The organism is Microbacterium sp. NPDC019599, from assembly GCF_040632175.1.
Lineage (GTDB): Bacteria > Actinomycetota > Actinomycetes > Actinomycetales > Microbacteriaceae > Microbacterium.
In genome coordinates, this window is record NZ_JBEYBL010000002.1 from 111,975 (window position 1) to 227,317 (window position 115,343).

Annotated in this window: 90 protein-coding genes and 1 pseudogene (2 of these 91 cut by a window edge); 39 read left to right on the forward strand and 52 right to left on the reverse strand. The window is 67.2% G+C overall.

Annotated features, from left to right (window positions below; all coding sequences use genetic code 11):
• The 8 genes from ABZ477_RS03990 to ABZ477_RS04025 all read left to right on the forward strand — a co-directional run.
• Positions 1 to 148, forward strand: partial view of a DUF6112 family protein gene (locus ABZ477_RS03990; RefSeq protein WP_360129793.1) — the 3' portion only. It extends 119 nt beyond the left edge of the window; 148 of the gene's 267 nt are visible here — the last part of the coding sequence; the start codon falls outside the window, past its left edge; it ends in the stop codon at positions 146 to 148.
• A gap of 72 nt (positions 149 to 220) precedes the next feature.
• Positions 221 to 490: a DUF6112 family protein gene (locus tag ABZ477_RS03995; RefSeq protein WP_360128234.1), complete on the forward strand. Its 270-nt coding sequence runs from the start codon at positions 221 to 223 to the stop codon at positions 488 to 490.
• A gap of 28 nt (positions 491 to 518) precedes the next feature.
• A complete protein-coding gene (locus tag ABZ477_RS04000) occupies positions 519 to 1,829 on the forward strand; it encodes a conjugal transfer protein TrbL (protein ID WP_360128237.1) in 1,311 nt (436 codons plus the stop codon).
• Positions 1,826 to 3,289 carry an SCO6880 family protein gene (locus ABZ477_RS04005; protein ID WP_360128240.1) on the forward strand — a complete coding sequence of 488 codons (1,464 nt, stop codon included), beginning with the start codon at positions 1,826 to 1,828 and terminating at the stop codon, positions 3,287 to 3,289. Before ABZ477_RS04000 ends, ABZ477_RS04005 begins: the two co-directional genes overlap by 4 nt.
• 25 nt (positions 3,290 to 3,314) lie before the next feature.
• Positions 3,315 to 4,088 (forward strand): hypothetical protein, encoded by a 774-nt coding sequence (locus ABZ477_RS04010; RefSeq protein WP_360128243.1) that lies wholly within the window; start codon positions 3,315 to 3,317, stop codon positions 4,086 to 4,088.
• Positions 4,085 to 5,566 carry an ATP-binding protein gene (locus ABZ477_RS04015; protein WP_360128246.1) on the forward strand — a complete coding sequence of 494 codons (1,482 nt, stop codon included), beginning with the start codon at positions 4,085 to 4,087 and terminating at the stop codon, positions 5,564 to 5,566. Before ABZ477_RS04010 ends, ABZ477_RS04015 begins: the two co-directional genes overlap by 4 nt.
• Before the next feature lie 44 nt (positions 5,567 to 5,610).
• Positions 5,611 to 6,609, forward strand: a complete 999-nt coding sequence (gene dprA, locus ABZ477_RS04020; RefSeq protein WP_360128249.1) for a DNA-processing protein DprA — start codon at positions 5,611 to 5,613, stop codon at positions 6,607 to 6,609.
• Positions 6,610 to 6,643: 34 nt separating this feature from the next.
• Positions 6,644 to 8,461 carry a TraM recognition domain-containing protein gene (locus ABZ477_RS04025; protein WP_360128252.1) on the forward strand — a complete coding sequence of 606 codons (1,818 nt, stop codon included), beginning with the start codon at positions 6,644 to 6,646 and terminating at the stop codon, positions 8,459 to 8,461.
• On the opposite strand, the gene ABZ477_RS04030 is transcribed toward ABZ477_RS04025, so the two are convergent.
• On the reverse strand, positions 8,418 to 8,834 hold the full coding sequence (locus ABZ477_RS04030) for a hypothetical protein (protein ID WP_360128255.1): 417 nt from the start codon (positions 8,832 to 8,834) through the stop codon (positions 8,418 to 8,420). The genes ABZ477_RS04025 and ABZ477_RS04030 overlap by 44 nt on opposite strands.
• A 52-nt stretch (positions 8,835 to 8,886) precedes the next feature.
• Between ABZ477_RS04030 and ABZ477_RS04035 the strand changes: the two genes are divergently transcribed.
• Positions 8,887 to 9,333 carry a single-stranded DNA-binding protein gene (locus tag ABZ477_RS04035; RefSeq protein WP_360128258.1) on the forward strand — a complete coding sequence of 149 codons (447 nt, stop codon included), beginning with the start codon at positions 8,887 to 8,889 and terminating at the stop codon, positions 9,331 to 9,333.
• Positions 9,334 to 9,353: 20 nt separating this feature from the next.
• Entirely contained in the window at positions 9,354 to 9,908 is a 555-nt protein-coding gene (locus tag ABZ477_RS04040) for a hypothetical protein (protein ID WP_360128260.1), read from the forward strand.
• A gap of 31 nt (positions 9,909 to 9,939) precedes the next feature.
• Here the strand turns inward: ABZ477_RS04040 and ABZ477_RS04045 are convergent, their stop codons facing one another.
• The 8 genes and pseudogenes from ABZ477_RS04045 to ABZ477_RS04080 form a co-directional block, all read right to left on the reverse strand.
• Positions 9,940 to 10,392 (reverse strand): hypothetical protein, encoded by a 453-nt coding sequence (locus ABZ477_RS04045; RefSeq protein WP_360128263.1) that lies wholly within the window; start codon positions 10,390 to 10,392, stop codon positions 9,940 to 9,942.
• Between the two features lie 249 nt (positions 10,393 to 10,641).
• Complete coding sequence (locus ABZ477_RS04050) at positions 10,642 to 12,936, reverse strand: PxKF domain-containing protein (protein WP_360129796.1); 2,295 nt, start codon at positions 12,934 to 12,936, stop codon at positions 10,642 to 10,644.
• Between the two features lie 111 nt (positions 12,937 to 13,047).
• Positions 13,048 to 13,389, reverse strand: a pseudogene (locus ABZ477_RS04055) (fibronectin type III domain-containing protein); the annotation flags it as partial.
• 86 nt (positions 13,390 to 13,475) lie between these two features.
• Positions 13,476 to 19,742, reverse strand: coding sequence for a ThuA domain-containing protein (locus ABZ477_RS04060; protein ID WP_360128266.1), 6,267 nt, complete (start codon positions 19,740 to 19,742; stop codon positions 13,476 to 13,478).
• Between the two features lie 1,018 nt (positions 19,743 to 20,760).
• Positions 20,761 to 21,972 (reverse strand): ROK family transcriptional regulator, encoded by a 1,212-nt coding sequence (locus tag ABZ477_RS04065; protein WP_360128269.1) that lies wholly within the window; start codon positions 21,970 to 21,972, stop codon positions 20,761 to 20,763.
• A gap of 89 nt (positions 21,973 to 22,061) precedes the next feature.
• Positions 22,062 to 23,063, reverse strand: coding sequence for a sugar phosphate isomerase/epimerase family protein (locus tag ABZ477_RS04070; protein WP_360128272.1), 1,002 nt, complete (start codon positions 23,061 to 23,063; stop codon positions 22,062 to 22,064).
• Positions 23,064 to 23,112: 49 nt separating this feature from the next.
• Positions 23,113 to 24,291, reverse strand: coding sequence for a Gfo/Idh/MocA family oxidoreductase (locus tag ABZ477_RS04075; RefSeq protein WP_360128275.1), 1,179 nt, complete (start codon positions 24,289 to 24,291; stop codon positions 23,113 to 23,115).
• 71 nt (positions 24,292 to 24,362) lie between these two features.
• Positions 24,363 to 25,415, reverse strand: a complete 1,053-nt coding sequence (locus ABZ477_RS04080) for a substrate-binding domain-containing protein (RefSeq protein WP_360129799.1) — start codon at positions 25,413 to 25,415, stop codon at positions 24,363 to 24,365.
• Positions 25,416 to 25,632: 217 nt separating this feature from the next.
• Between ABZ477_RS04080 and ABZ477_RS04085 the strand changes: the two genes are divergently transcribed.
• Together ABZ477_RS04085 and ABZ477_RS04090 are read left to right on the forward strand one after the other, a co-directional pair.
• Complete coding sequence (locus ABZ477_RS04085) at positions 25,633 to 27,150, forward strand: sugar ABC transporter ATP-binding protein (protein WP_360128278.1); 1,518 nt, start codon at positions 25,633 to 25,635, stop codon at positions 27,148 to 27,150.
• The gene (locus ABZ477_RS04090; protein ID WP_360128281.1) at positions 27,147 to 28,208 is read left to right on the forward strand and encodes an ABC transporter permease; all 1,062 of its coding nucleotides are present in this window, start codon (positions 27,147 to 27,149) and stop codon (positions 28,206 to 28,208) included. The genes ABZ477_RS04085 and ABZ477_RS04090 overlap by 4 nt, the downstream gene beginning before the upstream one ends.
• Positions 28,209 to 28,394: 186 nt before the next feature.
• Here the strand turns inward: ABZ477_RS04090 and ABZ477_RS04095 are convergent, their stop codons facing one another.
• Positions 28,395 to 29,657, reverse strand: a complete 1,263-nt coding sequence (locus tag ABZ477_RS04095; protein ID WP_360129802.1) for an ROK family transcriptional regulator — start codon at positions 29,655 to 29,657, stop codon at positions 28,395 to 28,397.
• A gap of 796 nt (positions 29,658 to 30,453) precedes the next feature.
• Between ABZ477_RS04095 and ABZ477_RS04100 the strand changes: the two genes are divergently transcribed.
• Genes ABZ477_RS04100 through ABZ477_RS04135 form a run of 8 tightly spaced genes read left to right on the forward strand, consistent with a single transcriptional unit; the run spans position 30,454 to position 39,010 of the window.
• Positions 30,454 to 31,647 carry an inositol-3-phosphate synthase gene (locus tag ABZ477_RS04100; RefSeq protein WP_360128284.1) on the forward strand — a complete coding sequence of 398 codons (1,194 nt, stop codon included), beginning with the start codon at positions 30,454 to 30,456 and terminating at the stop codon, positions 31,645 to 31,647.
• A gap of 17 nt (positions 31,648 to 31,664) precedes the next feature.
• On the forward strand, positions 31,665 to 32,510 hold the full coding sequence (locus ABZ477_RS04105) for an SCO3242 family prenyltransferase (RefSeq protein ID WP_360128287.1): 846 nt from the start codon (positions 31,665 to 31,667) through the stop codon (positions 32,508 to 32,510).
• Entirely contained in the window at positions 32,507 to 33,937 is a 1,431-nt protein-coding gene (locus tag ABZ477_RS04110; protein WP_360128290.1) for an EboA domain-containing protein, read from the forward strand. Before ABZ477_RS04105 ends, ABZ477_RS04110 begins: the two co-directional genes overlap by 4 nt.
• A 1-nt stretch (position 33,938) precedes the next feature.
• Entirely contained in the window at positions 33,939 to 34,823 is an 885-nt protein-coding gene (locus ABZ477_RS04115) for a TatD family hydrolase (RefSeq protein WP_360128293.1), read from the forward strand.
• Complete coding sequence (gene eboE / locus ABZ477_RS04120; RefSeq protein WP_360129805.1) at positions 34,823 to 35,977, forward strand: metabolite traffic protein EboE; 1,155 nt, start codon at positions 34,823 to 34,825, stop codon at positions 35,975 to 35,977. Before ABZ477_RS04115 ends, eboE begins: the two co-directional genes overlap by 1 nt.
• A complete protein-coding gene (locus ABZ477_RS04125; protein WP_360128296.1) occupies positions 35,974 to 37,380 on the forward strand; it encodes a nucleotide pyrophosphatase/phosphodiesterase family protein in 1,407 nt (468 codons plus the stop codon). Before eboE ends, ABZ477_RS04125 begins: the two co-directional genes overlap by 4 nt.
• Positions 37,377 to 37,931 (forward strand): isopentenyl-diphosphate Delta-isomerase, encoded by a 555-nt coding sequence (gene idi / locus ABZ477_RS04130; protein ID WP_360128299.1) that lies wholly within the window; start codon positions 37,377 to 37,379, stop codon positions 37,929 to 37,931. Before ABZ477_RS04125 ends, idi begins: the two co-directional genes overlap by 4 nt.
• Positions 37,932 to 37,945: 14 nt before the next feature.
• The gene (locus ABZ477_RS04135; protein ID WP_360128302.1) at positions 37,946 to 39,010 is read left to right on the forward strand and encodes a polyprenyl synthetase family protein; all 1,065 of its coding nucleotides are present in this window, start codon (positions 37,946 to 37,948) and stop codon (positions 39,008 to 39,010) included.
• A 6-nt stretch (positions 39,011 to 39,016) separates the two neighbouring features.
• Here the strand turns inward: ABZ477_RS04135 and ABZ477_RS04140 are convergent, their stop codons facing one another.
• The 5 genes from ABZ477_RS04140 to ABZ477_RS04160 form a co-directional block, all read right to left on the reverse strand.
• On the reverse strand, positions 39,017 to 39,901 hold the full coding sequence (locus tag ABZ477_RS04140; RefSeq protein ID WP_360128305.1) for a carbohydrate ABC transporter permease: 885 nt from the start codon (positions 39,899 to 39,901) through the stop codon (positions 39,017 to 39,019).
• Positions 39,902 to 39,912: 11 nt separating this feature from the next.
• Entirely contained in the window at positions 39,913 to 40,848 is a 936-nt protein-coding gene (locus tag ABZ477_RS04145; protein WP_360128308.1) for a sugar ABC transporter permease, read from the reverse strand.
• A 10-nt stretch (positions 40,849 to 40,858) separates the two neighbouring features.
• Entirely contained in the window at positions 40,859 to 42,049 is a 1,191-nt protein-coding gene (locus tag ABZ477_RS04150; RefSeq protein WP_360128311.1) for an extracellular solute-binding protein, read from the reverse strand.
• 529 nt (positions 42,050 to 42,578) lie between these two features.
• Positions 42,579 to 43,598 carry a LacI family DNA-binding transcriptional regulator gene (locus ABZ477_RS04155; protein ID WP_360128314.1) on the reverse strand — a complete coding sequence of 340 codons (1,020 nt, stop codon included), beginning with the start codon at positions 43,596 to 43,598 and terminating at the stop codon, positions 42,579 to 42,581.
• Between the two features lie 137 nt (positions 43,599 to 43,735).
• The gene (locus ABZ477_RS04160) at positions 43,736 to 44,962 is read right to left on the reverse strand and encodes an MFS transporter (protein WP_360128317.1); all 1,227 of its coding nucleotides are present in this window, start codon (positions 44,960 to 44,962) and stop codon (positions 43,736 to 43,738) included.
• 29 nt (positions 44,963 to 44,991) lie between these two features.
• Between ABZ477_RS04160 and ABZ477_RS04165 the strand changes: the two genes are divergently transcribed.
• A complete protein-coding gene (locus tag ABZ477_RS04165) occupies positions 44,992 to 45,687 on the forward strand; it encodes an FCD domain-containing protein (RefSeq protein WP_360128320.1) in 696 nt (231 codons plus the stop codon).
• Positions 45,688 to 45,735: 48 nt separating this feature from the next.
• Here ABZ477_RS04165 and ABZ477_RS04170 read toward each other — a convergent pair whose 3' ends face one another.
• Genes ABZ477_RS04170 through ABZ477_RS04185 form a run of 4 tightly spaced genes read right to left on the reverse strand, consistent with a single transcriptional unit; the run spans position 45,736 to position 52,591 of the window.
• Complete coding sequence (locus ABZ477_RS04170) at positions 45,736 to 48,459, reverse strand: TIM barrel protein (protein ID WP_360128322.1); 2,724 nt, start codon at positions 48,457 to 48,459, stop codon at positions 45,736 to 45,738.
• Between the two features lie 42 nt (positions 48,460 to 48,501).
• Positions 48,502 to 50,265, reverse strand: a complete 1,764-nt coding sequence (locus ABZ477_RS04175) for a thiamine pyrophosphate-binding protein (protein WP_360128325.1) — start codon at positions 50,263 to 50,265, stop codon at positions 48,502 to 48,504.
• Positions 50,266 to 50,276: 11 nt separating this feature from the next.
• Positions 50,277 to 51,146 (reverse strand): citryl-CoA lyase, encoded by an 870-nt coding sequence (locus ABZ477_RS04180; protein ID WP_360128328.1) that lies wholly within the window; start codon positions 51,144 to 51,146, stop codon positions 50,277 to 50,279.
• A complete protein-coding gene (locus ABZ477_RS04185) occupies positions 51,143 to 52,591 on the reverse strand; it encodes an aldehyde dehydrogenase family protein (protein ID WP_360128331.1) in 1,449 nt (482 codons plus the stop codon). The genes ABZ477_RS04180 and ABZ477_RS04185 overlap by 4 nt, the downstream gene beginning before the upstream one ends.
• Before the next feature lie 295 nt (positions 52,592 to 52,886).
• Here ABZ477_RS04185 and ABZ477_RS04190 point away from each other — a divergent pair, with 295 nt between their 5' ends.
• From ABZ477_RS04190 to ABZ477_RS04205, 4 genes are all read left to right on the forward strand, one after another.
• Complete coding sequence (locus tag ABZ477_RS04190) at positions 52,887 to 55,577, forward strand: PQQ-binding-like beta-propeller repeat protein (RefSeq protein ID WP_360128334.1); 2,691 nt, start codon at positions 52,887 to 52,889, stop codon at positions 55,575 to 55,577.
• A 203-nt stretch (positions 55,578 to 55,780) separates the two neighbouring features.
• Positions 55,781 to 56,437 (forward strand): TRAP transporter small permease, encoded by a 657-nt coding sequence (locus ABZ477_RS04195; protein WP_360128337.1) that lies wholly within the window; start codon positions 55,781 to 55,783, stop codon positions 56,435 to 56,437.
• A gap of 4 nt (positions 56,438 to 56,441) precedes the next feature.
• The gene (locus ABZ477_RS04200) at positions 56,442 to 57,722 is read left to right on the forward strand and encodes a TRAP transporter large permease (protein WP_360128340.1); all 1,281 of its coding nucleotides are present in this window, start codon (positions 56,442 to 56,444) and stop codon (positions 57,720 to 57,722) included.
• Between the two features lie 76 nt (positions 57,723 to 57,798).
• Entirely contained in the window at positions 57,799 to 58,248 is a 450-nt protein-coding gene (locus ABZ477_RS04205; protein WP_360128343.1) for a type II 3-dehydroquinate dehydratase, read from the forward strand.
• A 29-nt stretch (positions 58,249 to 58,277) separates the two neighbouring features.
• On the opposite strand, the gene ABZ477_RS04210 is transcribed toward ABZ477_RS04205, so the two are convergent.
• Positions 58,278 to 59,660, reverse strand: coding sequence for an FAD-dependent oxidoreductase (locus ABZ477_RS04210; protein ID WP_360128346.1), 1,383 nt, complete (start codon positions 59,658 to 59,660; stop codon positions 58,278 to 58,280).
• Positions 59,657 to 60,772, reverse strand: coding sequence for a Gfo/Idh/MocA family oxidoreductase (locus ABZ477_RS04215; protein WP_360128349.1), 1,116 nt, complete (start codon positions 60,770 to 60,772; stop codon positions 59,657 to 59,659). Before ABZ477_RS04215 ends, ABZ477_RS04210 begins: the two co-directional genes overlap by 4 nt.
• Before the next feature lie 320 nt (positions 60,773 to 61,092).
• On the opposite strand from ABZ477_RS04215, the gene dctP reads away from it, so the two are divergent.
• Positions 61,093 to 62,148: a TRAP transporter substrate-binding protein DctP gene (gene dctP / locus ABZ477_RS04220; protein WP_360128352.1), complete on the forward strand. Its 1,056-nt coding sequence runs from the start codon at positions 61,093 to 61,095 to the stop codon at positions 62,146 to 62,148.
• Between the two features lie 54 nt (positions 62,149 to 62,202).
• Here dctP and ABZ477_RS04225 read toward each other — a convergent pair whose 3' ends face one another.
• Both ABZ477_RS04225 and ABZ477_RS04230 read right to left on the reverse strand, forming a co-directional pair.
• Positions 62,203 to 62,970, reverse strand: coding sequence for an IclR family transcriptional regulator (locus ABZ477_RS04225; RefSeq protein ID WP_360128356.1), 768 nt, complete (start codon positions 62,968 to 62,970; stop codon positions 62,203 to 62,205).
• Positions 62,971 to 62,973: 3 nt separating this feature from the next.
• Positions 62,974 to 63,720, reverse strand: a complete 747-nt coding sequence (locus ABZ477_RS04230) for an IclR family transcriptional regulator (RefSeq protein ID WP_360128359.1) — start codon at positions 63,718 to 63,720, stop codon at positions 62,974 to 62,976.
• A gap of 136 nt (positions 63,721 to 63,856) precedes the next feature.
• Between ABZ477_RS04230 and ABZ477_RS04235 the strand changes: the two genes are divergently transcribed.
• The 3 genes from ABZ477_RS04235 to ABZ477_RS04245 are packed head-to-tail and all read left to right on the forward strand — an operon-like array spanning position 63,857 to position 67,274.
• Entirely contained in the window at positions 63,857 to 65,707 is a 1,851-nt protein-coding gene (locus ABZ477_RS04235; RefSeq protein WP_360128362.1) for a TIM barrel protein, read from the forward strand.
• The gene (locus ABZ477_RS04240; protein WP_360128365.1) at positions 65,704 to 66,609 is read left to right on the forward strand and encodes a shikimate dehydrogenase; all 906 of its coding nucleotides are present in this window, start codon (positions 65,704 to 65,706) and stop codon (positions 66,607 to 66,609) included. The genes ABZ477_RS04235 and ABZ477_RS04240 overlap by 4 nt, the downstream gene beginning before the upstream one ends.
• Complete coding sequence (locus ABZ477_RS04245; protein WP_360128368.1) at positions 66,606 to 67,274, forward strand: TetR/AcrR family transcriptional regulator; 669 nt, start codon at positions 66,606 to 66,608, stop codon at positions 67,272 to 67,274. Before ABZ477_RS04240 ends, ABZ477_RS04245 begins: the two co-directional genes overlap by 4 nt.
• A gap of 48 nt (positions 67,275 to 67,322) precedes the next feature.
• Here the strand turns inward: ABZ477_RS04245 and ABZ477_RS04250 are convergent, their stop codons facing one another.
• From ABZ477_RS04250 to ABZ477_RS04290, 9 genes are all read right to left on the reverse strand, one after another.
• Positions 67,323 to 68,069, reverse strand: coding sequence for an IclR family transcriptional regulator (locus ABZ477_RS04250; RefSeq protein WP_360128371.1), 747 nt, complete (start codon positions 68,067 to 68,069; stop codon positions 67,323 to 67,325).
• A gap of 3 nt (positions 68,070 to 68,072) precedes the next feature.
• Positions 68,073 to 68,780 carry an IclR family transcriptional regulator gene (locus ABZ477_RS04255; RefSeq protein WP_360128374.1) on the reverse strand — a complete coding sequence of 236 codons (708 nt, stop codon included), beginning with the start codon at positions 68,778 to 68,780 and terminating at the stop codon, positions 68,073 to 68,075.
• 209 nt (positions 68,781 to 68,989) lie between these two features.
• Positions 68,990 to 69,964, reverse strand: coding sequence for a ThuA domain-containing protein (locus ABZ477_RS04260; protein ID WP_360128377.1), 975 nt, complete (start codon positions 69,962 to 69,964; stop codon positions 68,990 to 68,992).
• Between the two features lie 206 nt (positions 69,965 to 70,170).
• On the reverse strand, positions 70,171 to 71,919 hold the full coding sequence (locus tag ABZ477_RS04265) for an extracellular solute-binding protein (RefSeq protein ID WP_360128380.1): 1,749 nt from the start codon (positions 71,917 to 71,919) through the stop codon (positions 70,171 to 70,173).
• Between the two features lie 30 nt (positions 71,920 to 71,949).
• Entirely contained in the window at positions 71,950 to 72,918 is a 969-nt protein-coding gene (locus tag ABZ477_RS04270) for a carbohydrate ABC transporter permease (RefSeq protein ID WP_360128383.1), read from the reverse strand.
• A gap of 14 nt (positions 72,919 to 72,932) precedes the next feature.
• Entirely contained in the window at positions 72,933 to 73,940 is a 1,008-nt protein-coding gene (locus ABZ477_RS04275; RefSeq protein WP_360128386.1) for an ABC transporter permease subunit, read from the reverse strand.
• Entirely contained in the window at positions 73,937 to 75,268 is a 1,332-nt protein-coding gene (locus tag ABZ477_RS04280; RefSeq protein WP_360128389.1) for an alpha-galactosidase, read from the reverse strand. Before ABZ477_RS04280 ends, ABZ477_RS04275 begins: the two co-directional genes overlap by 4 nt.
• Positions 75,269 to 75,472: 204 nt before the next feature.
• The gene (locus ABZ477_RS04285; protein WP_360128392.1) at positions 75,473 to 76,504 is read right to left on the reverse strand and encodes a LacI family DNA-binding transcriptional regulator; all 1,032 of its coding nucleotides are present in this window, start codon (positions 76,502 to 76,504) and stop codon (positions 75,473 to 75,475) included.
• A 63-nt stretch (positions 76,505 to 76,567) separates the two neighbouring features.
• Positions 76,568 to 77,659 (reverse strand): cellulase family glycosylhydrolase, encoded by a 1,092-nt coding sequence (locus ABZ477_RS04290; RefSeq protein WP_360128394.1) that lies wholly within the window; start codon positions 77,657 to 77,659, stop codon positions 76,568 to 76,570.
• Between the two features lie 105 nt (positions 77,660 to 77,764).
• Here ABZ477_RS04290 and ABZ477_RS04295 point away from each other — a divergent pair, with 105 nt between their 5' ends.
• Positions 77,765 to 79,288 carry a family 43 glycosylhydrolase gene (locus tag ABZ477_RS04295; protein WP_360128397.1) on the forward strand — a complete coding sequence of 508 codons (1,524 nt, stop codon included), beginning with the start codon at positions 77,765 to 77,767 and terminating at the stop codon, positions 79,286 to 79,288.
• Positions 79,289 to 79,304: 16 nt separating this feature from the next.
• On the opposite strand, the gene ABZ477_RS04300 is transcribed toward ABZ477_RS04295, so the two are convergent.
• Positions 79,305 to 80,435 (reverse strand): alpha/beta hydrolase, encoded by a 1,131-nt coding sequence (locus ABZ477_RS04300; RefSeq protein ID WP_360128400.1) that lies wholly within the window; start codon positions 80,433 to 80,435, stop codon positions 79,305 to 79,307.
• Between the two features lie 162 nt (positions 80,436 to 80,597).
• Between ABZ477_RS04300 and ABZ477_RS04305 the strand changes: the two genes are divergently transcribed.
• The 5 genes from ABZ477_RS04305 to ABZ477_RS04325 are packed head-to-tail and all read left to right on the forward strand — an operon-like array spanning position 80,598 to position 85,864.
• On the forward strand, positions 80,598 to 81,785 hold the full coding sequence (locus tag ABZ477_RS04305) for an acyl-CoA dehydrogenase family protein (RefSeq protein ID WP_360128403.1): 1,188 nt from the start codon (positions 80,598 to 80,600) through the stop codon (positions 81,783 to 81,785).
• A gap of 31 nt (positions 81,786 to 81,816) precedes the next feature.
• Positions 81,817 to 82,563, forward strand: coding sequence for a 3-oxoacyl-ACP reductase FabG (gene fabG / locus ABZ477_RS04310; protein WP_360128406.1), 747 nt, complete (start codon positions 81,817 to 81,819; stop codon positions 82,561 to 82,563).
• Positions 82,560 to 83,015: a MaoC family dehydratase gene (locus ABZ477_RS04315; protein WP_360128409.1), complete on the forward strand. Its 456-nt coding sequence runs from the start codon at positions 82,560 to 82,562 to the stop codon at positions 83,013 to 83,015. The genes fabG and ABZ477_RS04315 overlap by 4 nt, the downstream gene beginning before the upstream one ends.
• 41 nt (positions 83,016 to 83,056) lie before the next feature.
• Positions 83,057 to 84,661: an AMP-binding protein gene (locus tag ABZ477_RS04320; RefSeq protein WP_360128411.1), complete on the forward strand. Its 1,605-nt coding sequence runs from the start codon at positions 83,057 to 83,059 to the stop codon at positions 84,659 to 84,661.
• A gap of 60 nt (positions 84,662 to 84,721) precedes the next feature.
• On the forward strand, positions 84,722 to 85,864 hold the full coding sequence (locus ABZ477_RS04325; RefSeq protein WP_360128414.1) for a serine hydrolase domain-containing protein: 1,143 nt from the start codon (positions 84,722 to 84,724) through the stop codon (positions 85,862 to 85,864).
• A 102-nt stretch (positions 85,865 to 85,966) separates the two neighbouring features.
• Here the strand turns inward: ABZ477_RS04325 and ABZ477_RS04330 are convergent, their stop codons facing one another.
• The 8 genes from ABZ477_RS04330 to ABZ477_RS04365 form a co-directional block, all read right to left on the reverse strand.
• Entirely contained in the window at positions 85,967 to 87,166 is a 1,200-nt protein-coding gene (locus ABZ477_RS04330; RefSeq protein ID WP_360128417.1) for an acetyl-CoA C-acyltransferase, read from the reverse strand.
• 25 nt (positions 87,167 to 87,191) lie between these two features.
• Positions 87,192 to 87,953 (reverse strand): MFS transporter, encoded by a 762-nt coding sequence (locus ABZ477_RS04335; RefSeq protein ID WP_360128420.1) that lies wholly within the window; start codon positions 87,951 to 87,953, stop codon positions 87,192 to 87,194.
• Entirely contained in the window at positions 87,950 to 88,483 is a 534-nt protein-coding gene (locus ABZ477_RS04340; RefSeq protein WP_360128423.1) for an MFS transporter, read from the reverse strand. The genes ABZ477_RS04335 and ABZ477_RS04340 overlap by 4 nt, the downstream gene beginning before the upstream one ends.
• Positions 88,484 to 88,546: 63 nt before the next feature.
• Complete coding sequence (locus tag ABZ477_RS04345) at positions 88,547 to 91,108, reverse strand: family 78 glycoside hydrolase catalytic domain (RefSeq protein ID WP_360128426.1); 2,562 nt, start codon at positions 91,106 to 91,108, stop codon at positions 88,547 to 88,549.
• 2 nt (positions 91,109 to 91,110) lie between these two features.
• Positions 91,111 to 92,112, reverse strand: a complete 1,002-nt coding sequence (locus ABZ477_RS04350; protein WP_360128429.1) for an alpha/beta hydrolase — start codon at positions 92,110 to 92,112, stop codon at positions 91,111 to 91,113.
• Between the two features lie 2 nt (positions 92,113 to 92,114).
• Entirely contained in the window at positions 92,115 to 94,352 is a 2,238-nt protein-coding gene (locus ABZ477_RS04355; protein WP_360128432.1) for a glycoside hydrolase family 3 C-terminal domain-containing protein, read from the reverse strand.
• Positions 94,349 to 96,595 carry a family 78 glycoside hydrolase catalytic domain gene (locus tag ABZ477_RS04360; protein ID WP_360128435.1) on the reverse strand — a complete coding sequence of 749 codons (2,247 nt, stop codon included), beginning with the start codon at positions 96,593 to 96,595 and terminating at the stop codon, positions 94,349 to 94,351. Before ABZ477_RS04360 ends, ABZ477_RS04355 begins: the two co-directional genes overlap by 4 nt.
• Positions 96,592 to 96,783, reverse strand: a complete 192-nt coding sequence (locus ABZ477_RS04365) for a hypothetical protein (RefSeq protein ID WP_360128438.1) — start codon at positions 96,781 to 96,783, stop codon at positions 96,592 to 96,594. The genes ABZ477_RS04360 and ABZ477_RS04365 overlap by 4 nt, the downstream gene beginning before the upstream one ends.
• A 40-nt stretch (positions 96,784 to 96,823) precedes the next feature.
• Between ABZ477_RS04365 and ABZ477_RS04370 the strand changes: the two genes are divergently transcribed.
• Complete coding sequence (locus tag ABZ477_RS04370) at positions 96,824 to 97,435, forward strand: TetR/AcrR family transcriptional regulator (protein WP_360128441.1); 612 nt, start codon at positions 96,824 to 96,826, stop codon at positions 97,433 to 97,435.
• Between the two features lies 1 nt (position 97,436).
• Here ABZ477_RS04370 and ABZ477_RS04375 read toward each other — a convergent pair whose 3' ends face one another.
• From ABZ477_RS04375 to ABZ477_RS04395, 5 genes are read right to left on the reverse strand one after another with little or no spacing between them, the layout of a single operon-like run.
• On the reverse strand, positions 97,437 to 99,713 hold the full coding sequence (locus tag ABZ477_RS04375; RefSeq protein ID WP_360128443.1) for a family 78 glycoside hydrolase catalytic domain: 2,277 nt from the start codon (positions 99,711 to 99,713) through the stop codon (positions 97,437 to 97,439).
• A 27-nt stretch (positions 99,714 to 99,740) separates the two neighbouring features.
• Positions 99,741 to 100,559: an ATP-binding cassette domain-containing protein gene (locus ABZ477_RS04380; protein ID WP_360128447.1), complete on the reverse strand. Its 819-nt coding sequence runs from the start codon at positions 100,557 to 100,559 to the stop codon at positions 99,741 to 99,743.
• Complete coding sequence (locus ABZ477_RS04385; protein ID WP_360128450.1) at positions 100,552 to 102,330, reverse strand: dipeptide/oligopeptide/nickel ABC transporter permease/ATP-binding protein; 1,779 nt, start codon at positions 102,328 to 102,330, stop codon at positions 100,552 to 100,554. Before ABZ477_RS04385 ends, ABZ477_RS04380 begins: the two co-directional genes overlap by 8 nt.
• Positions 102,330 to 103,271 carry an ABC transporter permease gene (locus ABZ477_RS04390; RefSeq protein ID WP_360128453.1) on the reverse strand — a complete coding sequence of 314 codons (942 nt, stop codon included), beginning with the start codon at positions 103,269 to 103,271 and terminating at the stop codon, positions 102,330 to 102,332. Before ABZ477_RS04390 ends, ABZ477_RS04385 begins: the two co-directional genes overlap by 1 nt.
• A gap of 20 nt (positions 103,272 to 103,291) precedes the next feature.
• A complete protein-coding gene (locus ABZ477_RS04395) occupies positions 103,292 to 104,830 on the reverse strand; it encodes an ABC transporter substrate-binding protein (RefSeq protein ID WP_360128456.1) in 1,539 nt (512 codons plus the stop codon).
• 284 nt (positions 104,831 to 105,114) lie between these two features.
• Between ABZ477_RS04395 and ABZ477_RS04400 the strand changes: the two genes are divergently transcribed.
• Both ABZ477_RS04400 and ABZ477_RS04405 read left to right on the forward strand, forming a co-directional pair.
• Complete coding sequence (locus ABZ477_RS04400; RefSeq protein ID WP_360128459.1) at positions 105,115 to 106,158, forward strand: LacI family DNA-binding transcriptional regulator; 1,044 nt, start codon at positions 105,115 to 105,117, stop codon at positions 106,156 to 106,158.
• Positions 106,158 to 107,201 (forward strand): family 43 glycosylhydrolase, encoded by a 1,044-nt coding sequence (locus ABZ477_RS04405; protein ID WP_360128462.1) that lies wholly within the window; start codon positions 106,158 to 106,160, stop codon positions 107,199 to 107,201. Before ABZ477_RS04400 ends, ABZ477_RS04405 begins: the two co-directional genes overlap by 1 nt.
• A 44-nt stretch (positions 107,202 to 107,245) precedes the next feature.
• Here ABZ477_RS04405 and ABZ477_RS04410 read toward each other — a convergent pair whose 3' ends face one another.
• Entirely contained in the window at positions 107,246 to 109,675 is a 2,430-nt protein-coding gene (locus tag ABZ477_RS04410; protein WP_360128465.1) for a glycoside hydrolase family 2 TIM barrel-domain containing protein, read from the reverse strand.
• Between the two features lie 155 nt (positions 109,676 to 109,830).
• Here ABZ477_RS04410 and ABZ477_RS04415 point away from each other — a divergent pair, with 155 nt between their 5' ends.
• Positions 109,831 to 111,564, forward strand: a complete 1,734-nt coding sequence (locus tag ABZ477_RS04415; RefSeq protein ID WP_360128468.1) for an AMP-binding protein — start codon at positions 109,831 to 109,833, stop codon at positions 111,562 to 111,564.
• Between the two features lie 32 nt (positions 111,565 to 111,596).
• Here ABZ477_RS04415 and ABZ477_RS04420 read toward each other — a convergent pair whose 3' ends face one another.
• The 5 genes in view from ABZ477_RS04420 to ABZ477_RS04440 are tightly spaced (at most 47 nt apart) and all read right to left on the reverse strand, a layout consistent with a single transcriptional unit that may run on beyond the window.
• Complete coding sequence (locus ABZ477_RS04420; RefSeq protein ID WP_360128471.1) at positions 111,597 to 112,610, reverse strand: alcohol dehydrogenase catalytic domain-containing protein; 1,014 nt, start codon at positions 112,608 to 112,610, stop codon at positions 111,597 to 111,599.
• The gene (locus tag ABZ477_RS04425; RefSeq protein WP_360128474.1) at positions 112,607 to 113,464 is read right to left on the reverse strand and encodes a fumarylacetoacetate hydrolase family protein; all 858 of its coding nucleotides are present in this window, start codon (positions 113,462 to 113,464) and stop codon (positions 112,607 to 112,609) included. Before ABZ477_RS04425 ends, ABZ477_RS04420 begins: the two co-directional genes overlap by 4 nt.
• The gene (locus ABZ477_RS04430) at positions 113,461 to 114,441 is read right to left on the reverse strand and encodes an SMP-30/gluconolactonase/LRE family protein (RefSeq protein WP_360128478.1); all 981 of its coding nucleotides are present in this window, start codon (positions 114,439 to 114,441) and stop codon (positions 113,461 to 113,463) included. Before ABZ477_RS04430 ends, ABZ477_RS04425 begins: the two co-directional genes overlap by 4 nt.
• Positions 114,438 to 114,734: a hypothetical protein gene (locus ABZ477_RS04435; RefSeq protein ID WP_360128481.1), complete on the reverse strand. Its 297-nt coding sequence runs from the start codon at positions 114,732 to 114,734 to the stop codon at positions 114,438 to 114,440. Before ABZ477_RS04435 ends, ABZ477_RS04430 begins: the two co-directional genes overlap by 4 nt.
• A gap of 47 nt (positions 114,735 to 114,781) precedes the next feature.
• Positions 114,782 to 115,343, reverse strand: partial view of an FAD-binding and (Fe-S)-binding domain-containing protein gene (locus ABZ477_RS04440; RefSeq protein WP_360128484.1) — the final stretch only. 2,285 nt of this gene lie beyond the right edge of the window; only the last 562 of its 2,847 coding nucleotides appear in the window; its start codon lies off the right edge, out of view; its stop codon occupies positions 114,782 to 114,784.

Here is a 115,343-nt window from a genome sequence, read left to right on the forward strand (position 1 = left end):
GACGTGGGCGTTGGCGGCGGGGAATGGGCACTATCAAACCGCGGCTCGGGCGCGGCTCGGTGTCTGGATGGCCTGCGGCACGGCCCTGTTCGCGGGCGCTGGCGTCGCGTTGGTGAACTTCCTGCTCGGCGTCGGGGCGGATCTGTAGGTCGGTCCGGCCCGGCAGGGAGCCCGGGTGCTCCTCTCCTTCGACACCCCATCGTCGAGCGAGGAGCACGCCGTGATCGACATCGACCCGAACGCCACGGGCCTTCCCGGCATCGAGCAGCTGCGCGTCATCGTCGGCGCGGTCATGACGATCGGCCTGATCCTGAGCGTTCTCGCTCTGATCGTCTCGGCGATCGTGTGGGGTTTCGGCGCCAACTCGTCGAACCCCCACCTCGCCTCGCGCGGCAAGCTCGGCGTGATGGTCTCTTGCGGTGCGGCGATCATCTGCGGCGCCGCAGTAACCCTGATCAACTTCTTCTGGGGCGTCGGCCAGACGGTCTGATCGGCCGCTCGAAGTCAGGCGAACCGCGATGAGCGTCTGCGAGGTGCCGGTGATCGCCACCGTGTGCGACGCGGTAGGCGAGGGCACAGCATCCCTGATTGCGGCGCCCTTCGATTGGCTCGCCTACGCGATGGGATCGGCCGCCGCGTGGCTGTTCGAGGCGGTGTGGAGCGCGTTCGACAGCACGACGCTCATCGACGTAAAGGCGCCGGGATATGTCGAGGTGTTCAACGTGCTCTTCGGGGTCGCCGTCTTCGTCACGCTCGTCTTCTTCTGCTTTCAGCTCATCACCGGGCTGGTGAGGCGCGATCCGAGTGCGCTTTCGAGAGCCGCGCTCGGCCTGGGGAAGGCAATCTTGGGCTCGTTCATCGTCATCTCGCTCACGGGCCTGTTACTCGAGGTCACGGATCAGCTCGCGATCGGCATCGTGCAGGCAACTGGCAACACCATGGCCGGCATCGGCGACCGGATCGCGCTGCTCGTCGCGGGCCTCGCGACGATGAACATCGTCACGCCCGGCGTCGGCGCAATCGTCACGATCTTCCTCGCTGGGCTGGCCATCAGCGCTGCCGCAATCGTGTGGTTCTCGCTGCTCATCCGGAAGGCACTCTTGCTGGTGGCAGTCGTCTTCGGTCCGATCGCACTCGCCGGCGCGACGTGGGATGCGACGAAGGGATGGTTCGGCAAATGGACGGCCTTTGTCGTCGCGCTGATCCTGTCGAAGCTCGTTCTGGTCGTCATCTTCTTGGTCGCGGTCGCGCAGGTCGCGGCCCCCATCGATGCCGATCTGGCGTCGATCAGCGATCCCATCGCGGGGATCGTGCTGATGTTCATCGCGGCTTTCGCGCCGTACATCACGTACAAGTTCCTCAGCTTCGTGGGCGTCGACATGTACCACGCGATGTCGAGCGAGCAGGAGGCGAAGTCCTCGCTCAACCGGCCGGTGCCAGTTCCGACAGGACCGATGGCGGGAAACGCTGCCAAGATCCTCGGCGCGACGGGGCAGGGGGGTGCGGGCGCGACCGGCGGTGCAGCGCCGGCTAGTGCCGGTGGTTCTGCGGGGGCGGGTGCTGCATCGGCGGGTGTGGTGGGTGCCGGGATCGCGGCCGGCGCCGCTGTCGTCCATGGTGCTGCGACGGCGGGCCCGAAGGCCGGTGGTGCGATCGCGGGCGCCGCCGATGCGCAGACACGAGACGTCGGCGGCTCAGCGACACCGAGCCAGCGCGCCGTTGGCCGCGTGCATGAGGCGCCTATCGGCGTGGCCGCACCCGGGCACCACAACTCCGCTCCCCGGCCTCCGGTGCGGATTGCGCCTCGACAGGGAGAGACAAGACCATGACCCGTCAGGAATCGAGCTCTGGCTTCCAGCCGGTACCCGTGCAGTTCTCTCGGCTGAGCCGTCGCGGCATCCTGCTCGGGCTGTCCCTTCCGCAGCTCATCGCCGTGTCGTTCGCGCTGTTGACGATCGTCGTGGCGCTGTACACCTCGGGCGCCGAGGCTGTGATGTGGACGGCGCCTGTCTGGGGGTCAGCGATCCTCATCGCGACCGTCGGCGTCGGCGGCCGCAAGCTCGTCGAGTGGACGCCGGTGATCATTCTGTGGTCGCGGCGAGTGCTGTCTGGGCAACTGACCTATCGAAAGCCGATCGAGCGTCCGCGTCCCGCAGGGACTCTGGCGCTCCCGGGCGATGCGGCCCGCCTGCGTGAGTGGGTGGACCTCGAGTCGGGCGCAGCGATGATCCACGATCCGCATGCACAGACCCTGACCGCGGTTCTCACCGTGTCGCACCCGGCGTTCGTGCTGCTGGATCCCGTCGAGCAGCATCGGCGCGTCGCAGGGTGGGGCCGCGTGCTCGCGGGCGCATGCCGGTCTGGCCGCATCTCACGCCTTCAGGTTTCCGAGCGGACCCTGCTCGACTCGGGAACGGGACTGGACGAGTGGTGGGATCGCCACGGCGTGGACGACGGCACCTGGGCTTCGCAGACCTACCGGGAACTGATCGACCGCGCGGGGCCGGCCGGTGAGCGGCACGCGACGACGATCAGCATCGCCCTGGATCTGCAGGCCTCCGCCCGACAGGTTCGCGCAGGCGGTGGTGGGATGCGGGGGTCTGCGAGCGTACTGCGCCAAGAGATGTCCGCACTCACCGCTGCGCTTCGAGCGGCCGACCTCGGCGTCGGGGACTGGCTCGGCCCGGGCGATCTCGCCGCGGTGCTGAGGTCGGCGTACGATCCCGCCGCGAGCCTCGGCCTGGAGCGGCATCCCTCGATCGGAAGGTCACTCGCCGACGCAGGCCCCGTCGCGGTCACCGAGAGCTGGGACGGGTTGCGCAGCGACACCGCGCACCACGTCGTGCTGTGGATCAGCGAATGGCCGCGCTCGCAGGTGTTCCCGGGCTTCCTCTCACCCCTTGTGCTGTCCAACGGCGTGCTGCGCACTCTGTCGCTGCACTACATTCCGGTGCGATCCGATCACGCCGCGCGCGACATCCGCCGGAAGAAGACGGAGCTGATCAGCGACGCTCACCAACGTCGACGCATCGGACAGATCGAGGATGCTGCCGCGACAGCGGAGTTCGAAGATGTGCTGCAGCAGGAGGCTGACCTGACCGCAGGGCATGGCGTGTTGCGCACCATCGGCATGATCAGTATTTCCGCGCCGACACAGGCCGAACTCGATGTGGCCGTGGCAACCGTCGAGCAGGCGGCGATCCAAGCATCGTGCGAGACGCGCCGCCTGGTCGGCCAGCAGGCGCAGGCGTTCGCGGCCACGGCCCTTCCTCTTTGCCGGCCCACGTGAGTCGGCGTGCGTGCACATCGAGTGATTGGAGAAGGCGATGGACAGTGATGAAGCAACACGTAGTGCGGCTGCCGCCGCGTCGACCGCGATGAAGGGCTTCGCGCAGTCGACCATCACGGTGGACAACCCTGCCGATCTCTACCCGTTGATCGGTGAGCTTCTCGGCTCTCTTCGCTCGCTCGTGCAGGTGGCGGACCAGCTGGCGCACGCCCACATGCGGCATCGCGGCCGTGCTCGTCTGGATGACGGGGATGCCACTCTCGGCGCGCACGAGGCGGATGGCGCCACCTGGGCGCTCGTGCGAGCCCGCGAACTCCTCGACGCGGCCGAGCACGCCACCGACCTCGCCTCCCAGGATTCAAGCCGGATCGCGTGGGTGCCGGCGGAGCGGAACGAGCGATGGGTGAGCGTTGTCTTCCTCCAGGGCGCCGAGGCAGACGAGCCACTCAACCTCCTCGACCGGTCGGAAGCATCGGCGGCGATTCGATACCTCGCGCAGTGGGACTACGGGGACGAGACCACGGAGGCGGCGCTCGTGAACGGGTATGTGTACGAGGGGATCCCCACGTGCGCGACCGACCGCGCGGTCGAGGACAAGGCGTCTGGGTACGCGGTCATCCATAACCCCACGCTGGGCTATGTCTCCCTCCTTCGCCGCTTCCCGCAAACCTCTGACGAAGCCGCCGCTCCGTCGGCCGCCGTGGCGCCGGCGACACCCTCGCGGTCAGCGGCCCTCCACCCGTGGTTCTCTTCGCGTCGAAGCGGCGACCGGTCCGTCGTGAGGAGCGTCGCACTGTGAAGAGCGATGGACAGCTGCATGCCAGCACGCTGATCAATCCGCACGGTGAGCGCCGCCGCCAACGTCGGGGACGGGAACGCGCCGCGGCTCGTATCGAGGCCGACGCGCGCAAGACCTCGGCTCGACAGGCGAAGGAGCAATCGGCAGAGGAGCGCGCAGAAGCGCGAGCGGCGGCGTATCTGCCCGCCGCGGGTGAAACGGGGCCGGCCGCCCTTCGAACGCCGGGCCGTCTCCGGCTTCCGAAGCATCAAGACACCTCGGCCACGCTGGCCGGCCATTACCCCTTTCTCGCCGAGGCAGGGCTCGGATCCGCAGGCGTCTTCGTCGGGCAGGACCTCTACTCCGGTGGCTCGTTCGTCTACGACCCCTGGGTCCTCTACCAGCGCGGACTCATCACCGCACCCAACGTCGTCCTCGCGGGCATCGTCGGATCCGGCAAGTCCTCGCTCGCCAAGTCTCTGTACACCCGCTCGCTTCCCTTCGGCCGCCGCGTATACGTGCCCGGCGACCCGAAGGGCGAGCACACCGCCGTCGCCGAGGCCGTCGGCGGCCGCGCCATCATCCTCGGCCACGGGCTCCGCAACCGTCTCAACCCGCTCGACGAGGGCCACCGCGCATCCGCACTCACCGACGCCGAGTGGACAGCACAGGTCGCGTCCCGCCGCCGCGACCTCATCGGCGCCCTCGCCGAAACCGTCCTCGAACGCTCCCTCACACCCCTCGAGCACACCGCGATCGACCTCGCCCTCACCGACGTGGTCCGCGGCTCAGATGTGCCGATCCTGCCCATGGTCGTCGACCGCATCCTCTCCCCCACGAGCGCAGACGACCGCGAGCGACGAGTCGCAGAAGACGGCCGCCTCGTCGGGCACGCGCTGCGCCGACTCGTCGCCGGCGACCTCGCGGGACTGTTCGACGGCCCCTCCACCGTGCGATTCGACCCGAGCCTGCCGATGGTGTCGCTCGACCTCTCCCGCGTCGCCGAGAACTCCACGCTCGTGTCCGTCCTGATGACCTGCTCATCGGCGTGGATGGAATCGGCACTCGCCGACCCGAAGGGCGGACAGCGCTGGGTCATCTATGACGAAGCCTGGCGCCTCATGGCCTACCCCGCACTGCTGCGCCGGATGGACGCCCAATGGCGCCTGGCACGCCATTTCGGAATCGCCAACATGCTCGTGTTCCACAAGCTCTCCGACCTCGACAACGTCGGCGACTCGGGCTCCGCCATGCGCGCCCTCGCATCCTCACTGCTGGCCAACGCGGAAACGCGGATCGTCTACCGGCAGGAACCCGATCAGCTCGGGTCCACCGCCGCCGCTCTCGGCCTCACCCGCACCGAGATGAACCTGCTGCCGTCGCTCAGCACCGGGCAGGGCCTCTGGCGCGTGAAGGACCGCAGCTTCGTCGTGCAGCACCAGCTGCACCCGGACGAGCTCGCTGTCTTCGACACCACCGCCCGAATGACGGCGGCCTGACCGCAGGCGCACCCGACGCACCTGCCCGACACAAGGAGGCATTCGTGTCCCACTCGTTCTCCGCGGACCGCCTCGCCCGCATCAGCCTGGCCGCCGCATCCGAACCCGGCGACACCGTCACCGGAACCCTCATCGCCCGCATCGGCGCCGTCGAAACCCTCGCCCTCGTCACGTCCGACACCGCCCTGCCGGCGGCGATCGACCCCGCCGAGGGAAGCCTTTGGCGACGAAGGCTGGCACCACGCCTTGACCCGGGTCAGGTGGAGCGCATCCGGAACGAGATGGACCGCCGCGCGCTCACCATGCTCACCACCGAAGACCTGGCGTGGCCGGCTGAACTCCAGCAGCTCGGCGCGCAAGCGCCCCTCGCTCTCTGGCTGAGCGGACAGCCGAGCCGGCTCGAAGGCGCCACCGCGAGCCGCATCACACTCGTCGGCGCCCGCGCCGCCACCAGCTACGGCGAGCACATCACGATGGAGCTCGCCGCCGATCTCGCCTCCCAAGGCCGCATCATCTACTCCGGCGGCGCCTACGGCATCGACGGCGCCGCCCACCGCGCAGCCACCATGGCGCACCCGGGGTCGACCGTCGCGGTCCTCGCGAGCGGACTGGACCGCTTCTACCCCGTCGGCAACCAGCAGCTGTTCGAACGGATCCAGGACTCCGGCGGCCTGCTCGTCAGCGAACTCCCGCCCGGTTCCTCCCCGACGCGCTGGCGCTTCCTGCAACGCAACCGCATCCTCGCCGCCCTCAGCGGCGCCACGATCGTCGTCGAGGCCGGCTACCGCTCGGGCTCCCTCAACGTCGCCACCCAAGCCCACGCCCTGGGCAAGCCGATCGGCGCCGTACCCGGGCCGATCACCAGCCCCGCCAGCGCCGGCTGCCACCGGCTCCTCCAAGAAGGAATCGCGACGATCGTCACTGACACCCGTGACGCTATCGACCTCCTGGATTCCACGAACAGCAGCGCGCCCGACCGGCCCTTCACCTACGCCACCGCTACTCGGCGACCGCTTCGGATCGAACCGGACCTCAGCCTGTGAACCTTCCGCGCAGCCTTCTCCGACGGGCGACACCGTGAGCGCGCCGAAGGCATCCGCGAGCTACGGGGACGAGCTCACCAACCTCGGGCTCGGCATCCTCATCGTCGGCGCAGCCCTCGCCGTCCTCCTCCGCGGGGCGGGCTCCGCGGCAGCTTGGCTGACGGGTGTCGGCGAGCCGGCGGGTGGGATGGATGCCGGGCTCGCGGTGCTGCTCAACGCGGGCGACCCCGGCACCGCGCTGCAAGCGCCTGGGCTCAACCCCGTCGCCTACTGGATCTGCGCAGGCGTACTGCTCGCCGCTGCCGCGGGCGCCGGCATCCTAACCTGGCGACTCATACGCGGCGGGCAGCGCCGAACGAGGATCAACCCGCACAGCATTGAGGGGATCGCCGGACGCGTCGACGTTGAGAAGGCCGCATCGCGCAAAGCACTCATGCGGCGCGCCGCTCACCTGCGGCCCTCTCTCACGAAGGCGATGTCGAACGACGTCGGCTACCTCATCGGCCACGCCCGGTCGACCGCGGTGTGGGCGAGTGTCGAGGACTCGATCCTCGTCATCGGCCCACCCCGCTCCGGCAAAGGCGCGCACCTCGTCATCAACGCCATCCTCGACGCCCCCGGCGCCGTCGTGACCACCTCCACCCGCCCCGACAACCTCACCGCCAGCCTCCGCGCACGCGAACGCCGGGGGCCGGTCGCGGTCTTCGATCCGCAGCAGCTCGCCGAAGGCGTCCCCGCCGGTCTGCGCTGGTCCCCGATCCGCGGCTGCGAGAACCCCCTGACCGCAATGATCCGCGCCGCCGGCCTCGCCGCCGGCACGGGCCTCGCCGCCGGCGGCGTCGAGGCCGGCGGGTTCTGGGAGGCAAAGACCCGCACCGCCCTGCAAGCGCTCCTCCACGCGGCCGCGCTCGCTCACCGTCCGCCGAGCGAGCTCTTCCGCTGGACACTCGACCCTGCCGCCGCATCCGACGCCGTCGCCATCCTCATCAACGATCCACGGGCGGCGACAGGATGGGCCGACTCACTGCAGGCAATGCTCGAGTCCGACCCTCGAACGCGGGACTCGATCTGGCAGGGCGTGTCCCTCGCGCTGGGCGCTCTCGCCGATCCGCGCGTTCTCGCCGCCGTCTCGCCGGCAGAGGGCGAATCGTTCGACCCCGAATCCTTCCTCCGTAGCAACGGCACCCTCTTTCTTTTGGCCACCGGCGCAGGAGCGAACAACTCCGCAGCCCTGGTCGCCGCGTTCGTCGAAGACGTCGTCGAGTCTGCGCGGCGTCTCGCCGCCCGCAACCCCGGCGCGCGCCTCGATCCCCCGCTCCTGCTCGCGCTCGACGAGATCGGAAACCTCGCACCCCTCCCCTCGTTGCCGACGCTGATGGCGGAGGGGGGCGGCACCGGAATCACCACGATGCCGGTCCTTCAGTCGCTGACGCAGGCCCGCTCGAAGTGGAGCGACAACGCCGCCGGCGCGATCTGGGATGCCTCCATCGTGAAGGTCATCCTCGGCGGTGCGTCCAACTCACGGGACCTTCAGGACCTGTCCACCCTCATCGGTGAACGCGACGAGACCACCGACTCCGTGACCGTCGGGGAACGCGGCTCACGCTCCTCGCAGCGGTCCGTCCGGCGCGTCGCCATCATGCCGCCCGATGTCATCCGCACGCTGCCGTTCGGCACCGGGCTGGTGATGTTCCGCGCTGCGCCGCCCATCGTCACCAAGTTGCGAACCTGGACATCGCGACGCGACGCGAAGGCTCTGCTCGCGGACCGCTCAGCGCTCGAGACACTGCTGCGACAGCATCCCGGGCTCATCGAGGCTCCGGCACCCGCGGAGCACGATCCAGCGGAGTGACCGCATTCGCCCACACCCAGGCCCTCAACTCCTTCTCACCGACTTGGAACTGCACACCGCACGCCACGTCATTCCACACGACAACCGTCCCCTCCACTCGCATCGCGTGCGGACCGAACCGCACCCACGCGCTGCAGGGCTTGGGCTGAGGGTCCCGGGTTTCAGGCAAGGTGTCGGCTTGACGCTCGTGCGGAGTCAGGGACTGCAGCGGATGCTCGGAGGCGATGCGGGCGAGGATCCGGTCGTCCATCAGCCGATCGAAATGCTGCTCGTAGCGCTTGTTCGTGCCGATGGTCGAGCTCCTTCCCCGGCCGAGGATGAGGATACGGCCTGCCGACGACATCGCGCCCTCAGCCGGGAACGTCGCGCGCACCTACTCGGTAGAGCGGATCATCGGATCCGCCCCGACGCAAAGGAACAGTCCGATGGCTCTTCACACCCAGCAGTCCATCTCCGGCTTCATCGCCTCGGAGCCGCAGCAGACCGTCACCGAGAACGGTGACACGCGCTTGTACGTCCGGATCGGGCAGCCGCACTTCCGGCGTAACGAGGACGGCAGCTTCACCGAGCTGGAGCCGAGCTTCCACGACATGGTCGCCTATCGCGCCACCGCCGAGCGCGCGCTCACCCGCTTCGCCAAAGGCGACAGCTTCATCGCCGAGGGCTACACCCGAACTTTCCCGGTCGAGCGCGACGGCCAGGTCGTCGAAGCCGAGGAGTTCGTCGCCAAGAAGCTCGGCCACGACCTCGCCCGCACCAACTACGACGTCTACCGGGGCCGGCGATCGATCGCAGCCGAACGCGAAGCGCCGCTGCGCCAGGTGTCGACGCCCGAGCCCAAGAGCGCCGTCGCCAACGCGCTCGGGTTCTGACACGTACCGGTGTCGCGGGCATGTTGGGCCCCTCCGGCTTCGACCAACCGGAATCTACGTACAGAGACGAAGGATCCGACGACGGAGACGGACCGGCGACGGCCGGCCTGCCCCGCCCTGTCAACTGGAACCTCCTCACCGCGGAGCAAGCAGAGGTCGAATGGATCGAGCTCAACAAGTGGGTGAACTGGCTTCGCCGCACCTACGGGCTGCCAGCATCAGTTGTCCCTCCGTTCTGGCATCGGCACCCTGAGCTGGTGTGGGAGTTATCGGCCTTGCACCTTCATTGGCTCTGCGCATACGACCCTGACCAGCACGCGTCGGCGCCGATCGGCTGGCACCAGGACTTCGCCGACGCACGCCAGCGCCTTCACGACTGGGTCGCGATCGCGGGGACACGACTCGACAAAGATCGGCCCACTCGCCTAACGTCCTGGCCAGGTGAGCCCTCAACTGAGGCTGTCGAGGATGTCGTGATTCCACACCGCGACGAAGACTTCGTGAGGTTTGTGCTGGAAGATGTGATGAGCCGACGCGAGGCGGAGGAAGCCTTCTACCGCAGGCAATTCGCGTAGCGGCGCCGTTCCCTTCGCCGTCAGACAGCGACTACCGGCGATACCGAATCCGGCGGAGCGCTAGGAAGGCCACCAGGCCAACGACCGCCAACCCGAGTAGCGCAGTACCGACAATCAGCGCACCTCCTCCTGTTCCGCCCGACTCGCCTGCGGCGGTCACGGAAGCTTCCTTCGACGGAGCAGGGTCGTGTGCAGTCGGCTCGGGGATAGGGGCCTCAGTCGCCGCGAACTCGGGGGTCGCCGTTTCTACAGTCGCCACGAACGCCGCCGAAGCAGCTTCTGGCGAACGCATCTCCACCACAATCTGCCAAATGCCAGGGGCTTCAAGTGGCGTGGGCGTCTCCCAGACTCCGGGGCCGAGCACCGAGCGCGCCATTCTCACGGGTCCCCACACGCCGCCATCATTGGACTGCCCCGTCGCCACCAACTCCGCCTCGTCCTCGAACGGATGGGCGTCCTTCTCATATACGACAGTGGCGACCACCCGTCCGGATCCGTCCTGAGAGGGAAAGATCACGATCGGTCCACCGTGCGCAACAGCAGGGTGTGATGTTGCGAGGACTCCTAGAAATCCGATCAGAATGGCGATCAGCCAATGCCGAACGGCGCAGTGGCTCCGTTCGCAACCCACCCTCATACGGGCTTGCGCATCGATCATCTGCTGCAAGCCAATCGCGCCATCGAAGTGAACTGAGGCCACCCCACCGTCCAAATGTTCTTGAAGTCCACGTGGCTAGCGCACCCCGATCGTTGCGAAGTACGTTTGGCCGTCGTCCAGCTGTGCTCCGATGCGCCAGTAGTAGCCCGCTCCGGTGACCTTCCAGTTGTACTGGTAGAGACCGCCTGTGTAGCGGAAGGCGGACCCGGAATCGGTGGTGGCGGAGGCGAATTCGACGGCGCTCAACGGCGCAGTTGTGGCGGATCCCTTGACGGGCGCCAGCCACTTGGGCGCGGTGTTCGTCTGGACGACGCGGCCCTGGGCATCGAACAGCATGAAGTGAACGGGGAGGGTGCTGCCGGACTTATAGATCCCGACGACCGGGAGAGCGGGGTGGACGTCGATGACTGGGGGCAGGAACCCGAGGAAGAAGTAGACGACCCGGTAGGTGCCGGTGACGGTGCTCTTGTTGCCTGCCTCATCGGTCGCGACCGCGGTATAGGAGAAGGTGCCCACGCCGTTGGCGGTTCCACCGGTGACGGTGACGACGCATCCGACGACGCCCGAGTGGCTGTCGGTGGCGGTGCAGGATGCGGTCGGCACGGCGCCGAGCATGAAGATGCCCCCTTCGACGCTGACGTCGGCTTTGCGGAGTTGCGGCTTCTCGCGGTCGATCTTGATCCCGCTGATGCTCGCCGACGCGGTGTTGCCGGCGCGGTCGGTCGCCGTTCCGCTCGCATTGTTCGCCACGCCGTTGTCGGACAGGACCAGGTCGTCCGGGCACGCCGCGATCCCGGACAGCGCGTCGGCGCAGGTGAAGTGGACCGTGACGGGGGTGGTGTACCACCCGTTCGCGCCCAGCGTGCCACCGGTGATCGTCGGGGTGATCGTCGGAGCGGTCTTGTCGATCCGGACGGTGACGGTGTCGGTGCCGACGTTGCCGGCGACATCGGACGCCGTCCCGCTTACCTCGGTCCCGCTGGTCTGGCCTGTCAGGGTCTGGTCGGCGGTGATGCTTCCGGGCAGGATGCCGGAGCCGGAGTCGTTGTCGCGCGCGTCGAAGTGCACGGTGACGTCGGTGGTGTTCCAGCCGTTGGCGTTCGGCGCGGGGCTGACGACGTGGGTGACCGTGGGGGCGATCGCGTCCCAGAGCAGCTCCGTGGACTTGGGCTCCTCTCGGTTCCCGGCCCGGTCGACGGCCCAGTAGCTGATCGTCGCGCCGCCGGTGCCGTCAATCGGCACGTCGACAGTCGCCAATGCGGCGGGAACGATCTGCTCGGCGCTTTGACCGATGCGGTAGTGGATCTCCTGGATGCCCGACAGCCCGGCCTGGTCGGCGGCGGTCAGCACGACGGTGGCCGTCGAGCCGGTGCAGTACCCGTTGGTGCGCACGCACTGGTTGTCGATCGTGGTGCTCGGGGCGGTGCCGTCGATGTTCAGCCCGGTCACGGTCGCGGTCGCGGTGTTGCCGGCCAGGTCCGACGCGGCCGCGCTGGTCACGCTCTGGTTCGCCCCATCGCCGGAGATCTGCGTGCTGGTCGGGCACTCCGCAACGCCGGACAGCACGTCCTGACAGCTGAAGTCGACCAGGACGGCGTCGCGGTACCAGCCGGCGCTGTTCGGCGCGGTCGTGGTGGCGCCGGTCACCACCGGCGCGGTCCGGTCGATCTTGATGCCGGTGACCGTGGCGGGCGCGCTGACGTTCCCAGCCTTGTCGGCGACGGTGACCGGTCCCGCGGTCAGGTTGACGCCTTCGCCGGTGACCGTGGTGGACGCCGGCTGCGTGGCAGGATTCAGTCCCGACAGCGCGTCGTCGCCGGTCCATTCCACGACCGCGTCGCCGTTCAGCCAGCCCGCGGCGTTGGGCCCGGTGGTGAGCGCGCCGGTGAGGGTGGGGGCGGTCTTGTCGATGTTGATCGGCCCCGCCACGGTGCTGGAGTGGTTGCCGAGGAGGTCGACGGCGTCGCCCGGGGCGGTCTGGCCGAGGCCCTCGTTGGTGAGCGTCACATCGCCGGCGCAGCCGGCGACGCCGCTGTCATCGGTGCAGGTGAACCGCACCGACACGTCGGTGTTGTTCCACCCGAACGCGTTGGCAGCAGGCTCCACCCTCGTGGCGATGTCCGGGCCGGCGGTGTCGCAGTTAACCGCCAGATAGGCCGCTTCATAGGTCGTCGGCTTCGGGACCCCGTTGATCGTCTTCGTCGCGACGATTGTCGCGACTCCCGCTGCCAGGCTCTTGCCGGTAGCCGAGAACGTCAGGTACGTCGGCGCTCCCGCGGCCAGCTGCGCGACGCTCTTGTCGCCGAGGGTCGTCGTCACTTGGACGTCCGCGGCGACCGACTCTTTGTTGAGGACGTAGACGGCCAGCACCGGGGCACCGTTCGTGCACTGCGCCTTCGCGTTCACCGCGACTGAGGTCGTCGCCGCGCCCCCGATCGGGTAGGACAGCGTGATTGGAGCGCTCGGGGGTGACGACGGAGACGTCCCGGCGGCGTTCGTGGCGGTCACCGCGAAGGTATACGACTTCCCGTTCACGAGACCGTCGATCCGGCAGGTCAGCTCCGTGGTCGTCGTGCACGTCCGGCCGCTCGGCGTGGCCGTCGCGGTGTACTGCAGAATCGGTGACCCGCCGTCGTCCGCCGACGCCGGCCACGTCACGCGAGCGGCCTTGTCCCCGGTGATGACCGTCGCGCCCGCGGGGGCGCTCGGAGCCACGGCCGCCAGAGCGCCACCCCCAGTCAGCGCAACATTGCCCGCAACGAGGACGGCGATGACTGCCAGCGATGCCACTGCTCGTTGGCGGAGGGATGAGATGGCGGCCATGGCGACACGTCCTCGTGGTCGAATCAGACTTCGGAATGGATGGTCGGGGGCCGGCCGGGACGTGAGGTCCCGACCGGCCCGCCGGTCTAGTTGCAGGTGATGGTGGTGTAACCGGCCTGATAGGTGGTACTGACCGGAGCGCCGTTGACCGTCTTGGTCGCGACGATCGATGCGGTGTCGGCCGGCATCGAGGTCCCCGTGGTGGTGAAGGTGAGATACGCGGCCTTGCCGGCAGCGAGCGTCACCGACTGCGTGCCGTACGCGGTGGTCACCGCCGCGGTCACCGTCACCGACTCCTTGTTCAGCACGTACACCGCCAGCGACGGCTTACCGTTCACGCACTGCGCCTTCGCGTTCACCGACACCGACACGTTGCCCGCCGTTCCCGGCGCGTACGACGGCGTCGCCGGATATGTCGCGGCCGAGGCCACCGACGTGCCCACCGCGTTGGACGCGGTCACCACGAACGAGTACGCCGTCCCGTTGGTCAGGCCCTCGACCCGGCAGGTCAGCGCACCCGTCGTGGTGCACGTCTTCCCGCCGGGCACCGCGGTGACGGTGTACCCCGTGATCGCGGACGACCCCGGGTCGGCAGGAGCGACCCATGTCAGCTTCGCGACGGCGTCGCCCAGCGCGACCGTGACACCGGTGGGAGCACCGGGAACCCGACCCGCTGGCGGGGCCGCCGGGATGCTCACCACACCCGTGGTGCTCACCTGGCCCGCGGCATCCTTCGCGCGGAAGTACACCATGTGCGCTGCCGCATCCGGCGCTGCCACCGGCTCGGTGTACGCCGTCCACGCTCCCGCGTCCAGCTGATACTCCACACTCGCGACACCTGAACCGGCATCCGACGCCGACACCGCGGCCGACCTAGCCTGCAGGGAACCGGTCACCACCGGCGCCGTCAGATCGATCTTCACCTGGAGCTGCTTGGCTTCCGAGACGTTGCCTGCCTTGTCCGTCGCTCGATAGATGAACGTGGTCGTTCCCTCCGGGATGGACACCGCCGAGGAGTATGCGCTCCACGCCCCGTCGCCCAGCCGGTACTCCACACTTGCGATACCCGAATCCGCATCCGACGCCGACACACTCACCGACACCGGCGACACGAACCACCCGTTCGCCCCGTCCGCCGCAGCTGGCGACGATACCGCCGACACCACCGGCGCCACCGTGTCGGCCGGGGTCACCGCGACCTGGTTGGACAGCCCGCTCTTGGGCCCCTCCCCGACACCGTTGACCGCCGCGACCGCGAACCGGTACTGCCCCGGGGGCAGGGTCGTCACCTCGAACGATGTCACCGATGGTCCGACCGTCCCCAACGGGACCGTCGTGCCCTCGCGGTACACAACGTAGCCCGTCAGCGCCGACCCTCCGTCGGAGTCCGGAGCCGCCCACGAGACCGTCGCCTTGGCGCCCGCCGCGCTAGCCGTCACACCCTGGGGCGCGGTCGGAACCGAGGTCACGGCGACCTGGTTGGACAGCCCGCTCTTGGGCCCCTCCCCGACACCGTTGACCGCCGCGACCGCGAACCGGTACTGCCCCGCGGGCAGAGTCGTCACCTCGAACGACGTCTCAGAGGATCCGACCGTCCCCAGCGGGACCGTCGTGCCCTCACGGTACACAACGTAGCCCGTCAGCGCCGACCCTCCGTCGGAGGCCGGAACCGCCCACGAGACCGTCGCCTTGGTGCCCGCCGCGCTGGCCGTCACACCCTGGGGCGCGGTCGGAGCGGTTGCCGTGAGCGTGACCTGGTTGGTCAGGCCTCCCTTGGGTCCTTCACCGACAGCGTTCAGAGCTGCGACGGTGAACCGGTACTGACCGGGGGGCAACGTCGTCACCTCGAACGAGGTAACCGAGGCGCCGACAGTCCCGAGCGGGATCGACGTGCCCTCGCGGTACACGACATATCCCGTGAGTGGGGCGCCTCCGTTGGAGGACGGCGCTGCCCATGTGACCGTGGCGTTGCGTCCCGTGGCGGTGACCGCAGTGTTCTGCGGCGCGGTGGGGACCGTCGCTGAGAAGCCAGAGCCGACGAAGTCGATCCAGTTCAGGTTGGCGATGTAGTGGGTCCCGGTGGCCTGGAAGACGAGCACCATCGTGAACGGACCACCCGGATCAGTCACCGGCGCATCGACGTACTTGTACGTCGTCCACGCACCGCTGCTCGTCACTGCGACCGAGCCCAGCACGGGTCCGGTAGCCGTGTCCTTTCGGATCTCAAGCGTCCCGCCCACCGAGTTGCTCGCCAGACGGAAGCGCACCGCCGAGATGCCCTCGAAGTTCACGTTCGAGTACTTCAGCGTCGCACCGGCGCGGAGGAATCCGACGTTCAGCCCGCCGCCGAGCGTGTCTGCCGCGGTTTCGGTGCGAATCGTCGCGTCGGTGTCGTAATGCTCTGCCTGGATCCGGCTCGGCTGCAGAGGCAGCGAGCTGGTCGCCCGCGCGAGGCTGATGATGCTCTCGTCGAACCCGCCCTGCGAGTAGGTAACCTCGAGCGTGTAGATCAACTTGTCGAGGTCGGTGTGTCCCGTCGGAAGCACCATCGGAACCGCGCCCGTGCAGCCGAAGCGCGACTCGCCTTCGTGACGATGGCCTCCGTCGGTCACCACGATCCTCGCGCGAACGTCGCGGCAGTCGACCTGACCACCCGTCACCGAGGCGACGAACGGAACCGAGGTGCCGATCGGTGCGATGCCCCCTGGCTCGGGCTTGCTAACCGTCAGAACAGGCTGAGTGCCCTGTGGAGAGTGGAAACGCACGGTCTTCCAGTCCTCCGCGAGACCCGCCTTGTCGACGGAGCGGTAGAGCACCGTGTGGTCCGACGCACCCGTCACGACGAACGGCTGCGTATACGTCGTCACGGCACCGCCGTCCACGCGGTACTCGGTGCGTGCGATGCCCGACGTCGCATCCGTTGCTGCGAGCGTGACTCCCACCGCTCCGGTGAACGAGCCGTTCTGAGCGACCGCCTGCAGAGAGTTGGTGGTCGCCGGCGCGGTCGCGTCGATGTTGAGCGTGACGCTTCCCCGAGGCGAGTGGAATGCACCGCGCGTGGCGCGATATTCGACGAGGTTAGTGCCCGCCGCGTCGATCGTGACCGGCCCGGTGTAGGAGGCCCATCCCGATCCGTTCACGCGGTACTGGATTGAGTCTCCGGCCGTCGCGTTGAGCGTGACCTTGACCGGGTCGACGTACCACTCATTCGAGCCGGTCGGCGCCGCAGGGTTCACTGTCGCCGTCGGCGCGGCGATGACCGGGGGCTGGCCGCCCGCTGCACCCGTCCCGACGAAGTCCATCCAGTTCAGGTTGAACAGGTAGCCGGTCGGCCCACGGAACACAAGGAACAGGTCGAACGTCTCCCCCGGGTCGTCCACCTCGATCTCGGTGTAGCCCCAGTTCGCGAAGCTGCCCGTTGAAGTCACGGCCTTGCTCCCGAGGATCGGGCCATCGACCGAGTTCTTGCGGATCTCGATGCGGCCGTTGCCGTTCGGGGCGGCGGACCGGAACTTGATGGAGTCGATGTTCGCGAAGTTGAAGTCGTCGAACTGCATCCAGGTTCCATCGGTGATGAAGCCGACGGTCGAGCCTCCGCCCAGCGGATCGTTGGAGGTTTCGACCCGAACTCCTTGGGCCATCCCTTCCCTGTGCTCAACCTGCTTTCGCGCGGGCTGGAGCACCACGACCTCGCGACCGGTGAGCGGCTCGACGGTGCCTTCCGGCGAGCCCTGGTCACGGTACCGCGCTTCGAGCGCGTACGAGATGCGGTCCAGGTCCGTGTGTCCGCTATCCGGCTGCAACACGAACGAACCGGTGCATCCCGCGGCGTCCTGCATGGGGTGGCCGTGGTCATCGTGAGCGAGGATCAGCTCGGCGGTGACGTCGGCGCAGTCGATCCCGCCCCCACTTGTCGTTCCGTCTTCGGCGTCCTCTACGCCGACCTTGAAGTCGACCTTGTCGCCGAACGAGAACACCGTTCCGCTCGCCGGCCACGTGACCTTTACGTCGGGCTCCGTGTTGCCTGCCGAGATCCGGACGTTGTCAGTGCCGGTTCGGCCCTGCGTGTCCGTCACGACAAGTCGCGCGGTGAAGTTGCCCTCTCCCATGTAGGTGTGGGAGGGGTTCGGCTGTGTCGAAGTCGTACCGTCGCCGAAGTCCCACGCGTAGGTGATCTCACCTCCCTGGGGGTGGGATGATCCGGCGCTGGAGAACTTGACCTGGAGCGGGACGCCGCCGGAGCGAATGTCAGCAGAGGCACTCGCTACGGGGTTCTCACTGCCACCGGTGTAATCGATGCGCACGATCTGGGAATCGGGGTTGTCACCGCCGAAGCCGGACCCCCACTCGATGACGTACAAGGCGCCGTCGTGGCGGCCGAACTGCATATCGTGTGGACGCTTGAGCGGCAGGGACGTGAGCAGCGGGGTGATGTCGTCGAGCTCGCCGGCGTCATCCAGGTGGAACTCGTAGATCTTGTTCTGGCCCCACTCGTAGAACAGAGGCGTGCCGTCGAAATAGTCGGGCCACTGACGGTCGGACTCGATCGTCGGGTCGTACACATAGGCCGGACCACCCATGGGTGCTCCGCCACGCCCGATCACGGGGTCCGCCAGCAGACGCCCATACGAGACGTCCGGCTGGATCACGGGCGGGAGATTGCGCAGACCCGTGTTGTTCGGCGAGTCGTTGACGAGGTTGTTGCAGTCGAAGACCGCCCCGGCCGTGTTCGTCGCGTAGTTGTAGTCGCGGTATGCGCCGCCGCCATGGCAGTACGGCCAGCCGTAGTTGCCGGGCTCGGTGATGTTGTTCCACTCGACTCGACCGTCGATGCCCTTGTTCGCATCGGCGACGGCGGCATCGGGCCCATAGTCGGCAAGGTAGACGGCGCCCGTGCGGTCATCGACCGAGAAGCGGAACGGGTTGCGAAGGCCCATGCCGTAGATCTCGGGCTTGATCTTCGTCTTGTCCTGGCCGGTGGCCCAGGGGGTGTCGATGAGGTTGCCGGACGGAACGACGTAGCCGCCCTCGTCCGTCGGGGTGATCCGAAGGAGCTTTCCCCGCAGGTCATTGGTGTTCCCCGAGCTCCGCTGCGCATCCATGGGCTCCTGGCCGGGGCGCTCGTCGATCGGTGAGTAACCGCCGGGTGCACCGCCCGGCGACGAGTCGTCGCCCACGGAGATCCAGAGGTTGCCCTGTCCGTCGAAGTCGAGGTGACCGCCGGAGTGGCAGCATTCCACTCGCTGGTGCGGGATGCGGAGGATGATCTTCTCCGACGCCATGTCGAGCGTGCCATTTACGACCGTGAACCGGGACAAGCGCTGGTGAGGCTCGGTGATGTTCGCGTTCGCCGGTGAGTAGTACAAGTAGATCCACCCGTTGGTGGCGAAGTCGGGGTCGAGCTCGATGCCGAGCAGACCGTTCTCCTGGGCCGTGTAGACCTGCAGGCGTCCGACGGTGCTCGTCACGCTGGTGGCGGGGTCGATGGAACGCACGAGGCCGCTGCGCTCGATGTAGAGGACCCGTCCGTCGGGAGCGACCTGGAGGCCCATCGGGCTCGCTACGTCGTCGTCGAGGACGACCTTCTGGAAGTTCTTATCTACGGTTCCACCGCAGTCGTCCTTTGCGAGACCGGCTGCCCAGAGGAGGCCGCCGGCGAGGTGCTTCATGAAGAGCGGCTCGGCGAACGCCTCAGCGGCGTGACCGCCACCCGTGTACCACGAGCGGCCGCCCTTGTAGTACTGGCACCAGGCGATGGGGTGGTCCTGCCCCATCGCGCCCCCTGTGTAGGTCGTCTCGTCGAGAGTCGCGAGTACGTGCACCTTGCCGCGCGGATTGGTCTGGTAGTTGTACCACTCGTCCGTGCGCACCCAGTCCGTGGGCAGCTCCGTCGTCGATGGGTGAGTCTTGTCTGCAACCTGCACGTGCCCCTGCTGCACGGCAGGGTGATTGGCGAAGTATGCGCCGACGAGGCCTCCATACCAGGGCCACGTGTATTCCGTGTCGCTCGCCGCGTGGATTCCGGCGTAGCCGCCGCCGGCTGCGATGTAGTCCTCGAAGGCGGTCTGCTGGGTCGCGTTGAGGACGTCACCCGTCGTGGAGAGGAAGACGACAGCCTCGTAGTTATCCAGGTTTGCCGGAGTGAACTGAGCCGCGTCCTCCGTGAGATCAACGTCGACGCCGATCTGCGTGCCAAGTGCCTCAATGGCTGCAGCCCCCGCTGGGATGGACGAATGCCGGAAGGCTGCGGTCTTCGAGAAGACGAGGACCTTTGGCAGCGGCTCTTCTTCCACAGCTGCCGCGGCCAGGGGCATTGCCAACCCCGTCGTGACGAGCGCTGCTGTCAGCAGCACCGTTATCGGCCTGAACAGAGTTCGCATCATTGCTCCAGTTCGTTCGGGTTTTTGTTGATACTTCAGCAAATGTCATTGATTCGCGCCGAGTCCCCGGCGGCACGTCTTCGCGTCGGGGTCCAAGTCGGCCTCACATCGTGGCGATAAGGGGTTGAACGGCTTCTCGTCACAGTGCGACTCTTATTACGAGGGACTCACAACATAACACGTGGTGCGCCTTCAGTCCAAGACCCGGATACGCCTTAGATGCCGGGGCGCGCGACTCCGAGAGCGAGTAGCTTCTCGCGCGTCTCGGCCATCATGCGCACGTCCGTCGCCGCGTCCAACTGCTCGCAGATTCGCTGCAGGGTGCCGTGGCCGATGCCAGCCTCCCGAGCGATGGAGCGCACGGAGCGACCTGTCTCACGCAGGAGAGCGACTATCCGCGCTGCGTCGTCGCCGTCGACGGCTACCGCGCGGGGCGCAATGCCCTGAGCCCGGCTTCGTTGCCGGCGATATTCTGCGCGCGCGTCCGGGCATGTTATCCCGGCGTCGTTGCCGGGGCATGACTCGGCCACACGGCATCCGCCGAGGTAGGCTGCCGATGTCCCATGGACCAACGGGGTCCCTTCGCCTGCCCTCCGTCGCCTGTGATACTCCTCGAAGTAGCGGCGTTTCGCCTCCCGACAGCTGATGTTTCCGCTGATCTGACTGGGGCATAGCTGCGGATGCCGACATCCTCTGCGGTAGCCCCACACCGTGCCGTGCACGGGCTGCAGCGGACTCATCCCGATGTGAGGCACCACGACCTCGCCCGAGAGCCCGCTGCGCGAAAGCGGACGGTCTTCACCGATACCCCGCAAGGCATGGTCGCCGCGCCAAGCGATGAGAGCCTCCGCACACGTGAAGAAGAATTCTGAGTCATGATGCGGGCAGCCGCCGCGTGAGCGGCATCCTGAGCGGTACCTCGCGGGACTTCCGTGTACCCCGAGTGCATCGGCCACAGCACGAACTCCTCGCGGCGGGCCGCTGCCGCCCACTACCGCTCCGCGACCCGGGTAGGGTCCTCGAGCGCCGGCGCGAACACGAGTTCGGCGGCGCCGATGAGGAGCAGCGCATCCGCAAGACCGGTGCCGACGAGATCCGGCTCCGCCGACGCACCGGGTAGGGTCGGGGCGATCCATCCCCGCAGTTCATGCTCGCCGACTACGGCCAGCAGCTGCGCGAGATATCCGCCAAGAATGACCCTCCGCGGATTGAAGACGTTAATGATCGAGCGAAGCGCCACCCCTAGGTGACTGAGCTGCCGCTCCATCTCTCGTCGGCCGACGCTCCGCCGATCCAGCCAGGCGAGTTCCATCGCGACGAGAAGGTCGTCTGGCTCCGTGTTCATAAGAGAGAGCGCACTCAGCAGACGTTCGCGACGCACCTCCGTCTCGAGGCATCCGGTCGATCCGCAATGGCACCGCCTGCCGACCGAGGTAACGACCGTGTGGCCGAACTCGCCGGCGTTGCCGCCTTCGCCGGCGATCAGGCGGTTGTTGATGACTATCCCTCCACCGATACCGCTCGCGCCGCCATTCAAGTAGATGACCACCCCGTCGCCCCGCCCTGCTCCGAACGTGTTCTCCGCGATCACACCGCAGTTGGCGTCGTTGCCGATGACGACGTCGTACCCGGTGGCGTCGGTGATCATCCGTCCGATGGGAGCGTCCTGCCATCCCAAGTGTGGCGCCAGGATGACGGTGCCGTCGGCTTCTCTGACGAGTCCGGGTATGGCGACCCCGATTCCGAGCGCCTGGCGACCGCTGCCGTAGGGACGCATACCCGCCGTGAGCGCGCTCACGATGTTGACGAACTCCGAAACCGTCGGCACGCGCTCGTTCCGATAGCGGACCCGTTGGAGGACGGCTCCGCTCAAGCCCACGAGCGCGACGTCGATGGCGTCGATTTCAGGATTGACCGCGATAGCTGTCGTCTGATCCGAGGCCGACACTGTCGGACTCGGGCGACCGACTCTTCGAGGTCCCGTCGAGTCATTCTCGTCCACGAGACCGCGGTGGCTCAGCTCGAGGACGAGGCCGCCGACCGTCGACCGATTCAGTCCGGTCGCTCGCGTCAGATCGGAACGCGAGTGCGGTCCGTCTCGATGAACGAGCCTGAGCACCTGGCTCAGGTTCTGCCGGCGGACGTCATCAATCGTCGCGCCGAGGGTGATCGTGGTTGCATCCGAAATGGCACCGTCAGCCAAGTGCATTCCTTTCGATGGACCCGGTTGCGGTGGTCATGGCCGGGAACTTCACTTGGCCGAAGGTCCCGGCCAGACTGTCGGCTGGCTCGCTACTTGCTGGAGAACGCCGCGTCGAAGGCGGCGGCGGGCGGAGTGATGGCGTTGAGCTTCCGCACGAACTCGATCGCCTCGGGCGCGCCGGCGAGGCGGTCCATGCCGGCGTCCTCCCACTCGATCGACGTCGGACCGTCGTAGCCGACGGCGTTGAGCGCGCGGAAGAGCGGCTCCCACGGCACGGCTCCGTGGCCCGTCGAGACGAAGGTCCAGCCGCGGCGCGGGTTCGCCCACGGCAGGTGCGACCCGAGGACGCCGTTGCGCCCGTCGAGGTTCGTGATCGACTCCTTCACGTGCACGTGGAAGATGTCGTCGGCGAAGTCGAGCACGAACGCGATCGGGTCGAGCTGCTGCCACATGAAGTGCGACGGGTCGAAGTTGAGCCCGAAGCTCTTGCGGTGGCCGATCGCGTCCAGCGTCGCCTTCGCGGTCCAGTAGTCGTACGCGATCTCGCTCGGGTGCACCTCGAGGCCGAACCGCACGCCGACCTCTTCGAACACGTCGAGGATCGGGTTCCAGCGGTCGGCGAAGTCCTGGTATCCGGCGGCGATCCACTCGTCCGACGCGGGCGGGAACATCGCGACGGCCTTCCAGATCGACGACCCGGTGAAGCCGTTGACGGTCTTGACGCCGAGCTTGGCCGCGAACCGCGCCGTGTTCTTCATGTCTTCGGCGGCGCGCCGACGCACGCCCTCGGGCTCGCCGTCGCCCCAGACCCGGGCGGGCAGGATGTCTTTGTGGCGCACGTCGATCGGGTCGTCGCACACCGCCTGCCCCGTGAGGTGGTTCGAGATCGCCCAGACCTTCAGGCCGTTGCGCTCGAGGATGTCTTTGCGCGACTGGACGTAGGCGTCGTCGTCCCAGCGAGACACGTCGATGTGGTCGCCCCAGCAGGCGATCTCGAGGCCGTCGAAGCCCCATTCGCCGGCGAGCCTGGCGAGCTCCTCGAACGGCAGGTCGGCCCACTGGCCCGTGAAGAGGGTGATCGGACGCGTCATTGCACGTTCCTCCTTTTGGTTGAGAAATTCGGATGTCGTTGCGGGCAATTCAGCCCACAGATGTCCAGCGGCCTTCGTGGTCAGAACTCTCCTCGACCGCGGCGAGTACCTGCTGAACATGCAGTCCCTCGGCGAACGACGGGTGCGGGTCGGTACCCTCGGCGATCGCCGTGACGAGGTCTACGACCTGGTGGCTGAACCCGTGCTCGTAGCCGAGCATGTGCCCCGCCGGCCACCACGGGGCGAGATAAGGATGTTGCGCTTCGGTCACGAGAATGCGTCGAAACCCCTGGTCGAGTTCGGATCCGCTCGCGTCGATGAGCTCGAGTTCGTTCAGGCGCTCGAGGTCGAATGCAATGGCACCTCGTGAACCCGAGACCTCGATCGTCAATGCATTCTTGCGACCTGTGGCGAACCTCGTTGCCTCGAACGATCCGATCGGACTGTAGCCGTCGACCGGTTCGAATCGACCTGCGAAGACCGCAACGTCGTCAACCGTCACGGTACCGCGCTCGTGAGACGCTGTGCCTGACAGCCCGACCCCTTCACCGAGCAGAGGTCTCTCACGCACGATCGTGTCGAGCGTCCCCGTCACCCTGTCGAGTCGCAATCCAGTGATGAACTCTGCCAGATCGATCGCGTGAGCGCCGATATCGCCGAGCGCGCCGGATCCCGCGCGTTCCTTCTCGAGGCGCCACGTCATCGGGCCGTTCTCGTCCCGCAGCCAGTCCTGCCTGTATGCGGCGCGAACCTGCCGAACCGTACCGATTCGCCCTGAGGCGATGAGCTCGCGTGCATAGGTTACGGCGGGGACGCGACGGTAGGTGAACCCCACCATTGATCGAATGCCGATTGCGGCGGCGCGGACAGCGGCCGCAGCCATCGCCTCCGCCTCTTCCACGCTGTTGGCGAGAGGCTTCTCGCACAGCACATGCTTGCCCGCCTCGAGAGCCGCGAGGGCGATCTCGGCGTGCGAGTCGCCAGGCGTCACGATGTCAATCAGATCGATGTCGTCGCGAGCGACGACCTCGCGCCAGTCGGTCGCGGACTCGGCCCATCCCCACTTTCGCGCCGCCTTCGCAACCGCACCTGGCGTGCGACCAGCTATGACCTGCATCTGCGGTTCAAGTGGAAGGTCGAAGAAGTGGGGTGCGACGCGCCACCCCTGCGAATGGGCCGCTCCCATGAAGCCCGCGCCGATCATCGCGACGCGCAGTTTGCCCGACATGTAAACCTTTCTCAGATGTGACGGTGACGACGGGGTGCCCCGGATTCTGCACGGGGCACCCCGAGGAGTGGTTAGGACTCGAATGCCAGGCCGATGTACTGGTCGACGTTGTCCTTGGTGACGACGGGGGCGTCGAGCACAATGCGGTTCGGGACACTCGGCGTGATCAGGTCGCTCATCGTCTTGCCCTGGGCGATGAGACGCGCCAGAGCGATGCCGTCGGCGGCCTGGGTCGACGGGTAGATGATGGTAGCTTTCAGCACCGAATCGTCGGACTGGATGAGCTCCATGGCGTTCTTCGAACCAGCTCCGCCGACCATGAAGAACTCGTCCCGGCCAGCCGCGTCGATGGCCGCCAGCACGCCGATGCCCTGGTCGTCGTCGTGGTTCCAGATGGCGTCGATGTGCGGATTTGCCGCGAGCAGCTGTGAGGTCGCAGCTTCGCCGCCCTGCACTGTGAAGTCCGCCGCCACGCGGGCGCCGACCTCGAGCCCGCAGTCCTCGAGAGCGTCGGCGAAGCCTTCGGACCGGTCCTGGGTCAGCGGCAGCGAGTCGATCCCGGCGATCTCGGCTACGACCGCGTCGGAGTTGTCGCCGAGCTGCTCGCAGATGTACGTGCCCGCGCTGACGCCCATGCCGTAGTTGTCGCCGAGGATCGTGGTGCGCGCCGCGAACGGGCTCGAGAACTCGCGGTCGACGTTGATGACGGGGATGCCGGCCTCCATCGCCATGATTGCCGCCTCGGTCAGCGCGGCACCGTCGGTGGGCAGCAGGACGATCGCGTCGACGCCCTCGTTGACGAAGGTCTCGACCGCCGCGATCTGAGCGCTCGGGTCGTTGGTGCCCTCGGCCACCTTCAGCTCGACGTCGTCGAAGCTGTCGGCCGCAGCCTGCGCGTTCGAGCTGATCGCGCCAAGCCAGCCGTGGTCGGCGGCGGGGCCCGAGAACCCGATGGTGACCGTGTCGCCCGACGCAGCGTTCTCGTCGCTGGATGTCCCCTGGTCCACAACGTTTTCGTCATCCGATCCGCCCCCGCCGGAACAGCCGGCAAGAAGACCGACGGCGAGGACGGAGGCTCCGACCCCCATCAGCGTGCGAGCGATCAGCGTGTGATTACGTGCCATGGGTTTCTCTCCCTTGAGGTTGTGAATGCAGTGATTTCGGGTGGATGCGCCACCGTAGATGCGTTTGTTTGAAGAAACATCAAATAGCGCGATGGAGAACATAGCAGGAGGTGCATCAACTGTCTAGCACCGCGGGCCGCGATGACTCTTCCTTGGTTTTCCGCGATAGTTTCAGATTTGTTGTGACTCTCGACATTGAATCTGATATGTTGCGAGCATGATCAAAGTCGACCACCCAGTGTTGCTCGACGCTCGAGGACTGAGGAAATCGTTCGCCGGGGTTCGTGCCTTGAAGGACGTGAGCCTGGAGGTCCGCGCCGGCGAGGTTCACTGCATCCTGGGGCAGAATGGCGCGGGCAAGAGCACGCTCATCAAAACCCTCGCTGGCGTACACCAGCCCGACGAAGGGCAGATTCTCTGGCTAGGCGAGCCGGTAGAGATCGCGAACCCTCAAGCTGCGATCGAGCTCGGGATCGCCACCATGTACCAAGAGCTGGATGTCGTCGACGGGCTCACCGTCGCCGAGAACATCTTCCTCGGTCACGAACTGGCTACGGGTGGATTCACGCGACGTCGGCAGGCGTACCGCGAGGCACGTCAGCTGATGAAGCGGCTCGGTCACGCGTCGATCTCACCCAACACTGAGGTCGGAAGCCTCAGCGCGGCGAACAAGCAGATCGTAAGCATGGCGCGAGCTCTCTCCCACGACATCAAGCTCATCATCATGGACGAGCCTTCTGCCGTGCTCGACTCGGAGGAGGTCAAGAACCTCTTCGCTGTCGTCCGTGAGCTCACCAACGCGGGCATCGCTGTGATCTACATCACGCACCGTCTCGAGGAGATTCGTGAGATCGGCGACCGCATCACTGTCATCAAGGACGGCCGCAGCATGGCGCACGGCCTGCCCGTCGGCGATACGCCGACGTCAGAGCTGATCCGTCTTATGACCGGCCGAGCCGTCGAGAACGTCTTCCCTCCGGCGACCCCGATCGCAGAGGACGCCCCGGTCGTGCTGGACATCGAAAGGCTGGGATTGGCCGGTATCTTCTCCGACGTCTCCTTCTCGGTTCGCGCCGGCGAAGTCGTGGGACTCGCCGGTCTCGTCGGGTCAGGCCGGTCTGAGATCCTGGAGACCATCTACGGTGCGCGGAAGGCCACCGCTGGCTCCGTCCGTGTGGGCGGAAAGGCGTTGCGTCGCGGATCAGTCGTCTCGGCTGTCGGTGCGGGGATCGGCCTCTCTCCCGAGGAACGGAAAAGTCAGGGGCTGGTCCTGGAGCAGCCGATCTTCGTCAATGTGACTCTCTCCTCGGTTTCGCGCTTCGCCAAGGCTGGCTGGCTGGACGAGCGCGCGGAGCGCAGAGCCGCTCGAGAGCAGATTGCGGCGCTCGACCTGCGACCTGCTGATCCTGATCGAGAAGCGATCACACTCTCGGGCGGCAACCAGCAGAAGATTCTGCTCGCCCGCTGGCTCGTCCATGGGACCCGGGTGCTTCTTCTCGATGAGCCCACTCGTGGCGTCGATGTCGGAGCAAGGACCGAGATCTATGCCCTTATCCGTCAACTGGCCGCCGCTGGCAATGCAATCGTGATCGTCTCCAGCGAGATCGAGGAAGTCCTCGGGTTGTCAGACACGGTGCTCGTCGTCGCCGACGGGCGAATCCTTGCCGAAGCGCCGGCAACGCAAATCGATGAGCACGGTGTGCTCGAACTCGTCATGAAAGGAGCAGCCGCATGAGCGAGCAGCCGACCAGGGACAGCGACGTCATCGTCGCGGACGTCCCGACAACCACTACCACCACCGTCGTGACGCAACCGGCCCAGTCGCCGCTCAGACAGGTGCTGGGCGGCCCGGTCGGCCGCAACGCGGGCCTCGTCTTCGCGTTGATCCTCATCATGGCAGTCGGCGCGATCACGGCGGGGGACACGTTTTTCCAGATCTCGAACATGCTGACGATCCTTCGCCAGGCGTCGATCATCGGCGTGATCAGCATCGGCATGACCTTCGTCATCATCTCGGGGGGTATCGACCTCTCGGTCGGATCCGTCATGGGCCTCGCATCCGTCGCCGCGACCCTGGCGGCCGTCCAGGAGTTCGCCGATCAGAGCCACTGGATCGTGATGGTCATCGTCGCCCTCGGCGTCGGGCTCGCCGCCGGTCTCATCAACGGCATCGTCATCGCCTACGGCAAGGTCGTCGCGTTCATGGCTACACTCGCCATGCTGGTCGCCGCACGGGGCCTCGCGGAGATTCTTGCCGAGCGCCGGACGCTCACGGTGAAGCCACGAGACTTCATCGAGTTCCTCAACAGTGATCTCATCGGAATCGATGTCCTGATCTGGATATTCATCCTGGTCTCGGTCGCCGGTTGGCTCCTTCTCAATCGCACAACGTTCGGTCGCCGCACCGTCGCTATCGGCGGCAACCGCGAGGCCGCTCGTCTCGCCGGAATCAACGTCAAGCGACACACCGTGTGGCTGTACGTGATCGCGGGACTTTGCGCAGGCATCGCGGCGGTCATGATCCTGGGCCGCACCACTGCTGGCACCTCAACACACGGGACGCTCTACGAGCTCGACGCGATCGCGGCAGTTGTCGTGGGCGGCACACTCCTCGTCGGCGGGCGCGGCACGATCGTCGGAACGGTGTTCGGCGTTCTGATCTTCGCGACCCTCTCGAACGTCTTCGTCCAGAACAACCTCTCGTCTTCGGTCCAGGCCGTCGCGAAGGGAATCATCATCGTCGTCGCCGTGCTCCTTCAGCAGCGCTTCGCGAAGCGTCCCGCTCGCGAGTAGCGGGGTGCCGTTCTGCCCATACGCAGGACGGCCCGCGGCATGCTTGCTGGTGGCACCTGACGAGCACATTTCGACGCCCACACCGCCCTGGCTGGTTACGACCTGGCCAGGGCGGTCTGCGCGTCATGGCGGAGAGATCACATTGTCACGTGCACCAGGGCGAGTGCCACCGGCGAGCCGAGCGCGTCACCGCACGGCAGCGACGTGCGCCTCACGAGGCTCAAGTGTGCGGCCGATCTCGGCGGCGGATGTGGGGTCGCGGAGTACCGTCTGAAGGACGAGCTCGGCAGCGCCGATCAGCAGATTGTTCTCCAGTGTCGACCCGACGATCCGGACCTCCGTCGCCGGGCCGGGGAGCGAGGAGCTCGCCACCTCGTATTCCAGCCTCTCGCCTGCGACGGTGAAGAGATCGGCCAGAAACCCCCCGAGCACGATGAGACCGGGATTGAAGATGTTGACGAAGTTTCGCAACGCGACGGCGAGATACTGCATCTGGCTGTCAACGACCTCCGTCAGCGACCGATCTATGCGGTAGCCGGCGCGAAGCCGCTCTTCCAGTCGGCTTGCATCCTGCGGTTCGAGCCCGACGGCGGCGAGGAGTGCCGAGCGACTCACCTCGGTCTCGAGACATCCGATCGCGCCGCAGTGGCAGAGCGCGCCGTTCGAGTTCACAAGCGTATGGCCCAGCTCCCCGCTGAAGCCGCTCTCACCCGAGAGAAGCTGGCCCCCGAGGATCGCGCCGCCACCGATGCCGCCCGCACCTCCATTGAGGTACACGACGTTGTCTTCGCCGGCTGCGATCCCGAACTGGCCCTCGGCTACGACGCCGCATGTCGCGTCGTTCGCCGCCCAGGTTGGGTAACCCGTCGAGGCCGCCATGAGCTCCACGATCGGCTCATCCCTCCACGCAAGGTGCGGCGCAACGCGGACGATGCCATCCCTCGCGCCCACGAGACCTGGAACGGCAACACCGATGCCGACGACCGTGCGCTGCGCCGAGAGGTCGCCGTGCAGTCCCTGCAGCACCGCCGAGAGCGTGTTGATCGTCTCGCGTGCTGAGGGGATGCGTTCGACTGGAAAGCGGAATTCCCGGAGAACCTGACCGCCCATCGCGACGATCCCGATCGCGATCGCGTCCTGATCCGGGTTGACCGCGATGGCGATGAAGCGCTCAGAGGGGCCCACCACTGTGCTCGGCCGCCCGACGCGCTTCGTGTCACGCGGCTCGGAGACGACGACGAGATCCATGCGCTCGAGCTCACTCACTATCGTCGCAACCGTCGAGCGGTTCAGACCCGTCGCTCGTGTGATGTCGGCGCGTGAAAGCGAGCCGTTGGCGTGGACCAGGCCAAGGATGGCGGAGAGGTTCTGGCGACGTAGGTCTTCAAGATTGTTGCCGCGAGCGGGCTGCCTCGAGTCGGGGTCCGCCTCCGGCAGTGAATACTCCATTGATCCTCCATGCCAGCTTCGACGCGCAGAATGCGCAGTGGCGGCAGGTGCCCGCCTTCCCATCGATCGCGCTGACAGTACGCGCGAGTCTAGCGCCGCTTTGTTGTCATGTTCGGCATAATGCAGAATCCGGCGCCGCACGACTGCCGGGCGCCACGCGCGGTGCGCCCGTTCGTGGGGTTGATCCTCAGGGCCGATGAGCCAGGTAGCTATGGACGAGATTGCGATAGTTACGCCAAGACCCTGACGACGCACCGGATGACGCTGCGGCATTGCTCGACTCAGCCCCGGAGGCGTCGACCACCGAAGCGCGGCACACGGTCGGCCCATCGAAGAGCCATCCTCCGGCGCATTCGCCCTCTGTCTGCTCCATCGACATTTCCTGAGTGCTCGACGTTGAGGCGGGGCGGAGAAGGTGCCGCCCGCCCGGCCAACGTATCAACGAATATGTTGTTAGTCAATACGAAAATTCAACCTGCGTTATTGCGCCCTACCGTCGAGATCGAGCGCAATCCCCGTCGCGGTCCGGCGCGTGCGAGCCATCAAGCTATTTCAGTGGGTTGAGACCCGGTCCGCTTCATCCGTGTATGCCCGCAGCGGCCAGGAACTCCAGCAGTTTTGACTGCTTCCCCTTCGGAGATAGTGCTTGGACGAGCGCCCGGATCGGGTATATGTTGTTTCTCTAGATAATTCACCGACCTGCGCGCCACGAGGGGCCGACCGAGAACCTCCCTCTCCGCGCTACCCCTCGACAACGGCGACGCGGATGGACCGGCGCCGGGCAGGAGTTACTTCAATGACGAACCGGATAGGCGCCTGGCTGATCGGTGCCCGAGGATCACTGGCGACAACCACAACAATCGGTCTGCACGCCCTCGCGCGCGGAATCGCGACCCCCGTTGGCCTCACTACAGCGACGCCAGCCTTCGCATCGGTCCCGCTGGCTCCGTTTGAATCGATCGCAATCGGCGGCCACGACGTCGTGGACATCAGCATTCTGGAGAAGGCACACGGCCTGGCTGCAGGCGGGATGGTGCCCCCAGCGCTCGTGAGCCACCTCACAGACAGCCTTCGAGAGAGCGATCGATGGATCCGGCGGGCCTCCAACACCGGGCGCACCCAGCAGGACGATATCGACGCCATGGCATCCGATATCGAGGCGTTCGCGTCTAAGCTCGGGCTTTCTACAGTCGTCGTCGTTGACGTCTCATCAACCGAACCTCTCCCCGCCGACCAACCGGCGTTCCACGACGAGCACCTTCTTCGCGAGCGCCTCACAACCCCTGGCCAGCGGGTGCTCCCGCCCAGCTCCGTCGCCGCCGCCGCCGCAATCCAAGCCGGCGCGGCGTATGCCGGGTTCACTCCGTCCGCCGGAATGAGCCTGCCCGTACTGCAGCAACGTGCCGCGGACGCGGCCATTCCGTTTGCAGGTCAGGACGGTAAGACGGGCGAGACTCTCCTGCGTACGGTTCTCGCACCGATGTTCGCCGCGCGTGGCCTTCAAGTGCGCTCGTGGGCCGGTGCGAACCTCCTCGGCGGGGGCGACGGCGCAACCCTCGCTGACCCTGAGGCCGTGCGCTCGAAACTCGCCTCGAAGAACCGAGGACTGCACGCGCTGGTAGGCGACGACGTGATCGCTCCGCTGCACATCGACAACGTCCCCGATCTCGGAGACATCAAGGTCGCCTGGGACCACGTCAACGCAACGGGATTCCTCGGTAGTCCGATAACACTGCAGACAACCTGGAGCGCCTACGACTCGACCCTCGCGGCTCCCCTCGTGATCGACCTCGTGCGCGCGCTCGCGCTCGCATCACAGGCGGGGCAGTCCGGAGCGATCGCAGAACTGGGCTGCTTCTTCAAGGATCCGTGGGGCAGCGATGTGCACGCGTTCGCCGAGCAGACCCGCCTCTTCCAGGAATGGCTCGAGCGGACCGGCATCCTTGTTGCGGCACGCGTCGACGCCGAGCACGCATCCGCCGCACGATGAAGTCACAGCTGACCGACGTGCTCGAACTCGTGCGGGCCCCCGCGGCTCTCACGGTGCTGGGCGACACGATGGTGGGGGCAACCGGGGCTCGCGGCGTCGTCGGGGTTCGCGGCATCCCCCTCTCGGTCTCGTCGGCGTTCCTGTACTCGGCGGGCATGGCGCTCAATGACTATGCCGATGCCGACCTTGATGCCATCGAGCGGCCAGAGCGCCCCATCCCTTCGGGGCGGATTCCACGGGACATGGCGCTGGGCATCGCTGCCAGCCTCACGGCGGCGGGCGTCGTACTCGCTTTCACCGCGGGCCGCGCATCGGGCCTCGTGTCACTCGCCCTGTCTGCTTCCGTGTGGACGTACGACCTGTTCGCGAAGTCGACACCGGCCGGCCCCGCGCTCATGGCGCTCTGCCGCGGACTCGACGTCATGATGGGCGCCGCCGGGCCAGGCTGGCGCGGCGGCGTCCTCCCGGCTGGGCTCATAGCGGCGCACACCGCAGCACTCACCGCGCTCTCGCAGGGCGAGGTACACGGCACGAACCGCGCGACCGCCGGGGCGGCCGCTGCCGTCACGACCGTGACGGCAGTCCTGGTTCCCGCCACGGCGCCAGCTGGCGGCTCAGCAGCAGCCATGGTCGGCGCCGCGGGATATGCCGCGGCAACCCTGCCGGCGCAACTGGACACCGTCCGCACGCCGGACGCCGGCGCCGCCCGCACTGCGACCCGTCAGGGCATCCGCGCGATGATCCCGCTGCAAATCGCCCTGGTCGCCCGTACGGGGTCCGCCTGGGCGACTGGGTTGCTCGTGGGCGTCGGGCTCGTTGGCCGTGCACTGACGCGAGACCGCGCGAAAGGAGACGTGACATGACGGACGCCTGGGCCTTCGGATACGGGACGAACGGGTTCGCCGACCACACGCTCACCGACGCCCTCGACATCATCGCCGATTCAGGCTACGACGCTGTCGCGCTCACGCTCGGCCACCCCCACCTCGACCCCTTCGCTGCCGACTGGCGCGCTCAGGCCGAGCGGCTCGCCGCGAATCTCGAACGTCTCCGCTTCCGCGTGGTCGTCGAAACGGGAGCACGATACCTGCTCGATCCCTGGCGCAAGCACCGGCCGACTCTCGTGGACCGCGACGCAGGATCCCGCGTCGCATTCCTGCAGCGGGCGATCGAGTTCGCCGAAATCCTCCGCGCCGACTGTGTGTCACTGTGGAGCGGCGTGCTTCCGGACGACGTCGACGCGACGGAGGGCTGGGAACTCCTCGTCTCGCGCCTGGCCACGATCGTTTCGTTCGCCGAGGAGCGCGGCGTCGTGGTGTCAGTCGAACCTGAGCCGGGCATGCTCGTCGAGACTGTCACTGACGCACTCCGGCTCCGCGCTGAGCTCGGCGATCCGGAGCTGCTGGGGATCACGGTCGACCTCGGCCACTGCGTCGCCGTCGAGCCCGAAGGTGTCGTCGGCGCGCTGCGGCAAGCCGGTGCGGCGCTCCGCAACGTCCAGGTCGACGACATGCTCCCCGGGGTCCACGAGCATCTCGAGCTCGGGTGCGGAGCCCTCGATCTCGTCGGTGCGATCGAGACGCTTCGAGAGCTCGGCTACACCGGGATAGCCGCCGTCGAACTGCCCCGGCACTCCCACGACGCGCCGCGCCTGGCGCGCACGAGCAAGAAGACGTGGGATGCCGCGGCCTCCGCGGCGCGGCACCCGTGGACGAGCCGAGCGGTTGCTACCGTCACCGCGACCCCGGAGCGCGCCTCGCGGCTCTTCGCCGAGGCGGGTCGGGCCGTCGGCCGCGCACCCGTCCACCCCGGGGATCCTCACGGATACCGCGGCACAGCCGACGACGGCGCCCGCGCCGCGATCATAGTCGCACTGCATGAGGCGGCAACAGGCCCCGAGATCATTCGTGACCTCTTCAACGAGGGCGACGACGCCGAGCGGCGCGGCGTGCTGCGCGGGCTCGGACGAGTGGCGGCATCCGTCGACGAATCGTGGAGGGTCGTCGGCGTCGAGCTCACGACCGCCGCGCTGCGGACGAACGACCCGCGGCTCGTCGCCGCGGCCATGGGCGAGTTTGCCGCGACCCACCTCGACGACCACGCGTGGCGGCACGGCGTGCTCAAGCTCGTCTTCATGGGCGTCCCGCTCGTGGTCGTGAGCGGCCTCGAGGACCGCCGAGACGCCGAGCTCGCGGCCATGGCTTCGCGCTACGCCGAGGAGCGGCGTGCGGCGGGTCGCAGCATCCCGAACGATCTCCACCTCATCGACGCGGTCCACCAGGAGAACTGACATGCGCATCTTCGACCCCCACATCCACATGACCTCGCGGACGACCGACGACTACGAGGCGATGTACGAGGCCGGCGTTCGGGCGCTCGTCGAACCGGCGTTCTGGCTCGGCCAGCCACGCACCAACGTCGGGTCGTATATCGACTACTTCGACGCGCTCATCGGGTGGGAGAGGTTCCGCGCGGCGCAGTTCGGCATCCGCCACCACTGCACGATCGCGCTGAACCCCAAGGAGGCGAACGACGCGCGGTGCCGTGAGGTCATGCAGCACCTCCCTCGCTACCTCATGAAGGACGGCGTCGTCGCGGTCGGCGAGACGGGCTACGACTCGATGACACCCGAGGAGGACGAGGTGCTGCGCCAGCACCTCGCGCTCGCGATCGAATTCGAGCTGCCGGCGCTCGTACACACTCCGCATCGCGACAAGGTCACGGGGACCCGCCGCACGCTCGACGTCGTCGCGGAGGCCGGCCTCGGCATGGAACGTGTGCTCGTGGACCATCTCAACGAGACCTGCGTCGACATGGTTGCAGAGGCCGGCGCATGGATGGGCTTCTCGATCTACCCGGACACGAAGATGGACGAGGCCCGAGTCGTCGCGATCATGCAGCGGATCGGGCTCGACCGTGTCATCGTCAACTCTGCCGCCGACTGGGGGAGATCCGACCCCCTCAAGACCGTCAAGACGGGCCTCGCCATGCTCGACGCGGGCTTCACGGAAGACGACGTCGACCGCGTCCTGTGGCGCAACCCGGTCGAATTCTACGGTCAGTCGCGACGCCTGGAGCTCGATCCGATCCCAGGCTTCGCACCCGCGCAACAGGGGCCAGACCTCTTCGAGGGCAACTCGGTCCTACGCGGGATGGCTTCGAGGAGGGACGCTTGATGGAGCTCTCGTACTGTACCAACGTCCACCCCGCGGAGGATCTGGACGGCATTATCGAGCAGCTCGACGTGCAGGCCGGCCCCATCCGGCGCGCCGCGCAGCTCGATACCCTCGGCGTCGGGCTGTGGCTTCCCGCCGAGACGGCCGCCATCCTCGCGACCGGCGCGGGCGCGCAGGCGCGGCTGCGCGACGCGCTCGACCGGAACCGGCTCACCCTGCGGACCGTCAACGCCTTCCCCTACCGCGGCTTCCACGACGACATCGTCAAGCTCGCGGTCTACCGCCCCGACTGGACGACGCAAGAGCGGCTGCAGTTCACGATGGACTGCGCGACGGCGCTCGCAGCCCAGCTGCCCGCCGATGCTCAAGGCAGCATCTCGACCCTGCCGCTCGGCTGGCGGGAGGGATGGGATGCCGCGGCCGACGCCGCGGCGGAAGCGCGTCTCGTCGTGCTCATCGACCACCTCCGTGAGCTCGAGGTGCGTACGGGCCGGACGGTGCGCGTCGGGATCGAACCCGAGCCCGGATGCATCCTCGACAACGTTGCCGACATCGTGCGCTGGCTCGGCGCCCGTCCGCATCTGACCGCCGACGGCCGCCTCGGGCTGTGCCTCGACACGTGCCACCTCGCCGTCTCCTTCGCAGATCCGGGCGACGCGGTGACCGCCGCGACGGCCGCGGGCGTGCGGATCGTCAAGGTTCAGGCATCTGTGGCCCTCGAGGTGCCGAACCCGTCCGACCCAGGCACGACGACCGCACTCGCACCCTTCGCCGAGGCTCGGTACGTGCACCAGGTGCGGGCTCAGCCGTTCGGCGGCGACCGCTGGGCCGCCGACGACCTCGGCGACGTGCTCGCGGCCGATCCGGCCTGGCCGACCGACCGGCCGTGGCGCGTCCACGTCCACATTCCGCTGCACGCGACTCCTGCGAGCCCCCTCCGTGCGACGACCGAAGTGCTCACGGCGGCGGTCTCGGCCGTGCTCGCGTCGCCGCACGGCGCGGATGCGCACCTCGACGTCGAAACATACACCTGGACAGTGCTCCCCGAGTCGTTGCAGCCCGAGTCCCTCATCGAGGGAATCGCCGCCGAGCTCCGCTGGGCGACGGCCCAACTCTCGCACGCGATCACGGCGGTCCCCGAGGTCGCTCGATGAACCGCGTCCTGCTGCTCGACATCGTGGGGCTCACCCCGCGAGCGCTCGCGTCGATGCCTCGGCTGCGCACGCTCGGCGACGCGGGTCGAACGGCACGCCTCGACACGATCCTCCCTGCCGTCACATGCAGCGTGCAGTCGACGATCCTCACGGGGCTCATGCCGCGCGATCACGGCATCGTCGGCAACGGCTGGCACTTCCGCGACCTGGGCGACCCCCTTCTCTGGCGGCAGCACAATCGACTCGTGTCAGGCGAGAAGATCTGGGAGACCGCGCGCCGCGCATCCCCGGGCTTTCGCGCCGCGAACCTCGGCTGGTGGTACGCGATGGGCGCGTCCACTGACGTCACCGTGACACCCCGCCCGATCTACCACGCCGACGGGCGCAAGAGCCCCGACGCTTACGTCCGCCCCGCCGAGCTGCACGACCCGCTCATCGCCGGCCTCGGCGACTTCCCCCTGTTCCAGTACTGGGGGCCGACTGCATCGCTCGTCTCGTCGCAGTGGCTCATCGACGCGACGCTGGGGCTCCTCAACGGCAGATTCGAGATGCCGGAATCCGACCTCGTCATGACCTACCTGCCCCACCTCGACTACGACCTGCAGCGCTTCGGCCCGGCTTCCCCCGAGGCCGACCGTGCCGCCGCCGAACTCGACGGCGCGCTCGCGCCGCTCCTCGACGATGCGCTGAACCGCGGGTACACCGTCGTGGCTCTCGGCGAGTACGGGATCGAAGAGGCGAACCTGGCCGTCGACATCAACCGCGCGCTGCGGCGCGACGGTCTGCTCGAGGTGTACGTGCAGGACGGGCGCGAGCAGCTCGACCCGTGGACGTCGCGCGCCTTCGCCGTCGCCGACCACCAGGTCGCGCACGTCTACATCCCGGATGCCGCCGACATCCCCCGGACCACCGCGCTTCTGCGCGGGCTCCCCGGCGTCGACGAAGTGCTCGACCGCGAGGGCCAGGCCCGGTACGGTCTCGACCACGAGCGTTCGGGCGAGCTCGTCGTCGTCGCCGAGCCGGGCGCGTGGTTCACGTACTACTTCTGGCTCGACGACGACCGTGCCCCCGAGTACGCGCGGGGTGTCGACATCCATCGCAAACCGGGCTACGACCCCGCCGAGCTCTTCTTCGATCCCGCCGATCCGCTCGCTAAGGCCAAGGCGGGGCTCAACCTCGTCAAGAAGAAGCTGGGCCTCCGCTACGCGATGACCACGGTTCCACTCGATCCGTCGTGCGTCCGCGGCACGCATGGGCGCCTGCCATCCACAGCAATCGACGCACCCCTGCTCGTTACGTCCGACTCGACGATCATCGGAGATTCAGTCGACTCCATTCGCGCCGCCGATGTGCACGACCTCATCCTGAACGCTCACGGCGTCCCGACACGGCTGACAGCATGACCGTGCCCGAGAGAGTCGTTCTCGTGGACGACAACGGTGACGTCATCGGATCCGACCTGAAGAGCGAGGTTCACACCACCGACACGGCGCTGCACCTCGCCTTCTCGTGCTATGTCCTCGACGATGCGGGGCGCACACTCATCACACGGCGGGCTCTGTCCAAGCGCACCTGGCCAGGTGTATGGACCAACGCATGCTGCGGGCACCCAGCGCCCGGGGAGCAGACCGGGGACGCCGTCGCGCGAAGGCTCCGCGAAGAGCTGGGGATCGCCGCGGAGGGGATTCGGCTGGCGATCCCAGACTTCCGGTACCGGGCTGTCGCGCCGGACGGGATCGTGGAGAACGAGATCTGCCCCGTCTTCACGGCGACCGTTCGTGGAGTCCCACGTCCCGACCCGAACGAGGTGGCTGAGTGGTCATGGATTCCGTTCGACGCGCTCGCGGTCGCGATCGAGTCGGCGCCCATGGTCTTCAGTCCGTGGGCTGTGCTCCAGGTGCCCGCCCTTCGCCCGCTCACGCTCACCGGATCGACTTCTCGGGCTCTGAGATGACAGGCGGCGACCTCATGGCTGACTCGCTCGCGGCGCAAGTCGAAGAGTTCATGGCCGGCGCGGCGAGCCTTACCGAGGAGGTCTGGGACGACATCGCGAGCGAGTGGGTATCGGCGGGCGACGTCTCGGAAGTCATCGACGCCGCACGAGGCGCGGACGGCGGGAAGTATCTCCGCCCACGGCTGGTTTCGGCGTCGTACCTCGCGTTCGGCGGCTGCGATCCCGAGCTCCTGCGCCGAGTCGCGGCTGCACAGCAGATGCTTCACGTGGGCCTGTGCATCCACGACGACCTGATCGACGGCGATCGCGTGCGCCACGACCGCTTGACCGTTGCGGCCCGAATCGAGCAGAAGGCCCTCGAGGAGGGCCTCGGACCGCACGCGGCGACACGCCGCGCCGAAGCAGCAGGTCTGCTGGCCGGCGATCTCGCGATAATCGCGGCTGTTTCCGTGCTCGCCGCTGCACCAGCAGAAGCGTCCGTCCGCAGCCGGCTCGTGAGCGCTGCGACGATCGCCATCGGAAGCGCGATCCTGGGCGAGGCGCTCGACGTCTGGTCCGAGTCGATGCCCCCTGAGCTCTCCGATCCGCGTCGGATTGCGACGCTGAAGACCGCGTCGTACAGCGTCACGCTGCCACTCACGCTCGGCGCGATCGCGGCCGGCGTCGAGGATGAGCAGGCGCTGTCCACGATCGCCGACGTCGGGAGCCTGATAGGCGTCGCCTACCAGTTGAGCGACGATGACCTCGGCCTGTTCGGACGTCCGGCTGAGACGGGGAAGTCCGTGATCTCCGACATCCGCGACGGCAAGCGGACGGAGCACATCCGGCTTGCCGCGCTGCGCGCCACTCCTGCGCAGCGTCGGGTCATGGAGGCACACCTGGGGCGAGCGGATCTCGACGGGCCCGGTGCGCAGCGAGTCCGTGACCTCGTCATCGAGACCGGGAGTCGCGCGCAGGTGCTCCGCATCATCGACGGCCTCGTGCAAGAGGCCGCCAGACGCGCCGAAAGTGGTCTTCCTCGCCCGCTGGCGCTGTATCTCGCCTCGCTCGTCACGGGGTTCCGAGATCGGCCAAGGTGATGTTATTCAGCGGCCGAACCCTGCCGTCATTCCGGTCACGATATGGCGCCGACCGAACAGGTAGAGGGTGAAGATCGGAAGCGTCGAGAGGACTACGGCCGCCAGAATCGCCGGCACGTTGACAGTGAACGCGCCCTGGAATGTCCAGAGCGAAAGGGGCAGGACGCGATTGTGAGCGCTCTGCGTCATCACAAGCGGGAAAAGGAAGCCGTTCCACACGATCAGCGCATCGTAGACAATGACGGTGACGATCGCGGGCCGGGCGAGTGGCGTCACGAGAATTGCGAGCATCCGCCAGTCCCCTGCACCGTCGACACGCATCGATTCGAACAGTTCGCGCGGGATGTCTCGAATGAAGTTCGCGAGGATCAAGACCGTGATCGGCACGGCGAACCCGATCGACGGAAGAATCACGGCGAGGAGCGTGTCGTACAGTCGTGCCGCCGAGAGCAAGTAGAACAACGGAACGATCGTCGCGTGCAGCGGAACTGCGAGCCCGAGCAGGAAGAGTCGGAAGGCCGTGCGGGTGAAACGACTGTTAACCCGCACGATCGCGTACGCCGCCAACAGGCAGATGAATACGGTGACGGCAACGCTCACGGTCGTTACCACGAGCGAGTTGCTGAGGTAAAGGAGGAAGCCGCTGCTCAGCACGAGGGAGTATCCGTCGAGCGTGGGGTCAGCAGGCGGGACAAGTTGGTTGCTTGCGAAATATCCCGCCCGCGGCCGCAGGCTGCTGATGACTACGTAGTAAAGCGGGACGATGACGACAGCGAGCCAGGCCCACGCTCCCACCGCTCCCACCCAGTTGCGTGTGCCGGTTCTTCGTCGCGGCCGCCGCTTGAGCGCATCCGGTACGCGCGAGGCGGGTCGCCGGTCGCTGCCGTCCACGAGTGGGCCTGTCACAGACCCTCCTGCTGGCTCTCCATTCGGTCGAAGCCGCTTAGCTTCGTGATCAGCACACCAATCGCCAGGCCGATCACGACGAGGATCATGGCGATGACACTCGCCTTGCCGAACTGGTGCGCGGAGAATCCGGTGACGAACATGAGGATCGGCAGGATTCTGACGCCGGCGTTGGGGATGCCTGCGGAGAGCACGAAGATCGCGTCGAAGTACGTCAAGGTGCCCACCGCGATCAGCGTCGATGAAGCGGCGATCGTATATCGCAGTTGCGGAATGGTGACGTGGAAGAACTGGGAGACCCGACCCGCGCCGTCGAGTTGGGCAGCTTCGTACAGTGAAGCAGGGATGCCTCTCACGGCGCCTTGGTAGAGGAGGGTGTGAAACGGCACGAACTGCCAGGCCATGACGAAGATGACGGTGATCAGGGCGAGTTGCTCGTTGCCGAGCCAGTCTTGCTCGAGGAGCGGGATGCCGAGTGACGCACCGAGCCCGAAGTTAGGGTCCAGGATCGCCTTGAATGCGATCGCGACCGCAGCGGACGACAGGATAAGCGGAAGGACGAAGATGGCTGCCAGGACGGCGCGGTTGCGTTGACGACCTGCCGTCCAGGTTCCGAGGAGTACGCTCACCGGCGTCTGTACGAGCCATGAGAGCACAACAACCTTGAGACTCAGGAGGAGTGCGTCGGCAGTTGTCGGGTCGGAGAGCACCTCCAGCCAATTGTCCGCCCCGACCCAGACCGGTTCTCGGAGAGCGTCCCACCGCGCGAAGCTCAGCCACAGCGCGACAAGCAGCGGGACGATCGCGAACGCGATGAAGAAGATCAGCGCCGGCATGAGCATCCAGGCGGCACCTCGATTCGCCGCCCCTACCCCGCGCGCGCGTTGGCGCCGGGTGTACGTGGGGATGCCACGATCGCGGAGCGCGGTCATGAGCCGCTCCTCAGCGGATCGTCCTGTTCATGTTGTCGCTGAACTGTTCGGCCGTGATTCGCCTGTTGAAGAGGTCGTCCAGATTCGTGAGGAGCGCCGTAGCTTGATCCGGCGGAAGCGCCTGGTCCCATGACATCTGGAAGCTCGCGGCGGTCTTCGTCATCTCATAGATCCTGGTGACGAAATCACCTCCCTTCGCCTCGATCAGGGTCTCGGCGTCAACGACCGGGGGCACCTGCCCACTCTCGAGCACGAGGTCGGTGTAGGCCCGGTTGAAGACCCCCTCGTTGAGATAACGGAGCGCAGATGCCTTCTGGTCGTCGGACGCGCTCGATGAGATCGAGAAGTAGCCAGAGGGGTTGCCCACGAGGTTCGACGGGTCACCGACTCCGCCGGGGACCTCGGGGAATGAGCTGTACCCGAGGCCGGATTCCGCGAAGTCAGCAGCGTGTTCCGTGAAGACCGAATGGGCCCACGAACCTTGAAGCAGCATGGCGGCCTTGCCCGTGTAGAGCAGCGCGACATCGGCGTTGGAATCAGCTGTCACCGACGAGAACCCGTCGATAAATGCCCCAGCCTCGACCAGCTTGAGGATCGTTTCATTCGCCTCGACGATGCCGGGGTCACTCCAGGCATCCTTCTCGCCTGCCATAACTCTCTGGAAGGCCTGCGGGCCCGCGATGCGGTCCACGAGGTATTCCTCCCACATGAGCAGAGGCCACTTGGATGCGCCCGCGAGCGAGAAGGGCGCGACGCCCTGAGCGTGAAGCCTCGGGATGATCTCGAAGATCTCCTCGAGGGTCAGCGGGACCTCGACACCCGCCGCATCGAGTACATCCTCGTTGTAGAACAGCAGTATCGGCGCCGTTGCGTTCATGGGTACCGCATACACCTTGCCGTTCACGATGCCCTGAGCCCAGACCGCCTCGAGGTACTTCCCCTCGGCGCCGACGGTCTGATCCGTGATGTCCTCCACCTTTGCCGCTTCGACGTACTCCTTAAGCGTGCCGCCGGCCCAGTTGTAGATGATTGTCGGTGCAGCGTCAGCGCCCACCGCTGTCCGGATCTTCGTCTTGTACGCGTCATTCTGAAAGTACAGCCCCTCGATGCGGTCACGCGGGTTTGATGCGTTCCACGCCCGCAGCGACGGTTCGAGAAGCCCCGTCGCGTCGTTTCCGCTGAGGCCCCAGAGTGTCGCCACGCCGGCGGCCCTCCCACTGGATGATGCTGGAGAGCAGGACGTAGCGGTGATGGCGACCGAAAGTGCACAAACCACAATGGCCGCCGAGCGCGCGCTCGACCTCGCTGAGCGGCGGGGCATCAACGAGCGACGGAACAGCGTCATTGCCAATGCTCTCCTCGCAGGGCGCCGGAAAGCCACCATACCCCACGGGATCGACCCTCATCGAGTCAGCAACACCTATCCGGGCACGCGCTCCGGAAGATCCTTGCTTTAGCTATGCCACACGCGACGCCGCGCGCTGAGTGTCCGGTTCCGTGGCACCGATTTTGCTGAGACCGGCCATCGCCCACGGCATGAGCGCAGGTCCCCGATCGAAAAGGCGACGCCACGGCCGCAACTCCACGATCACCGAGTTCTCGCGGCCGCGTTTCGTGGCCGCATGTGCCTGGTCCGTCATCGCTCCGCCCCTTCGCGTCGTTACATCGAAACGGTAATGCGAAGGCAGATCCGCATCAATTTTCCATCGATGATTAGAAAGTTTTCGTCCTCAATCCCGAGGTTCGGACGTGGATTCGCGGATCACAAGGGATGTGGCCAATTCGACGCGAGTGGGTTGCGTGCCTCCGCCACGCAGCCTTAGTGCCATGCGTGTCGCCATCTCAGCCATCTCCTGAAGGGGCTGGTGAACAGTCGTCAGAGGCGGACGCGCGAGCAACGATGCAGGGACATCGTCGAAGCCGACCACCGACACGTCGCCCGGCACATCGAGCCCCAACGCGAAGGCAGCGGTGATCACACCGAACGCCTGCATGTCGTTCCCGCAGACAATGGCTGTTGGTCTGTCGTCGCGGCCCAGCAGTTTGCGTGCTTCGCGTTCACCATCACGACGATTGAAGCCGCCGATCCCCATCATGCTGGAGTCAATCGTGATGCCGGCTTCACCAAGCGCGGACTGATAGCCCGCAATCCGCGCTCGAGAACACCACAGGCCTGGCGGGCCGGAGATCGCGGCGATCCTTCGATGCCCGAGTTCTACCAAGTGGCGGGTCGCAGCCACACCTCCTGCCCAGTTGGTGGCGCCGACCGACGGTACATCAGCAGGCGGTTCGCCGGCGGGATCCATCACGACGAATGGGATATTCCGCGCAGTCAGCTGGCGCCTGTGCTCGGACGTCAGGTTTGAGAATTGAAGGATGACGGCCAGTGGGCGTCTGCTGAGAACGCCTGTGATCCAATCGTCATTCGGCCGATAGTCGTCGCCCAACGCGGAGAGCCCGAGGACGAATCCGGCTTCGCGAGCCACTCGCTCCACCCCGCGAATCATCTCGACCGACCAATCGCTGGCGGGCTGCTCCGTGATCAGCTCTACCAGCCCGCCGCGCTCATCATCCGTGCCTCGTTTCGCGTACCGCATTTCCTGAAGCAACGTTTCGACACGTGCCCGGGTCTTCGGCGACACTCCTGGACGCCCGTTGAGCACTTTTGAGACAGTCGACAACGACACAGAAGCCTCATGAGCGATCGCTTCCAATGTCGGTCGACTTCGCTCGGTGGCCTGCTCTGGCATATGGGACACTCTGCCACCTGGAGGCACTTTTCTCCTCTCAGAACGAAATCTGTCAAGAGGCCCGCGCCTGCCGTCCAGACCCACCTGGAGGGCCCCTGGGGCGCAACCGCTGCCTCGTTCGGCGCCCGACGGCGGGGTCAGCCAGCGGTAATGGGCGATTGCTCGCGAATCTGGGCGATCTGGTCCTCCAGCATGCTTGGCCGACATGCGATTGCTCCGCTCACCACGAGCAGGACAAGGCTCCCGAGCAGCACCCCGCAAGGAGCGGCCCACTCCCCCGACGCCTCATGGATGAGCCCGATGCCGACAGGACCCAGGCAGGCAATCCCGTAGCCGATCCCCTGCATAGCTCCGGACAGCAACGTCGACCCCGCAGTCGTCCGCGTGCGGACGTTGACCAGGGTGAGGCACAACGGAAACGTGCTGACACCGAGCCCGAGCAGGACGACGCACAACACGGCAGCGTCCCGTGGCGACGCCAGTAGCCCCAAGTAGCCTGTTGCCATCAGCAGAGCGCACGCGACGACGATCATGAAGGGGTTGCGCAGACGCACCGTGAGCGGTGGGACGACGAAGGCAGCGACAAGCCCGAAGGCCGAAAAGAGGGCGAGGAGCGCGCCGCCTTGTGCGGAGTCGGCGCCGGCGTCGACGAGAATCGTCGGCAGCCAGGTGATGAGCGCGTATACGTTGAGCGCGGTCACGCCGAGCATCAGCACCATGGCCCACAGGAGCGGGGTTCGCCATGCCGCGCGGAGCCTCTTGCCCGCCTGGGCCGACGCGTCCGGCCGGCCCGAGAGCGAGGTGGATCGTCGGGCGAGAATGATCCAAACGGCGGCCGCCACAGCGGTCGGGACCGCCCACATCCCGAGCGCCCATCGCCACCCCCATGCAGCCGCGACCGGAACCGCAATGAGCGGGGCTGCGAACTGCCCGACCTGAAGCAGAGCGAGGTACATCGAGCTCATGGATTTGATGTGATCGGGGAAGTACCGCTTCACAAGCGGAACCACCAGGACGTTCGAGCAACCGACTCCGGTCAGCGCAAGGACGGTCGATATGACGAAAGCCGCGGGATCGCCCGAAAGCGACCTCACTGCGAGGCCCGCGGTTGTGATGACGACCGCGCCCGCGATCGCGATATCAAGACCGACCCGCCGCGCCACGAGCGCCGCAACGAACCCGAACACGGCGAAGCACCCCGTTACGAAGGTGCCGAGCAGGCCGTATAGCGACGAACCGAACCCCAGATCTTCGCCGATCATGTCTAGGAGCGGCGGGAATCCTGTAACTGCGGTGCGAAGGTTCAAAGCCGTGAGTGCGATAGCGACCAGCGGGGCAAGTGCACCGTTGCGAACAAACGACATGAGGCGCCCGCCAAAGATAGGATGATGGGATGAATCCAGAGCAGTCTAGTGCTCCGCCACCCGGCCGCAAGACGCCGACCACAACCGAGCGGGTCACGTGGCGATTCCATGACGAGATCGCTTCAGGACGTTGGGCTGTCGGCGCTCGAATTCCTACTGAGCCGGAACTGGTCGCGTGGACGGAGTCGGGACGCAACACGGTTCGAGAAGCCATCCAGTCCCTGGTCGCGGCCGGTCTCCTCCGACGTGAACAGGGCCGGGGAACCTTTGTGATCTCCCGATCGGACCTTTCCCCGGTGCTCGCCCGACGTGCGGCTCGGGCAACGAGGCGCGAAACGCTCGAGCTTCGTGCAGCCCTCGATGGCGCAGCTTCCGCGCTCGCAGCGAGGCGGCGAACCGATGCCGACGCCATCCGTTTGGAGGATCTCCTCGAGCGGCGCAGCGAGTCGTGGGAGACCCCCAACCTCGAAGCGCGCATCGCGGCTGACCTCGCATTGCATCGAGCAGTCATCGAGGCTACTCATAACGAACTCTTGCTCGAACTGTATGACGGGCTGCTCCCGCTGTTCGCCGAGCTCATGCTCGAGGATGTGTCCTACGACCACGACCCCCACCAGAACGACCACGCGCAGCTCGTGGGAGCAATCGTGGCCCGGGATGCAGACGGCGCGCGGCAGCGTATCGCGGGACTGCTCGAGCCGCTTATCGCCGAATCGGAGGAGTGAGACCCCCAACCTCGAAGCGCAGAATGCCCGCGTTGCATTCATCCTCGCTCAGCGGCCGAGCGCGGGCTCCCTCTCGAGATGATCGCGTGCTGCAGCAATCGCGAGCCGCGCGTGCTCCTTCGCCCCCAGCTGCGCAACGAGCATCGCGCGTGGAACTTCCAGCGCGTACGGGATGCCCGATGGCAGTGTCGACAGAATGCCCTGAATGTCGATGTCGCCTTCGCCCGGGAAGAGGCGCTCGAAGCGCGCCGTGTGGATCAACTCCGCCGTCGTGGAGGGTATCTCCCCTGGCGCATCGCACACGTGGGCGTAGTGGAACCACTCCCGCGGAAGCTCACGCAGGTCGTCGAGACTCGAGCGCGATCGCGCGAAGTGCAGGAGGTCGATGAGCATCCCCGCGTTCGGCTGGTCCGCCGCGCGCAGGACCCGAGTGGCTTCGGTCAGATTCCCGGTCTCGGTCCAGGAGGGGAACTCGAGGTCGATCGTCAGACCCAGCGGCGCCGCGAGCCGGCACAGCTCTGCGAATCGATCCGTCTTGCGGGCGAAGTCGGAGTCCGGCAGCTGGGTGATGACATGACGCGCACCGAGCTCGGCGCCGGCCTCGAGGAAGCGCAAGTAGTCACGCGGGCTGTCTCCCGATGTCATGCGGGCCAGCTCGATGTCGAGCACCTCGATGCCCGTCGCCGCGAGGTGCGTCTTGGTGGCGCGCATGAGGGCCGGGTCATAGGCGAGCGGATAGTGCGGCTCTTGCGGCGTCACTTTGGTCATGCGCAGCCCGACGTACCGATACCCGGCCGCGGCAGCGGCATCCACGAGCTCCGGCGGAGACAGGCTCAGCGCCGTCAGATGGGCGAGCGAGTAGTCGCGCTGGGACTCCGAGGCGGGGCTGATCGGCGCGCTCGCCAGCATCCGCATCCGCTGACGGCGGTGCGCCGCCATGCGGAGCGGCACGGAGTGCGGCTCGCCGAATCCGCTGTAGCCGCCGACCCGCTCGACGACTTCGAAGAACACGCGCGAGCCCAGCATCTCGGTGAAGAAGTGGAGGAACTCCCCGCTGTCGTCGCGGTCGTAGAGGATCGAATTCTCGCGCAGGCGTTCGAGCAGGCCGGGCGCGAGATCGAGTCGAGCATCGAGATTGTCGTAGTAGTTGTCGGGGATCTCGAGGATCCGCGTGCCCTGCTCGCGCATCGCCTTCGCTGACGCCACGGCGTCCTCCGTCGCGAAGGCCACCAGCTGCGGACTCGACACCCCCGGCGCCCAATCGCCGCGTCGCAGTGCGCTCGTGTTGAGCATGACGCGCACGCCACCGCTGGGTGCGCTGGCCGACCACGTGCGGATGAGGCCGAACGGCGCGGTGATCTCGGTCGAGCCGCCCGGGACGAGCCCCAACACCGCGCGATAGAACAGCGAGGACTGGTCGAAGTCGTCGATCGAGTCGGTGATCGAGACGTGATCGATCGCATGGACCATGGGGGCAGCCGGCGCGGGCGCGCCCGTCGAGTCGAAGTCGGCCAGCCATCTGTCCTCGTGGGCCGATTCGCAGAAGAAAAGGGAGGTGCCGTCGGGCGCGGCCACGGAGTTCAGATCCGTCTCATCGGATCGGCGCGACCGCGCGAGCTTGGGCGCGATCAGTCCGCTCGCCCGACGCATCGACGCCTCGGGATCAGGGCTCTCGACTCCGATCGCGCAGATGGAGACCGTCGCGGGCGGGATCGACCGATCCGGAGCGAGATTGATCACGATGCGCGCGTCGCCCTGCCGCCACAGCTGCACGGGCTTGGAGCGGTGCTGCCCGACATGGGTGAATCCCAGCGCACGGAGTGCGCGCGAGACGAGCGGAGCCGACACCTCGTCGGCGCCGAGCTCGGCGAACGCGAAGCCGTCGAGCCGCGGAGCCGGCGGAAGGTCTTCCTGGGCGAGCCAACCGGGCGCCGCTCCCCCGCCGCGCGCGGCCACCGCCTCGGCCAGGAGGCGCAGCGACCGCATGGCGTCGATCGCCGTGTGCCTCGGGTCTTCCTGCTGGTAGACGTCGTTGAACACCTCGAGCGCGATCGGTCCCGTGTATCCCGACGTTAGGATGCGGCTCACGAAGCCCGCGACATCGAGCGTTCCCTGACCGGGGAACAACCTCGAGTGCAGACTCCACTCGCGCACGTCGGGGTTCAGCCGGGGCGCGTCGGCGATCTGGACGTAGTAGACCTTCTCTGCCGCCACCGCCGGGACCGCGGTCGGGTGATTGTCGAGCGAGAGGACGTGGAAGCTGTCGAGGCACAGTCCCAGAGCCGGGTGGTCGACGCGCCGGACGATGTGCCAGGCATCCTCGTGCGTGCGCACACGACCCCACGGCACGGCTTCGTACGCGAGCCGGATGCCGCGGCTCGACGCCGCATCGGCGAGGACGCCCAGCTGCTCGACTGTCAGGTCGTCGTCGTCGAGCCCCGAGGCGGATCGGGAGGAGCAGCAGACCAGAGTTCCCGCGCCGAGCTGCTCGACGAGGCCGAGAGTGCGCTCGGCGCGACGCAGGATTGCGCCGAAGTTCTCGGGCGGCACCGTCTCGACGTGCAGCGGCTGATACGCCTCGATCGACAAATCCAGCCGCCCCGCCTCCTCGGCGAGGCGGCGGGGCGACCACGGCGACATGACGAGGTCGTGCTCGAGCACCTCGACACCGGTGAAGCCGGCCGCCGCCGCCGCGCGCAGCTTGTCTTCGAGCGTGCCGGAGAGGCACGCGGTCGAGATGACCGCGCGCGGCATCCCGGTTCCGTGGCTCATAAGAGGACCTCCTCGTGAATCGACATCCCGTCGCGGGTGGGATCAGTGGGTCGCGACGTGCCCTACTCGTTCGCCGGGCGAGTAGATGTCGAGGATGTTCCAGTGACCCGTCGTGGGAGTCGGCACGTTGATCATCGAGACATCGATGACGACGGGCCCTCCCATCGCGATCGCCTCCTCCAGCGCAGGCTTGAACTCGGCAGCCGCCTCGACCTTGATCCCGGTGACTCCGTACCCGCGCGCAATCGCCGCGAAGTCGGTGTACATCGGGTCGTCCGAGCTCCCGAACACCGTTCCGTAGGTCGTGTCGAAGGCCGACTTCTCGAGGCCGGCGATCGTGCCGAAGGCGTTGTTGTTCATGACGACCCAGACGACGGAGACGTTCTGCTCCCGCGCCGTCGCCAGCACTGCGGGGTTCTGGCCGAAGCCGCCGTCGCCGACGAGAGAGACGACGACGCGGTCGGGGTGCGCGATCTTGGCGCCGACGGCTGCGGGAGCCCCGAAGCCCATCGTGGCGAAGCCTCCGGGGGTCAGGAAGGTGCCGGGTGTGAGGATGTCGAACTGCTGGCCGACGCCGTTCTTGTTCCATCCCACGTCGGTCGTGATGATCGCGTCGGCGGGCAGAACCGCGCGGGTCTCCGAGAGGATCCGCTCGGGCCGCATCGGCCACTCGTCCGAGACCTGTGCGTCGGTGTTCTGCAGCTTTTGCTGCGCGCGGTTCGCGGCGATCTTGGCGATGAAGTCGTCGCGACGGACACCGGCGGGCGCGAGCCGTCGCGCGACGCGGAGAAGCACCGTCAGGGCCGACTTGAGGTCGGCGAGCGCACCGATCTCGAGCGGATAGTTGCGGCCGAGCTCGGCGGGATCGATGTCGATCTGCATGAGTCTGGTCGCCGGGATGTCGAAGGTGAACTCGGGGTACCACGACGACGAGTCGGCCTCGGCGAACCGTGTGCCGAGGGCCAGGATCCAGTCCGCCGTGCGCGTCGCCTCGTTTGTGAACGCGGTTCCCCAGAACCCGGTCATGCCGAGGACGAGGGGGCTGTCGTCGGGCAGCGCTCCCTTGCCCATGAGGCTGTGCGCCACGGGAAGCGAGAGGAGCTCCGCGAACTCGGCGAGCTCAGCCGCGGCATCCGCTCCCACGATCCCGCCGCCGACGTACAGGACGGGCCTCTCGGCGTCGAGCAGGTTCTGCACGATCTGCTCTGCGACCTCCTCGTCGAGACTCGGACGCGCGAGCGACCGCGCGTTGCCGATCACTCTGTCGAAGAGGGCGACGTCGATCTCGGCTGAGAACACGTCCATCGGAACGTCCACGAGGACCGGTCCGGGGCGGCCGCTCTCGGCGAGCGCGAACGCTTTGTCGAGCACCTCTGCGATGAGGTGGGCCTGATCGACCCGCCACGCACGCTTGACGAAGGGGCGGTAGATCTCCCACTGCGCGGCATCGGCATGCAGATTGATCTCCTGATGCGGGTGCTTGCCGTAGTAGTGGGTGGGCACGTCACCGGCGATCACCACCATGGGGATCGAGTCGAGCGCCGCATTGGCGACACCCGTCGTCGCGTTGGTGAGCCCGGGGCCGAGATGGGTGAGCACGACGCCCGTCCGCCGGGTCGCGCGCGCGTAGCCGTCGGCCGCGTGAGCCGCGATCTGCTCGTGGCGCACATTGACGAAGGAGATGCTCTCGCTCTTCTCGAGCGCCGCGAGCAGCGCGATGTTCGTGTGCCCGCAGAGTCCGAAGATGTGCTCGATCCGACGGGCCTCGAGGTATCGGACGATCTGGTTCGACACCAGGTCCTTCATGACGTTCTCCTTCATTTGTCGCGCTCGTTCGGAACGGGTCGGCGCGCCGGACCTGTGTATGTGTAGCCGATGGTCTTCGGCACGGGGCCTTTGATGCGGCCCCCCTGCGTGATCTGCTCGACGGCGTGGGCGAGGATCCCCACGGAGCGCGCAAGGATGAACACGCCCCGGCCCAGCACCGGCGTGAAGCCGAGCTCGCAGTAGATGATCGCCGTGACGCCGTCGACGTTCATCGGGATCCGCGTGCTTCTGCCGTCGCTGATCGCGTCCTCGACGGCGCGTCCGATGGCCGCGAAGCGGCCGCCGACCTCACCTCGCGCGGTGGCTTCGTCGACGAGCGCGAGCAGCCGCGGCGTCCGGGGGTCGAGCGGATGGAATCGGTGGCCGAACCCCGGGAAGTAGCGCACGCCCCCTTCCCGCTGACGGTGCAGAACGGCTGCGACAGCACTGCCGAGATCGCCACCCCGATCCCATTCGCGCTGGATGTCGAAATACAGTTCCATGCACTGCTCACCCGGGCCGCCGTGGATGTCGTCCAGCACGTTGATCGCTGACGCCATCGCGCCGTTCACGGGCACCCCGCATGTCGTCGCCATGCGGGCGATCGCGATCGAGGGCGCCTGGGGCCCGTGATCGACCGATGCCACGAGCGCAGCCTCCAAGAGCGCGGCCTGTGCCGTCGAGGGCAGCTCCCCGCGCAGCATCAGCCAGATCGTGTCGACGAATCCGACCGTTCCGATGAGCCCCTCGATGGGATAGCCGTGCAGCGCGATCTCGCCCGGTCGCACATCGATGATGTCGGTGTGCCACCACTGGCGAGCGTCTTGGAGGACGGCCGCGGCATCCTCTTCCACGGCTTCTGCCCCGCCGTCGCCGCTCATGGCGCGGCCGTCAGCGCGGCATCCGACTCGAGCGATGCGTCGTAGAAGTCCCCGAAGAGCTCTTCGTCGGACGGCCGGTCCTCGGCGATCGCTCTGGAGACCCACGTCGTGTTGAGGTAGTGCTTGAGCGAGACGTTCTCGGACGTGATGTTGCCGCCCCACGTGCCGCATCCCATCGACGAAGTCATCGGCATCCCGTTCGTGAACGAGCCTGCGTTCGCCTTGGAGTTCGGCTGGCGCACCATGATGCGCGAGACCGGCATGTGGCGCGCGAAATAGTCGATGTGCGCGTCGTCGGTCGACGCGATGCCGCACGAGTGCCCCTTGCCGCCGATGTCGTAGAGGCGCTTGGCGAGTTCGACGCCGTCTTCGAACGTGCCGTCGTAGGCGTGCACGGCCATGAGCGTTGTGAGCTTCTCCTTGCAGAACTGCCTGTCCTCGGCGATCCCGTCGCCTTCGACGAGGATGAATCGGCGGTCCGACGGGATGTCGAATCCCGCGGCCGCAGCGAGTGCCTGGGGCGACACCGCCACGGTGTCCGCGAGGCGGTGACCCTCGGCATCCCACATCACAGCCTGGAGTGCCGCGCGCTGCTCGGCAGTCGCGAGATGGCCGCCCTCGGCCTGCAGCGCGTCGAGCATGTCGCGATACCGGGATGCCGGAACCAGGACGTTGCCGTCGGCGGAGCACCCCGAGCCGAAGTCGGAGGTCTTGGAGAGCATGCAGTTGCGTGCAGTCTCCTGCAGGTCCGCCGTCTCGTCGACGAACTCAGTGGCGTTGCCGGCGCCGACGCCGTAGGCGGGTGTGCCGGAGCTGTACGCGGCGCGCACGAGCCCCTGCCCGCCGGTCGCGATGACGAGATCGGAGCGGCTCATGATCTCCTGCGACACCGCGAGGCTCGGGAGTGTGACGCACTGCAGGATGTCGCCCGGCGCCCCCTCGGCCGCGAGCGCCTCCCGCATGAGCCGGACGGTCTCGAGCGTCGTGCGCCTGGACCGAGGGTGCGGCGAGAAGACCACGACGTTCCGGGCCTTGATCGCGTAGATCGCATTGCCTGCGGGCGTCAGGTCGGGGTTCGTCGTGGGGACGACGCACCCGATCACGCCGACGGGCTTGCCGTACTTGACCAGGCCCTTCTCGACGTCTTCCTCGATGATGCCGACGGAAGGACTGCGCAGGGCGTCGCGGAGCACGCCGCGGATCTTCATCCGCTTGTTCATGCGGCTGTCGAAGTCTCCGAGGCCGGACTCCTCGATGCCCATCTCCACCAGTCGGTGGAAGGATGAGCGGTTCGCGACCGCCCAGGCGACGGCCCGGATGAGGCGGTCCACCCGCTCCTGGTCGTACGTCTCGATGATCGCGAGGGCGGCCCGGGCGCGGGCGAACACCTCGTCGAGCTCTTGTTCCTGCTCGGGTGAGAGGGATCTGGGCGCTGAAGCAGCCATGACAACTCCGTCCGTGGGCATCTGTGCCGTCCGCCGAAATGGTAGGCACGCGCCGCCGGGCGCGACAAAGCCTGTTCCACTGGGCAGAAGCGCGACCCCGATGAGGCCTCGGCGAGACCCTCGGAAGCCCCGCTGTACCACTCGGTGGATCGCTCTGTTGCCCGGCCTCGCAGAGCGGGGATAGCGTCCGAGCGCTGACCGAGGCCCGCGCCGGGCACCCGGTCGGCACCCCCTACAGGATGGCTGCGCCGCGTGCACCGCCATCGGATCGACGATGATCAAGGAGCAGACAGGGATGCGAAAACGACTCACCACGAGGTGGGGAGCGGCGGGGATCGGGGCGCTCTTCGTGCTCTCACTCGCCGCCTCGCCCGCGTACGGGCTGAACATGCCCGCCGAACCGTCCACCGCCGCGGGCCTGACCGGCGTCGAGCCGACGGGCGCCGACTCCCCCACCGTGGGCGGCAACCTCGGCAACCAGCACTACTCGGGGCTCAGCCAGATCACAAAGGAGAACCTGCAGCAGCTCGCCCCCGCATGGCGGACGCACCTTTCGGCGGTCGCGCCCGCGTCGAGCAACGTCGGTCAGCAGACGACGCCGATCGTCGTCGACGGCGTCATCTACGTCGATACCCCGAGCGGCGGCGTCATCGCCGTCGACGGCGTGACGGGCGAGGCGATCTGGAAGTGGGACAAGCCCGCGTACGGAACGTCGTCCACCCGTCGCGGCGTCTCGGCCGGCGAGGGCCGGATCTACACACTGGCCGGCGGCAATCGCGTCGTCGCGCTCGACCAGAGCACAGGGCAGGAGCTCTGGGCGGTGCAGCCCAAGGGTGCGAACGGAGAGGACCTCGGTCGCGTCGGCAAGGTCGCGACCGTGTACTACGACGGCGTCGTGTACGCCCACGCGGCAGACGGCGACCGCGGTGCGGTCGTCGCGCTCGACGCGGCGGACGGCCACTACCTGTGGCACTTCTTCGGCGGGCCCAAGCGCGGCGAGCTGTTCACCGGCCTCGACGGCGTCACCTTCGATGCGTCGGAAACCTGGGGTCCTGTACAGGCCGACGGCACGGACTGCGCCGAAGAGGGCGGCGCGACGTCCTGGATGCACGGCTCCGTCGATCCCGAGCAGGGGTACTACATCATGACCTTCGGCAATGCACGCAGCTGCACGTCGTCACAGAACGCCTCCGGTCGTCCCGGGGACAACCTGTTCTCCGACACGCTCGTCGCCGTAGACGCCAAGACGGGCGCATTCAAGTGGCACTACCAGTCGATCCACCACGACGTGTGGGACATGGACAACGTGCACCCGCCGACGCTGGCCGACATCGAGGTCGGGGGCGAGGAGCGCAAGGTCGTCTTCTACGGCAGCAAGTCGGGTCACCAGTTCGTGGTCGACCGCACGGACGGCAAGCCCGTGCTTCCCGTGACTGAGAAGCCGATGATCACGGACTCGCGCCAGCACAACACCGCGACGCAGCCGTGGCCCGAGACCCGGCTCCTTCCGGACTGCGTCGTGTGGCAGAAGCTGGACGCCGACAACGTCCCCGGCGACCCGTGGCGCGGCGTGCCGAACTACAACGGGTATCAAGCGGATGCCGAAGGCGACCTCGTGTTCAACCCGAACAGCTACGTCTCGGCCGACGAGCCGTTCCTCACCTACCCGGCGGGCTCGTCGGGTCACCGCGAGGGCTGCCTGTACGACCCTCAGTACGAACTGCCAATCCTGTCGACGACGAGTCAGAACGGCGGCGGCGACTGGTCGAACAACTCGTACAGCCACAGCACGAACCTGGTCTACTTCCCGTACGGCACCAACCCGGTCGCGCACTACGACGGAGCCGCGGCCAACGGGCTGCGCGCCATCGGCCAGTACCAGACCGGCGGGATCCTGGCATACGACGCCTCGACCGGCGAGGTCGCATGGCGCAACCACATCGGCACCGACATGTCGCACGGCCAGGGCCCACTCACGACTGCGACCGACCTGCTGTTCGTGGGGCAGATCGACGGCCGGCTCCTGGGAATGGATGCCGTGAACGGTGACGTGCTGTGGGACTTCCAGACGGGCAACGGCATCGCGTCGGCTCCCGTGACCTACGAGGTCGACGGCGAGCAGTATGTCGCCGTCCTGGCGGCAGGGTCGACCAACCCCTACGGCGGATCCGTCACGCTCGGCGATTCCCTGTGGTCGTTCAAGCTCGGCGGCACGTATACGACCGAGTCGGGAAGCCAGGAGGGCCCGAACACGGCACCGCTGTCGATCCGCCGTCCGGTCGGAGGCACAGCAGTCGAAGGCTCGACCGTCGACAACACCGTGCTCCTCGCACGGTCCAGCCGCACGGCAGACACCGCCGCGGCGCGCGACAGCGTATCGCAGAACGGCATGCAGCCGACGCACCTCCGGGTCCCCGTCGGCACGACAGTGACGTTCCGCAATCCCGGGGCGGAGACGTTCCCGAGCTTCCCGAACCTCAAGGAGCACTGCGCGACGCAGTTCTTCGAGGGCGAGTTCAACGTCAGGCTGCAGCCAGGGCAGACGTACGAGCACACGTTCACGCGTGCCGGCGAGTACTTCTTCAACGACTGCACCGACCCGCGGCCCACGGGGAAGATCGAGGTCTACCTCACGCCGAAGGACCAGTCGGGCGCCGTGACATTCACCCCAGGGAAGATCGGCCTGGGTTCCGGCACAGGCCTGTTCACCGGCGTGAACGGCAAGGTCACGGCGCAGTTCGCACTGCCCGAGGGCTACACCTACGACAGCGGCGCGCTGCTTGTGGCGCCGCTGACGTCGACCCCCGTGCAGGCCACGAACGTCACGGCCAACAAGAACAAGGTCATCGTGCAGTTCGACGCCGCCGACATCGACAACAACGTGCCGACCGGAGAGGTGAGCCTCACGGTGCGCGTCGACGTCCTGAACCCGGCGGGGGTGCAGGAGCGGCTCTCGTCCACTGCGACGGTGACCGTCGTGAAGTAGCAGGCTGGGTCATCCGCCGGTCCGCCCCCGTCGCTCGCGACGGGGGCGGACCGCTGCGTACGGCCGGTGTCCCATTCGGCGAAACTCGTCTTTGCAGGCAGTCGCCCGCAGACCAGAGTCGCAGAGGCAGCATGCGCGTGCGCAGACTCCCACGCATCAACAGAGAGGTTGACAATGCACCCAGACACCGCCGCGGTGGCGACATGACCGATGAAGAATCCCTTCCCGATCCCGAGCAGGGGCCGGGCCCCGACGCCGGGAAGGCTCCGGAGCAGCCGCGCGAGACGGGCCTCGAAGCCTCGATCTACCCGCACACGAACACCTTCTACACAGCGCCCAAGCTCAACCAGGGACTGCCGCCCGACCCCGTCGTCATCCGGATCCTCTCGGCCATCGAGATCACGATCGGCGTCACACTGTTCGCGTTCATCGTGTTCGGCGTGATGTACCAGGTGCTCGGACGGTACTTCCCTTCCGTCAGCTGGGTGGGCGCGGGCGAGCTCGCACTGCTCTCGATGATCGCCCTCACCTTCATCACGACCGGCTACCTCGTGGGTCGCAACGGGCACATCGTGCTCGAGATCTTCGATGAACTGCTCGCGGGCTCCCGGCTCTTCGTGGCCCTACGCGTCATCTCCGCCGTGATCATGGTGGTCACGAGCCTCGCACTGGCCTATGAGGCGTTCGTCAAGATCGAGACCGAGTGGGGCCGCCTGAGCGCCGCGATGCACGTGCCGCTGGGCGTGATCTACATCTTCGCCCTCATCGGCTTCGTGTCGGCCGCGATCCACTCGTCGTTCAAGATCCCCTACGCCAACCGCCCCGAGCGCAAGCTCGACATCGGCGAGATGGAGGGCTGATCGCATGGATCTCTGGCTCTACATCCTCCTGTTCGTCGTCTTCCTGTTCCTGCGCGTCCCGGTCGCGTTCGCGATGATCGCGTCGAGCATGCTGTACTTCTACAGCCACGGCCTCTCGGCGGGGTACGCGATCGCGTCGATCGTGAACGGCATCAACAGCTTCCCGCTGCTCGCCGTTCCGCTGTTCATCTTCGTCGGCACGATCGCGAACAACCTCGGCATCGCGACCCGCCTCTACGACCTCGCACGGGCGCTCCTGCCGCGCCTGCCCGGCAATCTCGCCTACGTCAACCTCGGCACCGCGATCGGGTTCTCCTGGATCAGCGGTTCGGCGCTCGCGGACGCCGCCTCCACGAGCAAGGTGCAGATCCCGCAGATGCTCAAGGCGGGCTACCCCTACGGGTTCTCTGCGGGTCTGACGGCGTCGGGCTCGCTCATGAGCACCATCATGCCGCCGAGCATCCCTGCCGTCCTCTTCGCTGCGACCGCGTCGATCTCGACCGGTGCTCTCTTCGCGGGCTCGATCGTCCCCGCGATGCTCATGGCGATCGGCCTCGCGGCGTACATCTTCGTCTGGGTCCTGCGCCACCGCGACATCGCCGTGAGCCGGCCCTTCGACGGTGGGATGCTGGGCAAGGCCGCCGTCCGGGTCGTCGGACCTGCGCTGCTACCGGTGATCATCCTCGGCGGCATCTTCAGCGGGCTGTTCACGGCGACGGAGAGCGCCGGCATCGCCGCGGTCTACATGCTCCTGCTGGGCGTGATCTACCGCACCCTCAACTGGAAGGTGTTCTGGAAGTCGGCCAAGGAGACGGTCGTCATCTCAGGCGGCATCCTGCTCATCCTCGGCGCCTCGAACCTCATGGGGCAGGTCCTGGCTCGCGAGCAGGTCTCTCGAGCGCTCGGCGAATGGCTGACGGGCATCACCGACAACCCCATCGTCTTCCTCCTCCTGCTGAACGTCCTGCTCATCCTGCTCGGGATCCCGCTCGAAGCGCCTCCCGTGATCCTCGTGCTCGTGCCGATCCTCATGCCGATCATCGGCGAGTTCGGGATCGACCCAGTGCAGCTGGGCGTCATCATGATCCTCAACCTCATGATCGGGTCGCTGACCCCACCCGTCGGAGCTGTGCTCTTCGTCGTCGGATCGATCACGCGTCGGCCCATGGGCGAGCTGTTCCGCGGCATCCTCCCGTTCCTGATCCCGTTGGGAACGGTTCTGCTGCTGCTGACGCTCTTTCCCGTCATCGTCACGTTCCTGCCCACGCTCCTGGGCCTGATGTAACCGCCGTGCCATGCCCGGTGTCCCTCGGCAGCGTCGCAGTGACACCGGGCATCCGCACCCTCCGAAAGGACTCGCTGTGAGCAAGAAGCTGTTCGTGCTCAACGGATCGAATCTCGACATGCTGGGTCTTCGTGAGCCGGAGGTCTACGGCAGAGCGACCCTCGACGACATTCGGGCCGCATGCGAGCGCGTCGCCGATGACCTGGGATTCGAGCTCTTCTTCGCCCAATCCAACGCAGAGCACGAACTCGTCGAGTGGGTGCACGACGCCTTCCGCCAACAGGCGACGGTCGTCATCAATCCCGCGGGCTTCAGCTTCACCTCGGTGCCCCTGCTCGACGCGCTGCACATGCTGTCGACGCCCGTCGTCGAGGTGCACCTCACCAACATCCACGCGCGCGATGCCGTCCACCGGAACTCGCTCGTCTCGACGGTCGCCCGAGTCGTCATCGCCGGCGCCGGCGCTCACGGGTACGAGCTCGCCATCCGCGCCGCAGACCGGCTCCTCAGCGACACAGTGGGGTGAGGGGTGCGGCATCCGTGATTCTCGACCGACTATGAAGGGCCAGGGCCGCGCGCGTCGGCTCGCACGACGGCCTCGGCGGCCTCGAATCCGAAGACGAGCGCCTTCGTCAGTGCGGTCCCGGTCATGTACGACGCACCGTGGAAGCCGCCGACGACCTCGCCGGCGGCATGCAGTCCTCGCACGCGCGTTCCGTCGACCCGGAGGACCGACGTGTCGGGTGCGACGCGGAGCCCGCCGAATGTCGAGGTCATGGCGGTCACGGCGGCATATGCGTAGAAAGGACCGGACTCCACCGGGACCAGCGTGCCGACGCCGTTGACGAGTCCCGTGCGTCCCAGAGGATCATCGCCGCGCGCGACGGCCTCGTTGTAGTGCGAGACAGTCCGCTCGAGCGCACCGGGAGGCATTCCGAGCGCCCGGCCGAGCGCCGGGATCGTCGGCGCCGTCACCATGTGGCCGAGCTCCTCGATGCGCTCCATGTCCGACAGCGGCACACCGGGTCGCGACCGCCCGCGCACGACCGAGTCGAAGACCTGGAAGGCTGTGCGCCCGGGCTGGCCGAGCACCTCGGCTCCGAGGATCTTGTACGAGGCGGACTCGTCGGCGAACCGCTCGCCGCGGGTGTTCACGAGGATCGCTCCGAGATAGTTCGCGGTCAGAAGCTCGTGCTCGTCGTCGGTCGTCTCGGCGTGCTGGCCGTACGTGCCCGAGACGTGTCCGATGTCGGCGATACCCGCGCCGAGCATCCACGCCATGCGGAGCCCGTCTCCCGTGTTCCCGACACCCCCATAGGGCATCGCCGCGGCCTGATCGGGAACGAACAGCTCCAGCAGCTCCCGCGAGCGGGAGAATCCGCCGGTGGTGAGGATGACGCCCGCACTCGCCGAGAGGGTCGTCTCCGTTGAGCGGATGCCGGTCACCCGCCCCTCATCGACGATCAGCTCTTCCGCGCCGGCGCCACGGAAGATCGTGGCTCCGGCGGCCACTGCGCCCGCCTCCAGGTGAGCGAGGAGTGTGCCGATACGGACGAGATGCGCGCGCGGCACGGTCATTCCCGCGCTGACCTTGAGCTCCTCCGCCCAGGCGTCGGCGCTGTCGATCGCCTCGAGCGCGCTCGCCTGCCGCTCGACGAGAGCCTCAAGGAGGAGCGGATCGGCGAAGCCCCCTCCCGTCCGAGCCATGTCCGCGAGGAAGAGTTCGGCGGAGTCCTCGACCCCCGCTCGCCGTTGCGCGTCAGTGCCCGACAGGGCGAACCACCCTCCGCTCATGGCCGAGCTGCCCCCGAGCCGGTCGCGCTTCTCGACCAGCGCGATGCGGTGGCCGCGCACCGCCAGTCGGTGTGTCGCCGCGAGTCCGGCGAGGCCGCCGCCCACGACGACGACATCGAAGTCACGTTCCTCAGGGCGCGTCATCGCTCCCGCCCTTCGTCGCGCCGCGTGGAGGACGCACGGGCTGTCGACAGCTCCGCTCGGAATCGTGCGACGTCGACCGTCGTCCCCCGCTCGGCGGACTGTGCGCCGGCTTCCACCAATGCCAGCGTTCGGGAGGCGTCCTCGGCCGAGACCAGGGGCTCGGCGGCACCTCGAGCGACATCCACGAAGTGCTCGAGCTGAGCGGCGAAGGAGCCGCGCGGAGCAACGGGCAGGTAGGTGCGCGAGAGCGGAGAGTGCCAGTCCCCGGGCATCGAAGGATCGTACGCGTATTTCGCGAGGTTCGGCACCGAGAGCGCACCCCGCGTGCCCATCAACTGGTAGGCGACGCCGTCGGGGATGAAGGGGAACGCGAGGGTCTCTTCGGTGGCCTGGTCCCAGCCCCAGGGCGAGACTCCCGCGTCCGAGGCGAGGAAGCTTCCGACGGCTCCGCTCTCGAACCGCAGGTTGAGCGTCATGGTGTCCTCGACCTCGAGGCCCCGCGCGTGCGAGCTGCGCATCGCCTGTATCTCCGCCACTTCCCCGCACAGATGACGCAGCAGATCCAGGTCGTGGACTACGTTGATGAGCATGACCCCCGCCCCCGCGCGACTGTGCCAGGGGATCTCGCTGAAGTAGGCGTCCTCCTTCCTGGCCGACCACACGCCGCTCACTGCGACGAGCTGCCCGAGCTCGCCCTCACGGATCGCCGTGAGCGCCCGTGCGACGGCAGGATGATGGCGCCGGTGGTGGCCGACAAGCAGCCGGCCTCCCAGACGCGCGACAGCGTCGACGAGGCGCCGCGACTCCGCGAAATCGACAGCGATCGGCTTCTCGAGCAGCACGGCGAGTCCTGCCTCGAGGCATTCGATCGCCGTATCGACGTGGAGCACGTTCGGATTCGCGATGATCACGGCGTCCATATGGCCGGCTGCCAGCATCCGCTCCGTCTCTTCGAAGACGGGGCACTCGAAGGCCTCGGAGGGCGCGACCGGGTCGGCCACCGCCGCCAGCTCGGCGTCCGCAGATGCCCGGATGAAGTCGATGTGCTGGCGTCCCATGAAGCCTGCGCCGACGACCGCGATCCGCACCGGACGACTTTCGGGTGCCGTCATGGAGCCTCCCTGCCTCACCGCCGGGTCGGTGGATCGGAGGCGAGCGTATGACAGTGCGGATGACCGCGCGGCAGTCGTTCCATTCAGTGGCGAGGAGCGCCGGAGCCGCGCCCGCGAAGGCGTGTTCCATTCGTCGGGACATCGCTTTGAGAACACTTCGAACTCGGTAAGAGTCGGCTCTGCCACCGGGCCGTAACGTGACAGCGTGGTCGATGAGGATCTCGCCCCGCGGGAGCATTCTCGACCGACGTCGCGCTCCGGCCATCGAATGTCACGTCAGACCTTTTGCACAGAGACGTGCGCAAACAGAGGAGAGTCCAATGAGCACAGCCCGCTCGACGCGCCGCGGCCGGTATGCCGCGGCGGTGCTCGCAGCAACCGCGCTCGTCGTCACCGGCTGCGCCGGCGGCGGCACCCCCGAAGGCGAGAGCACCGAGGAGGCGTCGACAAATGAGCCCGTCACGCTCAGCGTCGCCACGAGCCAGAACGAGGAGACGCCGAACTACTACTGCGGAGTCGAACTGCTGAAGGATCGGCTCGAGGCCGCCGACATCGGCTTCACGGTCGAGCTCTTCCCCGCAAGCCAGCTCGGCCCCGACGCCGACCGGTTCCCCCTGGTGCAGGCCGGCGACATCGACATCGACCTGCAGGGCGCGTCGGCGCTGAGCGCCACGTTCGAGCCCATCGGCGTCGTCGACGCGGCCTACGCGTTCGACGACGTGGACCACGCGTTCAACTGGATCGACGAAGGGTCGGAGGATCTCTTCACCGCGTTCCACGAGGGCACGGGCGTGAACATCGTCGACGGGTGGTTCTTCGGAAACCGCACGTTCACGACGAAGGACATCGAGGTCACGAGCCCGGACGACCTCGCCGGTGTGCCGATCCGCTTCCCGAACTCACCGCAGTTCCTCGCGAACGCCGCTGCGCTGGGGGTCACGAACCCCGTCTCCGTCGCCGTCGAAGAGGTGTACTCGGCGCTTCAGCAGGGCATCGCCGTCGGCCAGGAGAACCCGATCGTGGCCACCCACTCGTCCAGCTACGACGAGGTGCTCAACACCGCTGTCCTCAACAACCACAACGTCGGCATCCACTGGATCCTCGTCAGCGACAAGACGTACGAGAAGATGAGCGACGAGCAGGCCGCCCTGCTCGAGGAGACGATCCACGAGATCCGGCCCGAGAACCGCGACTGCGTCGAAGAGGCGACCGAGGAGATCCTCGACGAGTACCGCGCCAACGACGCGTTCACGGTGATCGAGACCGACGACATCGACATGGATGCCTTCATCAGCCAGGCGGAGGCGTACTTCGAGGACCACTACACGGGCGAGAACCTCGCCGCTTACCAGGCGATCCGCGAGATGGCCGGCTGAGCTCAGCTGCGAGAAGACGGAGTGGGTGCGCTCGCGCACCCACCCCGTCCGCGTCTATGGCGTCTCGCGATCGGCTGCCAAGCGGTGGCCGAGCGCCAGTGCGGCTGCGCGCACGGCGGGCGCGGCTCGCTCCGGAGCGAAAGAGCCCGCTGCCCCCGAGACCGAGATCGCCGCGACGGGGGCGCCGCCATGGCCGAGGACCGGACTCGCGACGCAGACCCGCCCGATCGCGGACTCCTCGCGCTCGATCGCCGATCCGACCCGCCGGATGTCGGCCAGCTCGCGCTGCAGCGCGACCGCATCGACGATGGTGTGCGCCGTGCGGGCCTCGAGTGGACCGCAGAGGACCCGGTCGACGACGTCTCGCGCCGAGAACGCCAGAAGTGCCTTGCCGACCGCGGTCGCAGGTGCAGGAAGACGTCCGCCCATCCGCGCCGACTGCCGGAAGCCGGGGTCACCTCTCACTATTGCGACGAAGATGACGTCGGCGTCCTCGAGCACTGCGAGGTGAACGGTCTGGCGGGTCACGTCGCGCAGCTCCGTCATGACGGGCAGGGCGCTCTGGCGGAGCCTGCGGGGCCGCTCCACCGTCTGCCCGAGCTCGAAGAGGCGCACTCCGAGGTAGAGCTTGTCACCGTCTCGGTCGAGAAGTCGCTGGGCGACGAGATCCGCAGCGATCCTCGAGACGGTCGACTTCGGAAGGTTCGCGCGTCGGGCGAGCTCCGAGACGCCGAGCCCGTCGTCCTGCTCGCCGAATGCGTCGAACACGGCGGTCACCCGGTCGAGCACGCTGACCGACTCGGTCCAACTCGCGGTGCGCATGCGTCACGCAGCCACGAGGCGGCGGCTGACAGTGTTGCCCGCCGCGCGCACGAGGGGCGCGACGCGCTCGGCGTCCATGGCCCCCGCGGGGCCCGCGATCGAGATCGCGCCGAGCACCTTCCGGTCGATGGACAGCAGAGGACTCGCCACAGCGAGGATGCCGGGGTACGACACTTCCTCATCGATCGCGACCACCGACTCGCGCACATGCGCGAGCTCGTCGCGGAAGTGGTGAGCCGCCTCATCGACCAGCGGCGCGCTCACGCGGTCGAGCACGCTGGGGTCGGCGCAGAAGGCCAGATAGGCCTTGCCGCTCGCCGTCGTGAGCGCCGGCGACCGCATGCCCGCGCGGGTCGGGAGCATGGGCAGCCGACCGGCGACGGCGGCGATGGACACCATGTCGGTGCCCTGCTGCACCCACAATCCCACCCGCTCCCCTGTGGCATCGCACAGGTTGCGGATCACGGGCGCGGCGGCAGACAGCAGCCGGCGGGGCACACTCGCCCGCGCGCCCAGCTCGAACAGGCGAAGGCCCAGTCGGACCCCGTCGTCCGTGCGCTCGAGGTAGCGCTGCCCGCTCAGCTCGGCGACGAGGCGCGACACGGTGGACTTCGGCATGTCGGTGGTCGCCGCGAGTTCGGTGATCGAGACCGGGGCTTCCGATTCCTTCACGGCATCGAGGATCGCAATGATGCGATCGAGCACCGAAACCGGCGGACGGGACTCCGTGTTCCATTCGGCGAGACTCATGATCGAGCATCCTCTCCCAACGGGTTGAATCGTCATCGATCCTCCGTGGAATCGAACGTACTAGTTAGTACATAGATCTGCAATGCTGTTCCAGAGCCACGCGGGCGCCAGCGCCGGTGCACCGCAGAAGGGTGCCATGCGCACATCGATCGCGACCGTCTGCCTGAGCGGCACGCTTGATCAGAAGCTCGTCGCCGCACACGAGGCGGGATTCGACGGCGTCGAGATCTTCGAGCCCGACCTCGTGTCGTCCCCGCTCGCACCCGAAGCGATCCGCGCCCGCGCCGACGAACTGGGACTGTCGCTCGACCTGTACCAGCCGTTCCGGGACTTCGAGGGCGTCGGGCCCGAAGTGCTCGACATGAACCTTCGTCGGGCAGAAGCGAAATTCTCCCTCATGAACCGCCTGGGGATCGAGACGATGCTCCTGTGCAGCAATGTCGCGACGGCGCGCAGCGGCGACGAGCAGCTCGCGGCGTCGCAGCTGCGTCTGCTCGGCGACCTGTCCGATCGCTTCGGGGTGCGCATCGCCTACGAGGCGCTCGCGTGGGGCCGCTTCGTCGACGGCTATGAGACGGCGGCCCGCATCGTGCGCATCGCCGACCACCCACGGATCGGGCTGTGCCTCGACAGCTTCCACATCCTGTCGAAGGGTCACAGCCCGGAGGCGATCGAGACGATCCCCGCGGACAGGATCTTCTTCGTGCAGATGGCCGACGCCCCGCTGCTGAACCTCGACGTGCTCTCGTGGAGCCGTCATCATCGCCTCTTCCCCGGCGAGGGCGGGTTCGACCTCGGCACTTTCATGGCCCACCTCGTGCGCACGGGGTACGACGGGCCGGTCTCACTCGAGATCTTCAACGACACATTCCGTCAAACGGACCCGCGCCCGACGGCTGTCGACGCGCGTCGGTCGCTGCGGTGGCTCGAGCACGTGACGGCTGAGGCGCTGGGCGCGTCCGCCGGCGGACGCGCGGCGCGCATGTCCGCTTCTGCGCTCCCCACCGCCGAGGCGGTATCCGACATCAACTACGTCGAGCTGCGCACGACCGAGCTCGCCGACCTGCGGACTCTCCTCGGCCAACTGGGCTTCCGCTCGCACGGACCGCACAGGAGCAAGGCGGTCGAGCTCTGGTCGCAGGGCGATGTCCGGTTCGTGCTCGGCGAGCCCGACACCGAGCACCGGCAGCCCACGGTCGCGGGGATCGGGCTGTCGGTCGATGATCCCGTCACGGCGCTGCGTCGCGCGACGGCACTCTTCGCCCCCGAGGTGCCTCGACCGCAGGACGCCGCGGACGAGCCCCTCGTCGGCGTCCGCGCTCCGGACGGATCCGAGGTGTTCTTCGGCGCCGAGCGGGGAGCGGTCCCCCGTTGGGTGAGCGAATTCGGCGTCCCCGAGGGCCACGACCCCGTCCTCATCGACCGCGTCGACCACGTCAACCTCGCACAGCCATGGCAGCACTTCGACGCGGCCGTCCTCTTCTTCCGCTCCGTCCTCGACCTTCACTCCGAGCCTTCGATCGAGGTCGCGGCTCCGGTGGGACTCGTGCGGAGTCTTGTCCTCCGCGACACGGACGGGATCGTCAGGATCGCGCTGAACCTCGTGCCGTCTGGTTCGAGCGAGACCGGCGCGATCCTGCCGCAGCACGTCGCGTTCGCGTCATCCGATGTGCTCGCACTCGCGCGATCAGCCCGCGAACGCGGCTTCGCGCCGCTGGCGATCCCGGCGAACTACTACGACGACCTCGCCGCGCGCTTTCCGCTCGACGCTCCGCTGCTCGACGAGATCCGAGAGCTCAACGTCATGTACGACCGCGACGAGTCCGGGGAGTTCCTGCACTTCTACACACCGCCGGTCGGAACCGTCTTCCTCGAGGTCGTCGAGCGCCGGAACGGCTACTCGGGGTACGGCGCTCTGAACGCCCCCGTCCGGCTCGCTGCCCAGTATCAGCATCTGCGCCCTGCGGACCAGGGAGTCCCCGCGTGACCCGGCACGTCGATCGTCCGGCCTTCCTGGTCGGACTCATCGGCGAGGGGATCACGGCGTCTCTGACCCCGCCGATGCACGAGGCCGAGGCGCGCGAGCTTGGTCTCGACTACGAGTACCGCATCCTCGACCTGATCGAGCTCGGCCGACCAGCCGGCCACGTCGGCGCGATCATCGACGAAGCCCGCAAGACGGGCTTCGCAGCCCTGAACATCACCCATCCGTGCAAGCAGCTGGTGGTCGACCTCGTCGACGATCTCGACCCGGATGCCGCACGCCTCGGAGCCGTCAACCTCGTGGTCTTCGAGGACGACCGCCTCGTCGGCTACAACACCGATTGGATGGGATTCCGCGACGGACTCCTCACCGGGCTGCCCGGGGCGTCATTCGAACACGTCGTGCAGATCGGCTGCGGCGGGGCCGGCGCCGCGACCGCGTATGCGCTGCTCACGCACGGCACGCAGCGGCTCGACCTGTCGGACTCCGATGCGGCGCGCGCCGAGGACCTCGCCGAGCGCATGCGCACTCTGTTCCCGACGCAGACCATCGGGACTCTCGGACCCGAAGGACTCGCCGCGACCATCCCGCGTGCGGACGGCGTCGTGCACGCGACACCACTGGGGATGCTCCACCACCCCGGGATGGCTTTCGACCCCGTCCTCCTCGCCGATGGATCCTGGGTGTCGGACGTCGTCTACCGGCCTCTGGAGACGGAACTGCTCCGTCGGGCCGCGCAAGCGGGTCACGCCGTCCTGGATGGCGGCCGGATGGCCGTCGGCCAGGCATGCGCTAGTCTCCGCATCATCACAGGCATGACGCCCGACGGCGAGCGGATGCAGCGCCACTTCCGTGCACTCATCGCCGCAGAGGAGCCCGTTGACGGTGGAAGGAGCTCGCCATGAGCGGTCGACTGACCGATGCACACGACGGCCAGATGACCGAGCGGGCGGCACGGACGCACGACGAGATCCTCAAGGTCGCGATCGACGAGTTCGCCGCGAACGGCTACACGGGCGCAAGAGTCGATGAGATCGCCGCGCGCACACGCACGACCAAGCGGATGATCTACTACTACTTCGGCTCGAAGCAGGGCCTCTACCTCGCCGTCCTCGAACTGGCCTACGCTCAGATCCGTCGCGTCGAGCGCGGCGTCGACGTGGACGAACTCTCGCCCGACGAGGCACTCCGCAAGATCGCCGAAGCGACGTACGACCACCACACGACGCACCAGGCGTTCATCCAGCTCGTGAGCATCGAGAACATCCATCGCGCCGAGCATCTGCGCCAGTCGCAGACGATCCTCAACGAGAACGTCACGGCGATCACGCTCCTCGAGCAGGTCATCGCGCGCGGCGTGAACGGCGGCATCTTCCGGGACGACATCGACGCCATCGACGTCCACATGATGATCAGCGCCTACGCATGCTTCCACGTCGCGAACCGGCACACCTTCGCGGCGATCTTCGACCGCGACATGCTCGAGCCGACTCTGCAGGACAGGCATCGCCGTCTCATCGGAGACATGATCGTCGCGACGATGACGGTTCGCGGTATCGACGCGCGCTGACGTGCCTCGCACGCGCCGACGGGCTGCGTGTGATGTCCCGGTCCGCCGTCAGAGACGCCGCGCGACTGCGAGGGCCGCTGCGCGCACCTCGGGTGCCAGGCGATCGACGTCGAACCCGGCCGCGCACCCGGAGACCGAGACGGCGCCGACGACTCTCCCGGCGGCCGCGAAGATGGGACTCGCGACGCACGACACCCCGGTGAAAAGCTCCTGCGTCGCCACGGCCGGCTTACCCGCTCGGATGCCGGCCAGCTGACGCGCCAGCCGTTCGAGATCCGTCATCGTCTCAGGCGTCCACGACTCGAGGCCGTCGGCCGCGAGCGCGTCGAGGTCGCTGTCGAGCGTGTGAGCCAGCGCGGCCTTGCCGAGCGCCGTGGCGTGCAGCGGAAGGCGCCCACCCGTCCGGACCACCAACGGCGACTCCGGCCGCCCGCGCATTGCGGCGATGCAGACCATCTCGTCGCCATCGCGGATCGCGAGGTGCACGCTTTCGTGAGTCCGAGCCCGGAGGCTGGTCAGCACCGGCAGCGCGGCGTGCCTCAGCTCACGGGGCTCCTGCGCGAGCTGGCCCATCTCGAAGAGGCGAAGGCCCAGCTGGAAGCGCCTGCCCTCTCGCTCGAGATATCGCTGGCGCACCAGGGTCGACACGAGACGCGAGACGGTGGACTTCGGCAGTCCGGCCCGCGCCGCGAGCTCCGAGATTCCGAGCCCCCTGTCGTCGTCGCCGAAGGCCTCCAGGATCAGCGTCATCCTGTCGAGGACGCCGAGCGCGTCATCCGTTCCGGTCTCGACCATCGATCACGCGACCTGCAGAGCGAGTCGATTCGTCATGGTTAGCGCCGCATGGCGCACGAGTGGCGCCATTCGATAGGGGTCCATATCCGATGCCGGGCCGGCAACCGAGATGGCCGCGATGGGCAGGCGTTCGGGAGACAGGATGGGACTCGCGACCCCGACCACCCCCGGGAAGGTCGCGCAGTGGTCGACCGCGATCGCGTCGCTGCGAACGCTAGCCAGTTCGCGCTCGAACCTGTGCCGCGCAGCAGGGTCAAGCCGCTTCATGACCGGGTCGAGCACCGTCTCGTCGCTTGTGAACGCCAGGACGGCCTTTCCGAGGGCCGTGGTCACCGAGGGAACCCGCACCCCCGCACGTGAGGGAACGGGCCGCAGGCGCCCGCGTACGGAGATGACCGACAGCATCTCGCCCCCTTCCTGCACTGCGACGTTGAGATGCTCGCCCGTGGCGTTGAACAGCTCTGCGAGAACGGGAAGCGCGGCAGCGGTCAGACGCCGAGGAGTCGTCGCCCGTGCCCCCAGCTCGAACAGCCGCAGACCGATCGTGACGCCCCCCTCGGCACGGGTCAGGTAGCGCTGTCGGACCAGGTCGCCCACCAGCCGGGAGACGCTCGATTTGGGGATGCCTGTGGCCAGGCTGAGCTGGGTGATGGTGGCCGAGCCGTGCGACTCGCGCACGGTCTCCAGGATGGCGAGGATCCTGTCGAGCACGGATACCGGCTCGTCTCTGAGAGCGGATCGCATACTGGCAGTATCCGGTGGGCACAGCGGGGCGGCAAGGAAGTTCGCCCCCGATACGGCAAGGGTTCCAGTGAGTGGAACGAGGGCATCCGCCAGGCTGCGTCATGTCGCGGAAAGGGCCCGAACTCGCCGGCTCGGCGTGCTCGGGCCCTTCCCTTTCGGGTTGGTTAGGCGGGCGATCAGACCGTGCAGAACGGCTTGATGCCCATTGCGCTCTCGATGCCCTCCATGACGTGCTGCTTGAAGAACGCGTCACCGTCGCCGGGAAGCGTGCCCAGCCATGCGGCGTTGTCGTGACCGAGCGTCGTCAGCCACGACCGCCCACCGTCGTAGTACTGGCACCAGCTGACCGGGTGCGATTCGCCGTGTCCCGCCGGGGTGGCCTCGCTCGTCGCCTTGTCGACCTCGAGCAGCACGTTGACGAAGCTCGGGTACGGGATGAGGTTGTACCACTCGTCCTTGAAGGGCCACGTCGCCGGCATGCCGGCGGTCGAGACGTCGCGGTCGTTGATCGTCTCCACCGTGCCGTCACGGTTCGGGCCGTGATTGTAGAAGTTCGCGCCACCCAGAAGACCCTCGTAGTAGGTCCAGCTGTACTCGGCACCGAAGGCGTTGTGGATGCCGACGAAGCCGCCGCCGCCGCGGATGTACTGCATGAGAGCGGTCTGTGCGGTGTCGTCGAGGGTGTCGCGGTTGGAACTGAGGAAGATGACGGCCTGGTAGTTGTTGAGCCGGAACTGTGCGAGGTCCTCGGTGTAGTCGGCCTGGATGCCCCGCTCGGCCGCCCACTGGATGAGGGTCGACTGCGCGACGTTGTTCGCGTTGAGCGGCGGGTTGAGGCCCGGAGCCAGGGCGCTGCCCAGGTGCGCGTGACGCGGACCAGCGGTGCGGCTCCAGATGAGGATTCGCTTGGCCTCCCCCTCCTTCCATCCGTTGCCCCACTCGTGATAGCACGACGTGTCGGTCCCGCGGCACACGCCGTAGTCCTTGATCTCGTCGAGATAGATCTGGCTCGCGGTGGCCGGCTGACCGCCGAGGCCGTTCCCGTTGGGGTTCGCCTTCTCGGTGCTGAGCGCAGCTCCACCGATCACCATGCCGGCGCCCAGGGCCGCTGCCGCGACGAGAGTGACTCCGGACCGTATGAGCGATTTCATGTGATCTCCTTTGATCGTTCGTGCAGGTCCCGCGGCTTCGCGAGGCGAATGGCCCGGGGCTTGTGCGAATCTAGGCGTCACAGAAAGCGCGCGGCAAAGCTCGTTCCACCCAGTAAGCAGAGGAGCGGAGTGAGAGGCATCGGGGATCCTCCGACCGCAAGCCAGGAGGGCCCGCGATCATCGCGGGCCCTCCAGCTCTTTAGCACCTATTCAAACTCGGCGACGACGGCGATGCGGGCGTCGTTCTGCTCCTTCGCGTTGGCCATGTCGACCTCGAGCACCTGCTCGTAGCCGAGGCCGTTCGCCTTCTCCTGCATCTCGGCGAGGAGCGCCTCGAACTGGGCGTCATTCTCGGCGAAGACGAGCTGCCACGAGTACTGGACGATGATCTCCTTGACCTGGCTGCGCAGGGTCTCGATCTGCGAGTCGTCCGACGGAGCGACGTACCCGGCACCCGCACCGACGAGAAGCTGGTCGTTGGTCTTGAGGTAGTCCATCGTGCTCGTCGCGCCTCCCATCTTGGCCGACCAGTCGTCCATCACGGGGTTCTCGATGAGGTTCTGGTACGACGGCCAGAACTTGTAGCTGTACGGGAACCCGGTCTGAGTGTCGACGTCGGCGGGCAGCACGGTCGTCGTATTGAGCGCGGACGAGCCTGCGACGTACTTTCCGCCGCCCCACTCGGCCGGAACGTCGGCGTCACCCTCGAGGAAGACCTGCTGGCCGATCTCGGTGAGCGCGGGCTGCCCGTCGGCGCCGATCTCCCAGGTGAGTCCTTCGGGACCGGTGGCACCCGAGGTCTGGTTGGCCCCGCTGTACGCGCCCTCGGGCGAGTAGAGCCAGTCGATGAAGGCCGCGACTCGCTCGGGGTCTTCCGCCTTCGATCCGATCGACCACGTCTGGGTCGCACCGTAGGCTTCGGCGCCGTAGGAGAAGATCTGTTGGTCTTCGAGCGGCGCCATCATGAAGCCCTTGCCTGCCGCGATGTTGGCCTCGGTGTTGTAGGCGGCCTGTCCGAGCCAGGGCCACCAGGAGAAGAGCACCTGTCCGTTCTGGAACTTCGAGTAGAGGGTGTCGTAGTTCTGGGTCGTCGAGTCGGGGTCGATCAGGCCGAGCTGGTTGGCCTCGTAGTAGAAGCGCAGGCTGCGCACGTAGTGCGAGTCCGAGTCGATGATGCTCTCGTACTCCGATCCGTCGGCCTTGGCGAGCACGAATCCGAGCTCGTCGAACCCGTAGAAGCAGGCGAACTGCTTCGCCATGACCATCATGTTGCCGTCCCAGTCCTTGAACAGCGACAGCGCATACACGGGCTCGCCGTTGTCGGCGGTGGGCTGTGCGGCCTGCATGTCGGCGAGGACGGGGATCAGGTCTTCGAGGGTGCCGACTTCGGGGTATCCGAGCTGCTTGTAGAGGTCCCAGCGAAGGAACGGCCCGAAGGTCGGGTCGAGCCCCTCGGACGGCTCGGACGGGAGGATCGACGAGACCTGCGTGGGCAGCCCGTACATGCCGTCCTTCTCTTCAGAGACGTGCTGCACGGCGAGGTCGAACTTGTTGAGGTTCTCCATCGCCGGATAGAAAGGCGCGACGTCCTGGACGAGGCCCCCATCGATGAGCTCGGTGAGCTTCTCGCCCTTGTCGGTGAGGATCAGATCGCCCAGGTCGCCGGCGGCCACCCGGGTGTTGTAGAGGGTGTCGCCGCCGCCCGCGACGTTCGGAGCGATGATGTTCAACTTCATGTTGAACTTGTCCTTCACGAGCTTCGCAAACCACCCCTCCTGCATTCCCATGTAGTTGGCGAGGCTGGCGAACACGTCGACGGTGATCTCTTCGTCCCAGCTCTCGGGGAACTCGGAGATGGTCTCCTGCTCGGTGCTGCCGCCGGGCGTGCACGCGGTGAGCGAGCCGACGGCCAGGACGCCTGCAACGGCCAGGGCTGTGAGCGATTTGAGCTTCATTGCTTTCCTTTCTTGGTGGTGGGGGTTGGTTCAGCCCTTGACGGCGCCGAGCATGATGCCCTTGACGAAGAAGCGCTGGAACAGGGGGTAGACGAAGATGATGGGCAGCACGACCAGGACGGACACGGTCATGCGTATGGATGTGGGGGTCTGTTCGGTCGCGAGGCCCGCGATCTGCCCGACGTTTCCGCCGGCGTTCTGGGCGGCTTGGGCGAGGCTGGATGCCTGGTTGATGAACATGTAGAGCAGGTACTGCAGCGTGTACAGCGACTGGTCGGTGATGTAGATCAGGGTGTCCTGGAAGCTGTTCCACTGCGTCACGGCGCTGAAGATCGCGATGGTCGCGAGGATCGGGGTCATGTTCGGCAGGTAGACGCGGAAGAAGATCTGGAAGATGTTCGCGCCGTCCATCTCGGCGGCTTCCTGCAGTTCGCGGGGCATGGACTCGACGTAGGTCTTGGCGAGGATGACGTTGAACGGCTGGACCACGAAGGGGAGCACGTAGACCCAGAAGTTGTTGGTCAGGCCGAGGGTCTTCATGATGATGAAGATCGGGATCAGGCCGGCCGAGAAGTACATCGTGATGATCAGGAACCGGTACCAGAACTTGCGTCCCCACATGCGGGTCTGGGTGAACATGAACCCGAGGAACGCCGAGGCGACGACCGTGAGCACGGTGCCGATGATGGTGCGGCCCAGGCTCACCACGGTCGCCATCGGCAGGCCGGGCAGCTGGAACACCTGGGCGTAGTTGGACAGGTGGAACCCGGTCGGGAACAGCCTGACGTCGCCGAGCGCGGAGACGTCGTTCGCGCTGACGGAGTTGATGATCAGGTAGTAGAACGGGTACGCGCAGATCAGGGCGAACAGCAGGAACAGCACGTAGTTCGCGCCCCGGAACAGGACGTCGGCGATCGAGAACCCGTGCCGCGGGGCGGCGGGCTGCGAGCCCGGGGCGGTGAGGGTGCGGGTGGCGGTGTCGGCCTGGGTCGTGGTCATCTCTTCGGCCCCTCTCAGACGATCGACTCGCCGCGCACGCGCTTGGAGATCGCGTTGACGGTCAGCAGCAGGGCGACCGAGATGAGGCTCTTCAGCATCCCGATCGCGGTGGCCATCGACAGGCTGTTGCCGGTCATGCCGATGTTGTAGACGTACAGGTCGAGGACCTGGATGTACTGCTTGTTGAACGCGTTCTGGAACACGTAGTACTGCTCCATCCCGTTGTTCAGGATGTTCGCGATCGACAGCAGCAGCAGCACGAGGTAGGTCGGCATCAGCTGCGGCAGCGTGATGTGCCGCATCAGCTGGAACCGGTTCGCACCGTCGATCCGCGCCGACTCGTACAGCGACTGGTCGATCCCGGCGATCGCGGCGAGGTAGATGATCGCGCCCCAGCCCAGGCCCTTCCAGATCGACCAGAGCGTCATCGTGATCCACACGTTCTCGTCGGTGTCCAGGAACTTCACCGGCGCGGTGATCAGGCCCGCGTCCATCAGCACGTCGTTCACGAGCCCGGACGAGGAGAACAGGCTGAACGCGATCACGTAGACCAGCACCCAGGAGATGAAGTTCGGCAGCGCCGTGAGGGTCTGCACCGAGGAGCGGAACCACTTCGAGCGCACCTCGTTGAGGAAGATCGCGAAGAACAGCGGCAGCACCGACGTCGCGATCCCGAGGAAGCTGATCGCGAGGGTGTTCAGCAGCACCTGCCCGATCTGCGCCATCTGCGTCGGCGAGTTCACCAGCATCGCGAACCACTGCAGCCCGACGAACTCACTGCCCTCGAGCCCCAGCGCGGGCTTGTAGTCGTACAGCGAGTAGATCCACCCGTACAGCGGCAGGTACGAGAACACGAACGCCAGCAGCAGCAGCGGCACGATGCACAGGAACAACCGGAACGACGTCCGCGAACCCGCCGGCTTGAGCCGCGACCGGCGGCCGCGCCGCTTCTGCGAGTTCTTCTCCAGGTTGCGCATCGCCGCTTCCTGATTGACCAGCTGATACTGGGCCTGCGTCGTCATCGCGACACCCCTCTGTCCGTTACGCGATCCTGCTCCTGCGGGCGCGGAGCCTGCCGGAGGAGCGCTGCCCCGTGCGCGGGAAGCGCGAGGGTGATCGCGTCGCTCCCCGGCACGACGCCGCGCGCGGCATCCGACTGCACCGACACCGCCGTCGACGAGACCGTCTCGCCCGTCCACAGCTCCCGGATCTCGAGTGCGCTGTCGACCGCCAGATCGAGGTTCTGAACGTCGAGCACGAGGTCGGCCGCGGCATCCCGCAGATTGAAGATCGCCGCGTACCGCACGCCGTCCGTCCCTCGTGCAGCCCAGATCACGACGCCGTTCTCGCGGAACAGCTCGCGATTGCCCGTGGATCCCTTGAGGACCTCGAGCACCTCGGCGTTCATGAACAGCGCCACGGTCGCCGGGTCGGACGAGGGAAGATCGCCGCCGATCATGAGTGGCGAGCGGGCGATGACCCAGAGCGTCATGAGGCTCACCCGCTCGGCCGGCGTCAGCAGGTCGTCACGCGCTTCGCCGCGCTCGGCGCGGAGCCCGATTCGGCCGAGCGGAAGCATGTCGCCGTCCGGCCAGCCCGCGGGCCCCGCGAAGGGCGCCCAGCGGGCGAAGCGTGCGAAGTTCGCCTCGACGTCTTCCCACCGGTCCCAGAGGTCGTCGCAGATGCGCCACATCGTGGCGTGCGCGCGCAGGTCGTCGACGCGTGCCAGCGACAGATCGCGACCGGGCGAGAGCGACAGCTGGATGCCGCGGCCCACGCCGTCGATCGCCCGGGAGTAGGCGGCGATGTCGGCCACCTGATAGGGCCACAGCATGTCGTCAGACTTGAGGAAGTCGACGCCCCACTCGGCGTACAACTCGAGCGTCGAGTCGTAGTAGGCCTGCGCGCCGGGGTGGTCGTGGCGCAGGCCGAGCATGTCGGGGTTCCACTCGCACACGTTGGCGGGGTCGGCGACGTCCGCGGCCCGCCAGCGGGTTCCGCGGATGGGTGCGTCGAGTTCGAGGGCGCGGCGCGGAATGCCGCGCATCGTGTGGATGCCGAACCGCAGCCCGAGTCCGTGCACGGCGTCGGCGAGCGGTCGGAAGCCCGCGCCGTTCACGGCGCTGGGGAATCGTCCGGGGTCGGGGATGAGCCTGCCCCACTCGTCGATGAGGAGGAGAGCGTCGCTGTTGTAGCCGTGCGAGCGGGCCGCGGGATCCGACCAGTCGATGTCGACGACCACGGTGTTCCACCCGTGGGGCAGCAGGTGCTCTGCCATGAACTCGGCGTTGGCGAGCACCTCGGCCTCGGTCACGGTCGTGCCGTAGCAGTCCCAGCTGTTCCATCCCATGGGCGGAGTGTGTGCGGCAGCGAGCGTCATGCCCGGACCGCCCCGGTGCGAGTGCGGCTCGCGCGGTGTGCGCGGCTGGCGGCGTGGGTCACAGGGTCTCCTCGACGGTGAGCGACGGGGTGGATCGGGCGTTGACTCATCATGATGGAAACGTTGCCATTTGGTCAAGCACGAATCCGCGGACGGTTCCAGATCGGGTTCCGACTATGCGGACGTGACGCGCGGGGGGCCAGAGCTCGCCCGGGCGATGAGCGTGGGAGCGATGTAGCGATGCTCGGCCGATGCACCCCCGAGCATGCCGAGGAGCATCTCGACCGAGGTGCGTCCGAGGGCGACGAAATCCTGTCGGATCGTCGTCAGCGACGGCACGAGGTACTCCGATCCCGCGATGTCGTCGAAGCCCACGACCGACATCTCGCCTGGCACGGCGACGCCCCGCTGGGCGAGGGCGGAGAGCACGCCCATCGCCATCTGGTCGTTGCCGGTGAAGATCGCGGTGGGGCGCTGATCGGCATCCAGGATCTCTTGCGCGAGGCGGAAGCCGCTCGCCGCGAGGAAGTCTCCCTCTGCGTGCCGGGCGTCCTCGATGCCTGCCGCGCGCATCGTCTTCTGCCAGCCCGCGAGACGAGCCCGTGCGTCGTATGCGCTCAGGCGACCGGTGAAGTGCACGATGCGCCGGTGCCCGAGTTCGAGCAGATGCTCCGTCGCGAGTCGTGCCCCGAGCTCCTGATCCAGCTCGACCGACCCGATCGAGGGGTTGCCCAGCTCACCCGACATCACGACCGTGATCGGGATGCGGGACACCATCTGCTCGAGCGCGGCGGCGGCCACAGGGCGGTCGGCGATGATCGCGACGCCCTCGACGGCCTGATTCGCGAGCCGCTCGACCGCGTTGACAAGCTGCTCGCTCGAACCCTCCTGCCAGCTGGCCATGTTGACCCAATAGCCCGCCTCCTGCGCCGCGCTCTCGACACCGCGGAGGATCCGCGGCAGCTCGAACAGCTCCGACCCCGCAATGACCACCCCGATTGTCGTCGAACGCCCGCTCTTGAGCGCCCGCGCGACGTCATTACGCCGGTATCCGAGCCGCGCGATCGCGTCGTTGACGCGCTGCTGCGTCTCGGGCCGGACGACCCCGGGCTCGTTGAGCACACGACTCACCGTGACGAGCCCGACGCCGGCTTCGCGCGCGACATCCACCATGCTCGGCGCCTTGGGCTTGTTCACGTTGGCCACACGCTCCATCCTCTCCCGGTTGCGATCTCCGACCACCATCGCACGCGCCGGCGCATCCGCCTGCTACGCCCCCGTGTCCTCCTGCCGGAGACCCAGCGCGACAAGCATCCCGAGGTCCGGTTCCCGGATGCCGCTGACCCGCGTCGTCACCGCGAAATCACCGCCATAGTCCCAGACCGTCCAGCCGATGCCTTGCGCTTCCATGGCCGCGACGGCGTCGCGGGTCCACCGCAGTCGCGTGCCACGCGGCGCGCCGCGGTAGACCCCGAACTCGTTGCACGTGAGCGGCCTCGCGCCGGCGAATACCCGTGCGGCGGCGAAGACCGCATCGAAGCTCCCGCGGCTCCACCCGGCCCGAACAAACTCCTTGACCCGCGCACGGGCTTCGGGAGCGAGCGTGCCGGCGAGTAGCTCGCGCACGTTCGCTCCCTCGACCGGATACTCGAGACCCTTGATGTCCCGGGTGTCGGGAGGCGTGAAGTACGCGCTCTGATGCGAGATCGCCACCGGCTCGTAGTGGTGCAGATTGAGGACGACGTTCTCCCGCAGCACCGACGGGTCCAGGTGCAGCAGCTCGGCGACATCGGAGTAGCCGTCCCCCGAGACCACGACGGAATGCTGCGGTGCGGCCGATGTCAGCGCCTCGAGCGCCCGCTCCACGATCTCCTCCCACACGCGCGCATCACCGAGCGAAGGCTCGTTGAGGATCTCGAACGCCGTCGTCTCAGTCGGGAGATCAGCGAGCGCACCAGCCACGCGCCGCCAATCGGCGACGAAGGCCGTCCGAGCCGCGGCATCCTTCGCGAGCGCGTCCCTCAGCGCGAGCTCGGGATGCGCATCGACGACGACCGCGAGACCCAGCGCGTGGAGGCGCTCGACCTCACGACGGAGTCGCGCGATGAACTCCGCAGCGTCGCCGGCCGTCGACGTGACCTGCTCGAACGCGAACGGGAATCGGACGTGGTCGAACCCCATCGAGACGATCAGCTCGAGATCGCTCCGGGTCATCGCGGTGTCGAAGTGCTCGGCGACGTACCCGGGTCCGGTGTAGACCTGCGCGTACCAGTGGCTCAGGTTGACGCCGCGGCGGAGGCCCCGCACCGCGACCGACTCCCACGGATCGATGTCGGGCAACTCGTCGTCGGACGGACTCATGAGGATCTCCTTCGATCAGAAAGCCAGCGGACAGCCGCTCTTACCCATATACTCTGGAAACGTTGCCATGCGGTCAAGCACGGCCGCATCTGGAAGGAGTGGCCGATGTCGGCACCGCAGCCCGTGCTCTCCGGCTGGCACCCGGACCCTTCGGTGTGCCGCGTCGGAGACGAGTACTACCTCGTGACGTCGTCGTTCGCGTTCTACCCCGGCCTGCCGATCCACCGCAGCCGCGACCTGCACGAATGGGAGCTCGTCGGGCACGCGCTCGTCGACGAGTCGTGGCTGCCGCTCGGCCCGGTCGATGTCTCGGACGGCATCTGGGCAGCGACCATCCGGTACGCCGACGGCGTCTTCTACCTCGTCTTCACCGTCGCCCGCGGGCGCACGGGGTCGGGCCTCTACGTCGTCACGGCGACGGATCCCGCGGGCCCGTGGTCGCCGCCGCGCGAACTCGAAGGCGAAGGGATCGACCCCTCGCTGTTCTTCGATGACGACGGCCGCGCGTACCTCACCGCGGCCCGCGACTCCACGGTCGCCGACGCCCCCGGGCCGGGCGAGATCTGGCTCCGCGAGTTCGACATGAATCGTCTCGAACTCATCGGCCCGACCCACAATCTCTGGTATGGCGCCCTCGCCCGCACGTGGGTCGAAGCCCCACACATCTACAAGAAGAACGGCACGTACCACCTCATCTGCGCTGAGGGCGGGACAGAGCGCAACCACGCCGTCACCGCCGCACGCGCGACGAGCGTCACGGGACCGTACACGACCGATCCCCGCAGCCCGCTCTTGAGCCACCGCCACCTCGGTGATACCGCGACCGTCCAGAATGTCGGCCACGCCGACATCGTCGAGACGCCCGACGGGCAGTCGTGGGCCGTCCTCCTGGGCGTGCGCCCCATCGACGGGCACCACACCCTCGGACGCGAGACCTTCCTCGTCCCCGTCGAGTGGGAGGCGGCGGGCCCCGTCTTCGCGCCTCGCGAAGGCCGGCTCACGGCCGTCGCGGGCGCCACCCGACCCGCCCAGCCGCCGCGAGACTGGATCAGCCTCCGCGGCCCGGCACCCGCGACCGTCGCGGGCTCCACTGTGACGCTCGCTCCGCGCCCCACTCCCCTCGACTCGCTCGAGACCCCGCCCTTCCTCGGCGTGCGTCAGCACGACCATTCCGTCGCGTTCGAGGCGAGCCTCGACATCCGTCCTATCGGGGATCAGGATGCCGGGCTCGTCGCCCTGCAGGGCGGCAACGTGCATCTCACCGTCCATGTCGCGGACGGCGAGCACGGCAAGGTGGTGAAGGCGCAGCACCGCGAGGGCGCCCTCACGACGACCCTCGGCGAGGTGCCGGCCTCGGAGCGCGTGCGGCTCGGCATCCACACGAGTCCCCACGAGTACAGGCTCGTCGCGACCGTCGACAGGGTCGATCACGTGCTCGCCCGCGTGCCCCACGACGCACTCAGCACCGAGACGGCGGGCGGCTTCGTCGGTGTCACGCTCGGACTGTTCAACATCGGCGCCACCGACGCCGCCGAAATCGCCTTCTACGACACCGAATACCGGTTCGCGCGTGAGGGAAGAGTGATGGACGACCTTCCGGGAACGGACCTTCGGCGTTCACCACGCTGAGCCAGGTGGGATGCGTTCAATGGGCCGCGAACCACTCGGCCGTCAGCTGGTCGGCAGCACGCCCCGCGGCACCATTGAGCCCCATGAGGTGCCCGGTCCACGGAATCGGCACAGTCTTCACCTCGACGCCAAGCTGCCTGGATCGCAAGGCGTACGCGATGGGTCCCTGCGCCGGCACCAGCCAGTCGTTGGGCCCGTAGATGAGTAGTGCGGGCGGGGAAGCGTCGCTGAGGTGACCAGTGGCATCGATGGCCGCATAGCGCTCCGGAAACTCCTCCATCGCACCACCCACGAGACCGCGCACGAGCCGTCGCCCGGTCGCTCCGGCCGGGACGTAGCGGTTGCCCTCCGCCATCGCGGGATCGACGGCGGGGATCAGAAGCGACATTGCCGCCACCGAAGGCAGCGCCTCTGCATCCTGTCCGAGCGTGTCGCCCGCGGCGAGGCGATTCGCGACCAGTGGCGCGAGATGACCGCCTGCAGAGCTGCCCATGAGATAGACGCGATCAGCCGAGCCACCGTACTGCGGTGCAAGAGCTTTCACTTCGGCGAGCGCACGCGCGATCTGACGCGGCGCGAGATCCCATGTCGGGGAGTCCTCCGTCGCATACGTGTAGCTCGGCGTGAAGACGAGGTATCCGCGCTCGGTCAGTTGGCGCAGCATCCGCGAGTCGCTCGACTCGTCTCCCGCAGCCCATCCCCCGCCGTGGATGTGCACCACGACATGTGCCGGGTTGTCGGACGGGGTCGGCTTGTAAATGCCCATGCGTGGAGAGTGGCCGTCGACGGGGCCGTAGGTCACCACTTCATCGGGTCCGGCCTTGGCCCTGCCATAGGGGCCGAAGAAATCGACCGCGCGGACCTTCACACCCAACGACCCAAGGGCTCCGCTCTGATCGACGATCACCTTGATGCCGACAGGAATTGTCAGAAGGCACAGCACGACGGCCACCAGGGCGCCCGCTGACGGATCGATCATCCAGGCCGCGGTTCCGGCGATGCCGCCCGCTGCTGCGAATCCGAGCAGCCACCCGGGGAGATATCCACCCAACGAGCCGATCAGGCCGATCCACGGCGTCTGCCATGCGATCGTGCCGACAGCCAACAGCAGGGCGAGCGCCGTGAAGACGTATGCGACCCAGATCACGCAGCACATCCTTTCGCATCGCCGCGCGTCCTCGCGGCGATGATCCATAAAAACACACACTTGGGCGCTTTTCATGTATGGTGGCCCAGTCACCGACGACCGAGACATGGAGAATCAATGACGATCGCGGCAGTAACCGCCCTCGAGGCGCAGGATAGGGCGTTGGACCACGAGACCGTCGAGGCGGATCCTGTCGACTTCTATGGCTTCCGCGATCTGCTGACCCCCGACGAGCAAGCACGCCTCGCTGAACTCCGCAGCTTCCTCGAGACCGAAGTCGCCCCGATCGCCGACGACTACTGGGAGCGGGCAGAATGCCCCCGGCACCTCTTCCGTCCGCTCGCGGATCTCGGCATGTATGGCGCGGGATTTCCTGACGTCGCGGAGTTCGAGAACTCGGCGCAGTTCCGCGGATGGGTGAGCTACGAGCTTGCGCGCGTCGACTCGTCGGTAGCGACCATGGCCGGCGTCCACAGCGGTCTCGCAATGAACTCTGTCGCGATCGGCGGGTCCGACGAACAGCGCGCAGAGCTGCTGCCGCGAATGGCCCGCGGTGAGATCGTGGGAGCTTTCGGGCTCACCGAGCCGTTCTCCGGTTCCGACACCGCGCGTGGCATTCGCACGACCGCGCGCCGAGAGGGCGATGACTGGGTGCTCAACGGCGCGAAGCGGTGGATCGGCAACGCGACGTGGGCCGACATCGTGATCATCTGGGCGCGAGACGTGGCAGACGGCAACGTCAAGGGGTTCCTCGTGCCGGGCGGAACGCCCGGGTTCGCCGCGACGAAGATCGAGCGCAAGCAGTCATTGCGCGCGGTCGAGAACGCCGACATCACACTCACCGACGTCCGCGTTCCCGAGGCGTCACGCCTGGCCCGCGTGCGTTCGTTCCGCGACGTGGCGCTTGTCCTGCGCCAGACACGGTGCGATGTCGCTTGGCAGGCGCTCGGCAACGGGGTCGGCGCGTACGAAGCCGCGGTGGCCTACGCGCGCACTCGCGAGCAGTTCGGCAAACCCATCGGGGCAAACCAGCTCGTGCAGAGCAAGCTCGTCACCTGCCTCACCGAGATCACCGCATCCATCGCACTGTGCACCCGGACGGCCCAGCTGCAGGACGCGGGCACTCTCACCGACCAGCAGTCCGCGATGGCGAAGGCGACGGTGAGCGAACGGATGCGTCGCGTGGTGTCGCTGTGCCGCGAGATCCTCGGCGGCAACGGCATCCAGCTCGACTACGGCGTCGCGCGCCACTTCGCCGACGCCGAGGCCATCTACACGTACGAGGGGACCTTCGACATGAACAACCTCATCGTCGGCCGCGAGATCACCGGCATCCCCGCCTTCGTCTGACCCGACCCGCACACCGAAAGCCTCGACACCCATGAGAACCGCCATCGTCACCGGCGCCGCTCGCGGCATCGGCGCCGCCACAGCCCAGCGCCTCGCCGCCGACGGACACGCCGTCGCTGTGATCGACCTGGACGAGGCGGCCGCCTCAGCCAGCGCCGACACGATCATCGCCTCCGGCGGTCGCGCGATCGCGATCGCGGCCGATGTCGCCGATTCCACCTCGGTGCAGGGCGCTGTCGACCGCGTCACCGCCGAGCTCGGAGCTCCCGGAATCCTCGTCAACAACGCGGGTGTCCTCCGCGACAATCTGCTCTTCAAGATGAGCGAGTCCGATTGGGACACCGTGATGAACGTGCACCTGCGGGGCGCCTTCCTCATGACGAAGGCGGTGCAGTCGCACATGGTGGATGCCTCGTGGGGTCGCATCGTCAACCTCTCGAGCACCTCGGCCCTGGGCAACCGCGGCCAGGCGAACTACTCCGCGGCCAAGGCCGGCATCCAGGGCTTCACCAAGACCCTCGCGATCGAGCTCGGCCGCTACGGCATCACAGCCAATGCGATCGCACCCGGATTCATCCAGACCGACATGACCCGCGCCACGGCGGATCGCCTGGGCGTGAGCTTCGAGCAACTCGTCGAGGCTCAGGTGTCGCAGATCCCGGTCGCGCGTTCCGGTGTGCCCGACGACATCGCGGCGGCCGTGTCGTTCTTCTGCCGTGAGGACGCCGGATTCGTCTCCGGCCAGGTGCTCTACGTCGCCGGCGGGCCGAAGTCATGATCCGCGCCGAGCGGCCGGAAGAGCTCTCGAGGCTCATCGGCACGACCGCGGTCGGCGAATGGCTCGAGGTGTCGCAGGACCGGATCGACGCCTTCGCCGACGTCACCGAGGATCACCAATGGATCCATGTGGACGCGGAGCGAGCAGCGGACGGTCCGTTCGGCACCACGGTCGCGCATGGTCTGCTGACGCTGTCGCTCGTGCCCCGACTCATTCAGGGTCTTATCGACGTGCAGAACGTTGCTGCGGTCGTGAACTACGGCGTCGACGGCGTTCGGTTCCTTTCCCCCGTGCCGAGCGCCTCTCATATGCGAGCGTCCACCGAACTGATCGAAGCGGTCGAGACCGACCGCGGCGTCCGCGCGCGCCTCAAGGTCACCGTTGAACTGGACGGCAGCGACCGTCCCGCACTCGTCGCCGAGACCATCCATCTCTTCGTTCCCGCTCCGTAGTCCCATACGCCGATCCGCTTTCAACGTCGAAAGGAAACATCATGACCGCACTCAACGACCGTGCCATCCAGGGCGACGGATTCGCGACGCTCAACGTCGCAACGATCCTCGCCGAGAGCGCCGCCCGCTCCCCTGAGGCGCCCGCCGTGCATTTCGCCGGCCACACCATCTCCTACGCCGCGCTGTGGAACCAGACGCGCGCGTACGCCGGGGCCTTGCAGGCCCGCGGAATCGGAAAGGGTTCGCGCGTCGCCCTCATGGCGCCCAACGTGCCGGATTTCATGCGCGTCTACTATGGCGCGCTCGCACTCGGCGCCATCGTCGTGCCGGTGCACCCGCTCTTCAAGAAGAACGAGATCGCGTTCGTGCTCGGTGACGCCCAGGCTGACCTTTTCGTCGCCGCAGCGCCTTTCCTTGCGGAGGCGCTTCCTGCCGCCGCGACCGCTCAGGTGCCGACGCTATCGGTGCTCGTTCCCGACGAGATGGTTGCGGGGACTGGCGTGCCACGTCTGGAAGAGGAAGCCGCCGCGGCAACGCCGATCACGGGTATCGATCAGACGAACCCTCTGGATGCTGCCACCATCCTCTATACGAGCGGCACCACCGGCACGCCCAAGGGTGCCGTCAGTTCGCACTTCTCCATCGTCGAACAGGTGCACACCTCGCTCATCGACTCCCTCGACATGCGTCGCGACGACGTGATCTTCGGTGGACTCCCCCTCTTTCACACCTTCGGCCAGACGGCCGTCATGAACACCGCCTTCCGCCGCGGCGCGTCGATCGCACTCATGCCCAGGTTCGACGCAGACGCGGCTCTCCAGCTCGTCGTCGACCGGGGCGTGACGATCTTCGCCGCCGTCCCGACGATGTTCGTCGACTTGCTGCAGGCCGGCGCGCGGTCCGACCTCCAGCCGCGTTTCCGCTATGCCGTCTCGGGCGGAGCCGCACTGCCGCGTGTGATCCTCGATAAGTTCGCGGCGCGCTTCGGCGCACAGGTGCACGAAGGGTATGGGCTCACCGAAACAACACCGATCGTGTCGTTCAACGTCGTCGGCGAAGACATCCGCCCCGGCACGGCCGGCACGCCGCTGTGGGGCGTCGACGTCGCGATCGCCAAGGCCGATATCGACGATCGCATCGAACTCACGACCGATCCCGAGGAGATCGGCGAGATCGTCGTGCGCGGTCACAATGTGTTCAAGGGATACATCGGGCGCGAGGAGGCCACCGATGCCGCCGTCGTCGACGGCTGGTTCCGCACCGGCGATCTCGGGACCATGGTCGACCGCGTAATTACGATCGTCGACCGCAAGAAGGACCTCATCGTTCGAAACGGCTACAACGTCTATCCCACCGAGGTGGAGCAGACCATCGCCACCCACCCGCAGCTTGTCTCGGTATCGGTGTTCGGCGTCCCCGACGACCGTCGCGGCGAGGAGGTCCACGCTGCTGTCGTCGTCAAGCCCGGCGAAGAGGTCTCGGGCGAGGAGATCGTCGCGTTCGCACGCGAGCGCCTGGCTGAGTACAAGTACCCCCGCGTCGTACACGTCCTCGACGAACTGCCCCTGGGCGCGAGCGGCAAGGTGCTGCGCCGAGCCCTCGTCGAGCGCTTCGCCGTCGACATCGAGGCCCCTGTCGCAGGCTGACCCGTACCGGTGCGGGGGTCGGACGCTCGATCCCCGCACCACGTCTCAAGGAGCACCACCATGGCGCAGTTCGACCGTCTCGACCGTCTGATCACCAACTTGATCGCACGCGGCGAGCTACGCGATGCGCAGTACGCTATCGGGCTCGACGGCGCGAGTGTCGCCACAAAGGCGTTCGGCGGCGCCGACCTCTCCAGCCGGTTCTGCATCTTCTCCTCGACGAAGCCGATCTTCGCCTCACTGCTCTGGCGGCTGATCGACCAGGGGCGCATCAGCCTCGACACCCGCATCGTCGAGGTCTGGCCCGAGTTCGGACACCACGGCAAAGACTCGATCACCCTCGAGCACCTGCTGCTGCACACGGCCGGCATCCCGAGTCCCATGATCACCCCCGAGGCCGTCGGCAGCCGGGAGGCCCGGGTCCGCGAGATCGAGCAGTGGCCTCTCGAGCTCGAGCCGGGGACCGCGTACACCTACCACCCCTTCTCTGCCGGCTGGGTGCTCGCCGAAGTAGTCACACGCATCACCGGGATGCCGCACGGCGAAGCTCTCCGCAGCGAGATCCTGGAGCCCCTCGACATCGACAGGCTCGAGCTGGGCGTCAGGCCCGAGCGCCTCGGCGACGTTAGACGCATCGACTACATCCGCGAGGCGCCGTTCGATGTCTTCGAGGCGGTCACCGGCCAACCGTCGCCGCCCGCCGACCCCGATGCCGAGGAGCCCTTCGATATCCGCGGCTTCGCCAACGACCCGGTCGTGATCGGCGCAGGCGCACCGGGTGGCGGCGCGATCTCGAACGCGGCATCGGTCGCCACGTTCTATCAGGCACTGCTCCACAATCCCGCGCACCTGTGGAGCGACGAGATCCTCGCCGACGCAACGACAAACATCCGCAACACGTTCCCCGACGGGCTCGCACTCGGCGCCCCCGCCAACCGCACCATCGGCCTGATCATCGCCGGCGACGACCACCGCCGATTCTCACTCCCACAGCACGGCGTCGACCTCGTGATGCACCCGTTCGGACCTGCAGTGTCGCCGCAGACCTTCGGCCACGGCGGCGGCGGCGGCCAGATCGCCTTCGCCGACCCGACAACGGGGGTGTCGTTCTGCTTCCTGTCGAACGTCATCGACCGCGACGCCTTCGGCGCATTCCAGAACCAGCAGGACATAATCGAGGCCGCCGTCACCTCGATTATGTGAGATCCCCCGGAACCGTGACCCGCATCGACCCGAACGATGCGGGTCACACTCTTTTCTGACGCAACCCGTCGAGCAATCACGTCCTGCTCCCCGCAGGGGCACTCACACGATCTCGAACAGCCCCGCCGCGCCCTGTCCCCCGCCGATGCACATCGTCACGACGGCGAGCTTCGCTCCGCGGCGACGTCCCTCACGCAGAACGTGTCCCACCATGCGAGCACCCGACATGCCGTAGGGGTGGCCGATCGAGATCGCACCGCCGTTGACGTTGAACTTCTCAGGATCGATCCCAAGTGCGTCGCGGCAGTAGACGACCTGGGATGCGAATGCTTCGTTGAGCTCCCAGAGATCGATATCGTCGACACCAAGTCCCTCGCGACGCAGCAGCTCGGTGACGGCAGGAACCGGCCCGATGCCCATCTCGTCGGGCGCGACGCCGGCGACCGCGATGCCCCGGAAGACTCCGAGGGGCGCGAGTCCGCGACGGGATGCCTCGTCTTCGGCCATCACGACGGCCGCAGCGGCACCATCCGAGAGCTGGCTGGCATTGCCCGCGGTCACCGACGACACCGCCGCGGCGACTCCGTCCGCGAGCACGGGCCGCAGCGCCGCAAGGTCGTCGATCGTGGTCGACGGACGATTGCCCTCGTCGCGGTTCAGCAGCGTGTCGCGGAACGAGATCTCGCCGCTCTCGCGGTCGAGGATGCCCTGCACGGTAGCCAGAGGCACGATCTCGTCATCGAAGCGACCCGCCTCCTGCGCGGCGGCCGTGCGCTGCTGCGACGTCAGGGCGTAGGCATCCTGAGCATCGCGGGAGATCCCGTACCGCTCGGCGACGATCTCGGCGGTGTTCAGCATCGGGAGGTAGATGCCCGGAACGGTCTCCTTCAGCCAGGGGTCCGCGGCGCGGTGGGTGTTCATGTGCTCGTTCTGCACGAGCGATACCGATTCGACGCCTCCGGCGACGGCGATGCGCAGATCTCCGTTCACGATCTGCGCCGAGGCGAGAGCGATCGACATGAGGCCCGACGCGCACTGACGATCCACCGACATCCCGGCCACCGACACCGGCAAGCCCGCGCGCAGTGCCGCCTGGCGAGCGATGTTGCCCCCCGTCGCACCCTGCTGCAGTGCCGCCCCGAAGATCACGTCGTCGACCTCCGCCGGGTCGATTCCGGCGCGCTCGACGACCGAGGCGATGACGTGACCGGCGAGCGCCTGCGGCTGCGTGTTGTTGAACGCCCCCCGGTACGCCTTCGCGATCGGCGTACGCGCGGTACTGACGATGACGGCTCTCGACATGGCACTCCCTCGTGCTGACGGGTGGTCAGCGGACGGACTTGATCGGCCAGATCGCGAAGGCGCCGAGCAGCGAGAGCACGATGGCGACGGGGAAGAGCCCGACGTAGCCGAACATCGCGATGACGATGCCGGATGCGACCGGGCCGATGGTCGCCGGAAGCGATGCGGCGATGTTGATGACGCCCAGGTCCTTGCCGAACGACTTCGCCGAGGGCAGCACCTGACTCATGAGTGCCGTGTCGACGGCGACGTACATGCCGAACCCGAGAGCGAGGATCGCGAACATCACACCCCATCCCACGATGGTCGGCCAGAACCAGGGCACGAACAGGGCGAGAGCCATGGCGACGGAGGCGCCGAAGACGAACGGCTTGCGCCGCCCGAAGCGGTCAGAGAGAGGACCCGAGACGACCGTACCGAGGATGATCCCCACAAGGCCGATGAAGCCGAACAGAGGAATGAAATCCTGCGGCCGCTCGATGCCGATGTAGTCCGAGAGGACATAGAACTGGTACCCGATCACCATGTTGTAGCCAGTGAAGAGCACGAGCCGCGCCGTGAATGCCCAGAAGAAGTCGGGGTGCTTGATCGGGTTAACCCAGAACGTGCGGACGAAGTCCATCCATCCGAGCTTGTCGATGTGGATCTCGCGACTGGAGTGGTCGGGGTTGAAAGCCACGAACAGCAGCAGCACACCGACGGCGAGCGCCGCGAAGACCATGTACCCGACTCGGTAACTGTCGGTGAGAGCAGCTGCGACGATCGAGCCGACGACAGCTCCGGTCATGAGCGCGATGCCGGATACCGCGGCGAAGGTGCCGCGACGGTGAGCGGCACGCGGTCGGGAAGAATCGCCGAGAACGGACCCTGCACGAATGCCATGGCGACCTGTACGAAGAACCAGGCGATCGTGATGCCCCAGACGCTGCCTGCGAAAGCCATGCCGACGAGCGCGAGCGCCACGACGAGCGAGCCGATGACGATCCACGGCGTGCGGCGCCCAAAGCGGCTGCGGGTGCGGTCGGAGATCTGACCCGCGATCGGGCCTGCGATAAGCGAGCCTGCGCCGCTGACCGACAGGACGAGCGCGAGATTTAACTCCTTGTTGGCCGGATCTATCAACTCGATCTGGAACGGCACGAGCACGCCGGGGATCGCGCTGATCATCGCGATCACGAGGCCGGCTGGGAACACCCAGCGGATGAGTCGATTGATCGACCCGCGGACCAGGGGCGGCGGATCCTCGTTTCCGTCGGCGGCGTCGATGAAGGCCGCTTCGAGGTCGGCAGCGGCAGATTCGGGGAGAGGGGTGGTCATTTCACGTCCTAGTGAATGCGGGTTGGTGGATGAGGAAGCGGATCCGGATCGTTGATTCGGGTGTCAGAAGTGGTACGAACCGCTGCCGACCGCGTGCACGTCACCGCCCCAGTGCACGACTGCTGTCGTGTTGGCGGGGATTGTGACGTCGAGCGATTCGGTGGTCCAGTGGATGCCAACCTCGCCGTACGGGGTCAGCAGTGTGCGCGCACAGAAGGTCAGCGGCACATCGGTGCGCGGTGCGATGACGATCTCCTTGTAGCCGGGCGCAGCGGCCTGGATTCCCGCGATCTCGCGAGTGATCCAGTCATCGACAGCACCGAACGCGTAGTGGTCCAGGCTCGAGGTCGTCGGCATGCCATCGGGCGCGACTGCATCCCAGTTCTCCCAGATCGCGGTCGCACCCTGGTCGACCTGGTACAGCCAGGATGGCATCCGGTCCTCCCAGAGCAGCCCGACGGCCAGGTCTGAGCGTCCGATCTCGACGAGGACATCCAGCAGATACGGGGTCGCGACGAAGCCCGTGTCGAGCAGCCCGTCGTTGTCGTCGAGGATGCTGACCAGCTTCGCCCCGTACGCCATCCGTCGCTCATCCGGCACGAGTCCGAAGGCGAAGGCGAGCACGTACCCACCCATGAGCGGTGTCGGGAGTTCGTCGGCGGACATGAAGACGCGCTGGATGGCGGCTTTCGTCGCCTCCGCTTCCTCGAGGTAGCGGTGATGGTCGGCATCGCGGTCGAGCAGACGCGCCACCTGCGCGAACAGGCTGAGCGATCGGTAGCCGAAGAACGGAGCGACGTAGAACGCCGATGACCGCGTGTTGTCCCAGTCGCCTTCTTTCTGGTGCTGGCTGGGAATCAGCCATTCGCCGAAGTGGAAGCCGGTGTTCCAGAGGTGTCGGTCCAGTTCCTCCGGGATGTCGTCGGAACCCCGCGCGTGGCGCGCGGTATCGATGACGCTGTCGCACCACGCCTTCATTGACGCGTACGAGCGCTCGAGGACGGCGGTGCTCCCGGTCGCTCGGTAGATCTCCCACGGCACGATGACCGCAGCATCGCTCCACCCTGCGATGCCGGTGACACCGGTCGTTCCGAACTGCGCGCTCATCCTGAGCGACAGCGATTCGTAGAGCGTCGTGAACGGTACTGTCATCGGCACGACACCGTCGGGAAGCTGGTCGGCTTCGAGGTTGCGCAGCCACGCCTCGAGGAACGAGGTCATGTCCTCGTTGGCGTACGCCGCGGGGGCGTACATCTGGATGTCCCCCGTGAATCCCGCCTTCTCCCGAGTGGGGCAGTCCGTCGGAATGGACATCGTGTTGTTGCGCTGCGACCAGACCACGTTCTCGTGAAGTCGGTTCAGCCGCGCGTCCGAACTCTCGAACGAACTGGCCGAATCCTTTGGCGTCGAGAGCACGACTGCCTCGAAGTCGGCGAGGTCGATCGCCTCGAGCCCGGTGACCCGCAGATACCGGAAGCCGTGGAACGTGAAGATCGGCTCGTAGATCTGCGGCTTCCCGTCGGAGACGTACACGTCCTTCTGGCCGGCCAAGGTGCCGTTGAAGTACTCGCCGTCAGGTGTCGTGGCCTCGAAGTGCTCGAGGGTGACTTCCGTGCCGTGGGGAGCGTCGATGCGCACCCGCACCCGGCCGGCCACGATCTGACCGAAGTCGATGATCTTGTCGCCGGACGGCGCGATGTGCAGGGACACGGCAGGGAGCACCGCGACCGCGCGAATCGGCTCCAGTGGCTGCGCGACGAGGTTGTCGTATCCCAGGTCGACCACCCGAGCATGCTGCGCGATGGAAGGAATCGCCGTGGCGTCATACCGTTCGCCCCAGTAGAGATCCGACGATTGCACGGGTCCCGTGCGGCAGGTGACCGCATCGTCGGAGCTCACGACCTGGGTCGTGCCGTCGGCGTATTCCAGTTCGAGTTGGAAGAGGACCGCGGGGGTTTCGCGTTGAGCGTGGGACAGCGGTCTGGTCACCGGACAGTGGTACCAGCCGTCGCCGACGTACATCGACAACTCATTGCGACCCACGCGCAGGAACGCAGTCACATCGTAGGTCTGCACGTACAGCCGACTTCGGTAGACCGAGAACTCGGGCGCCAGCTCACGATCATCGGGACGCGCGCCGTTGACGGTGAGCCGGTACGCGCCGAGCGCGGTCGCGTACAGCCGAGCGCGCCGCACCGCGCCGAGGAGGTGGAAATCGCGCAGGAACTCGACGGCGGGCGGCTGGGTGCCGTGCCCCCATCCTTCGGCCGCCGGCCGGGGGATCGTGCCCTCGGCCCACTGTGCCTGCCAATCGTCGGCGAAGAGCGCCGTCTCGAATCCGGCTGACTCGGAGGCCGTGCGACCGTGGTTGTCGGTCACGGTCACGGTCCAGTGGTACTCCGTGCGACTGCGCAGCGGCTCACCGGCGTACGCGATGAAGGACTGTGAGTCAGATTCGACGTGACCGGAGTCCCATACGGTGAGCGGCCCCGCTGCGACCACGATGCGGTATGAGTGCTGCACCGTGTCCCGTGCAGAGGAGCGGAGCATCCAGGAGAACTCCGGTGTCTGATCGATGCCCAGCGGCTCGATGCGATTCAGGGTGCGCAGGCGAGCGAGTTCCATCGTCACGCCCCCGCGTGCTCCGCGACACACCGCTCGGCAACCCACATGGCGATCGTTGCGAGCGTCCGCTGCGCCTCGGGCAAGCCGGGCCGGTTGAGATGACCGTGGGCGACGTCGCGGGCGAGCTGCACGTCGACCTCGACCCCCGCTTCGCGGAGCTGGTCGGCGTATCGCTCACCCGACGCGCGAAGGCCGTCGTACTCGCAGTTGATGATGAGCGTGGGGGGTAGAGCGGCAAGGGCGGCGGAGTCGCTCACGCCGGCGATGGCATACGCAGTCGCGTCGGCTGCCGGCGCGCCCAAGTAGTTCTCCATCACGGGCTCGATCACCTCGGGCGTGAAGGCCATGGCTGCGGGCAGATCGGCCAGCTTGGTCGCGAGTTCGTAGGACGCCGCCGGCAGGACGGCGTGCACAACCGGATACGCCAGCACGACCGCGGCAGGCTGGGTAGCGCCCGCAGCACTCAGTCGGAGGGCGACGCCGGCGGTGAGGCATGCGCCGGCGCTCGCTCCGCCGATAACGATGCGCGACGGATCCACCCCGAGGGTTGCCGCGTGTCGCACCGCCCACTCGAAGACCGCGACGAGGTCGTCGCTGGGAGCCGGGAAGTGAACTCCTCCGAGGCACAGGCGGTAGTCGACGGAGATGACCACCGCGGCGGAGCGATTCACGATCTCACGGGCGACAGCGTCGGCCTCAGGCATGTCGAGATCACCGCCGAGGAACGCGCCGCCATGGCACCAGATGAGGAGCGGTCGCGCCGCACCATCGCCAGGGACATCGCCATGCGGACGATAGATGCGCACCGGCACGGGCTGGGCGGGCGATGGCACGGTCGCCTCGCGCACATCAGCCGCGGGCTTGAGGTACCCGGCCTCGGCAGACTGCGGCAAGGTCAGCCGGGCGACGAGCTCGTGGTCGCCACCCTGGTCCTCCCCGTTGGCGGCGGCAGCTTGCAGCGCTGCGGCCACCGCTGCCACACGCTCCCAATACACGTCCGTCATGGTCAACATCCTTCCCCGCGAGAAGCGGCCATCAGCGTGTCGACGTCGTCGCGCGACACGGAATCTCCGAGCAGGTTCACGATCTTCTGCCACGGAAGCGACCCGAGCATGCGCAACGCCTCAGGTTGCGCCATCGCGCGCAGGAGGTCGGACTGAATGGTGTCCAGCAGCACCGGGCCGACGACCGAATGCTCGAACCATTCCTGTGCGGTCGAGCCCATCGTCAGCTCGCGGTTGATCCGATCGCCCACAAGATCGATCGTCGTCTCGGCGTCCACCGCGAAAGCGTCGCGCCCGAGGATCACGCGATATGAGCCGGGGGTCACGACCCAGTCGTGCAGGTCGACGTCCCAGTAGGCGAACCCCCGGCGGTCGAGCTCGAGTTCGACCTCGACCGCACCTCCCGCGGGCACGTGCACTTTGCGGAATGCGCGGAGTTCGCGGGCACTGCGCTGCACGGTGCCGAGGGCTGAAGCATCCACGTAGACCTGCACGACGTGCGCACCGTCGCGGGTACCGGTGTTCTCGACCGTGACACGCACCGTCGCGGTGTCGTCACCCGTCACGGTGACGGTGAATCCCGACGTGCGGAAGGTGGAATAGCTCAAGCCGTGTCCGAACGGGTAGCGCACGGGGATTCCGCGCGTCGCGTACCAGCGGTAGCCCACGAGCGTCCGCTCACCGTAGACGACGTGACCCTGCTCACCGGGGAAGTTCCCGAAGGCGGGCGTGTCCTCGATGCGCAGCGGAATCGTCTCGGCCAAGCGCCCCGACGGGTTCACGACCCCGAAGACGACGTCGGCGATCGCCGCGCCGCCCGCCTGACCAAGAAGGAATCCGTCGAGGATCGCATCGACGTCGTCATGCCAGCCCTCCAGTCCCACGACGCCGCCGTGAGAGAGGACCACGACAGTCTTCGGCGCAACCGCCGCCACCGCGCGAATCAACGCGATCTGCGAGGCAGGAAGTTCGATCGTCGTGCGGTCGTAGCCCTCCGATTCGTCGGATTCGGCGAGCCCCGCGAAGATCACCGCGACCTCGGAGCGGGATGCCGCAGCCACGGCCGCTCCGCGAAGGTCGAGGTCGTCACCGCGCCCGTCGAGGGTGAACCCCGCGGCGAACTCGATGCTCGCGGAGTGCGCTGTGGCTGCGTCGAGGAAGGCCTCCGATCGCACGGCGTTGACGTGCGAGCTGCCGCCGCCCTGGAAGCGCGGCGTCCTCGCGAACTCGCCGACCACGGCGATCCGCATCTGGGCCTCGAGTGGCAAGGTCGCCTCATTTTTGAGGAGTACGATGCTCGCGGCCGCCGTCGCTCGAGCGAGCGCATGGTGGGCGTCGAAGTCCACCGCGACCTTGCCCTCGGCTCCGAGTCCGGTGAGCTTGACCACGCGCGCGACGCTGCGGTCGACCTCTGCCTCGTCAAGGTCTCCAGCTTCGACGGCTGCCACGATCTCACGGATACTGCGTCCCCGCGTGCCCGGCATCTCGAGGTCGAGTCCGGCCGCGACCGCGCCGGCCGGCCTGTGCACGGCACCCCAATCCGAGATGACGGCGCCCTCGAATCCCCATTCCGTTCGCAGCACGTCCTTCAGCAGCCAAGGATTCTCGGAGGAGTAGACGCCGTTGATGCGGTTGTAGGCGCACATCACGGTCGCCGGCTGTGCCTCCTTGACGATGCGTTCGAAGGCCGGAAAGTAGATCTCCCGGAGGGTGCGCTCATCGACCTCGGAGCTGACGCGCATGCGGTCGGTCTCCTGGTTGTTCGCTGCGAAGTGCTTCACCGATGCGCCGGCACCGGTCGACTGCATCCCGCGCACGTAGCCGACGCCGAGCGCACCCGCGAGCAGCGGGTCCTCCGAGTAGTACTCGAAGTTGCGCCCGCACAGCGGCGATCGCTTGATGTTCACCCCCGGGCCCAGGACGACATCGATGCCGAAGGACAGCCCCTCGCGGCCGAGCGCTTCCCCCACCTTCGTCGCAAGTTCCGGGTCCCACGACGAACCCACGGCAACAGCGGGTGGGAAGCAGGTGGACGGCTCGCTGGGCTGGAAGCCGAGGGCATCACCGCCGTTGAGCTGCGCCCGCAGGCCGTTGGGTCCGTCCGACATCCGCACCGACCGGATGCCGGCATCCTCGATCGGCTGGGTGGTCCAGGTGTCGCGCCCCGACAGCAGGGAGGCCTTCTGTTCGAGCGTGAGCACCGCGAGGGCGGAGGTGTCGGATTCGGTCGCGCCACTCACCGCAGTGCGGCCTCTCTGTGAGTGGTGTGGTGGATGCCGGCGGCCAGCACGCGCGTGGTTCCGTCGGGCAGGATCAGATCGGCCTCGATACCGGCGGGAACTGTGCACTCGATCGTGATCTCGCCCGTGACCCCTCGGCGCCAGCCGCATTCGACCAGCCCGTGGCGCGTCTGCAGGGATCCCCTCGCCCAGTCCAGGCCGGGGCCGGGCGTGGGCTGCAGGCGCAGGCGCGAGTAGCCGGGCTCGGCAGGCCGGATGCCGGCGACGGCCTTGTACAGCCAGTCGACCACCGCGCCGAGCGCATAGTGGTTGAAGCTCGTCATCTCACCCGGGTTGACGGTTCCGTCGGGAAGGAGCGAGTCCCACCGCTCCCAGACGGTGGTCGCACCCATCTTCACCGCATAAAGCCAGGACGGCAGTTCGTCCTGGAGCAGCAGCCGGTACGCGATGTCGACGTGCCCGGTCTCGGTCAGCGCCCACACCACGTACGGCGTGCCGGCGAACCCGGTCGCGACGCGGTAGTCGCCCTCGGCGACCAACTCGGCCAGCCGCTCTCCCGCACGGGCCTTCTCGTCGTCGTCGAGCAGCCCGAAGTGGATCGCGAGCGCGTAGACGGCCTGCGCGTCGGACCGGATGCGTCCCTCCGGGCTGACGTAGTGCTCGCGGAACGCCTCACGTGTGCGCTCGGCCAGATCGTTCCACCGGTTCCGGTCGTCACTTCGGCCGAGCAGTTCCGCGGCGACTGCACCGAACCGCGCCGATCGATAAAGGCAGGCGGTGGCGATCACCGTCGCATCGGCTTTCGCGCGCATGGGCTCCTCGGGCGGAGCGGTCGGGTCGAGCCAGTCGCCGAACTGGAATCCCGATTCCCACAGGCCGCTGGCAGAGAGCCTCGGCAGGATCGATTCGAGGTGGAGAACGATCCCGGGGTAATGCGCTTCGAGACGATCGCGATCGCCGTACGCCCACCACAGTGCCTCCGGCACCCAAGCCGCGGCATCCCCCCACACGGCCGTGGCGCCCAACGGCAGATTCCACGTCGCGCGCCTTTCTGCTGGAATCAGCTTCAGGACATTCGGGACGACGAAGGGAACGAATCCGGAGTGCTCGGCTTCCACGCGCAGATCCAGGAGCCAGTTGTGCAGCAGATCGGATGCGTCGAACTGATAGCACGCGGTTGACGCATAGACCGCGATGTCACCCGTCCAACCGAGCCTCTCGTCTCGCTGCGGACAATCGGTGGGGACGTCGAGGAAGTTGCCCTTCTGACCCCACACCGAGTTCTCGACGAGGCGATTGACCCGCGGATCCGAACACTCGAACGAGCCGGTTCTCGCCATGCGCGAGTGGACGACGACCGCCTCGATCGCGTCGATGCTCAATTCACCCGGATACCCTGTCACTTCGACGTAGCGGAACCCGTGGAACGTGAGAGTGGGTTCGAACACATCGTCGGCACCAGACAAAACATAGGTATCCGTCGCTTTCGCACCACGCAGCGGCCGCGTAGCCAACTCACCGTGCTCGAGCACTTCTGCGTGACGGATGACGACTTCCGCACCCGCGCGCCCGTTGACGGTGAGCCGTGTCCAGCCGACGAGGTTCTGGCCGAAGTCGACGAGCGTCGCACCTGACGGAGACCGCCAGATTCGCTGAGGTGCGATCACCTCGTGACGCTCGATGGGAGGCTTCTCCTGCAGGATCAGGGTGTCCCGATCCACATCCGCGACCGTGATCTCCAGCGGTTGCGGTACCACCGTGGCATCGATGCGCACGCCGTCATACAGGGTGTTCTGCGTGAAGTGAGAGGTCTGCGCAGTCCAGTCGCGGTTCGTGCGAATCCACTGCACTGTTCCGTCGGAGTAGGTGATCTCGAGTTCCCCGATGAAGCCGATCTGCGAGCCGTAGTCCAGGTCCAGCCCGAGGAAACCGAGCTTGCCTCGCCACCAGCCGTTGCCGACAAGCACCTCGAGTTCGGCGCCGTCGCGCACGAGCGGCGTGACATCGTAAGCCTCGACAGGGAGACGCCGCTCGTACGAACTCCAGCCCGGCGCCAGAACGCCGGCGCTCACGGGACGACCGTCGATCCGAGCCTCGAAGACACCGTGCGCGGTTCCCCGCAGCGTGGCGCGCTCGACGCGCGCGGTCGTCGCGAGATCGATCGTCGTGGTGAGCGTGAATGCGTTCACATCGTCATCGACCGTGAGGAGCTGCGACTCATCGAGCATGGGAGTTTCGCTCATTTCGTGTGGACACCTTCGCCCTCTGATTCTTCGTCGCCCGCAGGGGCGACCTCGATGGAGTCTACTTCAAAACCACCCACTTGGGTGCCTTTGGATGATTCTTGGTGTTGACTTGTGAGGATGATCCGCTGGTGTGTCGTCCAGTCCCATCCGAGTGGCAACTCGGCGACTACGGTGGGCATCAGCATCGGTGCTCCTGCACCCGAGTGACGAAGGAACCACGCAACCATGACGACATCCGACACGACGCGGCGATTGCGCGGCGAGTACGCGAAGTCGGCGCAGCGCCGCAAGGAGATCATCGCCGCCGCGGTCGAGGTGTTCTCCGAATCCGGCTTTCGCGACGGCAGCCTGCGCACTGTCGCCGAGCGCGCCGGCATGACCCACGCGGGAATGCGGCACCACTTCCCCACCAAAGTCGACCTTCTGGAGGCTGTGCTCCAGTGGCGCGAGGAAGACGCGCTCGAGCGTGCCCGCCGCGGGCACCCCGTCGGCATCGATGTCATCCGCGCGTGGGTCGCCTCCGTCGACGAGAACACAGGCACACCCGCGCTGGTCGAACTGGAGGCGATTCTCGCCGCCGAAGCCATTTCGTCGGACCACCCCGCGCACAAGTACTTCAGCGATCTGTACGGGCGCGCTGAGGACCTGCTCACGAAGGCGTTCGCCACGATGGCGGATCGAGGTGAATTGCGCGCCGAGATCAGTCCCGATGTCGCTGCACGGCTCCTTCTCTCGACGACGCTCGGCCTGCAGTCGCTCTGGCTGCGCAAGCGCTCGATCGACATCGCCGCGGAACTGCGCACGTACACGTCCGTCCTTCTGACCGTGGAGCTGTGACCTAGCATCGGGCGACAACCTGCGTGACCGGATCCGCGCAGGTGAAGTGGCGTACTCCGCCGTCCACGCGGCGCGCCGTGCCGTCCGGCAGCGCGACCTCCGCCTCGACGCCGTCAGGGACGACGACACGAACGTGGATGATGCCGTCCCGTCGCTCCCACCCCGATTCGACGACGCCGGCAGGGGTCTCGAGCGTCGCGGACGCCCAATCCAGGCCAGGTCCGGGAGTCGGAGCCAGCCGAAGCCTCGCATAGCCCGGTGAAGCGGGGCGGATGCCGGCGACCACCTGGTAGAGCCAGTCGGCGACCGCTCCGAGCGCATAGTGATTGAAGCTCGTCATCTCCCCAGGGTTGATCGAGCCGTCCGGGAGCATCGAGTCCCAGCGCTCCCAGATGGTCGTCGCACCCATCGTCACGGGGTAGAGCCACGAGGGGCATTCGGTCTGCAGCAGCAGGCGGTAGGCCTCGTCCACGTGACCGGTCTCGGACAGCGCCCACGTGACATACGGCGTCCCGGCGAAGCCGGTCGTCACGACGAACCCGCTGTCGCGGACGAGCTGTGCAAGGCGATCACCCGCCTCCAGCCGAGCCTCGCCCTCCAGGACATCGAACACGATCGCAAGCGCGTAGGACGTCGGCGCATCCGAGGTGAGCCTGCCCGAGGATGCATCGACGAACTGGCGCACGAAGGCGGCACGCGTGTCCGCGGCGAGCTTCTCCCAGCGGATGCGGTCCCTTTCATAGCCGAGGATGCGCGCCGCCTCGGCCGCGAAGTCCGCCGAGCGCACCAGACATGCCGTCGCCACCAGACCGGGATCCGCCTTGGCCCGGCCTGGATCCTCGGGCGGGGCATCCGGATCGAGCCAATCGCCCCATTGAAAGCCGCGATCCCAGAGGCCTGTCGGCGAGAGCTGCGCGATCACGGATTCAAGATGCAACGTCATCGCGGGGTAGTGCTCCGCGAGCCGGTCGCGGTCGCCGTACGCGTGCCACAGCGCCTGGGCGACCCATACGGCCGCATCGCCCCAGATCGCCGTGGGGAGGTCGCGCATGAGGTGCGGTCCCCCGCCGGAACCGAGTTTCAGCACGTCGGGCACGACCGCGGGGACGGCTCGGCCGGCCGAGTTCTCCGTCTCGGCGGCGAGGTCGAGGAGCCAATCGTGGAGGAAGTCGGCGACGTCGAACTGCGTGCACGCCGTTGCGGCGTACACGGCGATGTCTCCGGTCCACCCGAGCCGCTCATCGCGCTGCGGGCAGTCGGTCGGCAGCGACAGGAAGTTGCCCCGCTGTGACCAGACCGAGTTCTCGACGAGGCGGTTCACGAGGTCGGACGAGCACGAGAACCGGCCCGTGCGGCGAAGGTCAGAGTGGACGACGATCGCCTCGAGATCCTCAGCGGTGAGCATGCCGGGGAAGCCTTCCACCTCGACGTAGCGGAAGCCGTGAAAGGTCAGCGTCGGCTCGAATTCGTCGTCGCCGCCCGAGAGCACGAAGACGTCGGTCGCCTCGGCGGACCGCAGTGGCCTGATCGCGAGCTCGCCCTCGTCGAGGGCCTCGGCATGGCGCAACGTGACCACTGCACCGCGCGCACCGCGCGCACGGAGCCGGACCCACCCGACGAGGTTCTGTCCGAAGTCGACGAGGGTGGCCCCTGAAGGGGAGGTGAAGATGCGCGTCGGGCGGAGCAGGCCCTGACGCGTAATGGCGGGACCTACCCGTGGAACGAGCGTCGCGCGGTCGACGGCGACCTCGCGAACCGCGAGCGCGTCGCGTCCCTGCCGCAGCCGGGCATCGATGCGCTGGCCGTTGTAGAGGTCGTTCGAGACGACGTCGCTCGTCCATGCCGTCCACCTCTCGTCCGTCACAATGCGCTGCGTCGTCCCGTCTGCGTATGCGATCTCGAGTTCCGCGATGAAGCCGAGATCGTCGCCGTAGTGGACCTTCGCGTCTGCGAAGCCGAGGTCGCCACGCCACCAGCCGTTGCCGAGCAGCACCTCGATCGTGTTCTCGCCGCGGAGCAGATGCGCGACCGGGTCCGCGCTCACCGGAAGACGCCATTCATACGACGACCAGCCCGGCGAGAGCACCGCCTCCGACACCGCGCGCCCATTGAGCCGTGCCTCGTACACCCCGTGAGCCGTCGCACGCAGAATCGCCGATCGAACCCTGTCGACCGGGTGGTCGAGATGGAATCGGCCCGAAAGGATGATGGCCGCGGATCTTTCGGCATCTGCTGTGATCATGGCGCTCGCATCGAGCAATGCAACTCCCTGGTGCATAGTGTGAATCGGATGCCACGCAGCAGCTCACGCGCCGCCGGCGAGCAGCGCACGGCGGCGGGAGCGTCGCTCCGCTTGGATGACGGGGTCGGGCACCGGAGTGGCCAGCTGCAGGCGCTTCGTATACGGATCTTCGGGGCGCAGCGACACCTGTTCGCTGTCGCCGAGCTCGACGATCCTGCCGTCATTGAGCACTGCGATCCGGTCGCTCATCTCGCGAACAACGCCGAGGTCGTGGCTGATGAACAGATAGGAGGCGCCCGTCTCGTTCTGGACGTCTTTGAGCAGCTTCAACACGCGCGCCTGGGTGGTCACGTCGAGCGCGCTGGTCGGCTCGTCGCACACGATGAGCGCGGGCCGCAGGGCGAGCGCGCGAGCGATCGCGATGCGCTGGCGCTGACCGCCGGAGAACTCCTTCGGGAATCTCGATCCGCTGTCGGCGGGCAGTCCGACCTGATCGAGCAGCTCACGCACCCGCGCGCGGGCGTCCGCGACGCCCGACACGCGCAGCGGCTCCACGAGGATGCTCTCGATCGTCATCGACGGGTTCAGGGACGAATAGGGGTCCTGGAAGACCACCTGGACGTCATTGGCGATGGCGCGACGCTGCGTGCGGGTGAGGCGTGTGATGTCTTTGCCCTGGAAGGTGACCTTTCCGCCCGTCACGGGGGCGAGTCCGAGCAGGGCGCGACCGATCGTGGTCTTGCCCGACCCCGACTCCCCCACGAGTCCGAGGGTCTCGCCGGCAGCGACGTCGAACGTCACTCCCTTGATCACGTCTATCCTCTTGCGGCCGCGGCGGTAGGTGACGCGCAGATCCTCGATGTGCAGTCCTGTGTCAGACATCCGTGCTCGACTCCTCGAGATCGACTGCTCGTGTCGATGCGAGCAGCTCCTTCGTGTACGGCTGCTGGGGCGCCCGGAAGATGTCGAGCGCCGTGCCGGACTCCACGATGCGACCGTCCTTCATGACGCTCACGGTGTCGCACAAGTCGGCGACGACGCCGAAGTTGTGCGTCACGAGGATCATGCCGAGTCCGCGCTCGTCGCGCAGTTCGCGGAGCAGGTCGAGCACCTCGGCTTGCACGGTCACATCGAGCGCCGTCGTCGGCTCGTCGGCGATGATGAGATCCGGACCTGCGGCGACCGCGCCGCAGATGAGCACGCGCTGCGCCATACCGCCGGAGATCTGGTGCGGGTACAGGTCGAACACCGCCGCGGGGTCCTTGATACCGACGCGGTCGAGGAGCATGAGGATGTCGCGCTTGGCATCCGCGCGGGAGATCCTCTTGACAGCGCGCAGGCCGGCGACCAGCTGGGACCCGACGGTGAAGCAGGGGTCGAGGTTCGACATCGGCTCCTGCGGGATGTAGGCGATCCGACGCCCGCGGGCGTGCGCCTGGGCCGCGCCGTCCGCGACGAAGTCCTTGCCGTCGAAGACGACGGCACCACCCAGAACCAACGCTTCTGGACTCAGGATTCCGATGATGGCGAAGGCTGTCTGCGTCTTGCCCGATCCGGATTCGCCGACAAGACCGCGGATCTCGCCCCGCCGCACGTCGAGATCCACCTCGCGGACGACCTCGGTGACCCGGTCAGCGTCGACGGGGTATCCGACACGCAGGCCGCGGACGGACAGGAGGGTGCCCTGCGCCGCCGTCGCGTCGCGCGCGGCCGAGGAGCTCGTCGCGCGCTCCACCAAGGCCTTCCGCTCGTCGTTCGTGAGGGGTCGGCGCGCGACTCCCGGCTGAAGCGCGTCCCGGAGGGCGTTGCCCATCAGCACGAACGCGAGGATCGTGAGCGAGATGAGCGTTGCGGGCCAGATGACGCTGAGCGGATTCGCGTAGATGTTTCCGAACGCCTCCTCCAGCATGCCGCCCCACGACGCCTCCGCCGGGTTGCCGAACCCGAGATAGTCCAGCGCAGCGGTGATCGCGATGCCGCCCGCAAGGACGAACGCGCTCTGAATGATGATGGGGGCGCGCACCGCCCACAGGATATGGCGGCCGACGATGCGGGAGTCCGAAAGGCCGACAACCTTGGCCGCGTCGACATAGAGCTCTTCACGGACGCCGAAGACGACTCCGCGAACGAGCCGGTAATAGCCCGGAGAGAGTTGGATGCCGAGCACGAGCATCGCGAGGACTATGTTCGGTCCAGTGAGCGAGTAGAGGGCGATGAGCAGGACGATGCCGGGCATCGTCATGATGACGTCGTTGATCCAGCTCACGCTGGTGTCGAATGACCCCCGTCGATATCCGGCGATGAGTCCGGTCGGCACGCCCGCGATGAGTGCGGTGATGAGGAGGATTACGCAGGCGAGGAGCGTCCGCTGAGTGCCCCACATCAGCCGGGAGAGAATGTCGCGACCGGAACCATCGCCGCCGAGGAGGTGCTCAGGTGTGAACGGCGGCGCGTTGACCGCGTCGAGTTCCGAGTCGTTGGGTCCGTAGGGCGCCAGCAGTGGGCTCGCGATACCGATGACGATGATGACGACCAGGAGGACCAGGCACGCGATGGCGACCGGGTTGCGCAAGAGTCGCTGAATCCAGTGCTCTCGCGTCGGGGTGGCGTGCTGCGGCGGCGAGTCGACGACGCCTTCGAGCGGCTGAGCCATCACGCAGCCCTCACTTTCGGGTTGAGCGCGGCCGTCGCGAGGTCCGCAAGCAGATTCACGATCGACACCAGGATCACGGTGACGGCCACACAGCCCATGACCACGGGGATGTCGCCGCCGGAGGAGGCGGTCGTGACGAGAGCGCCCATGCCAGGGAGGGCGAACACCTGCTCGATGATGACCACGCCGCCCACGAGTCCGACGGTCAGCAGCGCCAGCACGGTGAGCCCCGGTCCGCCGGCGCTGCGCAGCACGTGCTTGTAGATGATGAGTCGCTCCGGCACTCCCCGTGCACGGAGCGTGCGGACGAAGTCCCGGTCGAGCACGTCCTTCACTGCGCTGCGGAATTGAGCCGCGGCGCTGGCGACCGAGCCGAGCAGGATCGCCGTGACCGGCAGGGCGATCGAGGCGGCCCAGGCGCCCAGGCCATCCTCGATGGGGACATAGCCGGTCGCGGGGAAGATGGGCAGCGCGATCGCAAACGCGAAGACCAGGACGATCGCGACGATGAAGGACGGGACGGCGGAGAACGCCACCGAGATGAACTGCAGCATCCGGTCGACCCATCCGCCACGGGTCGCTGCCACGGCGCCGACCACGACCGAGAAGACGATCGTGAGGAGCAGGACGACGATCATGATCGCCAGGGTGACGGGAAGTCGGATCGCCAGGGTGTCGGTGACTTCCTGGCCGGTGTAGTAGGAGGTGCCGAGGTCGCCCCGGAAGAGCGCCTGCAACCACTGCCAGTATTGCTGGAGGACCGGCTGGTCCAGGCCAAGCTGTTCTGCCTTGGCCTGGACCGCCGCCTCGGTCGCGTTGATCCCCATGAGGTTCCGAGCGATCGCCATCGGGTTCGCGTACACGAGCACGAAGGTCGTGAGCGTGACGACGAAGAAGACGGCGATAGCCCTCAGAACGTTTGCTGCGGTGAGCTTGAGCATCGAAGCGCGACCTCTGCTAATTACTTGAAGTCGCTGAGAAGCGGTGCAAGCTGGTTCGGGTCGGAGCTCTTGTCGATGCCGACCTTGGAGTCATCGAACATGAAGAACGTGCTCACGTAGACCCACGGCGAGAACCATGCCTGGTCGATGACGTACTGGTTCAGCTCCTGCTGCGCAGCCTTGGACTCGTCGCCCTGAGTCGTCAGGATCGTGTTCCACAGTTCGTCGACCGTCGGGTCGCTGACGTGGGACGTGTTCCAGATCGCCGTCGGGACGATTGCGCCGTCGATCGTGATCCGTGAGTCACCGTGGTTGCCCAGCGGCCAGAAGATGACCGGGTACTTGCCGCTCAGGAGGTCGAGGAGCGCAGTCTGGCCCGCGAGCGTGACCTGGGTCACGTTGATGTTGAGCTCTTTCAGACCGTCGATGACGACGGGCATGGCCGAGTCGAGACCGAAGTTCGCGATGTACGGAAGCTCCATGTCGAATCCGTCCGCGTACCCCGCCTCTTCCATGAGCTCCTTGGCCGCGGTGAGGTCGTACGGGTACGGGTCCTCGAGGCCGTCGATCCACGCGTCGCTGCCGGCGCGGAAGATCTGCGACGTGGGCTCGGCCTGACCCTGGTAGAGCTTCTCGGCGATCGCCGCCTTGTCGAAGACCATGTTGATCGCACGGCGGACGTCGGCATTGCCGAGCGCGGGCACGATCTTTCCGTCACGGTCGTTGATCAGCAGGCCCGACCAGGTTCCCTGCTGGGGAATGGACGCCGTGCCCGCGGACTGCAGCTCAGCGAGGGTCGAGGGCGGGAGCACTGCACCGGAGATCTGCCCGGTCTTGAGTGCGTTGACGCGGGCGGTGGTGTCGGCGAGCACCTTGAGCACGAGCTTCTCGTACGGGTACGCGTCGGCGTTCCAGTTGTCGGGGTTCTTTGTGAAGACATACTCCGCACCGGGCGTCGAGTTCTCCAGGTCGTACGTGTACGGGCCCGAGCCGACAGGCTCGGAGTCCAGGTCACCCGAGGCGAGATATGTCGGGCTCGCGACGACACCGGTGCCGAGGCACAGGTAGGACGTCAGGAACGGCTTCGGCTGGGGCGTCGTGATGACAACGGTGTTCTCATCCGGGGCCTCCGCCGTCACCCCGGCGAAGAAGCTCTGGCCGCCGGGCGAGGTGAACTCGTAGTCGAGCGTGGCCTTGACCGCCGCGGCGTCGAGAGCGGTTCCATCGCTGAACTCGACACCATCCCGGATCTGAAGCGTGAGCTTGGTGTTGTTGTCAGAGAACTCCCACTTCTCGGCGAGCCCGGCGGAGATCCCACCCTTCTCGTCGCACGTCAGGATCGTGTCGTACACGGCCTGCGCAGCCCATGCGACCGACCCCGGAAGGAGCTTCGCAGGATCCCAGCCGGGAAGGTCGGCCTCCATGCCCAGCACGAGCTCCGCCTTGCCGGACTCCTGCGCCGCCGTGTTGTCACCACTTCCACCAGCGGTGCACCCGCTGGCGAGCACTGTCAGGGACAGGGCTCCTGCGAATACCGCAAGAGCACTGCTTCTCCTCATGGACATGTGTCCTCCTCGACACTCCGGTCCCGCCGCTCTCGCCGGGACTGCTGTTCGCCACGACCATCAGTGACCGCGACGTGGATTCGTATGGTGCTGCGGGGGCGAGATCGTGAATCGATTCACACCCGACGTCCCGCAGTGTGGCACATCTAGAATGAACAAGTCAACGCGCATTGGCTGAATTCGTGTAACGATTTACATTCGGATCAAACCCATGATAGAACCGTCCTAGCCGCCGCGACAGTTCGCGGAGTCCGGCACCGGTGTGCGAAGGAGACCCGATGGCGACTGCGCCGCGCGCGACGATCTCGGATGTCGCCCGATCCGCCGGCGTCTCCCCCGCCGCCGTCTCGAAAGTGCTCAACAACGGCTACGGCGTCAGTCCCGCGATGCGGGAGAAGGTGACGACGGCGATCGCGGAGCTGGGCTATCGGCCCAGCTCCGCCGCCCGGTCGTTGAGGGGCCGATCGCACTCGCTCGGGGTGATCGCCGACGTTCGCTCGCTGAGTGTGGTTCGTGTTCTCGACGGCATCGAGAGCACCCTCGACGGCTCGGCGCTCGACATCCTGATCGGACCAGCCGGTCCGTCCCCGGAGAAGCAGCAACGGGGGGTTGAAGCGATGCTCAACCGCGGAGTCGACGGGCTGATCCTCGTCGCCCCCGGACTTTCGCATGACACGCTTGAGACGATCGGGGCAAGCGTCCCGATGGTGCTCATCGGCCGTCACGGTGCAGGACGCGGCTTCGACACCGTAGTAGACGACGACGCCGCGGGATCGGCCCTTGCGGTCGAGCATCTCGTCGGTCTCGGCCACACGCGCATCGCGCACATCTCGATGCCGACAGCGGGTCTCCGTCGTCCATCGGTGCTGCCGCAGACCGCGCGCGCAGATGGGTATCTCGCCGCGATGAAGCAACACGGCATCGAACCGGATCTCGTCGTCACCGAGTACACCGAGGACGGCGGATACCGCGGCGCGCTTCTCGCCATCGATCGCGATCGGCCTGCCACAGCGATCTTCGCGGGAACCGACACTGTTGCCCTCGGCGTGCTTCGCGCCGCCCACGAGCGTGGGCTGAAAGTGCCCGGCGATCTCTCCGTCGTGGGGGCCGACAACATCGCCGTCGGCGACCTGCCGCAGATCGCCCTCACGACGATCGACCCGTCGGGTGAGACGAACGGCGCGACGGCGGCACGGCTGCTGCGCGAGCGGATCGATGGCCGCACAAAGCCGATCACCCACTCGATCGCGCCTTCGCTCATCGTCCGCGGCACGACCGGCGCTCCGACCGCCGAAGGCACCGACGAACAGGGAACCAACTGATGGCATACGGCTCCATCCGCCCAGGCTCGGTCTGGAGCGACACGAACGGAAACCGGATCCAGGCCCACGGCGGGTCGATGCTCCACCACGACGGCCGGTTCTACTGGTATGGCGAGAACAAGGAGCGCACGACGCCAGGGAGCGGGATCTGGCACTGGGGCGTCCGGTGCTATTCATCCGACGATCTCTACAACTGGGTCGACGAGGGTCTGATCATTCCGCCCGCGCCTGACGAACCCGACTCTCCGCTGCATCCCGCGAAGTTGATGGACCGGCCGCACATCATCCGCAACGAGCGGACAGGCAAGTGGGTGTGCTGGCTGAAGATCATGACCGCAGGGCACGAGCAGACCTCGACGGTGCTCGTCGCCGACGACCTCCTCGGCCCGTACGAGATCGTCGCCACGGGACTCCGGCCGCTCAGCATGAGCGCAGGCGACTTCGATCTCGTCGTCGCACCCGACGACGGCAAGGCCTACTACTACTTCGAGCGCGTGCACAGCGAATTGATCTGCGCCGATCTCACCGACGACTACACCGGGGTCACCGGGTACTACTCGACGCACTTCCCCCTGCACCGTCCACCCGACGTGCGCGAAGCGCCGGCGTACTTCCGTCGCGGGGATCGTCACTACCTCATCACGTCGGGGACCTCGGCATACTTCCCGAATCGATCTGAGGCCGCCGCCGCCGAGACATTCCACGGCCCGTGGGTCGTCCTCGGCGATCCTCATCCCGGCGACTCCACCGGCACGTCGTATCGCTCGCAGATCACCTCCGTGTTCAAGCACCCGCACAAGAAGGACCTGTACATCGCGTTGGCGGATCGCTGGCTCCCGAACGTCTCCGCCGAGATCGCCAACCAGGCGCAGGACGAGTTCCGCCGCCTGTTCGCCGGCGAGACGATCACGCCGGACTCGGTGTCCGCGTCGGTTGTCGTCGACACGTCGATCGCCGATTACGTGTGGCTCCCGATCCGGTTCGACGGCGATGTGCCGAGGATCGACTGGCTCGACGAATGGCGGGTTGAGGACTTCGACTGAACCCCCCTGCAGCGGTCGCAGTGGACCGGGGCGGTGCGCGCCGCTCACTCCGCGCGCACCACGACCTCTGCGTCGCCACGTTCCGAGTGCGCAAGGACGCGGATCTCGCCGACTCCGGTCGGCCGCACGATGGCCTGAAGGCGTCCCTCGTGAGAGCGATGAGTGTCGCCGGCGAAGGGCTCCTCGTCGTCGGGCTTCGCGCTCGACAGGGCGACGAGCGCACCGGGACCCTCGATCGTCACGGTGACGTCGACGCTCTCGTCGATGGCGACGGTGCCCGCAGTGTCACGCAGGGCGAGGTCGATGTACACGAGCTCTTCGGGGTCCGCCCCGATCCGGTCGCGCTCGACGTCGGCCCGCAGCGCCACGGCGCCGTCGAGGCTCGACAATTCGGTCCGTCCGACTTCGCGGCCGGCGCGTCGAGCCACGGCCGTGAGCACGCCACGACGGAACCCGGTCTCGAAGCGCGCGATGAAGCCGCGCTGGTGGCCGCCGACCTCGATGCCGACCGGCGCTGCGCCCAGGCTCTCCCCGTCGAGCAGAAGCTCGACCTCGTCGGCATCCGAATACACGTCGACGATGACCGGGGAGCCTTCCTCGACGTCCCACGCCCAGCTCGGTAGCACGTCGTCCCACGCCCATCGCCCGACCGTGAGCTGCCGGCCGTGGCCCTGCGGCCGATGCACGGCGATGAAAGGTTCGTCACGGAGTCCCCAGACCGTTTCGCGCCAGTAGGAGATCGGTCGCCGGTTGCCGTTGATGTCGATCGTCCCGGCCTGTGACAGCAGCCATGGGTACGGAGATGCCATACCGACCGGCTTCACCGGATCGTCGGCGTAGACCGCACGACCCGTGCCCGCCTCGCCGAGGTGATCCCACGCCGTCCACACGAAGTCGCCGATCACCTGGGGGTGCTTCTCCACGAGCGTCCACAGCCGGTCGAGACGGCCGGGGAATGTCTCGGTGCCGACGAGCACGCGATCCGGGAAGATCTCGGCATCGAGGTCGTAGCGCGCCTCGGAGTAGTTGATGCCCGCGACGTCAACCTGGGCGTGGGTCTCCTCGGTCAGTCGCGTGGCGGTCTCGGACGCGCCGATGCCGGCCGAGCCGTCTGCGCTGAGGATCGAGTTGAAGTCGATCGCGATCGACTCGTCGTGTGCAGTGACCCGCGAGTCGATCATCGAAACGAGAGCGTTCACGGCGTTCGTGATCGGGCGGGTGGGGTCGAGCGCCCTGACCGTCTCTGTGAGACGGCGCCCCCAGATGGCGGCGCCGGGCCGGCCGATCTCGAGGATCTCGTTGCCGATCGAATACATGATGACACTGGGGTGGTTGCGACCATTGCGCACGAGAGCCTCGACATCGCGCTCCCACCACTCCGGGAAGCTGAGCGACGAGTCGAAGCTGCTCTTCCCCACGGTCCACACGTCGGTGAGCTCGTCGATCACGAACAGCCCCACCTCGTCGCACGCGTCGAGGAACGCGCGACTCGCGCCATTGTGGGCACTGCGGACGGCGTTGAAGCCCGCGGCCTTGAGCCGCTCGGCCTTCCTCCGCTCCGCCGCCCTGATCGCGGCCGCGCCGAGCGGGCCGTTGTCGTGATGGATACAGCCGCCGCGCAGCTTCACGGTGCGGCCGTTCACACGCAGCCCATGGACCGGATCGACCTGGAGGGACCGGACGCCGAACGTCGTCTCATCGCTGTCGAGCGGCTCGCCGATCTCATCGACCACGGTGCTCGCGCAGCGGTACAGATGAGGATCATCCAGGTCCCACCGACGCGGATCGCGAATGTAGTGCGAGACGCGCGCGATCGCCGGTTCTCCGGGCAGGATCGTCACCGGCACCGACTTCTCGCTGACGACAGCCCCCGCGCCGTCCATCACCCACGACAGCAGCCGGACGGTGCGCTGGTGTCGCGAGTCGTTGCGGATCGGCGTCGCGACGGCGACGACGGTCAGGTCGTCCGAGATCTCCGGCGTGGTGACGACGACACCGCCGAGGGGGATGTGGACGGCATCCGCGACGGCGAGCCACACATCCCGATAGATCCCGACCCCGGTGTACCAGCGGCTGTCCTGGTGCGCGCGGGCCTCGACTCGGAGCGTGTTCTGCGTGCCCGGCGTGATCCGCGACGTGAGGTCGACCGAGAACGGCCTGTACCCGGACGGGCTCTGCGCGATGAAGTCACCGTTGAGCGAGACGACGGCGTCACGGTACACGCCGTCGAACTCGACCACGATCGTCTGGCCCGCCCACTCCGCCGGGGCGTGGAACGCCTTCTCATATACGACGTGAGCGCTGGGGAAGTATCCGGAATGACTACCATTCGGGCTGGCAGCCGAGCGTGGAAGGTCGCGCATCGCGTCGTGCGGCAGCACCACCGCCAGAGGCGACGCCGGCGCGAGCGCCGCCGCGAACAGGGATTGCTTGGGGGCGATCGTCCAGCCATCGTTAAACGGTGTGCGCAGCATCCTCGCCGCTCCTTCTGTCGTGCGTCGCGGCAGGGCCGCTCCGCTGGATCTCATGACGATGCTAAACGAAAACCACCCACGTGTGCGAAATACAGCTAGAATCATCGACGGCGGCGACGCCGGCAATCACACGGCACATACTCGAGGAGGAGCAGGTGGCCGACAGCAACGTTCACCCCGTCGATGAGCAACGGGAGGACTTCGCGCACGCCGCGTTGCGCACCGCGCGTGACCGCGCCGTCGCGGCGCGTGAGGACTATGACGCCGCCCTTTCATCGTTCGAGTGGCCGGATGTCGGTGACCGGTTCAACTGGGCGATCGACTGGTTCGACCGCATCGCGCGCGGGAGCGACCGGACGGCGCTGTGGATCGTGGAGGAGGACGGCTCCGAGGCGAAGTACTCGTTCGACCTCATGGCGCGCCGTTCCGATCAGGTCGGGCGGTGGCTCGAGGCGCAAGGCATCGGCCGCGGCGACTCGGTGATCCTCATGCTCGGCAACCAGGTCGAGCTCTGGGAGTCGATGCTCGCCGTGATGAAGCTCGGCGCGGTGCTCGTCCCCTCGACGACGGCGCTCGGCACCGCGGATCTCGCCGACCGGGTCGCGCGCAGCCGTGCGCGGGCGGTGATCGCGAACCCCGCCGACACGGGCAAGTTCGACGATGTGCCCGGCGACTACCTGCGCATCTCGATCGGTGCCGTCGCCGGGTGGACCGACTACGCGCAGGCGGCCGAACGCACGGCCGCCGAACCGTTCGAGACGCGCACCGCGCCCGGCGATCCGCTGCTGAAGTACTTCACGTCGGGCACGACCCGCAAGCCGAAGCTCGTGCAGCACACACAGTACTCCTACCCCGTCGGGCACCTCTCGACCCTCTACTACCTGGGCCTGCGGCCCGGGGATGTGCAGCTGACGATCAGCTCCCCCGGGTGGGCGAAGCACGCGTGGAGCTGCTTCTTCACCCCGTGGCTCGCCGAGGCGACCGTCTTCGTCTACAACTACTCCCGGTTCGAGGCCGCAGCGCTCTTGCACCAGATCCGCCGCGCCGACATCACGAGCTTCTGCGCTCCCCCGACAGTGTGGCGGATGCTGATCCAGGCCGACCTCACCGGCGGCAAGGGGTCGCTGCGCGAACTCGTCGGCGCCGGCGAGCCGCTCAACCCCGAAGTCATCACCCGCGTTCAGGATGCCTGGGGCCTCACGATCCGCGACGGCTACGGGCAGACCGAGACGACGGCGCAGGTCGGGAACACCCCAGGATCCGACGTCGTCTTCGGTTCGATGGGCCGCCCGCTTCCCGGCGTGCCGGTCGTGCTCATCGATCCGCTCACCGGTGAGGAGACCGACGAAGGCGAGATCTGCCTCGACCTGTCCAAGACACCGCGAAACCTCATGACCGGGTACGCAGACGACCCCGAGCGCACCGCGGACGTCATGGCAGACGGCTACTACCACACGGGCGACATCGCATCACGGGGTGCCGACGGCTACCTCACCTACGTCGGACGAACCGACGATGTCTTCAAATCATCGGGCTACAAGATCTCGCCGTTCGAACTCGAAAGCGCGCTCATCGAGCACCCCGCCGTCGCCGAAGCCGCCGTGGTGCCCGCACCGGACCAGACGCGGCACTCCATCCCCAAGGCTTACGTCGCGCTCGCGGCCGGATGGGATCCGACGGCCGACACCGCCTTCGAGATCCTGAAGCACGCGCGCGAGACACTCGCCCCATACCTGCGCGTGCGGCGCATCGAGTTCGCGGAACTGCCCAAGACGATCTCGGGCAAGATCCGCCGGGCCGAGCTGCGGGCACGGGAGGACGCCGCGACCGCACGGGCCGAGGGCGAGTACCGCGACGATGACTTCGCGGAGTTCAAAAGGGCCTGCTGAGTCCGTCCAGATTCGCGCAAGCCGGGCTGCGGTCACCCTCCGATCGCGACGTGGAACTTGGGACCGTTTCCTGCCCCATCCGGCCGGTGCCCCGCGAGTACGGCGGGGAGGTCTTCGAGGGTCAGCGTCGCTGCGATGAGCGGCCTCGGGTCGACCGCAAAGGTGGCATATGACTGGATGGTTCCGGCGAGCCCCGGGGACGCACTGAGAATCCCGACCGCGGTCACGTCCTTCAGTGCGATCTCGCGGGTGTCGACCAGGCTCGGCGTGCCGGCCAGTCCGACGTAGACGACGCGTTTGCCGGGCTCGACGAGGTCGACGGCCTTCGCGGGGAGGTGCTTTGCGTTGGATGCCTCGATGACGGCGTCCCACGGCAGTTCAGGCAGCGTCTCCTCGGTCCAGACGTGGTCGAAGCCGAGGGTGCGGGCGAAGGCGAGCGACCGTTCGCTGCGGCCCAAGAGGTGGACCTCGGCGCCGGCAACCTTCGCGAACAGGCCGCAGAGCAGTCCGATGGTGCCGGAGCCGAGCACCAGGCACCGGTCACCCGGCTTCAGGTTCGCGGCCTCGACGGACCGGTAGGCGTTGCCGCCCGGTTCGACCATCGCCCCCATCGTGTCATCGACCGAGTACGGCAGACGGTGGAGCGAAGTGACAGGGACGGCGACCTGCTCGGCGAGGGCACCCGGGCGTCCGTCGCGGATTCCGAGTTCGCCGCGGAACTCGCACACGTGCTGGAGACCCTGCAGGCAGCGGCGGCACTCGCCGCAGCCGAGCATGGTGTCGCCGGTGACGCGGGCGCCCAGCCACGAGGCATCCACCCCGTCGCCGATCTGCGAGACGACCCCCATCCACTCATGCCCGATCCGCACCGGGAACGAGGTGTGGCGGGTCTCGTAGTACGCCATCTCGCCGGTGAACAGCTCCATGTCGGTGCCGCAGATGCCGGCCCGCTTCACATCGACGACCACCTCGCCGGGGGCGGCGACGGGGACGTCGACGTCTTGGACTTCGGCCTGGTGGGGGCCGGTGATGACGAGGGCTTTCATCGGGGTGCGAGGACGTTCTGACGCTGGATGCCGAGCCCGTCGATGCCGAGGGTCATGATGTCGCCCGCCTGCAGCCAGACCTGCGGGGTGAAGCCCATGCCGACCCCAGGAGGGGTGCCGGTGTTGATGAGGTCGCCGGGCTCGAGCACCATGAACTGACTGATGTAGTGGACGATGACGTACGGGTCGAAGATCATCGTGGAGGTCGAGCCGGTCTGGCGGCGCACGTCGTTGACGTCGAGCCACATGCCGAGGTCGGTGACGGACTCGACCTCGTCCTGGGTGACCAGCCAGGGCCCGGCCGGGTTGAACGTCTCGGCCGACTTGCCCTTGAGCCACTGCCCGCCGCGCTCCATCTGGAACGCGCGCTCCGAGACGTCGTTGACGAGCACCCACCCGGCGATGTGGTCGCGGGCATCCTCGACCGAGTCGAGATAGCTGGTGCGCTTGCCGATCACGATGCCGAGCTCGACCTCCCAGTCCGGCTTGGTCGCACCCCGCGGAATGCGGACGTCGTCGTTCGGGCCGACGAGGGTGTTCGGCGACTTCGTGAACAGGATCGGCTCACTCGGGACGGCCTGCCCGGTCTCGGCGGCGTGGTCGGAGTAGTTCAGGCCCACGCAGATGATCTGGTGCGGGCGGGCGATCGGGGCGCCCAGACGCTGGTCGTCGATCGGATGTCCGCCGGATGCCGACCGCTCGGCGACGATCGGAGCGATGCGATCGAGTCCGCCCGAACCGAAGAAGGTCTCGTCGAAGTCGGTCACGACGTCCGACAGGTCGACGTAGCGGTCGTCACCGACGAGGGCGGCGGGCTTCTCGGCGCCGGGGGCGCCGATGCGCAGGAGCTTCATGCGTATTCCTCCAAAGGGTTCTCGGTGGGCTGAATTGTTCCTGCCCACAGGTTCGGGTGGATGCCGCGGTGTCCTGTCCCGACGGTGAACAGGCGTCCCGACAGCGGGTGCGCGGCGAGATCTGCGGGAGTCATCCCCTCCGTGGCGGTGGTGATGACCAGCGTGTCGAGGTCGGGACCGGCGAACACCGGGCACGAGGTGTGCGGGGCGGGCACATCGACACGGCCGACGATGTCGCCTGCGGGTGAGATGCGGATGACGCATCCCTCACCCCACAGCGCGACCCACAGGTGGTCCTCGCTGTCGATCGTCATGCCGTCGGGATAGCCCTCAGCGACCTCGAGGAAGACACGCCGCTCTCCCGTCTCGCCGGTGATCGGGTCGTAGTGGCGCACGTGGATGCGTCGGCACAGCGTGTCGATCGAATACAGCGTGCGGCCATCCTTCGTCCAGGCGAGCCCATTCGAGAGGGTGAGGTCGTCGTCGAGCACGGTGACGGTACCGTCGGCGCCGACCTGGATCAGCTGCTCATCGCCGGGGCCCTTGGTGCCGACGACGAAGCGTCCGGCCGGGTCGGGCTTGCCGTCGTTGAACCGCCGGCCGGCGCCGCTGATCAGGTCGGGGCCTGCCGTGATCTCGCCGTCGATGCCGCGGGTGTAAAGACGCTCGGTTCCGGCGACCAGCCACTCCCCCGCCTGTGACACCGCAATAGCCCCCGCGGTATCGGGGAATTGCACCTTCTCGTCGATGTCGATCGCACCGCCGTGGGCGAACCGGCCCGAATAGACCCCGCCGTCCATGATGTCCACCCACAGGATGCGGCCGCGGACCGGGTCCCAGACTGGTCCCTCTGCGAGGAAATGTGAGATTCCCGTTGCGATGCGCGGAATCCCCAACAAGGGAGCGTGATCGTAGTCACTCATTCGATCTCCGTTCGTTCGCGCAACAGCGGCGCAACTCATGCGTCGCGTGGTCATGCTGTCTTCTGCAGCTCATGTGGTGTGACATCGAGGACATCGTGCAGAGCCCAGCGGACGTCTTCGAGTCGCTGATGATCCAGCGTGTAGCGACGGGCGGGACGACAAGCGCCTTCAACCCTGACGACCACGCATGAGATCAAGCCGATGCTCTCGAGCGCATCGAGGTGCGGCTCCACCCCGTGACGTGTGTACCCGCACGCCGCCCCGAGTTGCGCGATCGTCGCGGGACCCTGGGCTAGCCGCTCGATGATTTCGATCTTCGGCATCGAAAGCCCGAAGACCTTTGCCACCGCCCGAAGATCGGTTGCTTCAGCCTCAGCAGTCGTCCCCGGATCGCTCATCGCGAGTCCCCCGCGTGGAGGGTGTCGTCGAGCACCTGCAGGATGTGCCGATAGGGGATGCCGGTGGCGCGTGTCATGCCGAGTTCGCAGGTGCGGTTGAGCGAGGCGTGGACGTCGGATTCGGCGGCGGCGACGTCTGCTGCTTCGGGGCGGGTTGCGGAGTGGGTGAGTTCGGGATGCAGCATCCCGCGGTCTCCCGCGAAACCACAGCATCCCCAGTCCTCCGGGACGACCACGGTCTCGGCTGCCGCCTTGGCGACGCGGGTGAGCGCGCCGTTGATGCCGAGATGGGTGGACGAGCAGGTCGGGTGCACGGTGACCGAGGCGACCTTCTCGCCGACGGGCAGGTGCGGCAGGACGTGCTCGTCGACGAACGCGACGGCGTCGACCACTCGGATGTTCGCCTGCCCGGCAGCGTCGAGAAGAACCTGGAGGCCTTCGGTGCAACTGGATGCGTCGCATACGACGGGCAGGCGTCCTCCGTCGGTGGCGCGGACGAGCGATGCTGCGACTTGGTCGGTCATCGTCTGGTAGCCCTCGGACAGCCCCTTGGACTTC

Coding starts and splice junctions, on each gene's coding strand:
- ABZ477_RS04405 (WP_360128462.1), top strand. CDS start 106,158: ATGGCATACGGCTCCATCCGCCCAGGCTCGGTCTGGAGCGACACGAAC.
- ABZ477_RS04395 (WP_360128456.1), bottom strand. CDS start 104,830: ATGAGGAGAAGCAGTGCTCTTGCGGTATTCGCAGGAGCCCTGTCCCTG.
- ABZ477_RS04270 (WP_360128383.1), bottom strand. CDS start 72,918: ATGACCACGACCCAGGCCGACACCGCCACCCGCACCCTCACCGCCCCG.
- ABZ477_RS04235 (WP_360128362.1), top strand. CDS start 63,857: ATGCGCACATCGATCGCGACCGTCTGCCTGAGCGGCACGCTTGATCAG.
- ABZ477_RS04245 (WP_360128368.1), top strand. CDS start 66,606: ATGAGCGGTCGACTGACCGATGCACACGACGGCCAGATGACCGAGCGG.
- ABZ477_RS04085 (WP_360128278.1), top strand. CDS start 25,633: ATGATCAAAGTCGACCACCCAGTGTTGCTCGACGCTCGAGGACTGAGG.
- ABZ477_RS04330 (WP_360128417.1), bottom strand. CDS start 87,166: ATGTCGAGAGCCGTCATCGTCAGTACCGCGCGTACGCCGATCGCGAAG.
- ABZ477_RS04000 (WP_360128237.1), top strand. CDS start 519: ATGAGCGTCTGCGAGGTGCCGGTGATCGCCACCGTGTGCGACGCGGTA.
- ABZ477_RS04110 (WP_360128290.1), top strand. CDS start 32,507: ATGACGGACGCCTGGGCCTTCGGATACGGGACGAACGGGTTCGCCGAC.
- ABZ477_RS04100 (WP_360128284.1), top strand. CDS start 30,454: ATGACGAACCGGATAGGCGCCTGGCTGATCGGTGCCCGAGGATCACTG.
- ABZ477_RS04115 (WP_360128293.1), top strand. CDS start 33,939: ATGCGCATCTTCGACCCCCACATCCACATGACCTCGCGGACGACCGAC.
- ABZ477_RS04180 (WP_360128328.1), bottom strand. CDS start 51,146: ATGAGCGGCGACGGCGGGGCAGAAGCCGTGGAAGAGGATGCCGCGGCC.
- ABZ477_RS04210 (WP_360128346.1), bottom strand. CDS start 59,660: ATGACGCGCCCTGAGGAACGTGACTTCGATGTCGTCGTCGTGGGCGGC.
- ABZ477_RS04155 (WP_360128314.1), bottom strand. CDS start 43,598: ATGCCAGAGCAGGCCACCGAGCGAAGTCGACCGACATTGGAAGCGATC.
- ABZ477_RS04425 (WP_360128474.1), bottom strand. CDS start 113,464: ATGAAGCTCCTGCGCATCGGCGCCCCCGGCGCCGAGAAGCCCGCCGCC.
- eboE (WP_360129805.1), top strand. CDS start 34,823: ATGGAGCTCTCGTACTGTACCAACGTCCACCCCGCGGAGGATCTGGAC.
- ABZ477_RS04080 (WP_360129799.1), bottom strand. CDS start 25,415: ATGGCACGTAATCACACGCTGATCGCTCGCACGCTGATGGGGGTCGGA.
- ABZ477_RS04385 (WP_360128450.1), bottom strand. CDS start 102,330: ATGGCTCAGCCGCTCGAAGGCGTCGTCGACTCGCCGCCGCAGCACGCC.
- ABZ477_RS04040 (WP_360128260.1), top strand. CDS start 9,354: ATGTTGGGCCCCTCCGGCTTCGACCAACCGGAATCTACGTACAGAGAC.
- ABZ477_RS04375 (WP_360128443.1), bottom strand. CDS start 99,713: ATGCACCAGGGAGTTGCATTGCTCGATGCGAGCGCCATGATCACAGCA.
- ABZ477_RS04230 (WP_360128359.1), bottom strand. CDS start 63,720: ATGAGTCTCGCCGAATGGAACACGGAGTCCCGTCCGCCGGTTTCGGTG.
- ABZ477_RS04190 (WP_360128334.1), top strand. CDS start 52,887: ATGCGAAAACGACTCACCACGAGGTGGGGAGCGGCGGGGATCGGGGCG.
- ABZ477_RS04430 (WP_360128478.1), bottom strand. CDS start 114,441: ATGACCACGCGACGCATGAGTTGCGCCGCTGTTGCGCGAACGAACGGA.
- fabG (WP_360128406.1), top strand. CDS start 81,817: ATGAGAACCGCCATCGTCACCGGCGCCGCTCGCGGCATCGGCGCCGCC.
- ABZ477_RS04070 (WP_360128272.1), bottom strand. CDS start 23,063: ATGACGCGTCCGATCACCCTCTTCACGGGCCAGTGGGCCGACCTGCCG.
- ABZ477_RS04095 (WP_360129802.1), bottom strand. CDS start 29,657: ATGGAGTATTCACTGCCGGAGGCGGACCCCGACTCGAGGCAGCCCGCT.
- ABZ477_RS04340 (WP_360128423.1), bottom strand. CDS start 88,483: ATGACCACCCCTCTCCCCGAATCTGCCGCTGCCGACCTCGAAGCGGCC.
- ABZ477_RS04400 (WP_360128459.1), top strand. CDS start 105,115: ATGGCGACTGCGCCGCGCGCGACGATCTCGGATGTCGCCCGATCCGCC.
- ABZ477_RS04035 (WP_360128258.1), top strand. CDS start 8,887: ATGGCTCTTCACACCCAGCAGTCCATCTCCGGCTTCATCGCCTCGGAG.
- ABZ477_RS04185 (WP_360128331.1), bottom strand. CDS start 52,591: ATGGCTGCTTCAGCGCCCAGATCCCTCTCACCCGAGCAGGAACAAGAG.
- ABZ477_RS04005 (WP_360128240.1), top strand. CDS start 1,826: ATGACCCGTCAGGAATCGAGCTCTGGCTTCCAGCCGGTACCCGTGCAG.
- ABZ477_RS04280 (WP_360128389.1), bottom strand. CDS start 75,268: ATGGGATGGAACAGCTGGGACTGCTACGGCACGACCGTGACCGAGGCC.
- ABZ477_RS04360 (WP_360128435.1), bottom strand. CDS start 96,595: ATGAGCGAAACTCCCATGCTCGATGAGTCGCAGCTCCTCACGGTCGAT.
- ABZ477_RS04320 (WP_360128411.1), top strand. CDS start 83,057: ATGACCGCACTCAACGACCGTGCCATCCAGGGCGACGGATTCGCGACG.
- ABZ477_RS04165 (WP_360128320.1), top strand. CDS start 44,992: ATGAATCCAGAGCAGTCTAGTGCTCCGCCACCCGGCCGCAAGACGCCG.
- ABZ477_RS04075 (WP_360128275.1), bottom strand. CDS start 24,291: ATGTCGGGCAAACTGCGCGTCGCGATGATCGGCGCGGGCTTCATGGGA.
- ABZ477_RS04175 (WP_360128325.1), bottom strand. CDS start 50,265: ATGAAGGACCTGGTGTCGAACCAGATCGTCCGATACCTCGAGGCCCGT.
- dctP (WP_360128352.1), top strand. CDS start 61,093: ATGAGCACAGCCCGCTCGACGCGCCGCGGCCGGTATGCCGCGGCGGTG.
- ABZ477_RS04290 (WP_360128394.1), bottom strand. CDS start 77,659: ATGAGTCCGTCCGACGACGAGTTGCCCGACATCGATCCGTGGGAGTCG.
- ABZ477_RS04350 (WP_360128429.1), bottom strand. CDS start 92,112: ATGACGGACGTGTATTGGGAGCGTGTGGCAGCGGTGGCCGCAGCGCTG.
- ABZ477_RS04410 (WP_360128465.1), bottom strand. CDS start 109,675: ATGCTGCGCACACCGTTTAACGATGGCTGGACGATCGCCCCCAAGCAA.
- ABZ477_RS04125 (WP_360128296.1), top strand. CDS start 35,974: ATGAACCGCGTCCTGCTGCTCGACATCGTGGGGCTCACCCCGCGAGCG.
- ABZ477_RS04160 (WP_360128317.1), bottom strand. CDS start 44,962: ATGTCGTTTGTTCGCAACGGTGCACTTGCCCCGCTGGTCGCTATCGCA.
- ABZ477_RS04345 (WP_360128426.1), bottom strand. CDS start 91,108: ATGGAACTCGCTCGCCTGCGCACCCTGAATCGCATCGAGCCGCTGGGC.
- ABZ477_RS04335 (WP_360128420.1), bottom strand. CDS start 87,953: ATGACCGGAGCTGTCGTCGGCTCGATCGTCGCAGCTGCTCTCACCGAC.
- ABZ477_RS04265 (WP_360128380.1), bottom strand. CDS start 71,919: ATGAAGCTCAAATCGCTCACAGCCCTGGCCGTTGCAGGCGTCCTGGCC.
- ABZ477_RS04135 (WP_360128302.1), top strand. CDS start 37,946: ATGGCTGACTCGCTCGCGGCGCAAGTCGAAGAGTTCATGGCCGGCGCG.
- ABZ477_RS04170 (WP_360128322.1), bottom strand. CDS start 48,459: ATGAGCCACGGAACCGGGATGCCGCGCGCGGTCATCTCGACCGCGTGC.
- ABZ477_RS04365 (WP_360128438.1), bottom strand. CDS start 96,783: ATGCTGATGCCCACCGTAGTCGCCGAGTTGCCACTCGGATGGGACTGG.
- ABZ477_RS04090 (WP_360128281.1), top strand. CDS start 27,147: ATGAGCGAGCAGCCGACCAGGGACAGCGACGTCATCGTCGCGGACGTC.
- ABZ477_RS04295 (WP_360128397.1), top strand. CDS start 77,765: ATGTCGGCACCGCAGCCCGTGCTCTCCGGCTGGCACCCGGACCCTTCG.
- ABZ477_RS04225 (WP_360128356.1), bottom strand. CDS start 62,970: ATGCGCACCGCGAGTTGGACCGAGTCGGTCAGCGTGCTCGACCGGGTG.
- ABZ477_RS04390 (WP_360128453.1), bottom strand. CDS start 103,271: ATGCTCAAGCTCACCGCAGCAAACGTTCTGAGGGCTATCGCCGTCTTC.
- ABZ477_RS04260 (WP_360128377.1), bottom strand. CDS start 69,964: ATGAAATCGCTCATACGGTCCGGAGTCACTCTCGTCGCGGCAGCGGCC.
- ABZ477_RS04250 (WP_360128371.1), bottom strand. CDS start 68,069: ATGGTCGAGACCGGAACGGATGACGCGCTCGGCGTCCTCGACAGGATG.
- idi (WP_360128299.1), top strand. CDS start 37,377: ATGACCGTGCCCGAGAGAGTCGTTCTCGTGGACGACAACGGTGACGTC.
- ABZ477_RS04195 (WP_360128337.1), top strand. CDS start 55,781: ATGACCGATGAAGAATCCCTTCCCGATCCCGAGCAGGGGCCGGGCCCC.
- ABZ477_RS04420 (WP_360128471.1), bottom strand. CDS start 112,610: ATGAAAGCCCTCGTCATCACCGGCCCCCACCAGGCCGAAGTCCAAGAC.
- ABZ477_RS04315 (WP_360128409.1), top strand. CDS start 82,560: ATGATCCGCGCCGAGCGGCCGGAAGAGCTCTCGAGGCTCATCGGCACG.
- ABZ477_RS04215 (WP_360128349.1), bottom strand. CDS start 60,772: ATGACGGCACCCGAAAGTCGTCCGGTGCGGATCGCGGTCGTCGGCGCA.
- ABZ477_RS04275 (WP_360128386.1), bottom strand. CDS start 73,940: ATGACGACGCAGGCCCAGTATCAGCTGGTCAATCAGGAAGCGGCGATG.
- ABZ477_RS04200 (WP_360128340.1), top strand. CDS start 56,442: ATGGATCTCTGGCTCTACATCCTCCTGTTCGTCGTCTTCCTGTTCCTG.
- ABZ477_RS04380 (WP_360128447.1), bottom strand. CDS start 100,559: ATGTCTGACACAGGACTGCACATCGAGGATCTGCGCGTCACCTACCGC.
- ABZ477_RS04370 (WP_360128441.1), top strand. CDS start 96,824: ATGACGACATCCGACACGACGCGGCGATTGCGCGGCGAGTACGCGAAG.
- ABZ477_RS04325 (WP_360128414.1), top strand. CDS start 84,722: ATGGCGCAGTTCGACCGTCTCGACCGTCTGATCACCAACTTGATCGCA.
- ABZ477_RS04145 (WP_360128308.1), bottom strand. CDS start 40,848: ATGACCGCGCTCCGCGATCGTGGCATCCCCACGTACACCCGGCGCCAA.